Raw genomic sequence first — 113,096 nt, 5'->3', positions numbered from 1 at the left:
GTGCGGTTCCCCTGTCGCTGGGTCCGAATCTTGGCCGCCGCCCGGGGCCGGGGCAAGCGACCACGTCCCGAATCGAAGTTTCAGCGGGGAAAAAGCCTGTTCATAAATTATGAGGACACAAGGTGACGTTGATTGTCACTTATTACAAATGCAGCTCAAAAGTGTGATGTGAATCTCGTTCAGCTTTGTCAAATCTGTCGCTCTTAACATCGATTTCACGCCATGGCGGTGGTTCTGCGACGGTTGGCACACTTTCTGCTTTTACCCATCTCAACCCGGCATTTCCGCCGGAACCATCGAAGCGCGGAACGCGCCACCGGAGAAATTCGAATGAACCTGTTCAAGTCGTCGCTGCTCGCTGTTGCCCTGCTCGCTACTGCCCCGATGGCGATGGCCGCCGGCACCCACTCCGCCACGATGAACGTCACCCTGACGCTCGACAACAGCTGCACCGTCGCCACCACTGCGCTGAATTTCAACACGCAGACCACTCTTGCCACGGCCATCGACGCCGCCACCACGCTGACCGTCACCTGCGTCTCGACCGGTCCGTACACGGTCGCGATCAGTGCCGGCGGCGGCTCGGGTGCCACCTTCGCCAGCCGCAAGATGACTGGTCCGTCCACGGCGACCATCAACTACTCGCTGTACTCCGACGCAGCCCGCACCACCGCCAACGTCATCGGCGACGGCACCACCGGCAACGTCACCTTGGCCGGCAGCGCAGCGGGTCCCACCACCTTCAACGTCTACGGCCGCGTGTTCGGCTCGCAGAACCCGAAGCCGGCTGGCGTCTATAACGACACCGTCACTGCGACCGTCTCGTTCTGATGAACCTGCGCCTTCCACTTGCGGCGTTCGTGGCCCTCGCCCTGATGGGCGGGGTCGCGCATGCCCGCGGCCAATTGCAGGCCCGACAGACCAGTGTCGACATGCCGCCCGGTGTTCGCGGTGGCCGGTTGGTTCTGGGTAACGGCGGCGACAGCCCGGTGGCGGCGCAGATCCGCATCTACGCGTGGACGCAGGACGGTGACCAGGATGTCCTGGTGCCCAGCAATGATCTGACCGTCAGCCCGCCGGTGGTGGAAATCGCCGGTGGCGCCGACCAGCTGATCCGTCTTGTCCGCAACTCGGAAGCAGCGCCCCGGCAGGAATTGGCCTACCGGGTCGTCGTCGACGAGTTGCCCGGAGACCCCGCCGCCTCTACCCAGAGCGCGGTGAATGTCCGGATGCGTTTCCTGATTCCTGTTTTCGTCCGCGTTGCCGATCCGGCGCCGGTCGCGCTCAAGTGCAGTCTCGAAGCCACAGTGCTGGCGTGCTCCAACTCTGGCGGCGTCGCTGCCCAGTTGGGCGCAAGCCGCCTGCTGTCGGCCGACGGACGTAGCCTGGAACTGACGCCTGGCCTGTTGGGCTATGTACTGGCGGGCAGTTCCCGGCGCTTCACGCTTGAAACCGAGCAGCTCGGATCCGCGCAAGGATGGAAGACGCTCGAGGTCCGGCTGAACGGTCAGCCGGCAAGCATTGAACTGTCGTCCGGGCGTTAAAAACCATCGCCTCGCGCAAGCGCTGGCGATTGCACTGCTTGCGATCTGCGCACCGTCCACCTGGGCGGCGGCGGGATTGCCGGCGGGCTTGGATGAAGAAGCTCCGACAACAGCGGCGCAGCGCACGTTGATTGCAGCGCCGCAGGCACTCTTTCTCGACATCGTCATGGACGGCCAGATCATCCGGCCACTGGTGCGATTCGAAATGTTCGAAGGTCGCCTGTCTGTCGATCCGGCCGATCTCGATGCGATCGGACTGGTCATGCCGGACAACGTGACGGCAGACCCGAATGGCCGGGTTGCGCTCGATGCCATCGCGGGCCTCAGCGTCCTTTACGACGCCTCGATGCAGCAGGTCACGCTGATGCCGGTCGCGAGCATGCGCCGCGCCAATCGTTTGGGCTACGACGCGCCGGCTCCGATTTCTGTCAATCGCGACCAGGGCCTGGTGCTGGACTGGGACGCGTACGGCCGTCACTCCGACGACAGCGACACCGCTTCGCTCGGCACCGGCGTGCGCTGGTTTGGCCGGTTCGGCAGCCTGCAGAGCTATGGCGTCACCCGCAGTGGTGACCAGGATGATGGTTACCTGCGCCTGGACACGCGCTGGACAATCTCGGATCCGCAGCAGATGACGACCTGGACGGTCGGCGACCTGATTTCCGGTGGCCTGGCCTGGAGCCGCCCCGTGCGCATCGGCGGCCTGCAGTGGCGTCGCAACTTCAGTGTCCGTCCCGACCTGATCATCTATCCGCTGCCGGAGTTCAGCGCGAGCGCAGCCGTGCCGTCGGCGGTGGACCTTTACGTCAACAACGTTCGCCAGTACAGCGGCCAGGTTGATCCGGGTCCCTTCGTGCTGAGCGATTTCCCGCGTCTGGCCGGTGCCGGACAGGCAGTGGTCGTGGTGACCGACGCGCTCGGGCGCACCACCCAGACCAGCGTCCCGTTGTATGTCGACTACCAGCGCCTGGCCCGCGGCCTGAGCGACTTCTCGCTCGAGGCAGGCCTGCTGCGCCGAAACTACAGCCTCGAATCTGACGACTACGGACAGCACCCGGTTGCCAGCGCAAGCGTGCGTCACGGCATCACCAACAACTTCACTGGCGAGTTCCACGCTGAGTACGGCGAGCGTTTAAGCCTGGGTGGCCTCGGCTTTGCGTGGTCGCCGCTGGGTCGATTTGGCGTGTTCACCGGCAACTACGCGCACAGTTCCAACTGGCACAGCGGCCACCAGTACGGTGGCGGCTACCAGTGGTTCGGCCAGCGGGTCGGTTTCGACGTCTACAGCCAGCGTGCAAGCGAAGATTACCGGGACATCGGCTCGCTGGAAGAGGGCGGATTGCCGCTGCTGCGCCAGGACCGTGCATCGGCGTGGCTGTCGATCCCGCGCGGCTCGATCTCGCTGTCGTGGATCCGTTACCAGGATCACGACAACCCGATCAGCCGGACCAAGGGAATAGGTTTCAACCAGAGTTACCGAAGCTTCGCTTGGACGCTCAGCGCTTTCGAAGATGATCGATCGGGGCATGGCGTCTCGCTGTCGCTCAACGTCCCGCTGGGTCGCGACATCGACGCCTCGCTGTCGGTCGACCGGCAGAACGGCAACACCGACTTCGCGGCGGCACTGCGGCGTCCGCTGCCTTATGGCGGCGGCCTGGGTTGGGAAGTGCAGGCGCGCGACGGCGGCGATGGCGTACTCGGCGCCGGCTGGCGTGGTCGCGCCGGCGACGTCTGGGGCGGGGTGGACAGTTTCAATGGACAGCAAAGTGTCTACGGCCAGGGCAATGGCAGCGTGGTGTTGATGGGTGGTCAGTTGTTCACAAGCCGCGCCGTCACCGACTCGTTTGCGGTCGTTTCAACCGAAGGCATCGCCGACGTGCCGATCCTTTACGAAAACCGCGTCGCCGGCCGAACCAATGCCAACGGCTTCCTGTTGCTGCCGGAACTGCGCGGCTGGCAGCGCAACCGGATCGCCATCGACCCCGACGGCCTGGCGCCCGATCTGGAAGTGCTGTCGGTGGAGCGACTGGTGACGCCGCCTGATCGCAGTGGCGTGCGCGTACCGTTCCCGATCCGACAGGTGCATAGCGCCAACCTCGAGCTGCTCGATCGCGAGGGCAAGCAGGTCGAAGCTGGCACGCGGGTAATGCGCCAGGATGGAAGCCCGGCCATCGTCGGCTTCGACGGGACGCTCTGGCTCGATCGATACACTCCCGGCGAAAGCCTCATCTGGACCCGCGCGGGCGTGAACTGTTCCGCGGTTGCACCGGAGCTGCCCGCCGGTTCGGCACGGGGCACACTGACGGTGAAATGCCGCAGCGAGGACACACCATGATGCGTCGCTACCCCATTGCGTTGGCCCTGCTCGGCTTGCTGGCATCGTTGCTGATGCCGGGCACGGCTTCCGCGGCGATCACCTGCCGCATCGACAATGCCACCGATTTGAACTTCGGCACGCTGACGCTGCCGGTGGGGGCGACGACGTCCACCACCACGGTCAATGCCAGCTGTCAGGGAAGCGCCAACGGTGACGTCGGCGACACGGTGCTGGTGTGCGCCGGAACCAATAACGGCGGCACGCCGCGTTCGATGACGCGTACGGGGCCGGCGGGGTCGTTCTATTACGACATCTATACCGACGGAACGTATTCCCAGCCTGCCAACTACACCTATAACGCCCAGACCACGATCACGATCACTTCGCGAAACACGTGGATCAGCAGACCGATCACCTTGTACGGACGCGTATCGACGGTGCAGCCCACGGCGCCGGCGCCGATACCCGGCACGTACACCGAAGCGATCAGCGCCGTATGGGGCTATTCGACGGACAACAATGCCAATTGCGCGAGCAATGTCGCTCCGGCGTCACCGAACTACACCTTCACCTCGCGCGTCACCCTCCAGGGCAGCTGCCTGATCTCTGCCCAGAACATGGCGTTCGGCAGCTATACCTCGCTGGCGGCGGCGCGCGATGCGCAGGCCAACCTGACGGTCACCTGCACCAATGGCACGGCGTACACGGTCAAGCTCGACGGCGGACGCTCGGGCAATGTTGCTGGCAGGCGCATGTACCTCAACGGCGTCGTCGGACCCACGTTCATCAACTACAACCTCTACACCTCTGCCGCCCGGACCACTGTCTGGGGAACCTCGACCGGGTCCACCGTCATCGGCACCGGCACCGGCGCCGGCCAGGGCACCGCGCAGACTCTGACGGTCTATGGGCGGGTGCCGATCACGCCGACCTTCACCGCCGGCAATTACAGCGACGTGGTCACCGCGACCGTCGAGTTCTAAAGCGCCCTTCGCGCCGATCCGCGGCCCCAAAAAGAAAAAGGAGGCCGTGGGCCTCCTTCAAATCCGGCTCTCACCGGATGGACGTCGAGTTGTGGCATGGCTCCGGCTCGCGCCGGATGGAGGGCAGACTAACCGCCCTCCCGAGTTAAAGCAACACCTGAAGAATCACGTCGTAACCTATTGATTTTACGTGACGCTTCGGTGCTCCACCGCGCCAGCCATCGGCCTGTCGGCCTTACGGCGCCACGTCCAGCGCGGCCCGTTTGGCCTCGCGGCGCGCCTGCTCCGGCTGCGACCAGTCGTTGTTGAACGTCGCCGGCTCCCACGAACCGTAGGTCGGGTTGGGCAGCATCCACCAGCGTTCGCCGAACCAGTCGCCGTATTCGTCGAGCAGCTGGTCGCGACCTTCGCGGGTGTTGGCGACGACCTGGACGAAATCGCCCAGCTGGTCGCCGAACTGCATCAGCACGCGGTACTGCTGGCCGGCCAGCTGGCGGCGGCAGTTCTTCTCGCTGCCGTTCTGTTCGCAGCCGTCGACGACGGTGCCCAGGCCGAGGAACACGCTGTCGTCCTTCACCGGCATGCCGACCGCCTTGAGGTTGGCGATGGTCGCGTCCTTCAGATGCACGGCGCGGTTGGACAGGTACAGGATGGTCACGCCCTTGGCCGCGGCGGCCTTGGCGAACTCGACCACGCCCGGCACGGGCTTGGCCTTCTTTTCGGCCACCCAGGCATCCCACGTGACTTCGTCGTAGGCCTTGCCGTCGCGCACCAGGCGCGCCTGGTACGGCGAGTTGTCGAGCACGGTTTCGTCGACGTCCATGATGACGGCCGGCTTCAGGCCGGTGGCGGCGTTGCCGCGCTCGCCGGGCACCAGCGCGTCCCAGTTCTTTTCGGCCAGGGCCACGGCGAGCTTGTCGGCCGCGGCGCGATAGACGGTGGTGGTGGCCGCCTGGTACTCGGCCGAGGTCTGCACCCACAGCACGGCGTTGAGGTTGTCGTTGGCGCCGTTGGCGGCCGGCTTGGCAGCTGCTGCAGCGTTGGCCGGCGTCGCGGCGCCTTCCCCGGTCGTGGTCTCGGGCGCCGGTGCGCGCTGGCAGGCCGCCAATGCGAGCGCGCAGGCGAGGGCGGACAGGGCGAGGGTGCTCTTGTGCATTGCAATGGCTGGCAGCGGGGTCGGGCGGCGAGTGTAGCCGAGCCCGGCGCCGCTTCCATGACGGCAGGCCGTCAGGGCGTGGCGATCTGCAGCGAGACCCGCTTGCGGCCGTCGGCGACCCACTGCTGCCCGACTTCGCGGAAGCCGAAGCCGGCATGGAAGCGACGCGATGCCTCGTTCGGCGGCTGTGTGTAGAACTCGCACGTCACCGCGTCGACCCCGCTGCTGCGGGCGACGTCGAACAGGTCGCGATAGAGCCTGCCGCCCAGGCCGCGACCCTGGTGCGATTCGGCGACCACGACGCGATCGATATACAGAAAACGTGGATAGCGCCCGGCGAACCAGACGTAGTTGGGGCTGTCGTACTGCGCGCCCTCGCGGAAGGCGAGCAGGAACGCGACCACCCGATCGCCCTCGCACAGCACGCGGTGATAGGCCGACTGCGCATCGAGCTCGACCAGGCGCGCTGCATCCAGCGGGCTGAGCATCTCTTCGGAGGCGAGGTTCAACGCCAGGATCGCGGGATGGTCGCCGGCGTTGGCCGGGCGCAGGACGAGGTCCATCAGTCGTTGCCGCCGCCGTCGCTGCTGCAATCGCCGCCGGAGTCCGAATCCGTGTCGGAGTCGCACGAGTCATCGCGCGCCTCCGGACTGCAGCTGTTATCGGAGACCGCATAGGGCTGGTAACCCGGATCCCAGCCGCCGTCGTTACTGACCCAGGATCTGCGCCTGGGTGCGCGCCACAGCCACACCAGCAGCAGCACGACAACGACGACTATCACGAGTGTCGACAGCATGGGTGTCCCCGATCCATGACCCGGCCCGAACTCCGGGCCCCGATGGCGCAGATGCTACGCGCGGTCAGGGCGCTTCGTACAACTCGATCGGCAGCTCGTCCGGATCGGCGAAAAAGGTGAAGCGTCGGCCGGTGTACTCGTCGATGCGGATCGGCTCCACCGCTATCCCCTGCGCCTGCAGTTCGTCGGCCGCGGCGGCGACATCGGCCACCTCGAAGGCGAGGTGGCGCAAGCCGCGTGCCTCCGGGTACGACGGCCGCGGCGGCGGCGAAGGAAAGGAGAACAGTTCCAGCTGCCCGCCATCGGGAAGCGCCAGGTCGAGCTTCCACGAATCGCGCGCCTGCCGATGCACTTCCGCCAGCACGCGCAGGCCGAGCACCTGCGTGTAGAAGTGCTTCGAGCGTGCGTAGTCGCCGCAGATGATGGCGACGTGGTGGATCCGTTGCAGTTGCATCCGTCGCCCCTGTGCTACTGCTCCAGCAGCGCCTTGATCGCGGCGAAGCCGGCCACGGCGCGTTCCTGCTTGCGCGCGGCATCGGCCACCGGGTCGGCGCCGTCGCGCTGGATCTCGGCGGCCGGCAGTTCCTCGAAGAAGCGGCTCGGCTGCAGGCGGATCTTGTCGCCCCAGCGCTGTGTCTCGCGCGAGTGCGACAGCCACAGCTGTTCCTTGGCGCGGGTGATGCCGACGTAGAGCAGGCGCCGCTCTTCTTCGAGGCTGCCTTCTTCCAGCGCCATCTCGTGCGGCAACGTGCCGTCTTCCATGCCGACGATGAAGACGTAGCGGAACTCCAGGCCCTTGGCGCCGTGCAGCGACATCAATCGCACCTGGTTGCCGGCATCGCCCTTGTCGGCGTGTGACAGCAGCGCAAGCTGCGCGGCCAGTTCGCCGGGACCGGAATTCTTGCCGCCGTCGAACCAGTCGGCCAGTTCTTCCAGGTTCTCCTTGCGGCGCTGGAAGGTGGCCTCGTCCTTGCACTGCGCGCGGATTGAGGCGAGCAGGCCGCTCTTCTCGGCCAGCACGCGCACCAGCTCCGACGGCGGGATCTTGAACGCCTCGCCACGCAGGTGGCGGATGATGTTGACGAAGCCATCGAGTGCATTGCCGGCACGCGGCGCCAGTTGCTTGAGCATGCCGATCTGTTCGGCCGCGCGCGACATCGGCATGCCGGCGTGCTGCGCCATCTCGGCCAGCTTGGACAGCGTGGTCGCGCCGACTTCGCGCTTGGGGGATTGCACTGCGCGCAGGAACGCCGCGTCGTCGTCGGGATTGGCGATCAGGCGCAACCACGACAGCGCGTCCTTCACTTCTCCGCGCTCGAGGAACGCGGTTCCGCCCGACAGATGGTATGGCACGCGCAACAACTGCAGCGCCTTCTCCAGCGCGCGGCTCTGGTGGTTGCCGCGGAACAGGATGCAGAAGTCGCTCCACGGCGCCTGCTTGGCGGCAGCCAGGAAATGGATCTCGGCGGCGACCTTCTCGGCTTCGTGCGCGTTGTCGCGGCACTCCCACACGCGGATGCGCTCGCCGTCGGCCTGGTCGCTCCACAGCGTCTTGGGGTGCTCGTGCGGGTTGTGCGCGATCAACGTGTTGGCCGTGCGCAGCACGCGATTGGAGCAGCGATAGTTCTGCTCCAGCTTGATGATCTCCAGCGCCGGGTAGTCCTTGCCCAGGTTGAGCAGGTTGTCCGGGTTGGCGCCGCGCCAGGCGTAGATCGACTGGTCGTCGTCGCCCACGCAGGTGAACAGGCCCTTGTCGCCGGCCAGTGCCTTGAGCAGGCGGTACTGGGCGTCGTTGGTGTCCTGGCACTCGTCGACGAGCAGGTAGCCGATGCGCTCGCGCCACGCCAGGCGCACGTCCTCGTCGGCTTCCAGGATCTGCACCGGCAAACGGATCAGGTCGTCGAAGTCGACCGCGTTGAACGTCGACAGCCGCGCCTGGTAACGCTGGTACAGCAGCGCCGCTTCCATCTCGCGCGGGCTCTGCGATGCAGCCAATGCCTCCTCGGGCGAGAGGCCGGCGTTCTTCGCGCGCGAAATGAGGTTGCGCGCGTTGTCGATGACGTCGTTCTTGCTGCCCGGTGGCAGCAGGTCCTTGATCTGCGCGGCGCTGTCGTCGCTGTCGAACACCGAGAAACCGCGGCGCAGGCCGACCTTGGCATGGTCGATCTGCAGGAAACGCAGTCCCAGTGCATGGAACGTGCACACGGTCAGCCCTTCAGCGGCATCGCCCTCGATGCGCTTGGCGACGCGCTCCTTCATTTCCTTCGCCGACTTGTTGGTGAAGGTGATCGCGGCGATGCGCTTGGCCGGCATCCGCCCGGAGGCGATCAGGTGCGCGATCTTCTCGACGATGACGCGGGTCTTGCCGCTGCCTGCGCCGGCGAGCACGAGCAAGGGGCCGTCGGTGTGCAGGACGGCGGCGCGTTGAGGGGGATTCAGACCGTGCATCGGAGGCTGTTCGCTGCCGCGGTTGCGGCGGAGTATTGTGCCGTAAACACTCCCCGGAACAGGCGGCTTGTGCCGTCATTGCGCGTATTTCGTCATCCCGGGGCGCAGGCGGCGCGCGGCGATACGATTCAGGTGCCGCCCGGACGGCCAATCACGGCCACCGGCGGCCGATGCGGCAACGGCCGCACCCCGCACTCCGCATATGGAGGACTCGCCATGGCAACCTTTTCCACTCGCAGCAAGGCCTGGTGGACAGGCGCGGTGCTGTCGGTGCTGGTCATCCCGGCCTTCGCCGATGAACCGCTCCAGCTGGTCACCGCCACGTACATGCAGGTCGATGCCCAGCTCAAGGCCGCGCAGGGCCATCCCAACGAAACCTGGCGCCTGAACGGATTGAAATCGTACCTGTCGGGCCATTACGACGAGGCCGTCGAGCGTTTCGAGAACGCCGCGTCGTACGCCGACAAGTATTCGCAGCACTACCTCAGCCTGATGTACTGGTACGGGCAGGGCGTGCCGGCCGATCCGGTCAAGGCGTACATCTGGAGCGACCTGGCCGCCGAACGCGGCGTCAAGCGGCTGCTGGTGATCCGCGAGAAGATGTGGGCCGGGCTGACGCCTGAACAGCAGCGCCAGGTGGAGCAGCAGGGGCCCGATTACTACGCCCGGTACGGCGACGAGGTCGCCCGTCCGCGCGCGGACGTCGAGATCCGCCGTTTCACCAGCGATATGACCGGCAGTCGCCTGGGCTACCGCAACCACACGATCGACATCATCCAGGGTGGCCCGGTCAACGGCTCCTTCGGCAATGCCACGCCCGGCATGCTGACGGCCTGGATGCAGGCGGTGGGCGGCACCAACGGCGAGCAGTACTATGCCAAGGACCGCACCGCGACCGCCTCGTACTGGCAGGCACAGGATGCCGAACTGGGCGGCGCGTCCAGCGTGGATGTCGGCCCGATGGCGCCGGCACGCGAGAAGTCCAGGCACTGAGGCCCAAGGAGGGCGCATGGATTGGCTGCTGGCGATGATGCTCGGCCCGGCTCTGGCGGCAAGCCCGCCAGGGCCCGACGCGGACGGCAGCAAGGCCGTCGTGGCCCAGACCGACACGATGACCGCGCGCGAGTACGACGAGCGCACGCGATTTTCGAAGACGCACCCCAACGAGCTGTGGCGCCTGTACGGCAGCGACGCCGCCGCGCGCGGCGATTGGGCTGCCGCCATGAAGCACTTCCGCACGGCTGCGCGCTACGGCGACAAGTACTCGCAGCACCGCATCAGCCTGATGTACTGGCACGGTGTTGGCGTCGAGCGCGATCCCGCCCTGGCATACGCCTGGGCCGACCTCGCCGCCGAGCGCATGTACCCGAGCTTCGTGGTCCTGCGCGAGAAGATGTGGGAGCAGCTGGACCAGCCCACGCGCGACCGCGCGCTGCGCGAGGGCAACGGGCTCTATGACGAGTACGGCGACGATGTCGCCAAGCCTCGGCTCGTGCGCGCCATGGCCCAGGGCAAGCGCCAGGTCACCGGCAGCCACCTGGGCTATGTCGGCAACCTGGAAGTGTCCGCTCCGCGCGGCACCGGCGACGGGATGTCCCTCGGCCCGGACTCCATCGACCTGACGCCGATGTACGCCAAGTGGCGCTGGGACGCCCATCAGTACTGGGCCGTGGAAGATGCGATCTGGTCGCATGGCAGCGTCGAGGTCGGCCCGGTCAGCAACGGCAAGTGACATTGCGCCCGGCGCAATCCGCCCACGCCAGCGCGCAAAACCCCTAAGGTAATGGCCAGCTCGCCGGCGACCGCCACCACGGTCGCCCGCGATGCCCGCTTTCAACTTCAGGGGGTTACACATGCGCCTGGGCCTGGCGGCCAACCGCCTGCACCATCTCAGCGAAGACGCGGCGTTGTTCCGCTGGCTGCGCGCCTGCGAGGCCGGCATCCGCGAACTGCAGATCAGCCTGCACGTGGTCGGGCGAACCTACGACGCCATCGCCGCCGCCGGCATGCTGACCGGCTACCCGGGCCTGCGCCGCTATCCGTACGGCCGCGAGGGCGGCTTGATGAAGCTGGTCGCGGAGGTCGTCGGCGTCGACCATGACGAACGCACGCTCGATGGCGCGATCTACCTGATCGACCCGGTCGATCCGTCCTCGGTGTTCCCGGAGGCGGCGGCACTCAAGCGCCAGTGCGTCATCCACGGCAAGCCGTTCATCACCACGGTGGCCTCGGCCCGCGATTGGGTCGAATTGGAGCGGATACGGGCGGGCCTGCTGCCGGACCCGTCCGCCGATCGCCTGCACGATTTCGAGGGGCAGACGATGGCGCTGATCGCCCACGATGCGATGAAGCCGCAGATGCTGGCCTTCGCCGCCGAGCATTTCGACCTGCTGTCGCGCTTCGCCCGCCGCGTCGCCACCGGCACCACCGGCCAGCGCCTGAACGAGCTGGCCTGGAGCCGTGGCTGGCCCCAAGGCCGTTCGTGGGTGCATCGCTACCAGAGCGGTCCGATGGGCGGCGACGCCCAGATCGCCGACCTGGTGCTGGAACGTCGCTGCCAGCGCGCGATCTTCTTCGAGGATCCGCACGTGGCCCGCCAGCACGAGGCCGACATCCAGCTGCTCGAACGCGCGGTGACCACCGTGACCGACGATGCCGTGTGCATCACCGCCCCGGCCGTGGCGCAGCGCTGGGCGAGTGCGGCGGCGGAGCGCGCCAGGCGCCGCTAGCCCTTTAAACTGCACGCATGGCCAAGCTCTATTTCTATTATTCGGCGATGAACGCCGGCAAGACCACGACGCTGCTGCAGTCGGCGCACAACTACCGCGAGCGCGGCATGCGCGTGGCGATCCTGACCCCGCGCCTGGACGATCGCGCCGGCAGCGGCACGGTGGCATCGCGCATCGGCCTGCGCGCCGACGGCATCGCCTTCGAGCGAAATGACGACCTGGAAGCCATCGTCCGTTCCGACATCCTGGCCCACGGCCCGCTGCATTGCTTGCTGGTGGACGAATCGCAGTTCCTGACCCGCTCGCAGGTCTGGCAGCTGAGCGAAGTGGTCGATGCCTTGCGCATTCCGGTGCTCTGCTACGGCCTGCGCACCGACTTCCGCGGCGAGCTGTTCGAAGGCAGCCAGTACCTGCTGGCCTGGGCCGACGAGCTCACCGAGATCAAGACCATCTGCCACAGCGGCAAGAAGGCGACGATGGTGGTGCGCGTGGACGCGCAGGGCCGTGCGGTGCACGAGGGACCGCAGGTGGAGATCGGCGGCAACGACCGCTACATCTCGGTGTCGCGCGCGGAGTACAAGAAGATCATGCGCGGCGAGGGGACGATCGAGCCGGCGCAGCAATCGCTGCAGCTGGGTTAACCGCAGCCGCGGACGATGGCGCCGACCTCGCGCGGGATCGCGCCGCCGTCGGGTTGCGCCGTCTTCAACTGCTCTTGCAGCGTGTCCAGTCGCGCCAGCGCCGGCTCGCGGTCCGGCCCGTGGCAGCGCAACTGCGCGGCGTAAGCCTGCGCGCGCCACGCGGTACGGCGCAGGTCGAGGTCGTTGTGCGGCATGCCCGCCAGCGCGTCCAGTCGCAGCAGCGCGCTGTCGTCGCCTTCCAGTGCCTGTTGCCGCGCCAGGGCCAGTTCGGCCTCGCGCGTGTGCGGATGGGTGGCGCCGTAGCCGCTGCGCGTCAGCGTGACCGCCTGTGCGAGGTGGGCCATGCCCTGTTCGCGCTGGCCCAGTGCCAGTTCGACCTGGCCCAGCAGGCGCTCGGTGTCGCCGAGCAGCGGATGGCGCGGGCCGAGCTGCGCCAGGCGCAGCTCGCGCGCCTCCTGGATCGGCTTCAGCGCCGTGCGGTCGCGGCCCATCGCATGCAGCACGCGGGCCTGGTCGTACAGCGCATCGGCGAGGTGGGCGTTGTCCTTCTGCCTGCGCGCGATCGCCACCGCGCGCTGCAATGCCGTCAGCGCGGTGGCGGTTTCGCCGCGTTCCCAGGCCACCTGTCCCAGGCGCCGTTGCAGGCCGCCCAGTTCGATCATGCCGCGCCGGGCCTCGGCCGGATCCGACGTTTCCGGCGCCAGTCGCCGTTGCAGCGCGGCGATCGCCGCGCGCAGTTCGGTCTCGGCCTGGCGATAGTGGCCCTGGTCGATGTGCAGCATCGCCATCTGCCGGCGCAGCGACAGCGTCACCGGATGCTGTGCGCCGTAGACCTCCAGCGCGATCGCGAACGCTTCGCTGGCCTCGCGTTCGGCGGCGTCGGTCTGGCCCAGCCCTTGTCGCAGTGATGCCACGCGGCTGCCGATCTCGGACAGCAGTGCATGCCGCTCGCCGACCTTCTGTCGCAACTGCGTGCGTGCCTTGTTGTAACCGTCCAGTGCGGCGCCGGTCTGGCCAGCATCGGCCTGCAGGTTGGCCAGGTCGATCAGGTTCTCGACGGTGCCGACTTCGTCGCGGTCGTCGCGACGCAACGCCAGCGATCGTTCGAACAGGATGCGTGCGCCCTGCAGTTCGCCGTTGTCGCGTCGGCAACGTCCGAACTGCGAATAGTATTCGCTGATCTGCGGCGGCAATTGCGCCTGCTCGCGGCGGGCCATCGTGATCGCGGGCATCATCAGGTCGATGCACTGCCGCGGCTCGCCCAGCAGCCGCAACGCCTGTCCGCGCTGGGTGATGGATTCGATCTGCAGGCTGACGGGGATGTCATCGGTGCTGGCCAGCACGCTGGCCTGGCGGTTCAGCAGCGCCAGCGCCTCGCGGTAATCGCCCAGGCCCATGCGCAGGCGCGCGATCACGCCGAGCAGTTCGGCACGCGCGCGCGGTTGTCGCGCCAGCTCGCGATTGCCGCGCGCCAGCGAGCCGTCGAGCAGGCCGCGCAGGTCCAGCGCCTGGCCTTCCGGCGTGCCGCGCGCGGTTTCGAACACGCCGACCATGAAGTCCTGCATCGCCTGGGCGCGGCCGGCTTCGGCCACCGCCTGCCGGCCCTGCCAGGCGACGATGGCCAGCGCCGCGCTGAGCACGATCGCGATCAATCCGCCGGTGGCGAGCGACCAGCGGTGGCGCCGCAGGTATTTGCCGAACCGGTATCCGACGCTCTGGGGCCGCGCCTGCACCGGGCGACCGGCCTCGTAGCGGGTCAGGTCGAGCGCCAATGCCTCCACCGACGGATAGCGCTGTTCCGGACGCTTGGACAGCGTCTTCAGCACGATGTTGTCGAGGTCGCCGGAGAGCATGCGCGCCTGGCGACGCAAACCGTGCACGTCGGCGCCGCTGTCCTCGCTCCGGTGCAGCAGCGTTTGCGAGGGGCGCTGCGGATCGGCGGCGAGGATCGCCTCTTCCCACTCGGCGTCGGTCTGCCGCTTGAGGCGGTAGGGCTTGGTGTCGGTGAGCAGTTCAAACAACACCACGCCCAGCGCGTACACGTCGGTCATCGTCGTGACCGGCTCGCCACGCACCTGTTCCGGCGCGGCGTAGTGCAGGGTGAAGGCGCGCATGCCGGTGCGCGTCTGTTCGATCATCGGCGCATCGGAATCGAGCAGCTTGGCGATGCCGAAATCGAGCAGGCGAACGTCGCCGCTCGGCGTGACCAGGATGTTGGACGGCTTGAGGTCGCGGTGGACGATCAGGTTGGCATGGGCGTGGCTGACCGCATCGCAGATCTGGTGGAACATCCGCAGCCGCTGCTCGATCGGCAACTGGTGGTTGCGGCAGTAGTCGGTGATCGGTTCGCCTTCGACGAACTCCAGCGCCAGGTAGGGCAGGCCGTCGCTGGTGATGCCGGCATCGAGCAGGCGGGCGATGTGCGGATGCGCCAGGCGCGCCAGGATCTGCCGCTCGCGCGAGAAGCGCACGCGCAGGTTGCTGTCGGCCAGGCCCGGGCGCAGCAGCTTGAGCGCGACGCGGCGCTGGTAGAGGCCGTCGGCGCGCGCGGCCAGCCACACCTGGCCCATGCCGCCTTCGCCGAGCAGCCGCTCCAGCTTGTACGGACCGACCTCGCCGCCGGCGCGCAGGCCGGCGAGCGGGGCGATCAGCGGTTCGGAGAGGAAATCCTCGTGGTGCTCGTCGAGGGTGATCAGCGTCTGCAGTTCGTCTGCCAGCGCCGGGTCTTCCTCGCGCAGGCGTTGCAGGCGCTGTTCGCGCGCCTGGTCATCCAGCTCGAACAGCGCGTCGAGCAGCGGTGAGATCCGTTGCCAGCGCTCGGTGTCCACGGGGCTGCCCTTGGGCGGGCCTCAGGAGTCTTTCAGCGATGCCAGCAGGAACAGCCGCGCCTTCTGCCAGTCGCGGCGGATGCTGCGCTCGGAACGCTCCAGCAGTGCGGCGATCTCCAGTTCCGACAGGCCGGCGAAGTAGCGCAGTTCCACCACCTGGGCCAGGCGCGGATCGACCGCGGCCAGCTTGGTCAGCGCGGTGTCCAGGCCGAGGGTGTCCTCGTCCAGGCGCAGGCCGCCTTCGACATCGTCGGGTAGTTCGGTGACGCGGTGTAGGTCGCCGCCGCGCTTCTGCGCCAGGCGCTGGCGGGCGTAATCGACCACCACCGAACGCATGGCCGAAGCGGCATAGGCGAAGAAATGCGCGCGATCGTCGAACTGCGCTTCGCGCCGCCCGATCAGCTTCAGATAAGCCTCGTGCACGAGCGCGGTGGCGTCGAGCGTCTGCCCATGCTGGCCGGCGAGCTGGCGCCGCGCCATCGTGTGCAGTTCCTGGTAGAGGGTGGCCAGGACGCGATCCAACGCGCCACGGTCGCCTTCACGTGCAGCATCCAGCAGCAAAGTGATATCGGCAGTTTCGGCCATAGGGAGCCCCCTCCGCAGTGGTCCGGACTATAACGCGTTTCACTGTTTTGGCCTGTGCAGGAAGGCCTTCACACCCAGTCGTCATCCCCGCGAAGGCGGGGATCCATGGATGTCCGCCCGTCGTTTACCTCTGGCAAGTTCCGCACCACACCGTCGCGCGCTGGCCGATTGCCGCCTGTTTCAGCGGTCGTCCGCAACGCGGGCAGGGCTCGCCGCCGCGGCCGTAGGCCGACAGTTCCTGCTCGAAATACCCCGGTGCACCGTCGGGACTGATGAAGTCGCGCAGGGTCGTGCCGCCCCGGTCGATCGCATGGCCGAGGATGCGGCGGATCTGCGCGGCCAGTTGCTGGTAGCGCTCACGCGAGACCTTGCCGGCCGCCCGCAGCGGCGACACGCCGGCGGCGAACAGGGCCTCGGCGACATAGATGTTGCCGACGCCGACCACCACCTTCTGGTCCATCAGGAAGGTCTTCACCGGTGCGCTGCGGCCACGGCTGAGGGCGAACAGGTAGTCGCCGTCGAAGGCGTCCGACAGCGGCTCCGGTCCGAGGTCGGCCAGAAGTTCGTGGGTTTCGCCCGGGCCCTGCCAGAGCAGGCTGCCGAAGCGGCGCGGATCGTTGAAGCGCAGCACCTGGCCCGAATCCAGGGCCAGGTCGACGTGGTCGTGGGCGCGCACCGGGGTGTCGGCCGGCAGCACCCGCAGGCTGCCGGACATGCCCAGGTGCAGCAGCGCGCTGCCGGCGGCGGTGTCGAGCAGCAGGTACTTGGCGCGGCGGCGGACCTGGTCGATGCGCTGGCCCGGCAGGACCTGGCGGATCTCGTCCGGGATCGGCCAGCGCAGGTCGGGCCGGCGCAGGGTGGCGGTGACCACACGGCGGCCTTCGACGTGCGGTGCGAGGCCGCGACGGGTGGTTTCTACTTCGGGCAACTCGGGCATGGGGCCAGCGTACTATCCGGACATCCGATGGGTGGGGTCCCGGCACCCATTGGTCAAGACCGCGAGGGTCAAGGTTGCCATGGGCACCAGCGCCGATCCACCGAGCATCGCCGTCGACCCCAAGGTCGTCGTCGCTGCCGTGTTGCCGATGCCCTCGCCCGGGCCGGCCCTGCGCGATTACGCGCTGTCAGAACTGGACGCCGCCATGGAGGCGCTGGCCCAGCCCGGCGACGACATCCACGAAGGCATCCACCGTGCCCGCAAGGGCCTGCGCCGCGTGCGCGCGACCCTGGCGCTGGGCGACGGCATCCTCGGCCCGGGCGTCGCCTTGCTCGACCGCGAGATCAAGCACCTCAACACCGGCTTGTCCGCACTGCGCGACGCGCATGCGCTGGTGGAAACGCTGGAGCGGATGCACAAGCGCGCGCGCAAGGGCGACACGCGGCAGCTGTTCGACCTGGCGCGCGCCGAGGCCATCGCCGCGCGCGTGGCCACCGCCGAAGTGGAGCTGTCGATGGACCCGGCGCTGTGCCAGCGCCGTGGATTGATCGAGGTGCTGATGGCCGCCGTGCCCGCGCTGGACTGGAAGCGCCTGACGCCGTCGGCGGCGCGCATGGCCTTGGCCGACAGCGACGACCGCAGCCAGAAGGCACGCGACACGGCCCTGCAGAAAGGACGGGACAGCGACTGGCACCGCTGGCGCCGCCGCGCCCGCCGTGCCTCGCAGCAACGCCGCGCGCTGGAAGCGGTGGGCGTGAGCGTGCCGGCGAGCGAGCCGGAGGTCTTCGACAAACGAACCACCGAGCGGCTCGGCGAAGCGCAGGACCTGAGCCTGCTGCTGGATCATTGCGGCAAGGGATCCCCGTTCAGCAAAGAACGCCGCCGCGCCCTCCGTGCTTACGCCGAACCGGCGCTGGTGCGGTTGCGCAAGCGCATATCGACCGTCCGTCGTTGACGGCAAATGCCGGTCTTGCGCACGGATGTGAACGACCCCATCACATCTTCGGCCCATACCGGCGCGCAGGGTGGGCCGCAGCTGGCATCATCCACGAAGGACTGAGCCTCGATTGCCGGTCTGCCTGTGCGTTTGCGGAGTTACTTCAATGTTCGTTTCATCCCTGCTCGATTTCCTTGCCGGCGGCATCCTCCAGGCCACTTGGGTCGAGTTGCTCGTCTACCTCCTGGTCGTCACCCAGCTGACGATCTTCTCGGTCACGCTCTACCTGCACCGCTCGATGGCGCATCGCTCCGTCGACTTCCATCCGGTGCTGGCGCACTTCTTCCGCTTCTGGACGTGGCTGACCACCTCGATGATCACGCGCGAGTGGGCGGCGATACATCGCAAGCACCACGCCAAGTGCGAGACCGAGGAAGACCCGCACAGCCCGCAGTTCAAGGGCATCGACACGGTGATGTGGCGCGGCGTCGAGCTGTACCGCGATGCGCGCGCGCAGCGCGACGACATCGAGAAGTACGGCAAGGGCTGCCCGGACGACTGGATCGAACGCAACCTCTATACCCGCCACGCGACGATGGGGCCGGTGCTGATGCTCTTCATCAGCTTCGCCCTGTTCGGTTTCGCCGGCGTGGCGGTGTGGGCGATCCAGATGCTGTGGATCCCGTTCTGGGCTGCGGGTGTCGTCAACGGCCTCGGCCACTGGTGGGGCTACCGCAACTTCGAGACCACCGACACCGCGACCAACCTCACCCCGTGGGGCTTCTGGATCGGCGGCGAAGAACTGCACAACAACCACCATGCCTTCCCGAGCTCGGCCAAGTTCGCACTGCGCAAGTTCGAGTTCGACATCGGCTGGAGCGCGATCAAGCTGCTGGAAACGTTCGGCCTGGCCAAGGTCCTGCGCGTCGCACCGACCCTGGACGTGCGCCCGAACATCGCCATGCCCGACGGCGAGACGCTGAAGGCACTGCTGGCGATCCGCTTCCAGGCGATGACCGACTACTACCGCAACGTCACCCTGCCGGCGCTGCGCGAAGCCAAGTTCAAGCTGCCGCGCAGCCTGCGCCAGGGCCTCGCCGACGACGGCCGCTGGCTCGACGACGACAAGCGCGCCCGCTTGCAGGCGTGGCTGGCCGAGCGTCCGAGCATGGCCACGCTGGCCGAGTACCGCCAGCGGCTGGCGCAGGTGCTCGACGAGCGTTCGCACGATGCCCAGGCCACGCTGGCCAAGCTGCAGGCGTGGTGCGCCGAGGCCGAGGCCAGTGGCAACCAGGCCCTGCAGGCATTCTCCGCGCGGTTGAAGGGCTACGCCCTCGCACCGGCACACGCCTGAGCACCTCGCGCGTGATGCCGCCGGTGTTGCGCAACAAAACGCCCGCGCCGGAAGGTGCGGGCGTTTCGTTTGCGCTGCTGCTGGCACTCGTCCTCGCGCCTGCCGTTGCATCGGCCCAGGTGCAGGCCAGTGGCGACTACCTGTCGCGCATGGACAGCGACGGCGACGGCCGCATCGCCCTGCCCGAATTCCAGGACTGGATGAGCTACGCCTTCAAGCGCATGGATGCCGACGGCGACGGCGTGCTGGTCGCGACAGAGCTCCCCGGCGGACGCGGCAAGCCGGTCAGCCTGGCCGAACACCTGCAGACGCTGGCCACCACCTTCGGCCGCCAGGACCGCAACCACGACGGCTACCTGGACGCCCGCGAACTGGCGTCGCCGCCGCAGTAACCCACACACCCGTTCGTCCTGAGCGTAGCGCCGCAGGCGCGAAGTCGAAGGATCAAGCGCCGGCGCGCGCTGCGGGCAGTCCTTCGACTTCGCTGCGCTACGCTTCCTTCGACTCCGCGCCTGCGGCGCTACGCTCAGGACGAACGGTGTCCGAAGCGGCGAAGCGTGCCTCCGCCGCGCCGAGCCGTTGCCAGTCCCCCGCCCGCGCAGGCGTAGCATCTGGGTCCTGTACCGCCAGACCCGCCGTGCCCATGGCCATCGCTGCATCGCACCCGCTCGACCTGCCGCGCCAGCACCTGTTCTGGCTGCTTCACCTCGCCGGCTGGGCCGCGTATTTCTCGTTGGGATACCTCTCGGCCATCGCCCACGACAAGCCGTCGGGCTACTGGATCGTGCCGTTGACCGCCGCTGGCACCGGCGCGGTGGCCACCCTCGGCCTGCGTTACCTGCTGCGTGCGTGCTGGGGCCTGCCGCCGCGACGACTGCTGCTGGTGATGGTGGTGCCCATCCTTGCCAGCTCGGCGGTGATGGACCTGACCACGCGCACGGTGCTGGTCGAATTCTGCGACACCTGCACGCCGGCCAACCGCGCCGCCTACATCGCCTATGCACTGAGCTACATCTACGTCGTGCTGGCCTGGGTCGGCCTGTACCTGGGCATCAAGTACTACGGGCAACTGCAGGACGAAACCCGGCGCGCGCTGGCGGCCCGCACCATGGCCCACCAGGCGCAGCTGAAGATGCTGCGCTACCAGCTCAACCCGCACTTCCTGTTCAACACGCTCAACGCGATCTCCACGCTGATCCTCGACCGCGACAACGCTACCGCCAATCGCATGGTGCAGGGCCTGTCGGCGTTCCTGCGGCACTCGCTCGACAACGACCCGATGCAGCGGGTGACGCTGCGCCAGGAACTCGACGCGCTGACGCTGTACCTGGACATCGAGAAGATCCGCTTCGCCGAGCGCCTGCGCATCGAGACCGACATCGACGAGGACTGCTGGCGCGCGCTGCTGCCGAGCCTGCTGTTGCAGCCGCTGGTGGAGAACGCCATCAAGTACGCGGTGGCCAAGCAGATCGCCGGCGGCATGCTGCGTATCGAGGCCCGGCGCGAAGGTGCGCAACTGGTCCTGTGCGTGATCGATGATGGCCCCGGGTGTGCCAGCCTGGAAGGCGGGCAGTTGCCGCCCGGCAAGGGCGTCGGCCTGCGCAACACGCGCGAGCGACTGAGCGTGCTCTACGGCGAAGCCAGCGGTTTCTCCGTGCGCAATCGCGAGCGCGGCATCGAAGTCACGCTGCGCCTGCCGTTCGAAACCTCCCAGACGATCGGCGAGTAAGGAGCATGGGCATGGACCGGGCAAGGAGCGAACGCGGTCACCACGGCAACGGCACCCATCAACCCGCCGAAGCGGCGACCAAGCTGCGCGCGATAGTCGTGGACGACGAACCGCTGGCGCGACGCGGGCTGGAGATCCGCCTTGCCGAGCACGCCGACGTCGAGCTCGTCGGCCAGTACGGCGACGGCGCCGCCGCGATCGAAGGCCTGCGCGAGCACCGCCCGGACCTGATGTTCCTCGACGTGCAGATGCCGGGCATGGACGGATTCGAGACCCTGCGCAGCATCCCCGCCGTCGAGATGCCGCTGGTGGTGTTCGTCACTGCGTACGACCATTACGCGATTCGTGCATTCGAGGCCTCGGCAACCGACTATCTGCTCAAGCCGGTCGACGACGCGCGCCTGCACCAGGCGTTGGCGAAGGTGAGGCAGGCGCACGCGCAACGCGAAGCCAGCGGCCACTGCGCGCACCTGCTGGGCCTGCTCAGCGAGCTCAGCGGCCACCCGATGCTGGATCTGGACGAAGCGCTCAAGCCCGACGCGCTCGAGCAGCTTCGGCGCGAAGAAAAGCTCGCCGTGCGCGACGGCGGGCGCACGGTCCGCGTCGACCTCAACAGCATCCGCTGGATCGATGCCGCCGGCGACTACATGTGCATCCACACCGACAGCGAAACGCTGGTGCTGCGCGCGACCATGCGCGACCTCGAGAAGCAGCTGGACCCGCAGCGATTCCCGCGCATCCACCGGTCCACCATCGTGAATGCGCGGCGCGTGGTCGAGATGCGCCCGCACACCAACGGCGAAGGCTACCTGCGCCTGGACTGCGGACAGGAGCTGAAGCTGTCGCGCAGCCATCGCGACAAGCTCGACCTGCTGCTGTAGCCGCTGATCCGCGGCCGAAAACGCGCCCGCGGCAAGAAGCGGGCCAGATTTGCCGCGCCTGTACCGCCAAAACGCTTCAGCGCGCCCGAACCACCATTCAACGCAAAGTCCGCAACCGCGTGACTTACGGGCCATCTGCGCGGTAAGCGCCGCGGCGCATCGTGCGCACCGCACTCCCCCGCGGACACGCCGATGAAGATCACCGACGCCTCGCTACGAAATCCCGCCGCGGTCGCGGTGATCGTGGCCATGGTCTGCGCATTCGGGCTGATGAGCCTGTTCAAGCTGCCGCTGCAGCTGTTCCCCGACATCGAGCGCCCGCAGATGTCGGTGCAGACCAGCTGGCGCGCGGCCTCGCCGCAGGAGATGGAATCGGAGATCGTCGAGCCGATCGAGGCGGTCATGCAGGGCCTGCCCGGGCTGGAAGAGATCGAGTCCAACGTCAACGCCGGCAACAGCTTCATCAACCTGACCTTCGCCGTCGGCGCCGACATGGACGCGATGCTGGTGGAGGTGCTGTCGCGGATGAACCGCCTGCAGCCGCTGCCGCGCGACGCCACGCCGCCGGTGGTGCAGAGCGGCGCAGACAACGCCAACAATTCGCTCACCTATTTCTTCGTGCAGAAGCTGCCGGACACGCCCGGCGACATCCTCGACTTCCGACAGATGATCGAGGACCGCATCGTGCCGAAGCTGTCGGCGGTCGAAGGCGTGGCCGGCGTGGAGATCAACGGCGGTGCGCCGGAAGAACTCACCATCAGCCTGAACCTGGAACGCGCCGCGGCGATGGGCATCCAGATTCCGGAGGTGGCCGCCGTCGCCGCGCGCGCCACCGACGTGTCCGGTGGCGTGGTCGAAGCCGGCCGGCGCGAGTACGTGCTGCGCTTCGCCGGCCGTTACTCGCCCGAAGCGATGGGCAACCTGATCCTGGCCTGGCGCGATGGCCGCCCGGTGCGCCTGGCCGATGTCGCCAAGGTCGAGGTCAAGCGGCCCGAGCAGCGCTTCTTCGCCTACCAGAACGGCAACCCCGCGATCGGCCTGCGCATCATCCGCGAGACCGGCGCGAACGTGCTGGACACGCTCGATGAAGTGAAGCGCGTCGTGGCCGAGGTACGCGAGAAGGACCTGCGTCCGCTCGGCCTCGATATCGCCCAGAGCTTCGATGCATCGGTGTTCATCAACCGCGCGATCAGCCTGCTCTCGGGCAGCCTGTTCGCCGGCGTGCTGCTGGCGGTGGGCTGCCTGTGGTGGTTCCTGCGCGACGTCCGCGCCACCGCGCTGATCGCCTGCGCGATCCCCATCTCGCTGCTCGCCACCTTCATCGTCCTGCAGCTGACCGGTCGCAGCCTCAACGTGATCTCGCTGGCGGGGCTGGCGTTTGCGGTCGGCATGGTGATGGACGCGGCGGTGGTCGTCGCCGAGAACATCGTGCGCCTGCGCGAAGAAGGCATGCCCGGGCGCCAGGCCGCGCTCGAAGGCACGCGCCAGGTCGCGGTCGCTCTCGTGGCCTCCACGATCACGACCGTCGCGGTGTTCGTGCCGGTGATCTTCATGGAAGACGTCGAAGGCCAGCTGTTCGCCGACCTTGCCCTGACCATCGCGATCGCGGTCGGCATCTCGCTGGTCGTCGCCGTCACCGTGCTGCCGGCCGCCGCGGGCAGCTGGCTGCGCGAACGCAAGGATGCGCGCGAGCAGCACCGTGCGTGGTCGCGCGTAAGCGACTGGGCGATGCGCGTGACCGCCGGCCGCCAGCGCCAGTGGGCGTGGGTCGCTGGCCTGGTGCTCGCACCCGCGCTGCTGGCGGCGGTGCTGATGCCGAAGATCGACTACCTGCCGCCGGTCAAGCGCGCCGCCGTCGACGCCATCTTCAACTTCCCGCCGGGCATGGGGCCCGAACGCGTCGACCGCGAGATCGCGCCGACCGTGCTCGAACGCATGCGCCCGTACATGGAAGGCAAGAAGGCGCCCCAGCTGAGCAACTGGTACCTGCTGCTGTGGCCCGGTGGCGGCACCATCGGCGCGCGCGTGGTCGATCCCGACAACATCGGCGAGCTCGAGCGCATCGTCCGCGACGAAGTCGTGGTCGGCTTCCCCGATACCCGCGCGTTCGCCAGCGAAGGCGAACTGTTCGGCAGCTTCGGCGGCTCGGCGCGGGCGATCGCCATCCACCTGCAGCATTCCGACGGCGACGCACTTGCGCGCGCGGCGGAAAGTGGCCGCAAGCTGTTGTCCGAGCGCTTCCCCGGCGCCAACGTGCAGGCCTGGCCCAGCGCCGATGCCGGTGCGCCGGAGCTGCGCATCAATCCCGACGATCGTCGCCTGGCCGAGGTCGGCTGGCGTCGCCCCGAACTGGGCACGGTCGTGCGCACGCTCGGCGATGGCCAATGGCTCGGCGAACACTTCGATGGCGACCGTCGCCTGGCGATCATCCTGCGCACCGACCGCGACAGCAGCATCGCGCGCCTGGGTGCCGCACCGCTGGCGACGCCGCAGGGCGGGGTGCTCAGCCTCGGTGAACTGGCACAGGTCGACACCGTGCTCGCCCCCAACCAGCTTCGTCGCATCGACCGACGTCGCACCGTCACGCTCACGGTCGACCCGCCGGCGACCATGTCGCTGGAGGAAGCGCTCGACATCGTCGATGCCGACGTCGTCCCCGCGCTGCGCAAGGCGTTGCCCTCCGACGCCGAGATCCGCGTCTCCGGCAGCGCGGACCGCCTCGGCGAAGTCGTGCGCAGCATGGGCATCAACTTCGCGATGGCGCTCGTCGTGCTGTTCATGCTGATGGCGGCGATGTTCCGCTCCCTGCGCGACAGCGCCTTCGTCATGGCGACCTTGCCGATGGCGGTGCTCGGCGGCGTGCTCGGCCTGCGCGTGCTCGACCTGGTGGCGGGGCAGACGCTCGACCTGCTGTCGATGATCGGCTTCATCATGCTGCTGGGCATGGTGATCAACAACGCCATCCTGCTGGTCGCGCAGACGCGCGATGCGCAGGCCGCCGGTGCAACGCTCGACGCAGCGCTGCACATGGCACTCGACCAGCGCCTGCGGCCGATCCTGATCGGCGCGCTCACCGGCGTGCTCGGCGCGCTGCCGATGGCGATCAACCCCGGCCCCGGTGCGGTGATCTACCGCGGCCTGGCGGCGGTGTCGGTCGGCGGCGTGGCATTGAGCCTGGTCTTCCTGGTGGTGCTGATTCCCGCGCTGCTGCGTCTGGCCGATTCGCGTCGCAAGACCGTCGCGGCTGTCGAACAGATCGACGTCGCTCCGCTTCCGCAAACCTCCCCCTGAACGTCACTCCTCCGCCGGAGATCGTCATGCGCACCCTGCACAAAACCCTGATTGCCGCGGCGCTGGCTGCGGTGCTGACCGTTCCGCTCATCGACTTGGATGCCGGCGCCAGCGCACCTCCCCCCGAGGCGCCGCCCGCGATCGTCAGCGTGGCCGCCGCGGTCAGTACCGAGCTGGCGCCGCGGCACTGGGCCCCGGGCAGCGTGATCAGCCGCCAGGACGCGCACGTGGCCAGCGAACAGGACGGCCGCGTGATCCAGGTGGCCGAGGTCGGGCAGAACGTGCGCGCCGGCGAACCCATCGCCGTGCTCGACGACACCGCGTTGCGGTTGAGCGAACGCCAGGTCCAGGCCGACCTGTCCCGCATCCAGGCGCAGCTCGACATGGCCACGCGCCAGGAGCACCGCTACGCACTGCTGGCGCAGCAGCAGAACATCGCCCGCGCCCAGTACGAGCAGCTGCAGGCGGACCGCGACATGCTGGTGCAGGAGCGCGCCCGCGCCCAGGCCCTGCTGGAGCAGACGCGCCACCAGCGCACGCAGATGCTGGTGCGCGCCCCGTTCGACGGCGTCGTCGCCGAACGCGAAGTCGAGCTTGGCGAGTTCGTGAACACCGGCGACGCGGTGGCGCGCGTGGTCGACACCGCCGAGCAGGAAGTCCGCGTGCGTGCCCCCGTCGATCTGGCCCGCCACCTCGCCGTCGGCACGCCGGTGCAGGTGCGCGTCGGAGACAGCGAACGCGGGCATCCGGTGAGCGCGCTGGTTCCGGTCGGGGACGAAGCCTCGCGTCAACTCGAACTGCGCATCAAGATGGATGCGAGCGAGTTTCCGGTCGGCACCGCGGTGGAAGTGGGCATGCCGAGCGCGGCCAGGCGTGCGGTGGTGGCGGTCCCGCGCGATGCGGTGATCCTTCGCCGCGAAGGCGACTTCGTCCTGCGCGTCGGCGGCGACAACAAGGCCGAACGCTTGCCGGTGAAGACCGGCACCGAAGTCGGCGACCTCGTCGAAGTCAGCGGCAACGTAAAGGCCGGCGACCGCCTGATCGTGCGGGGCGGCGAACGCGTCGAACCCGGCCAGTCGGTGACCATCCAGGACCTGTCGCGGGCGGTATCGCTACGCTGAAACCGTAGCCCGGGTAAGCGAAGCGCACCCGGGGTCCGATGCGCATGAACCCCGGGTGCGCTTCGCTTACCCGGGCTACATGAACGGGGTTGTGGGTGTGGACGCACTCTCGCGCGGCGCTGTCAACGGGTTACGCGCCAGCGCCCGCATTGCGACAATCGACGTCTCCCCGGTATTCCGGGATTTCACGATTGGATGCAATGCAGGACCACAAGCAAGTCGCCAGCAAGATCGCCCGCCTGATCGCCGAGGAAATCGGCGCCCAGACGCAACAGGCCCAGTCCGCCATCGCCCTGCTCGACGAAGGCGCGACCGTGCCGTTCATCGCGCGCTACCGCAAGGAAGTCACCGGCGGGCTCGACGACACCCAGCTGCGCAACCTTGAGACGCGTCTTACCTACCTGCGCGAGCTCGAAGACCGCCGTGCCGCCGTGCTGGCGAGCATCGAGGAGCAGGGCAAGCTGAGCGACGAGCTGCGCGGCGAGATCGAGGCAGCCGACAGCAAGTCGCGCCTGGAAGACCTCTACCTGCCGTACAAGCCCAAGCGTCGCACCAAGGCGCAGATCGCGCGCGAAGCCGGCCTGGAGCCGCTCGCCGACGGTTTGCTGGCCGATCCGACCCAGGTGCCGGAAGAATTCGCCGCCGGTTTCGTCGATGCCGAGAAGGGCGTGGCTGACGTCAAGGCCGCGCTCGATGGCGCCCGCGCGATCCTGATGGAGCGCTGGGGCGAAGACGCGGCACTGGTCGGCGAACTGCGCGGCTGGCTGCACGAAGTGGGCGTGATCCGCGCCAGGGTCGCCGAAGGCAAGGAACTGGCCGGCGAGAAGTTCCGCGACTACTTCGACCATGCCGAATCGCTGGCGAAAATTCCCTCGCACCGTCTGCTCGCGCTGTTCCGCGGCCGTCGCGAAGAGTTCCTGTTCCTCGACCTCGACCCGGGCACCGATGCCGCGGCCGGCCACCTGCAGGCCGAAGGCCGAGTGGCCGTGCACGCCGGCATCAAGGCGCAGGGCCGCCCAGCCGACAAGTGGCTGCTCGATTGCTGCCGCCTCACCTGGAAGGCCAAGCTGCACCTGCACCTGCTGCTCGACCTGTTCGCGCAGGCGCGCGAGAAGGCCGAAGCCGAGGCGATCGACGTGTTCGGCGACAACCTCAAGGACCTGATGCTGGCCGCACCGGCCGGTGCCAAGGCCGTGCTCGGCCTCGATCCGGGCCTGCGCACCGGCGTGAAGGTTGCGGTGGTCGACCGCACCGGCAAGTTCGTCGACCACGCGACGATCTACCCGCACGAACCCAAGCGCCAGTGGGACCAGTCGCTGGCGCTGCTGCGCCAGCTGTGCATCAAGCACCAGGTCGAACTGATCGCGATCGGCAACGGCACCGCGTCGCGCGAGACCGACAAGCTCGCAGGCGACCTGATCAAGCTCGCGCCGACGCTGTCGATGCAGAAGATCGTGGTCAGCGAAGCCGGCGCTTCGGTGTATTCGGCGTCCGAGTTCGCGGCAAAGGAGTTCCCCAACCTCGACGTGTCGATCCGTGGCGCGGTGTCGATTGCGCGACGCCTGCAGGATCCGCTGGCCGAGCTGGTCAAGATCGAGCCCAAGGCGATCGGCGTGGGGCAGTACCAGCACGACGTCGACCAGTTCCGCCTGGCGCGCACGCTCGATGCGCGCGTGGAGGACTGCGTGAACGCCGTCGGTGTCGACGTCAACACCGCCTCGGCCGCGTTGCTGACGCGCGTGTCCGGCCTGTCGTCGACGGTGGCCGAGAACATCGTCGTCTACCGCGACAGCAACGGCGCCTTCAAGAGCCGCAAGGAGCTGCTGAAGGTGCCGCGCCTGGGCGACAAGACGTTCGAACAGTGCGCCGGCTTCCTGCGCATCAGCGACGGCGACCAGCCGCTGGATGCATCGTCGGTGCACCCGGAGGCCTATCCGGTGGTCGAGCGCATCCTCAAGCAGTGCGGTCGTGAAGTGAAGCAGTTGATCGGCGATGCCTCGCTGCTGCGCGGCCTCAAGGCCGAGCAGTTCACCGACGAACGCTTCGGCGTGCCGACCGTGCGCGACATCCTCAAGGAACTCGAGAAGCCGGGCCGCGACCCGCGCCCCGAGTTCAAGGCCGCGCGCTTCGCCGACGGCGTGGAGGACATCAAGGACCTGCGCGAAGGCATGATCCTGGAAGGCGTGGTCAGCAACGTGGCCGCGTTCGGCGCGTTCGTCGACATCGGCGTGCACCAGGATGGTTTGATCCACATCTCGGCGCTGTCGGACAAGTACGTCAAGGATCCGCGCGAAGTGGTGAAGGCCGGCGACATCGTCAAGGTCAAGGTGCTGGAGGTCGATGTCGCCCGCAAGCGCATCGCGTTGACGCGTCGCCTGGACGACAGCGCCCCGGCGCCGCGCGGCCCGCGCGAGGATCGCGATGCGCGGCCGAACCAGAACCGTGGCGGCGGCCGTGATGGCGGACGTGGTGCGCCCATGCCGAAGCAGGCGCCCGCACCGGCGAACAACGCATTGGCGGCGGCGTTCGCCCGCGCCAAGAAGAGCTAAAGACCGTCATTCCCGCGAAGGCGGGAACCCAGCGTCGTTGCCCTACACCCCGTCATTCCCGCGAAGGCGGGAATCCAAGGACGTAGGTCTTTCGGCGCTGACGCAGTCAGAAGCAAGATGGATCCCGGCGTTCGCCGGGATGACGGTGACAGACCTGATGCGCTGCGGGCCTGGATCCCGGCGTTCGCCGGGATGACGGGCCAAAAACAACAACGCCGGCCCAGGGCCGGCGTTGTCGTTACTGCACCTGCATCCTTACTGCGTGATATCCACGTCCTTCGTCTCGCGCAGGAACAGCGAGCCGATCACGAACGTCATCAGCGCGATCACGATCGGATACCACAGGCCGTAGTACATGTTGCCCGTCGCCGCGACCAGGGCGAATGCGATCGTCGGCAGGAAGCCGCCGAACCAGCCATTGCCGATGTGGTACGGCAGCGACATCGAGGTGTAACGGATGCGCGTCGGGAACAGCTCGACCAGCCATGCCGCGATCGGGCCGTAGACCATCGTCACGTAGATCACCAGGATGGTCAGCACCACCAGCACCATCGGCTTGTTGATGCGCGCGTCGTCCGCCTTCTCCGGGTAGTTGCCGGCCTTCAACGCCGCCTTCAGCTCACCGGTGAACGCATCGCCCTTGGCCTTGCCGTCTTCCTTGCTCAGGCCAGCGCCCTCATAACCGGGCACTTCCACCGAACCAACGGTGACCTTGGCCACCGTACCCGGCGGGGCTGCCTCGATCGTGTACGGCACGCCCGCCTTGGCCAGGGCCGCGGTGGCGATGTCGCACGAGTTGGAGAACACCTTCTTGCCGACCGGGTCGAACTGGAACGAACAGGTGTTCGGATCGGCATGGACCACGGCCGGCGCATTGGTGCTGGCTTCGGCGATGGCCGGGTTGGCGTAGTGCGTGAGTGCCTTGAACAGCGGGAAGTAGGTCAGCGCGGCGATCAGGCAGCCGGCCATGATGATCTTCTTGCGGCCGATCTTGTCCGACAGCCAGCCGAAGAAGACGAAGAACGGCGTGCCGATGGCCAGCGCCGCAGCGATCAGCAGCCACGTGGTGGTGGCGTCGACCTTCAGCGACTGTGTCAGGAAGTACATCGCGTAGAACTGGCCGGCGTACCACACCACGGCCTGGCCGGCGGTGCCGCCGAGCAGGGCCAGCAGCACGATCTTGCCGTTCTTGGTGAAGAAGCTCTCGGTGATCGGCGCCTTGGAGGTCTTGCCCTCGGCCTTCATCTGCTGGAACAGCGGCGACTCGTTGAGCTGCATGCGGATCCACACCGACACGCCGAGCAGGATGATCGACAGCAGGAACGGAATGCGCCAGCCCCATGCCTCGAACGCCTCGGTGCCCAGGTACGTGCGAACGCCCAGGATCACCAGCAGCGACAGGAACAGGCCGATGGTGGCCGTGGTCTGGATGAAGCTGGTGTACAGGCCGCGCTTGCCGTGCGGGGCGTGTTCGGCGACGTAAGTAGCCGCGCCGCCGTACTCGCCGCCCAGCGCCAGGCCCTGCAGCAACCGCAGCAGGATCAGGATGGCTGGTGCAGCGAAACCGATGCTGGCGTAGTTGGGCAGGATGCCGACCAGGAACGTCGACAGGCCCATGATCACGATGGTGACCAGGAACGTGTACTTGCGGCCGATCATGTCGCCGATGCGGCCGAAGAAGATCGCGCCGAACGGTCGCACGGCGAAGCCGGCGGCGAAGGCGAGCAGGGCGAAGATGAAGGCGCTCGTTTCATTGAGGCCCGAGAAGAACTGCTTGGCGATGATCGCCGCGAGCGAACCGTACAGGTAGAAGTCGTACCACTCGAACACGGTGCCGAGGCTGGAGGCGAAGATGACCTTCTTGTGCCCCTGTGTCAGCGCGGCAGGTTTGCCGGAATTTGCGGTGATGGTGGACATGTTCTCGTGGCCCCTTAGAAGTTGTACTTCACGTGCGTCTGCAGGCGATTGAGGTCGCCGCGGTCGCCGTTCTCGAGTTCACGCTGGCCCCAGATCAGCTCGGCACCGAGGTCGAGCTTGGGCAGCGGCGTGTAGATCACGTTGACGTGGCCGGACTGCGCCGCCTTGGTGATCAGCAGGCCGGTGAGCGCGGTGTCCTGGTCGTAGTCGGCGCGCGAGTAGAAGATGTTCGTGCGCAGCTTCGGACTGAACACATGGCGCCAGCCGACGAAGCCGGCAATCATGTCGATGTTGTCCAGGTTGCCGGTGGAATCGAGCACGGCGTCGTTGTTGAGCGCCAGGCCGAGGTAGCGGCTGATGCCGCTGCCGCCGGTGACCATGTAGCGGATGTCGTCGTTCTTGCCCAGGTTGAACTTGCCCGAGACGCTGAGGCCGTAGCCCATCTCGTCCGAGTCCTGGTTGGCCGGTCCGTTCTGGTAGGCCAGCTGGCGTACCAGCGCGGCAACGCCGAAGTGGCCCCAGTCACCCTTGAAGGTGTAGCGGCCGGTGAAGTCCGGCATCTCACCGTCGTCACCCTGCACCTGCGCCATGTTGCCGTTGAACGGCGTGTACACCGTCTCCGGGTTTTCCATCGAGAACGACCACGGGCCGTTGGTGTAGCGCAGCTGGGCCTGGCGGACGAACACCGTGCCCTCGGTCGGTCCGAGGAAGTCGACGGTGTCGGGCAGGGCGGCGGTGTCCTGGAAGTTGGTCCAGGTCTGGCCGGCGAGCCAGTTGTTCCACTGCACGTACGCCTGGCGCAAGGTCAGTGCATACGTGTTCGTGGCGATCTCGTTGCCGGTGAACGCGGTGCTGCCGCCACCGAACAGATCGAACTCCAGGTAGGCCTTGAGCTTGTCGCCGCTGTCCAGGTCGGTATCGGCACCGAACCAGAAGCGCGAGAAGTTGGCACCCATGTCGGTGTCGGCGCCGCCTTCCTTCGTATTGCCGCCACCCACCGGGATGCTCTTGGGCACGTAGAACAGGCGGCCGACGGTGCCGTCGGGGATGTCGCCGTCGTTGGTCTTGGTCAGCGAGGCATCGAGCTTGATGAAGCCGCCATACGTGAAGCGCGTGCCCGGGTTGGCCGTGGCCATGATCGGTGCGGTCTGGATGGTCGCCTTGGCCGGCGCGGCAGGCGTTCCGGCGGCTGCACCGGCGGTCACGGCGGCAGCGGGGGCTGCAGCTGTCGCAGGCGCGGCCGCCTGGGCGGTCTTCACCTCGCTGATCTGGCTTTGCTGTTGCTGCTGCTGCGAGACCAGCTGCTTGACCATGGCTTCGAGCTGGGCGACGCGCGCTTCCAGTTCCTTTTCCTTCGCGGTTTGCGCGAATGCCATCCCCGGCAACGCCAGCGCGACCAGCAGGGCGGCGGCGAGCGGGCGGCGACGCACGGTCGCGGCCGTTCTCGTCGGCGACGCAATGATTGCGGACATGATTCCCTCCCACGGAATGCCGCACCCAATGCGCGGCTGCGGCCAGCCTGCTGGCGCATCGCGCTGCACAACCATTCCCCATTGGTCGTAGGAGAGGCTCCAAAACCGGCTGTTTACGACTATCGTCTACACCCGCTGGGATGAGGCTTTAACAGTGAATGCGGCACACTGGACCGTCCCACGCCAGACACCCCGACAGAACCTTGTCCCGGAGCACGCCATGAACCACCCCGTCGTCCACCCTGTCGATCCCGGATTCGCCGCCAAATCGCGGGTCACGCGCGAGGCGTACGAGCGCATGTACGCCGAATCGGTCAGCCAGCCGGATGCGTTCTGGGGCAAGGTCGCGCAGCGCCTGGACTGGTTCAGGGCACCGACGAAGATCAAGGACGTCAGCTACCAGCTCGACGATTTCCACATCCGCTGGTACGAGGACGGCGAACTCAACGCCAGCGTCAACTGCCTCGACCGCCACCTGGCGCAGCGCGGCGACAAGACCGCGCTGATCTTCGAGCACGACGACCCGTCACAGCCGGCCGAGCACATCACCTACCGTGACCTGCACGCGCGCGTGTGCAAGCTCGCCAACGCGCTGCGTTCGCTCGGCGTGCGCAAGGGCGACCGCATCACCATCTACCTGCCGATGATCCCGGAAGCGATCGTCTCGATGCTGGCCTGCGCGCGCGTCGGAGCGATCCACTCGGTGGTGTTCGGCGGCTTCGCCCCGAACTCCATCGCCGACCGCGTCGCCGACTGCACCAGCAAGCTCATCATCACCGCCGACGAAGGCCTGCGTGGCGGCAAGAAAGTGCCGCTGAAGGCCAACGTCGATGCGGCGCTGAAGATGCCCGGCACCAATACCGTGGAGACCGTGCTCGTGGTGCGCCACACCGGTTCGGCGGTGGACATGCAGATGCCGCGCGACCGCTGGTACGACGCCGTCGTCGAAGGCCAGTCGGAGGAGTGCGCGCCCGAGCGCATGAACGCCGAGGATCCGCTCTTCATCCTCTACACCTCCGGTTCGACCGGCAAGCCCAAGGGCGTGCTGCACACCACCGCCGGCTACCTGGTCTACGCCAGCTACACCCACGAGATGGTGTTCGACCTTCGCGACGACGACATCTACTGGTGCACCGCCGACGTCGGCTGGGTCACCGGCCACAGCTACATCGTCTACGGACCGCTGGCGAACGGCTCCACTGCGGTGGTGTTCGAGGGCGTGCCGAACTACCCGAACGTCTCCCGCTTCTGGGAAGTCATCGACAAGCACAAGGTCACCATCTTCTACACCGCCCCGACCGCGATCCGCGCGCTGATGCGCGACGGCGACGAGCCGGTGAAGAAGACCTCGCGCGCCTCGCTGCGCCTGCTCGGTACCGTCGGCGAGCCGATCAACCCGGAAGCCTGGCGCTGGTACTACGAGGTGGTCGGCGACTCGCGCTGCCCCATCGTCGACACCTGGTGGCAGACCGAGACGGGCGGCATCCTGATCACCCCGCTGGCCGGTGCGATCGACCTCAAGCCGGGTTCGGCCACCAAGCCGTTCTTCGGCGTGCAGCCGGCGCTGGTGGATGCCAACGGCAAGCTGCTCGAAGGCGAGGCCGAGGGCAACCTGGTCCTGCTCGATTCCTGGCCGGGCCAGATGCGCACCGTCTACGGCGACCACCCGCGTTTCATCGACACCTACTTCCGCACCTACCCGGGCATGTACTTCACCGGCGACGGCTGCCGTCGCGACGCCGATGGCTATTACTGGATCACCGGTCGCGTCGACGACGTGATCAACGTCAGTGGCCATCGCATCGGCACGGCGGAGGTCGAGAGCGCGCTGGTCTCGCACCCGAAGGTGGCCGAAGCGGCGGTGGTCGGCTTCCCGCACGACATCAAGGGCCAGGGCATCTACGCCTACGTCACCCTGATCGCCGGCGAGGCGCCGTCCGAAGCGCTGCACAAGGAACTCATCGCGCACGTGCGCAAGGAGATCGGGCCGATCGCCACGCCCGACCACCTGCAATGGGCGCCGGGCCTGCCGAAGACGCGCTCGGGCAAGATCATGCGCCGCATCCTGCGCAAGATCGCCGAAAATGCTCCTGACCAGCTCGGCGACACCAGCACGCTGGCCGACCCGAGCGTCGTCGAAAGCCTGGTCAACGAACGCCGCGTGCCCTGAAGCGGACGCATGACCACCCTGCTGATCGCCGACGATCACCCGCTGTTCCGCGAGGCGCTGCGCGGTGCGGTCGCGCGCGTGCTGCCCGAGGCGCAGCTGCGCGAGGCCGACAGCGTCGATGCGCTTTACACGCTGGTCGAGGCCGAGCCCGACGCCGACCTGTTGCTGCTCGACCTGAACATGCCCGGCGCGCAGGGCTTCAGCGCGCTGGTGCACCTGCGCGCGCTGCATCCGCAGCTGCCGATCGTCGTCGTCTCGGCGCGCGAGGAGCCGACGGTGATGCGCCGCGCGCTGGACCATGGCGCGGTCGGTTTCATTCCCAAGTCCGCCGACGCGGCCACGCTCGGCGAGGCCATCACGCGCGTGCTCGACGGCGACCGCTGGGCACCGGCGGCAGCGCTGTCCGCGCCGGCCGCACACGCCGACGAGCACGATGCCGCGCAGCGCCTGCGCGACCTCACGCCGCAGCAGTTCCGCGTGTTGCAGATGCTCGGCGCGGGCCTGCTCAACAAGCAGATCGGCTATGAGCTGGGAGTTTCGGAGGCAACGGTAAAAGCGCACGTCACCGCGATCCTGCGCAAGCTCGGCGCCAGCAACCGCACCCAGGCCGTCCTGATCGCCGGCCGCCTCGCCCTCGACCCCAGCGCGATAGTCCCGCCGCCGGAAGAGGCCGAGTAACCGCCCGGCCCCGTGGGTGTACTCTCCGCCCATGAGCCTCCGCCGCCCCCATCCGGCACTGCGACCGTACGTCGAAGCGGTCTGGGCGAGCGCTGCATCCGCGCAGCCAATCGCGCCGCGCGAGCACGTGCTGCCCTGCAACGGCATGCACCTGGCAATCCGCCTCGATGCACCGCTGCATCTGTACCGCGACCCCGGCGACTGGCGTGGTGAGACGGTATCGAACGCAGTGGTCGCCGGCGCCCGTGCTGGCTTCTACATCAAGGACACCACGCAGCCCTCGCGCTCGGTCGGCGTGATCCTGCGGCCAGGTGCCACGCAGGCCCTGTTCGGCTGCGACGCCGACGAACTGTCCGCCACCCACACGCCACTCGACGCACTATGGGGTACCGCCGCCGGAAGGCTGCATGACGCGCTGCTTGAATGCGACGACGAGTCGCACCAGCTCGAACTCATGCAAAGCGCGCTGTTCGCACGCCTTCGCCCGGCGCGGGCGATGCACCCCGCGATCGCGCAGACGATGCAGGGCCTCGGGCTCGGTGTACCCGTTGCGTCGCTGGCGCAGGCCAGTGGCATGAGCCATCGCCATCTGCTCGCACGTTTCCGTGCAACGACCGGTCTTTCGCCAAAGGCCTATGCACGCGTGCTGCGCTTCCGCCACGCACTCAAGCTGCTCGCGCGCGGCCAGGCGCTGGCCGACATCGCCATCGACGCCGGCTACAGCGACCAGGCGCACTTCAACCGCGAGTTCCGCGAACTCTCCGGCATGACGCCACGGACCTACCGTCGCTCGCAGGTGCGCGGCGAGGCCCACGTTGCCATGGTCAATTTCCTTCAAGACGCCGGTGCCGCGCAGGCCTAAGGTCCACGCACACCCACTGCCGCGAGGCCGCCATGTCCACCCGCGAACTGTTCGCCTACCTGTGTGTCCGTGACGCGCAGTCGGCCATCGACTTCTACCGCGCCGTCTTCGGCGCCAGCGAAACCCTGCGCCTGGTCGATGCCGGCGGCCGCATCGGCCATGCCGAGGTATCGATCGCCGGCACGACGCTGATGTTGTGCGAGGAGTATCCGGAGTACGGCATCCTCGCCCCGGACCCGTCGGCCTCCAGCAGCGTCACCCTGCACGTGCATGTCGACAACGCCGATGACGTGATCGCGCAGGCGGTAGCGGCCGGGGCGACACTGGTGATGCCCGCCCGCGACCAGTTCTACGGCGAACGCTCCGGCGTGGTCCGCGATCCCTTCGGCCATCGCTGGAACATCGGCCACAGCATCGAGGACGTCACGCCGCAGGAAATGCAGCGCCGCTTCATCGCGCTGACAGAGACTGCGGGCCCATGCGACTGAGGGGTCTGCACGCAGCCTCGACAGTACTGAACGACAACCGCGGCGCCGGGGCCGTTATCACTCCGGCACCACGAGCGCCGGCGTAGTGCTTGCAACTGGTCCAGTGCACCGGAGGTTGCATGCTATTGTCATTGCGTAGCGCCATCTGCCTTGGCCTGGTAGCCACGCTGTCGGCGTGCGCCGGCCAGGCGTCGCTGTCCGCGGGCGAGGACACCGGGCCCGACCCGGTGATCGCCAAGCCGGCGCCGTCCGCAATCCCGACCGTCAACATCGCACCGGCCGAAGGCTGGCCGGCCAACACCACGCCAACCGCCGCGAATGGCCTTTCGGTCACCGCATTCGCCAGCGGCCTCGATCACCCGCGCTGGCTGTATGTGCTGCCCAATGGCGACGTGCTGGTCGCGGAATCCAACGCGCCGCCGGGCCGGTCCGGCATTGGTGGCATCAAGGGCAAGGTGATGGGCGCGGTGAAGAAGCGCGCCGGTGGCGCGGTGCCCAGCCCGAACCGCATCACCCTGCTGCGCGACAGCGATGGCGACGGCGTCGCCGAAACCCGCAGCGTCTTCGCCAGCGACCTCAGCTCGCCGTTCGGCATGGCCCTGGTCGGCGACACGCTCTATATCGCCAACACCGACTCGCTGGTGCGCGCGCATTACGTTGCCGGCGAGACCGGCCTGGCGGCAACGCCGGAAAAGGTCGCCGACCTTCCCGGCAAGGCTGCCGACAAGTTCAACCACCACTGGACCAAGAGCCTGCTGCCAACAAGTGACGGCAGCCGCTTCTACATCGGCGTCGGATCCAACAGCAACATCGCCGAGAACGGCATGGAGGTCGAGGCCAATCGCGCCTCGGTGCTCGAGCTCGACGCGGCCAGCGGCAACCAGCGCGTATACGCCAGTGGCCTGCGCAACCCGGTGGGCCTGGCGTGGGAGCCGCGCAGCGGAAAGCTGTGGGCCGTCGTCAACGAACGCGATGAGCTGGGCAACGACCTGGTGCCCGATTACCTGACGCGCGTCGACAGCGGTGCGTTCTATGGCTGGCCGTACAGCTACTACGGCCAGCACGTCGATACCCGGGTGGAGCCGCAGCGTCCCGACCTCGTCGCCCGCGCGCGCCGACCCGATTACGCCCTGGGCTCGCACGTCGCCCCGCTGGGCCTGGCCTTCGCGAGCAACGACGCGCTGGGTAGCGATTTCGCGCAGGGTGCGTTCATCGGCCTGCACGGTTCGTGGAACCGCAAGCCGCTCAATGGCTACAAGGTGGTGTTCGTGCCGTTCCGCGATGGCATGCCCAGCGGTCCGATTCGCGACGTACTCGGTGGCTTCCTCGACGACGACGGCAATGCCCGTGGCCGCCCGGTCGGTGTGGCGACGGATCGCAGTGGCGCATTGCTGGTGGCCGACGACGTCGGCAACGTCGTCTGGCGCGTCATCCGGGCATCGCCCAGGTAGCCCTCACACCTGCACGACCTGCCGCTGCGCCGCGAGGAATGCGCGCAGCGAGGCAGGTTTGATGGGTTTGGTCAGCACGCGGCAACCGCGCTCGCGTGCTGCCAGCTTGAGGGCGTCGCTACCGTCGCCGGTCAGCAATGCCGCCGGCAGCTCGCGACCGCACTGCACGCGCAGTTCCTCGATCACGCCCAGGCCGTCGAGGCGGTCGTGCAGGTGGTAGTCGACCAGTGCCACGTCCGGGCACTCGCCCAGCAATGCGAGTGCCTCGTCGGCGGTGGCCGCGGTCAGCGTGGTCACGCCCCAGCGCTGCAGCAGGCTGCGCATGCCATCGAGGATCTCGCGGTCGTTGTCCACGCACAGCACGCGCAGGCCGGCGAGCGAGTCGCCGCCCACCATCAGGTGCGGCTCCGGCAACGGCGCGGCGTACATCGCGCGTCCGAACGGCACGGTGATCGAGAACACGCTGCCCACGCCGATCCGCGAGCGTACGCGCAGCGGATGCTCCAGGGTGCGTGCGATGCGCTGGCAGATCGACAGGCCCAGGCCGAGGCCGCGCTCGCCGCCACTGCCGGTGTGGTCGAAGCGGCGGAACTCGTCGAAGATCTGCGACAGGTGGTGTTCGGAGATGCCTGGACCGGTGTCCCATACCTGCAACTCGACCGCGCCGTCGCGCACGCGCGCGGCAATCAGCACGCCGCCCTCGCGGGTGTAGCGGAGCGCGTTGGCGAGGAAATTCTGCAGTGCACGGCGCAGCAGGCGACGGTCGCTGCGCACCGGCCGTGGCCGGTCCGGCGCACGCACGCGCAACTGCAGGCCACGCCCGGAAGCGACCGGCGCGTACTGCGCCACCAGTTCCCGCAGCAGTTCATTCACGTCGAAGTCGACGATCTCGATGCGCAGTGCGCCGGCATCCAGGCGCGAAATGTCCAGCAGGCCGTCGAGCAGGTCCTCGGCGGCGCGCAGCGAGGCGTCGACACGTTCGGCCAGGCGTGCCTGTTCGACCGCATCGGGTGTCTCGCGCAGCGCGCTGGCGAACAGGCGCGCCGCATTGAGCGGCTGCAGCACGTCGTGGCTGATCGCCGCGAGGAAGCGCGTCTTCGACTGCTGTGCCGATTCGGCCTCGCGCGTGCGCAACTCGACACGCTGCTCCAGCGTTTCATTGACCTCGCGCAGGCCCTGCTCGGCGCGCTTGTAGTCGGTGACGTCGCTGTAGGTGGTGACGTAGCCGCCGGGCAGCGGCCGTCCGCGCATCTCGATGACCTGGCCGTTGGCGCGCACGCGTTCGAACACGTGCGGCGCGCCCGCGCGCAGGTGCGCGAGCCTGCGTTGCACCTGCGCATCGGTCGGCCCGGCCCCCATCTCGCCGCGCTCGGCGTTCCAGCGGATCAGGTCGCTGACGGGCCGGCCGACGTAGAGCATGCCGTCGGGGTACTCGAACAGTTCCTGGTAGCGGCGGTTCCAGGCCACCAGGCGCATCTCGGCATCGACCACGCTGACGCCCTGGCTGATGTTCTCCAGCGTCGTCGAGAGGATCTGGCGGTTGAAGCGCAGCTCCTGGTTGGCTTCGTCCAGCAGCGCGACCACTTCGCCCAGCTCCATGCCCGAGCCGCGCAGCGCGGTGGTCAATGTCAGGCGTGCCGAAGCGGCACCGATCGCCGATGCCAGCAGGCGCTCGGTGAACTGCGCCAGAGCGCGATCGGCCGGCTGCTCGGGTTGCCACGGCCGGCCCTGCTGCTGTGCGTATTCCTCGAACGCGCGGCGGGCATGGCGTTCACCGACGATGCGCTCGGCCAGCGCCAGCAGCTCACTGCCGCGCACGCTGCCGGCCCAGCCGCCCGGACCGAGCGCCGGGCGCTGCACGTACGGATCGAGATACGGCGACGCCAGCAACTGTTCCTGCAGGCGCGGGCGCTGCCGCACCGACACGAACAGGAACACACCGACGTTGAACAGCAGCGACCAGAACGTGCCGTGCGTCAGCGGGTCCCAGCCGTGCAGGCCGAACAGCTGTTCCGGCTGCAGCCAGTCGACGCCGAGCGGGCCGTGATCGAGCCAGCCCGCGCCGAACCAGCCGCCACGCGCCAGCGCCGGCAGCAGCAACGTGTACAGCCACAGTACCGTGCCAGCGAACAGGCCGGCGAACGCACCGGAACGGCTGGCGCCGCGCCAGTACAGGCCGCCGATCAGCGCCGGCGCGAACTGCGCGACCGCGGCGAAGGCGAGCAGGCCGTGCTGGGCCAGGGTGTCTTCGGCAGCACGTCCGTAGTAGGCCGAACCGCGGTGGTAGGCGTACGCCATCATCGCCAGCCCGAGGATGGTGATGCGGCGCACCCACAACACCTGGCGGTCGATGCCCTGTCCTTCGTGCAGCGCGCCGCTGCGCAACAGCAGCGGCATGATCAGGTCGTTGCTGACCATCGTCGCCAGGGCGACGCTGGCAACGATGACCATGCCGGTGGCTGCCGAGAAGCCGCCGATGTAGACGATCAGCGCCAGTGATTCCTGCTTCAGTGCCAGCGGCAGCGCCAGCACGTACGTGTCCGGCGATGCACCGGTGCCGGCGAGCAGGGCCTGGCCGGTGAGCGTGATCGGCACCACCAGCAGCGAGATCAGCACCAGGTAGCCACCGAACATCCAGCGCGCCGAGCGCAGGTCGGACGGGTCCTGGCACTCGACCACGGCGACATGGAACTGGCGCGGCAGGCAGACGATCGCGGCGAAGGCGAGCAGGGTCTGCGCGACGAAGCCGGCCGGCACGCCGGGCGCGGTCACGATGCTCGCGGCCTGAACCATGCGTTCGGGCAGGGAACCGATGCCGGGCAGGTGGAACAGCGCGAACAGGCCGATCGCGAGGAAGGCCAGCAACTTCACCAGCGATTCCAGCGCCACCGCCAGCACCATGCCGCGATGGTGCTCGGTCGCATCGATCTGGCGCGTGCCGAACAGGATCGCGAACACCGCCAGCAGCAGCGCGACATAGAACGCCGGATCGTGCAGCAGCCCGGCGTCGCTGGGCACGTTGGCCAGCACTTCCACGCTCATCGCCACCGCCTTGAACTGCAGGGCGACGTAGGGCACGGCGGCGGTCAGCGCCACCGCCGCCACCAGCGCCGCCAGGCCGGGCGCGCGGCCGTAGCGCGACGACAGGAAGTCGGCGATCGAGACGATGCGGTTCTGGCCCGAGATCAGCACCAGCCGTTCGAGGATGCGCCAGCCGAAGGCCAGCATCAGCAACGGCCCCAGGTAGATCGGCAGGAAGCCCAGCCCGGTGCGCGCGGCCGTGCCGACCGCGCCATAGAACGTCCACGACGAGCAGTACACCGCCAGCGCCAGCGAATACACCGCCGGTTGCAGCCAGCGCGCCCTGGGCGCCAGCTCACGCTGATCGCCGTAGTAGGCGACCACGAACAGCACGCCGACGTAGCCCGCCGACACCAGCAACAGAATCCAGCCTGGGATCACCGGTATGCGCCCTTTGCAGCCATGGCCGCAGTGTAGACCCGCGCCGGCGCGGCGGCTCTACGACCAAAGCGGGGCGGGCTGCGTGGAGGGTCCTAGATCAGCGAATCGGCCAGCCGGGCGATGCCCTCCACGCTGCGGCGCCAGGCCGGACGGGCCCGCCAGCCGTCCAGCGACAGGATATCGGCATCGGCCAGGTAGTCCGCCTCGATCCCGCGCAGCCGCTCGACCACGGCGCGGTCGTAGCACAGCAAACCGACCTCGGCGTTGAGCGCGAAGGAGCGGATGTCGAGGTTGATCGAGCCGATCAGGGCGATGTCGTCGTCCACGCTCAGGTGCTTGGCGTGGAGGAAGTGCGGACGGTACAGCGCGATGCGCACGCCGGCTTCCAGCAGTTCCTCGTAGTAGGACCGCTGCGCCCAGCGCGTGAGGTTCTGGTTGTTGCTCTGCGACAGCACCAGCTGCACTTCCACGCCCGACAGCGCGGCCAGGTGCAGTGCGCCGAGGGTGACGTCGTCGGGGACGAAGTAAGGCGTGGTCAGCACCACCCGCCGGCGTGCGTGCTGGATCAGCGCGACCACGACATTGCGCGCGTTCTGGAAGGGGTAGGCCGGCCCGCCCGGCAGCAGTTGCGCCGGCGCCGCGCCGGTGCCGGCGTAGTCGCCGTCGGCCTGCAGGCGCTCGCCCGTTTCGATCAGCCAGTCGCTGGCGAACAGCCCCGCCATCTGCCGCACCGCCGGCCCCTGCACGCGCGCGACCAGCTCGCGATTCGGGCGATCGGGCACGAACTCCGGCGCCGCCAGGTTCTGCGAACCGACGTAACCGACGCGGCGGTCGATCACCGCGATCTTGCGGTGGTTGCGCAGGTCCATGCGCGACAGGCTGCGCCAGGCCAGGCCGCCGGCGAGCATCGCGTGGACCTCGATGCCGCACTCGCGCAGCGTCCGCGCGAATGCACGCAACGCCGGCTTGGCGCCGACCGCGTCGAGCAACATCCGGCAACGAACGCCACGCGCGGCCGCACGCTGCAACGCGTCGACGACCGCGGTGCCGACGCGATCGTCGAACATCAGGTAGTACAGCAGGTGCACTTCCTCGCGCGCGCCGTCGATGTCGGCCAGCAGTGAAGCCAGCGACTGCTCGTAATCGTCGAGCAGCTCGATGCCATTGCCGCGCGTGGGCATGAAGTCGCCCAGGCGCTCGGCCAGGCGCGGAATGTCGGCGCTGGCTTCGCCTTCGCCCGCCGTCGGCAGCCAGCGCCAATGACGCAGGCCATCCTGGCGTTCGCGAATCACACGTGATGCCAGCGCCTGACGCTCGCGCCGTTGCTTCGCCAGCCAGGGATGACCGAGCACCAGGTACAGCGGCAGCCCCAACAGCGGCACGAAGCCGACCAGCAGCAACCAGCTGCGCGCGGCGGCCGGCGGGCTGCGCACCGGAATCCACGCCAGCGCGGCCAGGCGGATCAGCCAGTCCAGGAAGAACAGCCAGTAACCGGCGTGCAGGTCGAAGGGCATGGCGGCATTGGACCATGGCGGCGTGATGACGGCATGGACCGGATCGCACGGCGGCCATGAGGTGTGACGACACGGGTGTCACAGGGCAACGCCCGAGGTCATTTTGAGAAGGTTCTTATGTACTCATCAGCCACGCCAAGTGAGCCTGAACGCCCTCACACGTAAGTCAGATCCTATGGAACGAGCAAAGTGGGCGGATCGCGGTCAACAGCTGCGCGTTGGTCCGGCCGAAAACCAGTGGGCGAGGTGCGTCGGTGCATCGCGCCTGGGAAGCGTCGAGTTGACCAGCCAGGACCTGTCGATCTGGGTGCAGATGCGTGCCGGCTCCTGGGTGGAAGCCAAGGAAGGCCGGTTCTACCTGCGCACTGGCGACTGGATCGCGTTCGCCAAGGATTCGATGCCGCAGATCCAGCCCGACCACGACGGCATCTGCATCGGCCTCACCATCACCGAGGACGCGCTGCGGGCGATGGCTCGCTTCTCCGATTTCGGCCTCTATGTCGGGCGGGGACGCCTCAAGCCGGGCCAGGCCAGGGCGGTGTCGCGCATGTGGTACCGGGCCTCGCGCACCATGGAGCAGGACGGCCGCAGCGGTCGCATCCAGGCGCCACTGCGCTCGATGCTGCTGTTCCTGGAGGAGATGCAGGCCGAGTACGGGGCCCGGCTGGGCCTGTGCCCCGGGGCGTCGCTCGGACGCAAGCGCCAGGTGTTCGAGCGGATGCAACGTGCCAGCCTGTACCTGGAAGGGCATTGCCATCGCATCGTCCGCATCAGCGAACTGGCCGAGCGCACGCGATTCTCCACCTGGTACTTCTCCAAGCTGTTCCACAAGCTCTATGGCGAAAGCCCGCTGGCGGCATCGGCGCGTATGCGGCTGGACCACGCCGCCAGCCTGCTCGCCTCGACGCTGATGACCATCGGCGAAGTCGGTGCCGCCAGCGGCTTCGACAACAGCTGCAGTTTCGCCCGCAGCTTCCGCGCACGCTTCGGCATGACCGCATCGGAGTACCGGGCGGCGCGCCGCGATGCCGACCTCGTCCTGCAAAGGCGACGAGTTGCGCACGCAAAAGAAATCAACGCCGGTAGCGAAGCTGTCAGATTCGCGCGGGAAAACGTGATCAAGAACTCCGGAATAAGGTTGGTGGGCGCTTAACGCGCCCATAACAATATTCGGAGATTCACTACATGGAACACCGCAACCTGCGCACCGCGGTGCGCGTCGGCATGCTGCCGGCAGGCATCGCGATCGCACTGGCGCCGGCAATGGCCGGCGCACAGGAATCAACTGACACGGGCGCCACGACACTCGACCGCATCGAAGTCACCGGCTCGCGCATCAAGCGCGCCGACATCGAGACCTCGCAACCGATCTTCTCGCTGAGCCGGGAGGACATCAGTGCACAGGGGCTGACGTCGATTGGTGATGTGATCCAGCGAATCAGCGCTGGCGGCTCGACTCTGAACTCCAGCTACAACAACGGCGGCAATGGCGAGACTCGCGTAAGCCTGCGCAATCTCGGTTCCAACCGAACCCTGGTGCTGGTCAACGGAAAGCGCTGGGTCGGCGGCACCGGCCTGGGCGGCGCGGTGGACCTCAACTCCATCCCGACCGCGGCAGTGGAGCGGATCGAAGTCCTCAAGGACGGCGCCTCGACGATCTACGGTTCCGACGCCATTGCGGGCGTCGTCAACGTGATCCTGCGTCAGAACTTCGACGGCGCGGAAGCAAACGCCTACCTCGGCCAGTACGACAAGGGCGACGGCGAGCGCCAGGCCTACGACTTCACCCTCGGATCCTCGGGTGATCGATGGCATGCGCTGCTGGGCGTCGGGTACGTCCAGGAAGACCCCGTCTTCGCCGGGGACCGCGAGATCTCCGCGGTGCCGTTCTTCGGTGCTACCCCGGGCACGGGAAACAGTTCGACGTCGCCCGCCGGCCGCTTCGGCATCCTCGGGACCAACAACGGAAACGCGGCGCCGGTGCGTCCCGACGGTACGCCGGGCTTCCTCGTCGCGACGGGAACCGGGGCAGCGGACTGGCGCCCCTTCGGGACGTCCGACTCCTACAACTTCGCTCCGGAGAATTACCTGCGCACTCCGCAGGAGCGCACGTCGCTGTTCGCCAGCGGCTCGCTGGATATCACCGATAGCGTCCGCTTCAAGGTGGCGACCACCTACAACGAGCGCGAATCCAGCCAGCTCCTGGCTGCCGGGCCGCTCGTATTGGGACGCAGCAACCCGGGTTCGCTGTCTGAGAACATCGTCATCAGTCGCAACAATGTCTACAACCCGTACGGGAGCGACCTGAGCTACATCCAGCGGCGCGCGACCGAGACCAACGGACGTCTCTTCCGCCAAGACGTGGACACGTTCGCTTTCAATGGCAACCTGGAAGGTGAGTTCGAGGCAGGCAAGAACTTGTTCTCCTGGGAGGCCGGCTACCTCTACGGCGAGAACAACCAGAAGGACACCGAGACCGGCCTGTTCGATGTGCGCGCGCTGCGAAATGGCCTGGGCCCTTCGTTCCGGGACGGCAACGGCGTCGCACGCTGCGGTACGCCAGGCGCAGAGATCGCCGGCTGCGTTCCCCTGAACTTCCTTGGCGCGAATACGCTCACCAAGGAGATGCTGGAGTACGCGAGCTTCACCGGCATCAACAGTTCCGGTTACGAGCTGAAGAACTATTACGCCAACATTGGCGGTGAGCTGTTCCCGCTGCAGGGCGGAAAGGCTGCGTTCTCCTTCGGCGCCGAGCACCGCAGCGAGTCCGGCTTCGACCAACCCGATCCGATCACCGCATCAAGCAACAGCACGGGTAACAACCGGACCGCCACCTCAGGCGGCTACAGCGTGGACGAAGCCTATCTGGAACTGAGTCTGCCTTTGCTGGCAGACCTTCCTGGCGCCAAGTTGCTGGAACTCAGCGCAGCAACGCGCTATTCCGACTACAGCACCTTCGGTAACACGCTCAACAGCAAGTTTGGCTTCAAGTGGAAGCCCATCGATGACCTGCTGGTTCGCGGCAACTACAGCGAGGGTTTCCGTGCGCCGTCCATCGGAGAGCTGTTCTCCGGCGTCAGCGATACCTTCGAACAAGTTGCCGACCCTTGTGCAGGCGTCGTCGGTGGAACTGCTCAGCGCCCCCCGGCATCCTGCGCGGGTGTCCCGGCCTACGATCAGGCCAACAGCCAGATTCGAACGACAGTAGGCGGAAATACCGACCTGGGGCCGGAAACGTCGACCAGCAAGACGCTTGGTTTCGTTTACAGCCCGAGCTTCGTCGAAGGTCTCGGCTTGGCCCTGGACTGGTGGAATGTTGAAATCGACGACGCGATCTTCTCGCAGACTGCGCAGGAAGTGCTTGACCGTTGCTACCGCGCCAACGACGCATCCGCGTGTGCGCTGCAGACTCGTGCAAGCGACGGCCAGATCTCCAACCTGCTCGTAACGTCGTTGAACGTTGGCACGTACGAAGTCGAAGGTTTCGACTTCAATGTTGCCTACCAGCTGCCAACGACGAAGTTCGGAAAGTTCGGTATCGACTGGGATAGCACCTACCTGACCAAGTACTACGTCGACGTCAACGGCGACGGCGAGGTGACGGACGATCCGGTATCGGGAGAGGGCGGAAATCGTGTTGGCGAGTACAGGAATCGTGACAACCAGTGGCGCATCCGCTCCAACCTCGCCACCAACTGGTCGTACGGCGATTACGGCCTGACCGCAAACCTGCGCTACTACTCGAGCCAGACAGAGAGTTGCGCATCTTTGCCGGTTTCGTCAACGCAGATTCCGCTGCTCTGCTCGGATCCTGGACGAATCACCGCTGCCGGTTCGCGCCCGGAGAACAAGATTCCGAGCGTGACCTACACCGACGTCAGTGGCTATGTGAACGTTCCGTGGAACGCTCGCATCACCTTGGGCATCAACAACATCTTCGATCGCGATCCGCCGCGCTCGGCGAGCACGTCGGCCAACAGTTACGACCCGCAGTACGAAGTCCCCGGTCAGTTCGTGTACATGCGCTACTCGCAGAAGTTCTGAGGCGCGAGCGCCAAGCTCTCGGGCCAGCTAGGACGATTCGTTCAATCCACGCAAAAGGAGTTGCAAGATGAGAGATCGTGTTGGGAGATTGACCTGCGCTTTGGTTCTGGCGTTCGCGGGGAGTTGCCTGCTTAGTCCTGTGCACGCCCAGAATCGGAGCCTGTCAATTCGTTGCGAGCAAGGTCACTTCAACTCATGGAAGCTTTGTGAGGCGACCGAGGGATACAGCAGATACGTCTGGTCCGTGTCAGGTGGCGGAATCTACGATCCATATGTTTGCACTGAAGACGGAAATACCTGCACCGCTTGGTGCAAACATGGACGGTGGGCTGCCATAAACGTGGCTGCATACAACTCGGCGAACCAGCTGGTTGCGACTGCTAGCAGCGGTCTCGGCTGTGGCAGTAGATAAGCTCCAACCTTCCGGCTGTCTCTTCCGAATGCGCTACTCGCAGAAGTTCTGATCTCCTCGGTGTGAGATGCACCACTACGGCCCCGCGAGGGGCCGTTTTTTTGAGGCAGGCGGAGTTCCGGACGCACAAAAAGAAAAACCCGCCTTTCGGCGGGTTCTCTTTGGAGTTTGAAGGCGCTGGATCCCCGCCTTCGCGGGGATGACCTTCTGACAAAGCCACGCGCGTTGCGCGTGGGTCAGAAGGTCACTTGATCTTGCCTTCCTTGTAGTTCACGTGCTTCCGAACGACGGGGTCGTACTTCTTGACCTCCATCTTGTTCGGGGTGTTCTTCTTGTTCTTGTCGGTCGTATAGAAATGACCGGTGCCGGCAGAAGAGATCAGGCGGATCTTGTCGCGCTTGGAAGCCATGGTTCGATCCTCCTCAGATCTTTTCGCCGCGGGCGCGCAGGTCGGCGAGAATGGCGTCGATGCCATTCTTGTCGATGGTGCGCAGGGCGGCACTGGAAACACGCAGCTTCACCCAACGGTTCTCGGAAGCGACCCAGAAGCGGCGCTCGTGGAGGTTGGGGAGAAAGCGGCGGCGGGTCTTGTTCATGGCATGCGAGACGTTGTTGCCAGTCGTCGTTCGCTTACCGGTTACTTGGCATACACGGGCCATACGCACCTCGAAAGGTAATGGTGCTTCCCTTGGCCAGGGAGGCGGCGGCCCCTCCGCTGTCACACCGGGGTGTGGGCGGTGCGCGATACGGGTAGGAAATTCTCGCGGCACGAGGCGGGCCGGAATCGCGCTTCCGGGGTCCGCCCGGTCATGCCCCTAAAGGCAAGCCGGACGCAGCGAGCCGCGCATTATGCACGTGAACGACAGGCCGGGCAAGTAGTTATCCACAGGGAAACTGCTCCTCCCACTGCTTGCAGGGGGAGGCTGGGAGGGGGTTGAGGCGCGCAGCGCCGGGGCTTGCCCGCTGCGCGGGCTTTACCCCTCCCCAACCCTCCCCTGCTCGCAGGGGAGGGAGTTACAAATCAGCCCGCTTTTGCCGTCTTCGCCGCCGATTTGGCGATGAACGCGCGGACCTGCTCCTCCAGCACCGGCAGCGGCACCGAGCCCTGGCTGAGCAGGGCGTCGTGGAAGGCCTTGATGTCGAAGCGGTTGCCCAGCGCCTTCTCGGCCTCGGCGCGCAGGCGGACGATGGTGATCTCGCCCAGCTTGTAGCTCAGCGCCTGGCCCGGCCAGGAGATGTAACGGTCGACCTCGGTGGTGACCTCGTGCTCGCTCAGGGCGGTGCGGTCGCGCAGGTAGGCCAGGGCCTGGTCGCGGGTCCAGCCCTTGGCGTGGATGCCGGTGTCGATGACCAGGCGGCAGGCGCGCCACATCTCGTAGGTCAGGCGGCCGAAATCCTCATACGGCGTTTCGTAGATCCCCATTTCCTTGCCCAGCTTCTCGCTGTACAGGCCCCAGCCCTCGCCGTAGGCGGAGATATAGGTCTCGCGGCGGAACGCCGGCAGGTCGCCCTGTTCCTTGGCCAGCGAGCCCTGCAGGGCATGGCCCGGGGACGATTCGTGCAGGGTCAGCGCCGGCAGGTTGTAGAGCGGGCGCGAGGGCAGGTCGTAGGTGTTGAGCCAGTAGGTACCGGCGCCACCGCGGCCGCTGGTCCAGAACGGGGCGATGTCGGCCGGCACCGGCACGATGGTGAAGCGGCCGCGCGGCAGGGTGCCGATGAACTTGCCGACCTCGCCGTCGACCCGCTTGGAGATCCACGCCGCGCGATCGAGCAGCGCCTGCGGGGTGGTCGCGTAGAACTGCTTGTCGGTACGCAGGAACCGCAGGAAGGCCGGGAAGTCTCCCTTGAAGCCGACCTGCTTGATGATCGTCTCCATGTCCGCCTGGATGCGCGCGACTTCCTCCAGGCCAATCTGGTGGATCTGGTCGGGATCGAGGTCGAGCGTCGTGTACTCGCGGATCTGCTGGCGGTAGTAGGCCTCGCCGTCGGGCATCTGCGAGGCGCCCAGCGTGGTGCGCGCCTGCGGTACGTACTCCTGGCGGAAGAAAGTCAGCAGCCTGGCGTAGGCCGGGACCATGCGATCGCGGATCGCCGCCGCGCCGGCAGCACGCAGGCGTGCCTGCTCATCGGCCGGGATCGACGCCGGCATGCGCTTGAACGGCTCGTAGAAGTTCGACTGTTGCGGATCCTTGACCTCGGCCAACGCCGCGATCGAAACATCGCGGCCGTCGAGCACCGCACGCGGCACGCTGAAGCCGCGCGCCAGGCCGGCACGCATGTTCGCGGTCTGCTCGTCGAAGTAGCGGGGCACGTCGGCCAGGCGGTCGATGTAGGCACGGTAATCCTCGGCCGTGCGCATCGGGCGCCGCGTCATGAAGCCCAGGTTCGACCAGAACGAAGAGTCGGAGTTGAACGGCATCTCGTAGCCGTGCAGGCGAACGTCGGCGGCGAGGTTCTCGACCTGTGCCTTGTAGACGGCGAAGTTGATGCGGTTCTGCGGGCTCAGCTTGGCCGTGTCGATGCCGTCCAGGCGCTTGAGCACGTCCTCCCAGACCTTCAGGCGGGCGGCCTGGCTGGCGGCGTCGACCGAAGGCAGCTTGTGCTGGTCGGACGAGCCGTCGTTGTCTTCATCGGCGGCGCCGGTCTGTTCCTGGCGCCACTTCCATTCCTGGTTGTAGATGGCTTCGAACCGGGTATCGGCCGCGCCGGCATGCGAGGCGAAGGACGCGAGGGCGAGGTGGCCGCAGAGCAGGGCCGCAAGCAGTGGTTTCACGGGAAGGACCGGAGTGATGGCACGAAGCGCCGATCTTCGCATGCGCGCCCCGGGTCGGGATCAGTGACTCGCCCGGTCCCGGTGCCAGCCGCGGTGCTTGATGTCCAGGTACAGGCTGTAGGCGGCGGTGAAGGCCGGGAACAGGTTCTGGATCACGCCGACCGAGTCCTGCTTCTGCGAGAACACGAAATAGCTCAGCGTCATCACGCTGCCGACCAGGCTCATGTACCAGAACAGCCGCGGGATCACCGGCTTGCCGTGCTTGCGCGAGGCGATGAACTGCACCAGCCAGCGGCCGCCGAACATCAGCGCGCCGGTCAGGCCGATGATCTTCCACGGCGACATGTGCAAACCGGTCCATTCCAGCCAGGAAATGGATTGGTTCATGAAGTCGATTGCCATCGTTCCGGCCTCAGCTCAGCTCGCGAACCGCGGTGACCTTGCCACGCTTGATCAGCCACGCCACGCCGCGCAGGTCGCTGATGCCGACCAGGGCGCGGTTGAGGTTGTTGTACTTGGACACGCCGGCCGAACGCGGGCGGTGGTTCACCGGCACGCTCACCGTCTTCCAGCCCGCGCGCTGCATCAGCGCCGGCAGGTAGCGGTGCATGTGGTCGAAGTAGGGCAGCTCGAGGAACGCGGCGCGCTCGAACAGCTTGATGCCGCAGCCGGTATCGGGGGTGTCGTCGCGCAGCATCCGCGAGCGGATCGCGTTGGCCCAGCGCGAGGCCCAGCGCTTGCTGCCGCTGTCCTGGCGGTTGACGCGCCAGCCGGCGAACAGCTTGATGCCTTCGCCGGCGGCAGTGGCGTCACGCTTCTCGAGCAGCTTGGGGATGTCGGCCGGGTCGTTCTGGCCGTCGCCGTCGAGCGTGGCGATCCATTCGCCGCGCGCGGCCTTGACGCCATTGCGCACCGCGGTGCTCTGGCCGCTCTGCTTGACGTGCGAGATCACGCGCAGCTCCGGCACCTCGGCCTTGAGCGCCTGCAGCACCTGCAGCGTGTCGTCGCGCGACTGGTCGTCGATGTAGACGATCTCGAAATCGGTCCGGCCGCGCAGCGCGGCGGTGATCTCGTGCACCAGCGGGGCGACGTTGTCGCGCTCGTTGAAGACCGGCACGACGACCGAGAGTTGCGGGGTGTTGTTCATGGGGCGTCAGGCCTTGTCGCCGAAGTAGGTGCGGCACCAGTCGACGACCCGCGGCAGCCCGGTCTCGATCGGCGTGGCCGGCTCGAAACCAAAGGCCGCGTGCGCGCGTGCGGTGTCGGCCATGGTCTCGACCATGTCGCCGGGCTGCATCGGCTTGTAGACCTTGGTGGCCTGCTTGCCGGCCGTGGACTCGATGACCTGGATGAAACGCTCCAGTTCCACCGGCGTGTGGTTGCCCAGGTTGAAGACGCGGTGCGGCGCCGCAGGCGGTGCCACGTCGGTGGGCGGCGGATTGTCCAGTGCGCCGAGCACGCCGTTGACGATGTCGTCGACGTAGGTGAAGTCGCGGCGCATCTTGCCGTGGTTGAACACGTCGATCGGGCGGCCGGCCAGCACCGCGCGCGAGAACAGCAGCGGCGCCATGTCCGGACGGCCCCAGGGGCCGTACACGGTGAAGAAGCGCAGGCCGGTCGAGCGCAGGTCGTACAGGTGCGCGTAGGTGTGTGCCATCAGCTCGTTGGCGGCCTTGGTCGCCGCATACAGCGAGCGCGGCTGGTCGATGCGCTGGTCCTCGGAAAACGGAGGGGTCGCCGAGTCGCCGTACACCGACGAGGAGCTGGCATAGACCAGGTGCTGCACGCCGCGATGGCGGCACAGCTCGAGCAGGTTGACGAAGCCGGCCAGGTTGCTGTCGACGTAGGCGTGCGGGTGCGTCAGCGAGTAACGCACGCCGGCCTGCGCGGCCAGGTGGATCACCTGGGTGGGCTGGACTTCGTCGAACAGCGCCGCCAGGCCGTCGCGGTCGCCCAGGTCGAGCGTGCGGATGTCGACCTCAGGGCACAGCGCGGCGACGCGATCACGCTTGATCTGCGGATCGTAGTAGTCGTTGTAGTTGTCCAGGCCGACGACATCCGCGCCGCGCGCGCGCAGGGCGCGGCAGGTGTACGCGCCGATGAAGCCGGCAGCGCCGGTAACGAGGATGGTCATGGGTGGGGTCCGGGGGTGACGTCGTCCAAGCGGCCTGTCCGACCGGCGCCAATGATGCCCGATCCGGGCAATAACCGGCGGTGAATTTGCCTCGGGCCAGGTCGGAAAGCGGTCGGAACGCCGATCAGTCGTCGTTGCCGGGATGGAAGTCGAAGCTCAACGTCAGCTTCAGTTCCGCCAGGCCGGCGCTGAGTTCGGGCTGCAGTTCAAAGCCGAAGGCCTGCTCGCCGAACAGCCCCACGAACAGCCCGCAGCGGCCGCCCTGGGCAGCAAACGCGTGCAGGCAATCGCGGTGGATCGACAGGCGCTGGTGCACGGCGCCGAGGAAATCCTCGATCTGCTCGCGGCTCCATTCGCGCGGCTGGCCATCGGGCGTCAGTTCGGCATAGCCGTAGCTGTCGCGATACACGCCCTGGCCGCCCTCGAGCGGCTTGGCCTGACCGGCACGCCAGCTGCGCCGGGGCGTCAGCCCCAGTTGTTCGAACAGCGGCGCCAGGTCGGCGCTGGGATGGGTGGCACGCAGCGAAACGCGGTAACTGTAGGGGTTCATCCAGCCATCCTGGCTTTGTACGGTGACGGCCTGGCGGCGTTGTTACTCGGCCGTGCTTCCGCGCAGCTTTTCCAGCACGCCATCGAGCGAATCGAGGTCGTTGTAGTGGATCACCAGGCGGCCCTTGCCAGCGCGGCCATGCATCACGTTGACCTTGGTGTTGAGCGATTCCGACAGTTCGCGCTCGAGCGCGGCGATGTCGGCCTGCGGCTTGGCCTTGGCGGCCTTGGGCTTGGAACCCGACGTGGGGATCACGCCCGCCGACAGCTGCTGCACGCGGTGCTCGACCTCGCGCACCGACCAGCCGTGCTCGGCGGCCTGGCGGGCCAGCGCGATGGCGGCCTGCGGGTTCAGCGCCAGCAGGGCGCGGGCGTGGCCCATTTCCAGCGCATGGGTTTCCAGCAGTACGCGGATCTCGTTGGGCAGCTCGAGCAGGCGCAGCATGTTCGACACCGACGCACGCGAACGGCCGACCGCTTCGGCGGCCTGGGCGTGGGTCAGGTCGAATTCGTCGATCAGCCGCTGCAGCGCGGTGGCTTCCTCGAGCGGATTGAGGTCTTCGCGCTGGATGTTCTCGATCAGCGCCATCGCGACCACGGTGCGGTCGTCGACTTCGCGGATCACCACCGGGATTTCGTTGAGCCCGGCCAGCTGCGAGGCGCGCCAGCGGCGTTCGCCGGCGATGATCTCGTAGCGCTTGCCGCCGATGTCGCGCACGACGATCGGCTGGATCACGCCTTGCGCCTTGATCGACTCGGCCAGCTCGGACAGCTTGTCCTGGTCCCAGTGCTTGCGCGGCTGGTACTTGCCCGGCGTCAGCGAATCGACCGGCAGGCTGCGCAGCACATCGCCCTCGATGGCCTCCAGCACCGGCGCTTCGGCCGCTGCCTTGGGTCCCAGAAGGGCTTCGAGGCCGCGGCCGAGACCGCGCTTCTTGGCTACGCTCATGCCGTGGTCTCCTTCGCTTCAGGCGGACGTGCTGCTGCCTTGGCGGCCTGGTCGCGCTCGCGCTGGCGGCGCAGCACTTCGCCGGCCAGGCCCATGTAGGCGATGCCGCCGCGGCTGGCGCGGTCGTAACCGACGATGCTCTGGCCGTGGCTGGGCGCCTCGGCCAGGCGCACGTTGCGCGGCACGATGGTGCGGAACACGCGGTCGCCGAAATGGTTGGTCAGCTCGGCCGAGACGGCGTTGGCGAGGTTGTTGCGCACGTCGAACATGGTGCGCAGCACGCCCTCGATCTCGAGCTTGGGATTGAGGTTGGCCTTGAGCGCTTCGATGGTGTCGACTAGCGCGCTCAGGCCTTCCAGTGCGTAGTACTCGCACTGCATCGGGACGATGATCGAATCGGCGGCGGTCAGCGCATTGAGCGTGAGCAGCGACAGCGCCGGCGGGCAGTCGATCAGGATGAAGTCGTAGTCCGGGCGCAGCTCCTGCAGCGCCAGGCGAAGGCGCTGCTCGCGGCCGGGTTCGGCCATCAGCTGCACTTCGACCGCGGTGAGGTCGATGTTGCCCGGCAGCAGGTCGAATTCCTCGGCGGTGCGCACGATCGCGCTGCGCACTTCGGTCTCGCCCAGCAGCACTTCGCAGATCGAGTTCTCGAGTTCGCGCTTGTTGACGCCGCTGCCCATCGTCGCGTTGCCCTGCGGATCGAGGTCCACCAGCAGCACGCGCTTGGGCGTGCGCGCGAGCGCAGCGGCCAGGTTGACGGCAGTGGTGGTCTTGCCGACCCCGCCTTTCTGGTTGGCGACGGCGATGATGCGGGCCATGCGGCTCGTCCTGGGCTGTGTGCGGAAGTGGACCGGCGTGGGGCCGGACCGTGGATTATGCCCGGATGGGGACCCTTGCGCGTCCCCGCCTTGCTGTCTGGGCAGTACGCTGGGCAATAACGACGGGCGTGGCGACGAGTGGCGACGCCGGATCAAGCACTTGCGCCGGCCGGACGCCGGCGATGGGCTAGCCCGTGCGTCCCACCACGACCAGATGCCGCTCGGCATCCAGCCCCGGAACCGTGAGCGGCTGCACATCCCGCACCGCCCATCCCGCCGGCAGCGCCGCGATCTCGTCGTGCGGGTAGACGCCCTTCATCGCCAGCAGGCAGCCGTCGGGTTTGAGCAGGTGCCCGCCCAGTTCGATGATCAGCGGCAACGTGGCCAGGGCGCGCGCGGTTATCGCGTCGTACGCGCCCGGCTCTGCCACCGCCTCGATGCGCGATTCGGCCACGCGTGCATCGCGCAGGCCGAGCTGGCGGATCGCCTCGCGCATGAAGCGCGCCTTCTTGCCGGCACTCTCGACCAGGGTGACGTGCAGGCCCGGCTTGACGATCGACAGCGGAATGCCGGGCAGGCCGGCACCGGTGCCCAGGTCGGCGAGGCGCCCGCCGCGTGCGGCGATGTCGTCGACGAAGGGGTGCATCGCCAGCGAATCGAGCAGGTGCTTGCTCACCATCTCCTGCGGATCGCGCACCGCGGTGAGGTTATAGGTCTTGTTCCAGCGCAGCAGCAGCGCCAGGTAGTCGAGCAGCGGCGCCGACAGGGCCGGGTCGAGGGCGAGGGCGCGCAGGCCATCGTCGAGCGATTTGCGCAGCGACGGATCGAAGGGAGCGGGGGTATTCATCCGGCGCGCAGTATCGCCGATGCCACCCGGTTGTTGGAGCGGGCGCTACTGGCCCGGACGCCAGGCCAGTGCGCCGAGGTAGTCCTGGGCCGGCTGCAGTTCGTGCAGTTGCCACTGCTCTGGTGTCCCCAGGGCCGGATCGCAGGCCACCAGGCGCAGGCCAGCGTCCCCGTCCTCGAAGCGCAGGCGGTCCAGGCCGAACGAAATGCCGTGGCCGTGCGCCTTCAGCACCGCCTCCTTGGCACACCACAGCCGCAGGAAGGCGTGGTCGCGCACCGCCGCCGAGGGCGCGGCATGCAGCCAATCGACTTCAGTAGGCGTGAAAAAGCGCTGGGCCAGTTCGAGGGCTCGGGCGCGCGGCCGCAGCCGTTCGAGGTCGATGCCGACCTGCACGCCCTGGCCCAGCGCGATCAGTAGGCCGTCGCCGCTGTGGCTCCAGTTGCAGTCCCAGCCGGCCAGATCCCCGCCCAGGCGCGGTCGCCCGCGCGGGTCGCGGGCCAGCGGCAGGGTCGCGGCGGTGACGCCGAGCTCGGCGGCCAGCCAGTCCCGCGCCAGCGGTTCGGCCGGCTGCCGCGGCAGGTGCGGACGCCAGGCCCAGCGCACGGCGCCGGAGGGCAGCCTGACGTCAGAAGGCGTTTCGGGGGCGGACAGGGTCATGAACTTGCGTTTGGGTTCGCAGGCGGCCTCCAGCGTAAGCTAATGCGGGGAAAGTCGGCGCCAGCCGCAGGAATCACGTCAATGTCCGCCGTCGTCGACGCCAGCATCGCCAAACGCTTGCCCGTGCCGCTCACGCACGGCGACGGCGCGCGTGCGATCGCCTTCGACGCCGTCGGCCACATCGAGCTGGACACCTTCACCCAACAGGTGCGGGCGGTGGCGGCGATGCTTCCGGCCGGTCGCCATGCGATCAACCTGTGCGAACACCGATACCACTTCATCGTCGCGTTCTGCGCGGCCGCCGCGCGTGGGCAGACCACGCTGCTGCCGCCTTCGCGCGCACCGGCGGTGATCGACCAGGTGCGCCAGCAGTACCCGGACAGCTACTGCCTCGGTGACGATGCGCTGGCGGTCGCGCCGCCCGATTGCGTGCACCTGCCACGGCCATTGCCGCGACTCGACGGCGCGCCGTTGCTGCTCGACCCCGAAGCGGTGGTCGCGATCGGATTCACTTCCGGCAGCACCGGCCAGCCCCGTCCCTACGCCAAGACCTGGGCCAGCTTCCGCGCCAGCACCGCGCAGAACCTCGCGGCGCTGGCCGGCCTGATCGACGAGGCCGGCATCACCCACGCCATCGCCACGGTGCCGCCGCAGCACATGTACGGCATGGAGATGTCGGTGCTGCTGCCGCTGCTGGGGCCCATCGCGGTGCACTCGTCGCGGCCGCTGTTCCCGGCCGATGTCGCGCGCGCACTGCATGACGCGCCGACACCGCCGCTGCTGGTGACCACGCCGGTGCACCTGCGCGCGCTCGTCGCCGACGCCGTCGACCTGCCTCCGCTCGCGGGGATTGTGTCGGCGACCGCGCCATTGCCGGTCGAACTGGCACGGGCGGCGGAAGAGCGCTTCGGCTGCGAAGTGCGCGAAGTCTTCGGCTCCACCGAAACCTGCGTGATCGCGCGCCGTCGCACCGCGCGCGAAACAGCGTGGACGCCGCTGCCGGGCGTGCGCCTGGCGCCGCAGCCCGACGGCACCGCCGTGCATGCGCCGCACCTGCCCGAACCGGTGGTGCTGGCCGACCTGGTCGAAGTCGATCCGCGCGATGGCAGTTTCGAACTGCGCGGCCGCAACGCCGACATGCTCGAGATCGCCGGCAAGCGTGCCTCGCTCGGCGACCTCACCCGCAAGCTGCTGGCCGTGCCCGGTGTCGAAGACGGCATCGTCTTCCAGCTCGAAGAGGCCGATGCGATGGGCGTGCGCCGCATCGCCGCGCTCGCGGTCGCACCGGGGCTCGACGAAGCGACGATCCTGTCGGCACTGCGCCAGCAGATCGATCCGGTGTTCCTGCCGCGGCCGTTGCGTCGCGTTGCCGCGTTGCCTCGCAACGAGACCGGCAAGCTGCCACGCGGCGCACTGGCTGCATTGCTGCACGGCTGAGAGCGGCGGTTTAACAGGCCAGATCGGCGATCAACGGGGCAGATCGACCCTGTTTCACCCACATTTTCTGACGTCGCCATCACGTCGTCCCATACAGACTCGCCTCGCCCCAACCCCTGGGGCGCATGGCCGCTGATGTATGCGGGTCAAGGAGACACGAGCATGATGGGTATCCTCGTCTGGCTGATCGTCGGCGGCATCATCGGCTGGGTTGCCAGCCTGATCATGAAGACCGACGCGCAACAGGGCCTGTTCCTCAACATCATCGTCGGCATCATCGGCGCCTTCATCGGTGGATGGCTGGGCGGCCTGGTCGGGCTGGGCGGCGATATCAACAGCGGCAACTTCAGCATGAGCGGATTGCTGATGTCGCTGGTGGGCGCGATTGTCCTGCTGGCGATCGTCAATCTGTTCCGGCGCGGCCGCGTGCGCTGACCGCTGCGTCGCGACGACAAACAAAAGCAAAAGGCCCGGCATTGCCGGGCCTTTTGCGTTGAACGCGGGGCGCGCGGGAGTCAGCCGCCCAGCTGCACCCAGGCCGGTGCGTGGTCGCTCGGCCGGTCCCAGGTGCGCGTCTCGCGGTCGATGCCCGCGGCGGCGCAATGCGGACGCAGCGCCTCCGAGACCAGGGTCATGTCGATGCGCAGGCCGAGGTTGCGACGGAAGCCGCCCTGGCGGTAATCCCACCAGCTGAACTGGCGCTCCTCCGGATTGAGCGCACGCCAGGCGTCATGCAGGCCCAGCGCGTTGATCTTCAGCAGCGCATCGCGTTCGGCACGCGAGGTGAGGATGTGGCTGTCGTTCCAGACCGTGGCGTCGTGGACGTCGCGGTCGTCGGGGGCGATGTTGAAATCGCCCAGGACAATCATGCGCGGGTGCGTCACCAGCTCCGTCGCCAGCCAGTCGTGCACGGCCTCGAGCCAGCGCAGCTTGTAGGCGTACTTGTCGGTGCCGACGTCCTGGCCGTTGACCACGTACAGGTTGACGATGCGCAGGTCGCCGACGGTCGCCGCCAGCACGCGCTTCTGTTCGTCCTCGAAACCGGGGATGCCGATCTGCACGTCCTTCGCCGACTCGCGCGAGAGCACGGCGACGCCGTTGTAGGTCTTCTGCCCGGCAAAGACGCTGCGGTAGCCAGCGGCGAGCAGGTCATCGTCGGGGAAGCGCTCGTCCTCGAGCTTGGTTTCCTGCAGCGCGACGATGTCCGGGTTGGCGGTGCCAAGCCACTGTTGCAGGTGGGGCAGGCGGACGTTGAGGGAGTTGACGTTCCAGCTGGCGATCTTCATGGCGGGAAGTTTAGCCGCATACTCGGCGCCACGACCTCCACCGCCCCCAGCCGCACGTGCCATGAACTGGATCGACCTCCGCAGCGACACCGTCACCGAACCCACCGACGCCATGCGCGAGGCGATGATGCGCGCCCCGGTCGGGGACGACGTCTACGGCGAGGATCCGACGGTCAATGCGCTGCAGCAGCGGCTGGCCGACGAGCTGGGCTTCGCGGCGGGGCTGTTCGTGCCCAGCGGCACGCAGTCGAACCTGATCGGGTTGATGGCGCACTGCCAGCGCGGCGACGAGTACATCGTCGGCATGGATGCGCATACCTACAAATACGAAGGCGGCGGTGCCGCCGTGCTGGGATCCATCCAGCCGCAGCCGGTCGTGCAGGCCGACGATGGCAGCCTGCCGCTGGACGTGGTCGAGCGGGTGATCAAGCCGATCGACCCGCACTTCGCGCGCACGCGGTTGCTGTGCCTGGAAAACACGTGGCACGGGCGGCCGTTGCCGATGGCATACCTTGAGCAGGCGCGCGCGCTGTGCGATCGGCGTGGCTTGGCGCTGCACCTGGACGGGGCGCGCATGTTCAATGCGGCGGTAGCGCTGGGCGTGCCGCCGGGCGAGATCACCAGGCACTTCGACAGCGTGTCGGTGTGTTTGTCGAAGGGCCTGGGTGCGCCGGTCGGCTCGGTGCTGTTGGGCACGCAGGAACTGATCAACACCGCCAAGCGCTGGCGCAAGGTCGTGGGCGGTGGCATGCGGCAGGCAGGCATCCTGGCAGCGGCCGGGTCGTATGCGCTGGACAACAACGTCGCGCGACTGGCGGACGACCATGCGCGCGCGAAGCGGCTGGGCGATGGGTTGGCCGGGTTGCCGGGGCTGCACGTCGTCGCCCAGCACACGAACATGGTGTTCATCGATGTGCCGGTGGAGCGGCACGATGCGCTGCGTGGCGTGCTGCAGGAGGCGCGCATCCGGGTGTCGATCGGCTACACGCCGGCGATACGTCTGGTAACGCACCTGGGTGTGGATGATGCGGGGGTGGAGCGGGTGGTCGCGGTGCTGCGGGGGTTTGCGGCGAACTGATTGCTGGTCCTTCGACTTCGGCGCTTCGCGCCTACGCTCAGGACGAACGGTTGTATTCCATCACCGTTCGTCCTGAGCGTAGCGCAGCGAAGTCGAAGGAAGCAGCGCCCGCGGGTTACTTCGCCAGCCAGCGCACCATCTTGTCGATCGCGCCGCTGTACGGTGGCTTGAGCAGGTCGCTTGCGGCCATGCGGCGCTGGCGGAACACCGGCAGCAGCTTGCTGAACGTATCGAAGCCGGTGCGGCCGTGGATCGCGCCGATGCCGCTGGGGCCGATGCCGCCGAAGGGCAGGTCGTGCGCGCCGAAGTGCAGCAGCGTGTCGTTGACGGTGACGCCGCCGGACAGCGTGTTGGCGAGGATCTTCTCGATGTTGGCGTTGTCGCCGCTGAACGGATACAGCGCCAGCGGGCGTTCCAGCGACTGCACCTGCGCAATCGCTTCGTCGAGCGTGCGGTAGCTCACGATCGGCAGGATCGGGCCGAAGATCTCGTGGCGCATCACTTCCGCATCGCGCGGCGGATCCAGCACCAGGGTCGGCGGGAACAGGCGGTCCTGCGCGTTGCGCTGGCGCGCTGCGGCGTCGAGGTCCGGCGTCACCGGTTCGATCACGGTCAGGCCGCGCGTGCGCGCGTCGTCGACATAGCCACGCAGTCGCGCGAACTGGCCGTCGTTGATGATGCGGGTGTAGTCCCGTGGTGCGTTAAAGTCGCCATAGCGCGAACGCAGCTCGGCTTTCATCGCCTCGACGAAGGCGTCACGGCGCGCCGCATCGATCAGCACATAGTCCACGCCGATGCAGGTCTGCCCGGCGTTGAACCACTTGCCGGTGGCGATGCGCGCGGCGGCGCGGTCGAGCGGGTAGTCGGGGCAGACGATCGCCGGTGCCTTGCCGCCCAGCTCCAGCGTGACTGGCGTGAGGTTGGGCGCGGCGGCGGCCATCACCTTGCGGCCGACCGCGGTCGAGCCGGTGAACAGCAGGTGGTCGAACGGCAAACCGGCGAAGGCGGATCCGACTTCGGGCCCGCCGAGGGCGACCGCGACGCGGTCGGCCGGGAACACATCGGCCAGCAGCTGGCGCATCCACACGCTGGTGTGCGGGGCATGCTCGGACGGCTTGAGGTAGACGTGGTTGCCAGCGGCAATGGCCGACACCAGCGGCACCAGGGCCAGGTTCACCGGGTAGTTCCAGGGCGACAGGATGCCGACCACGCCCACCGGTTCCGGACGGATCTGCGCGCTGGCCGGCCAGAAACGCCAGCCCACCGCCGCGCGGCGCGGACGCATCCAGCGACGCAGGTGGCCCAGCGCGTGGTCGATCTCGGCCAGCACGATCATCGCTTCCGACAGCAGGTTCTCGTGCTGGCTGCGATGGCCGAAGTCGGCGCGGACGGCCGCGTCCATGCCCGTGATGCGGGCGCGGAACGCGTCGCGCAGGCGAACCAGGTCGGCGCGGCGCTGGTGGTAGTCCGGCTTGTTCTTCTGCCAGGCCTGGCTGAGGCGCTCGCGGGTAGCGGCCAGTTCGTTGAGGGGCGTGTCGGCGGTGATGTCCATACGGGTGAGTGTAGACCTCGCCGGGGTGGGCCGAGCAGGGCATTGGCGGACATCGACACCGCCCTCTAAACCCCCCTCCGGATAGAATCCGGGCATGACCATGCGCCCCTACCTCGACACCTTCCCGACGCACGGCGAGCGGGTCTACATCGATCCGACCGCCGTCGTCATCGGCGACGTCACCATGGGCGACGACGTTTCCATCTGGCCGATGTGCGTGATCCGCGGCGACGTCAACCGCATCCACATCGGCGCCCGCACCAACATCCAGGACGGCACCATCGTCCATGTCACCCACGAGGGGCCGTTCACCCAGCCCGGTGGCGTGCCGACGGTGATCGGCAATGACGTCACCGTCGGCCATGGCGCCATCCTGCACGCCTGCACCCTCGACGACTTCTGCCTGATCGGCATGGGCGCGCGGGTGCTCGACGGCGCGCGCGTGCACCGTTATGGTTTCGTTGGCGCCGGTGCGGTGATCGCCCCGGGCAAGCAGGTCGGCGAGGGCGAGTTGTGGCTGGGTAACCCGGCCCGGCTGGTGCGCCGGCTGAGCGAGCGCGAGATCGAACAGCTGCACTACAGCGCCCAGCACTATGTACGATTGAAGGACCGCTACCTTGGCATGAACGGTTAGCGGAGCGGCAGCTCGCGGCAGGGGGTCGCGGGCACCGTACACGCAAGGAAATTCCCGCAAGGGAATGGGGGATACATGGAAAGTTTCGAGTACCGCAATCCGTATGCGGCGCCGACCGCGCAGGTCCAGCCGACGCCGGAAGAGCGCTTCGACGACGAACTCACCACGGCCGGACGGCTGCCGCGCCTGATGGCGGCACTGGTCGATGGCGGCATTTCGCTGGTCGTCGCCATTCCCGCCGTCATCGCTGCGATGCGCTACACCCCGCAGCGCGGAATCGGTGAGCTGGGTGGCTCGCTGGTGCTGCTGACCATGGTCGGCTACCTCGCGTTGCTGATCTACACGCTGATCCTGCTCAGCCGCGAGGGCCAGACCATCGGCAAGCGCGTGATCGGCATTCGCATCGTCCGCACCGACGGCGAGCGCGCCGGCCTGGGTCGCCTGTTCTGGCTGCGCTACTGCGTGCCGTCACTGATTGGTGCGATTCCCTACATCGGCTGGATCTTCAGCATCGCCAACATCCTGTGGATCTTCGGCGAGCAGCGTCGCTGCCTGCATGACCACATTGCCGACACGATGGTGGTCAACGTCTGACTGTCGACGTGGTCCTCGACACCTACCGGGAAGTGGTGACGCCAGAAGGCGTCGCCCTGCACCTGCCCGCGGCCGGACCGGTGCCGCGGGCGTTGGCCTGGATGCTGGACCTGGCGATCCGGCTGGGCATCGTATTCGTCTCGGCGATGGTGCTGGGGTTGCTGGGGCGCAGCGGCGCGGGCTTCAACGCGGTCGTATTGTTCCTGGTGTACTGGTTTTACCCGGTGCTGTTCGAAGCGATGTGGGAGGGGCGCACGCCCGGCAAGCGCGCCCTCGGGTTGCGCGTGGTCGCCGGCAACGGCGCGCCGGTGGGCTGGCTGGCCGCATTCACGCGCAACCTGTTGCGCGTGGTCGACATGCTGCCGTTTGGCTATGCCGCCGGCCTGGTCAGCAGCCTGTTCGATCCCTGGGGCCGGCGCGTCGGCGACATGGTCGCCGGCACGCTGGTCGTGCATGACGTCCGCGCCCAGGCGCCGACGGTGGCGCCGGTCGACCACGTGATGGCGCCGCCGGTGGTGCTGCACCCTTACGAACAGGCCGCGCTGGTGTCGTTCGCCGAGCGCGGGCCGCGGCTGACCCAGGCCCGCCAGGAAGAGCTGGCCGAGTTCGCCACGCCGCTCACCGGCGCGCGCGGCACGCTCGCGGTGACGCGCCTGTACGGCATCGCCAACTGGCTGGTGGGGCGGCGCTGAGATGCGGCAGGAACACTTCATCAAGCGCCACCAGACCGAGTGGAATGCGTTCGAGCAATGGCTCGATGCGCGTGGCCAGCAGGTAAAGAAAGCGCGCATGTCGCGTCGCCAGTGGCACGGCCTGGCCGACCATGAAATGCCGGCGCGCTACCGCCGCCTGTGCCAGCAGCTGGCGCTGGCGCGCCGTCGCGGCTACAGCCCGCTGGTCACCGACCGCCTGCAGCAACTGATGCAACGCGGCCACGGCCTGCTCTACCGCACGCCGCCGCCGCGCTGGCGCCGGGCGGTGGAATTCCTGATGGCCGGCTTCCCGCGCCTGGTGCGCGCCGAGCGCGGCTGCATGGCGGCCTCGGCGCTGCTGTTCTGGCTGCCGCTGGTGGTGGTGTTCGTCGCCATCCAGCTGACGCCGGAGTTGTCGGCATCGTTGTTCGACCCGGCCCAGTTGATGCAGTTCGAGGCGATGTACGACCCGGACGATCCGTTGCGCAAGCTCGGGCGCGACAACGGCACCGACGTGGCGATGTTCGGCTTCTACGTGTGGAACAACGTCAGCATCGGCTTCCGCACGTTCGCCAGTGGCCTGCTCGCCGGTATCGGCGCGGTGGTGGTGCTGATCGTCAACGGCATCATGGCCGGTGGCGTCGCCGGCCACTTGCAGGCGGTGGGGCACGGCGATCCGTTCTGGCGTTTCGTTGCCGCCCACTCCGCGCCCGAGCTCACCGCGATTGTCATCGCCGGCGGCGCGGGATTGCGCCTGGGCCTGAACCTGGTCGCGCCCGGGCAGCGCCGCCGCATCGACGCCCTCGTCGACGGCGGACGGCGCGGTGCGCTGCTGTGCCTGGGCGTGCTGGCGATGCTGGTGTTTGCGGCGTTCGTCGAAGCGTTCTGGTCGTCGATCGCTTGGATGCCGGCATGGATCAAGTACAGCGTCGGCGCCGCGCTGTGGACGCTGACGCTGCTGTGGTTGTGGCGCGGTGGACGCAACCACGCTTCCATCGACGATGACCCCGCCGGGTTCGGCGGAGCGCCATGAAGATCGAATCGCTGACAGTGGCCTTGCGGCCGCGCACCGCGTGGGAAGCGGTCGAGCTCGGCACCGCGCTCACCCGCCGCCACGCCGCGGCGATCTGGAAGCCCTGGCTGGCGCTGACCGTCCCCGTGCTGCTGTTGGTCAATGCCCTGGCATGGGCAACGGACACCTTGTGGCTGGCCGGCGTGGTGATGTGGTGGCTCAAGCCTGTGTTCGACCGCATTCCGCTGTACGTGCTCTCGCGAGCGGTGTTCGGCGACGTGCCCACTCCGCGCCAGACGCTGCAGGCGCAGCGTACGTGGGGGCTGCGCTGGGCATTGCCGTACCTGACCTGGCGCCGGCTGGGACCGGTGCGTTCGTTGTACCTGCCGGTCGACCTGCTGGAAGGTGGCCGCGGCCGCGAGGCGGCGGAGCGCCGGAAAACGCTGGGCGCACCCGCATACGGTGTCGGCTCCGCGCTGACGATTGTCTGCGTCCACTTCGAGATTGCCCTGCTGCTGGGCTTCTTTGCCGCGACGATGCTGTTCGTGCCCAGCGAGTACCTGTCGCAGTTCGGCAGCTCGGTGTGGAAGGTGCTGCAGAACTCGCCTGCCTGGCTGGGGCTGACCAACAACCTGCTCGCCTGGGCCGCGACGACGCTCATCGAACCGTTCTTCATCGGCGGTGGCCTGGGCCTGTACCTCAACCGCCGCACCGAGATCGAGGCCTGGGATATCGAGCTGGCGCTGCGACGGCTGGGCGCGCGCCTGGCCACGGCCGGTGCGCCGTTGCTGTTGCTGCTGGCGTTCGCGTTCGCGGCGATGCCCGCGGTGTCGCATGCGCAGGACGGCGAATCGCAGGCGCAGGCGCAGACCGATGGCGAGTACGTCGTCCCGGGCACTCCGGTCGGCAATCGCAAGATCACGCGCGTCACGCCAAAGCAGATCTTTGGCCGCTCACTGGTCGACGACGCCAGCCTGCGCAAGGCCGTCGCCAAGGCATACGCAGATCCGACGGTGAGCCCCAAACGCACCGTGGCCACCTGGAAGCCGCGCGATTCCAAAAAGCCGGAGGTCAAGAAGCGCGACAACCTGCAATGGCCCTGGCTCGGTTCAATCGTGGCGTTGATCAGCGAGTTCGGGCTGTGGGTCGTCGTGGGTGTGCTGGTGATCGTCCTGCTGGTGACCGCGCCGCGCTGGCTGGTCTGGTTCCGCGATGGCGTCGCGCGCGAAGAGCGCGAGGCCGGTGGCGTGCGCCTGTCCGACTTGGCCGAGCCCGAGCAGCCGCTGCCCGACGACGTGCCCTCGGCCGTGCGCCGGCTCTGGCGCGAAGGCCGTGAACGCGAAGCATTGGCGCTGCTCTACCGCGCCAGCGTCGAAGCGATGGTGGCGCGCACCGACGCCGTGCTGGTGCCGGGCGCGACCGAGGCCGAATGCCTCCGCGCTTCGCGCAAGCTCGCATACGCCGAGGATCGCGATGCATTCGCCCGTGCCGTGCGCACCTGGCAGTTCGCCGCGTATGCGCAGCGCATGCCCACCGTCGCTGACCTGGACACGCTGATCGACGAACTGTCGCGGCGCTTCGCCTGGGCACCGGTCGCCACGCCGGCGGGGGTGGTGGCATGAACATCGGCATCAGCAGGGACAACCTGCAGGCCGTGATCATCACCACGGTGCTGCTGGCACTCGCCGGCCTCGGCGTGGCGTGGTGGTTGCACAATTACGAGCGCGTCGAGGAGTCAGTCGACATGCCGCGCACGGGCGAGGCGCGCAGCAATCCGCTCTACGTGCTGAAACTGGCGTTGCGCGCCGACGGAGTGAAGGCCGAAGCGCGCCCCAACCTGCAGCGCGAGCGCCATCGCCTCGGCGAGCGCGACACCGTCCTGCTCTACAGCGACCCGCGCACGCTCAGCCGCGAAGACGGCCGCGCGCTGCTGGAGTGGGTGGCGAAGGGCGGCCACCTGCTGGTGCGCACGCCGCCGCCCGGACCCTTCGCCCCCGGAACCACCGTGCCGGTGCTGTCGCAGCTGGACGTCGTCCCCGCACGCACGCCGCTGCAGTGCGCCGGCTGGGACGTGCCCGGACAGGACAAGCATGTGGAGTTCTGCAAGGGCCGCCGCGCCGAACTGCTCGGCACCGCTGGCGAACTGGTACTGGGCTGGGCGGACAGCGGCGGCAACGTCTACATGCGCATCGCCCATGGCCGCGGCTACGTCGACGTCCTGTCCGACTTCGATTTCCTCGACAACGACTCGCTCAAGGACGCACCGCACATCGTCCTCACCCGCCAGCTGCTCGCGCCGAACTACAAGGCCGGCACGGTGCACCTGATCTACGACGCCGACATGCCGTCGTTCTGGTGGACGCTGGTGCGCTACAGCTGGATGGCCTGGCTGCCGCTGCTGCTGGCCCTCCTGGCCTGGTTGTGGCTGCGGGCGCAGCGCTTCGGACCGCTGCAGCCGGCGCCGGCCAGCGAGCGCCGCTCGCTGCTCGAGCATGTCGTCGCCAGCGGCGAGCATGTCTACCGATATGGCTACGCCCACCTGCTGCACGAGGCCGTGCGCAATGCCTTCCTCGCGCGCCTGCGTCGTCGCGATCCGCAAGCAGCCGCGCTCGGCGGCGAAGCGCAGGTGCTGATGCTGTCCGAACGCTTCAACGTGCCCGCGGCCGAGATCCGCGACGCCCTGTCCACGCCGATCGCACGCGACCACGCCGCGTTCCGCAGCCGCATCGCCACCCTGGTGCGCCTGAGGAACCAGCTGTGACCGTCCAGCCCGCCCGGTTCGTAAACGAGTCAACACACGAGTCCACGCCATGAACGCCGACACCAACCAACCCCTGGTCCCGATCACCGGCGCCGAGCTGGCCGAACGCGCCGCTGCCGTTCGCGAGCAGGTCGGCAAGGCCTTCATCGGCCAGGCCGACGTGCTCGACCAGATCCTGATCGCGCTGCTCGCCGGCGGCCATGTGCTGATCGAAGGCGTGCCCGGCCTGGGCAAGACGCTGCTGGTGCGGGCGCTGTCGCGCGCGCTGGACTGCACCTATGCACGCGTGCAGTTCACCCCCGACCTGATGCCCAGCGACATCAGCGGCCACGCGGTGTGGAACCCGAAGACCGAGACGTTCAACATCCGTCGCGGCCCGGTGTTCACCAACCTGCTGCTCGCCGACGAAATCAACCGCGCGCCGGCCAAGACCCAGTCGGCGTTGCTGGAAGCGATGGCCGAACTGCAGGTCACCATCGAAGGCCACAGCTTCCAGCTGTCGGCGCCCTTCCTGACCCTGGCCACGCAGAACCCGGTGGAGCAGGAAGGCACGTATCCGCTGCCGGAAGCGCAGCTCGACCGTTTCCTGCTGAAGATCCTGATTGGCTACCCCTCGCGCAACGACGAGAAGCGCATGGTGGCCGCGGTCAGCCAGGGCCGCAGCGCTTCCGATTTCGACCTGTCGCAGGTGCAGCGCGTGCTCGGCCCGCAGGAGATCGCGGCGATGCAGGCCGGCACCGCACTCACGACCGTGGACGATGCGGTGATCGACTACGCGGTGCGGATTGTCGCCGCCACCCGTGACTGGGCCGGCATCGCGATGGGCGCCGGTCCGCGCGGCAGCCTCGCCCTGGTGCGCGCCGCGCGTGCACAGGCCGTGCTGGCCGGTCGCGATTTCGTCACGCCCGACGACATTCGCGAGATCGCCAAGCCGGCACTGCGCCATCGCATCGCGCTGGCACCGGAGCTGCAGATCGAAGGGCAGTCGCCCGACGACGTGCTGCACGCGCTGCTGTCGAAGGTGGAGGCGCCGCGCAAGTGAGCGGACCGCGAAGCCCCCGCACCTTCCTCCCTCTCCCGCTTGCGGGAGAGGGTCGGGGTGAGGGCATGCAGGATGAGGGCATGCGATGACCGACGCCGTCGCCGTCCGTCGCTCGCTGCCGCGCCCGGCCCCGGCCATGCTGTGGCTGCTGGTGTTGTGGTCCGCGCTCGGCGTCGCGGTGGCGTTCGAGCGCGCGCCGCTGCAGGCATGGTCTATCGCCGGCCTTGGCTTGCTGGTGCTGGTCCTGTTCGATGCCGCGCAGGTGTTGCGGCGCCCGACGCCGCGCGTGGCGCGCCGGCTCGCCGACACCTGGCCGATCGGCATCGAGCGCCCGGTCACGCTGAACCTGGAAAGCGACGAGCACGCCCAGCGGCTAGATGTATTCGACCTGCACCCCGGCGGCTGGCGCATGCACGGCCTGCCACGACGCCTGCAGCTGCAGGCCGGCGAAGCGGCGTCGTTCGAGTACCACCTGTGCGCCCACGCCCGTGGCGACTTCCGTTTCGACGGCGTGCAGCTGCGCCTGCACTCGCCGCTGCGCCTGTGGTGGCACTCGCGCGTCGCGGCGGTGGAACAGTCGGTGCGGGTCTTTCCGAACTTCGCGCCGCTCGCGCGCTTTGCCATGTTCAGTGCCGAGCAGGCCTCGCGCCTGGTCGGCGCGCACCTGCGCCGACGTCGCGGTGAAGGCACCGACTTCCACCAGATGCGCGAGTATCGCATCGGCGACAGCATGCGCCAGATCGACTGGAAGGCCACCGCGCGTGCGCGGCGCCTGATCTCGCGCGAGTACCAGGACGAAAAGAACCAGCAGCTGGTGCTGCTGCTCGACACCGGCCGCCGCCTGCTGGCGCGCGACGGCGAAATGGCGCACTTCGACCACGTGCTCGACGCCTCGCTGGTCGTGGCCTATCTGGCGTTGCGGCAGGGCGATGCGGTCGGCCTGCTCGCCAGTGGCGGCGACAGCGCATGGGTACCGCCACGGCGTGGCGTCGGCGCGATCGACGAGTTGCTGCGCGCCAGCTACGCACTGCAGCCGCAGCCGGTGGCCACCGACTTCCTCGCCGCCGCGACCGAACTGTCACTGCGCCAGCGCCGGCGTTCGCTGGTGATGATGGTGACCAACCTGCGCGACGAGGACATGGACGACGTGCTCGCCGCCGTGCAGATGCTGCGCAAGCGCCATCTGGTTTGCGTGGCGAGCCTGCGCGAAGGTTCGCTCGACAGTGCCCTGGGCGAGACGGTGCAGGACCTGTCGCAGGCGATTCGCGCCGGCGCCACCGCGCAGTACCTCGAGCAGCGCAACGCAGCGCACGAGGCGCTGCGCAATCACGGCGTGATGGTGCTCGACGTGGCCTGCGACAAGCTCGCCGCGTCGCTGGTGGAGAAGTACCTGTCGGTCAAGCGCGACGGCTTGCTGTAGCGCCGCCGCGCAAGACCTGCACGCCGATCGTCAGGCCGCTTCCTGCGGCCAGCCATCGGCCAGCGATTCGGACAGGCGCTTTTCCGGCACCCACTCGCCGAGCGAGTACTTGACGATGTAGATGCCCATGACGGTGCCGATCGGAACGACCAGCATCGTGACCGCACCCAGCACCAGCGAAGCGGTGCGTCCGCTGCATCGGTCCGCGCTGTTTCCGACGACGAAGTGTGCGGCCGCAAGAATGGCCAGCGGCGCCGCGATCGATGCCGCCACCATGGCCGGATTGTTGCCAACCGCTGCGAAGACGAAGATCGCCGCAAGCACCATGACGACGCAGTAGATGCCCGCGACCATCCGATGAGCGTGTGCTGCCCTTACGTGGTTTGCCATGCCTTCCCCCTGAGATAGTCCCCACTACCCGAAGCCCGGCTGGTCCGTGCGTGCCCCAGCCGGTCCCTGTTTGCAGACTATGGCAGTTCGGGCGGGTCGGCAAACGCGTGCCGGCAGGGGATCGCACCGGGTTTTCCGGGGCCCCTGTTCAGTGTCGACGCTGGTCGAACAGCCACTGGCGCCACCAGTCGCCGGGGTAACTGTCGGCCGGCATGCGGTGCTCGAGCCCGTCGTATTCGCGCAGGCGGACCTTGCTGCCGCCGAGGGCGCGGATCGCGGCGACCAGGCGGCGGTCGGCGTCGATCGGGTTCTCGCGGTCGGCGTTTCCGTGGATCACCCAGGCCGGCATGCCGAGCAGCGACCGGGCCGCGTCATCGGCCGGCGCGATGCCCGACACCGGCACGATCGCGGCGAACAGGTCCGGGCGCGCGGCCGCCACAAGCCAGGTGGCCGAGCCGCCCATCGAGAACCCGGCGGCGTAGATCCGCTGGCGATCGACCGGGCGTTGCGAGGCCACGTGTTCGACCAGCTCGATGGCCGCCGCCAGCGCCGGCGATGCGACCGCCGATTGCGGATGCTCCGGCGAGTCGTAGTTGGCGCTGCGCTGTTCGAATTGCGGCACCAGCACGTAGGCCGGGTAGCGACGACGTACGTCGGGCATCGCCCAGCTCAGCGGCATGCGTTCGATCTGTGCCTCGTTGTCGCTGCCGATGCCACCGGAGGAATGCAGCTGCAGCACCAGCGGATAACGCTTGCCGCGCCTGGCATCCTGCGGCACCAGCAAGCGGTAGCGGATGCGCGTGCCGTCACTGGCGACAAATTCGCCACGCTCGAATGTATCGGCGCTGGCCGCGGCGAGCGTATCGCGCATCAGCGGAGCGGCATCGTGGATGACCTCGTCGCCAGCGCCGGCCAGCGAGGTGAACGACGCGAGCAACATCAACAACGCGGCAAGCAGCTTCATGCGATCCACAAGATGACGGGGCGCCATAGCGTAGCCCGGCACGCGCACACGCAGGGACGTGACTTCCAGCCTCAGGGCCGGGTCAGTCGTTCCAGTTCGGCAAGCCCGGCTATCGCTTCGTCGCGATTGGCTCCGCACATGTCAGCCGTCGGGCGAAGCGACGCGCAGAACGCCGGACGCTCGGGCCGGCCGAACAGCCGGCAACGCAACTCGTCGTCCAGTTGCACGCACGGCATTCCCGCCGGCTTGCCATGCGGCATGCCGGGAATGGGCGAGGTGATGGACGGCGCGATGCAGCACGCGCCGCAGTGCGTGCGGCATTCCACTTCGTTGGACCGGGTAGTTCAGTCGGCGGTGACCAGCACCGCGCGGTGCTCGCGCAGGAACTCGAAGCACGGGTCGGTATCCGGCCGCACGCCGTGCCAGCGCTGGAAGCTTTCGGCGGCCTGTTCGACCAGCATGCCCAGGCCGTCGATGCGGTCGTGTGCACCGGCCGCATGCGCCCAGGCCAGGAACGGAATGGCGACTTCGCCGTAGCTCAGGTCCACCGCCGCCGTGCGCGGGCCGGCCAGTGCAACGGGCAGCGTCGGCAGGGCCGCATCGCGCGCGGCCGAGGTGGCGTTGATGATCAGGTCGAACATGCCCAGCGAATTGACGTCGCTGAAGTAACGCGGGTGGACGCGGCCGGGCTGGGCCAGCGCGTCGGCCAGCGCGTCGGCGCGTTCGGGCGTGCGGTTGATGATGAAGAGGTCGCCGATGCCGGCGTCGAGCAGGGCCGGCGCCACGCCACGCGCGGCGCCACCGGCGCCAAGCAACAGGGTGCGGCGCGAGCGCAGGTCCAGGCCGTGGCGCTCGGTGAGGTCGCGGACCAGGCCGACGCCGTCGGTGTTGTCGCCTTCCCAGCCGGTGGACGAGCGGATCAGCGTGTTGACCGCGCCGGCGCGGCGCGCGCGCTCGGTCAGCGTGCTGCAGCTCGCCGCGGCGCGGGTCTTGTGCGGCAAGGTGACGTTGGCGCCGAGGCCGCCCTCGGCCGCGAATTCCGCCAGCAACGCGTCGAAGTGCTCCGGCGCGGCGTCGAGCGCGATGTATTCCAGCGCGATGCCGGTCTGCTTGCCGAACGCCGCATGGATCTTCGGCGACAGCGAATGCGCCACCGGATGGCCGATGACCGCGAAGCGCTTGACGATGGCGGGATTTGCGACGGAGGCGAAATTGGACACGGGGACCCTCGCTTAGACTTGAGGCCACAGACACGGGAGAACGTTCCATGCGACGTGCAGCGGCCTTGCAGGGTTTCAGTCTACTCCCCGCCTTGGTGCTGGGCGCCTGGTGCATTTCCGGTCCGGCGGCAGCCTTCCTGTCTGAATTCGGCATCGAAGGCATGGGCGTGGTGTCGACCAAGGCCAGCGAAGTCCGTGCAAGCGTCAGCCCGGACGGCAAGCGTATCGTCTGGGGCAGCACGGACCGTGAAGGCGGCCCCGGCGGCCGCGACCTGTGGCAGGCGACGCTGAAGGACGGCCGCTGGCAGGACGCGACGCCGCTACCGATCAATTCAAAGTCGAAGGACTACGACCCGCTGTTCAGCGCCGACGGCCGCTGGCTGTACTTCTTCTCGGACCGTCCCGGCGGCGTCGGCGCGGACGACCTGTACCGTGCGGCGGTGCTGGACGGCGGTGGCTTCGGCAAGCCGGAGAATCTCGGCCCGGGCGTCAACACGCGTGGCAACGAGTGGGCGCCGACGCCCAGCCGCGATGGTCGCCACCTGCTGTTCGCCAGCGACGGGCGCGGCGGTGCCGGTCGCCAGGACCTGTTCGTCGCGACTTGGGACGGCAAGACGTTCAGCGATGCGAAGCCGTTGCCGGGCGTGAATACTTCCGGCGACGAACTCGACCCGGCCTGGCTCGGCGACGGCGAGGCGATCGTCTTCACCCGCTCGAAGAACGTGAACGACCAGCCGGTGCGCCTGCTCGTTGCCCAGTGCGATGGCAAGCGTTACGGCGACGCGGAGCCGCTCAAGCTCTCGTTCAACACCGAAGACGGCATCACCTTCGGCCCGGCGCTGGACTGGAACAAGCCGGGCGAGCTGCTGGTGACCGGCACGGCGAAGTCGCCGAAGGCGGGCAAGTACGACATCTACCGGATGAAGGCACCGGCAGTTAGCGGGAAAACCGGCTGCTTCTGAACGTGATGGACCCGGGTGCGGCCTGCGGCCTTACCCGGGCGACCAACCACGCAACCCTCCCGCCCGTAGCCCGGGTAAGCGAAGCGCACCCGGGGACCCGATCACGCCATCTCGCGCAACCACCGCGCCGCATCCAGTGCGAAATACGTCAGCACCCCATCGGCCCCCGCACGCTTGAACGCAAGCAACGCTTCCAGCGCCGTCGCACGCTCATCGAGCCAGCCGTTCTGCGCAGCCGCCTTCAACATCGCGTACTCGCCACTCACCTGGTACACGTAGGTCGGCACGCGGAACTCGTCCTTCACCCGCCGCACGATGTCCAGGTACGGCATGCCCGGTTTCACCATGACCATGTCGGCGCCTTCGGCCAGGTCGAGCGCGACTTCCTGCAGCGCTTCGTCGGCGTTGGCCGGGTCCATCTGGTAGGTGTACTTGTTGCCCTTGCCCAGCGCCGCGGCCGAGCCGACCGCGCTGCGGAACGGGCCGTAGAACGCGCTCGCGTACTTCGCGCTGTAGGCGAGGATGCGCGTGTTGACCAGGCCGGCTTCTTCCAGCGCACCGCGCACCGCACCGATGCGGCCATCCATCATGTCGCTCGGCGCGACCACGTCGGCACCGGCCTGCGCGTGCGACAGCGCCTGCTTCACCAGGGCATCGACGGTCTGGTCGTTGAGGATGTAGCCGCTGTCGTCGATGAGGCCGTCCTGGCCGTGGGTGGTGTAGGGGTCGAGGGCGACGTCGGTGATCACGCCCAGTTCCGGGAAGCGCTGCTTGAGCGCGCGCACCGCACGCTGGACGACACCGTCCTCGCTCCAGGCGATCGCACCGTCGGCGGTCTTGCCGTCGGACGGCACGCCGAACAGCGTGATCGCGGGGATGCGCAGTTCGACGGCGACTTCGGCTTCGCGCAGCAGTTCGTCGATCGACAGGCGCGATACGCCGGGCATCGAGGCGACCGGCTCGCGGCCGTCGCGTTCGTGCACGAACACCGGGTAGATCAGGTCGTTGGTCGTCAGGACCGACTCGCGCATCAGGCGGCGCGAGAACTCATCGCGGCGCATCCGCCGCGGGCGTACGTAGGGGTAGCTGCTCATGGCGCGGCATTGTACGCCCCGCTGCGCGGCCCGACCCCCTCCCAGCCTCCCCCTGCGCGCAGGGGGAGGAGCTCACGCCGCAAACACCCGATAGCGCAATGGTTCCAGCCCGATCGTGCTGCCAGGCGCCGGCGTGGTCACGCCCGGCGAGGCGACGAAGTCCAGTTCCAGCGGCCGCGATTGCCCCTCTACCGCCAGCTCCAGGGTGATGCGGTCGGCCAGGCGGTGGGCGGCGATGACGAGCGCGGCGATGCCGGATTCGGGCGTGGCCGGGGCGATGTCGTGCGGCCGCGCATACAGCCGCGCCGGGCCGTCGGCCACGTCGGGCGCCGCCAACGCGATGGCATGGCCGGCGATGCGGAACTGGCCGTGTTCGACGCGTCCTTCCAGCACGTTGGCCCGGCCGATGAAATCGAACACATAGTCCGAGGCCGGGGAAGAGTAGATCTCGTCGGGCGTGCCGACCTGCTCGATGCGGCCATCGCGAAGCACCACGATCCGGTCGGCCAGTTCCAGCGCCTCTTCCTGGTCGTGGGTGACGAACAGCGTGGTCTGGCCGGTGCGTTCGTGCAGCTGCCGCAGCCAGCGCCGCAGTTCGACACGAACCTTGGCATCGAGTGCGCCGAATGGCTCGTCGAGCAGCAGCACGGTCGGGTCGATCGCCAACGCACGCGCCAATGCGACGCGCTGCTTCTGGCCACCGGACAACTGCTCCGGATAGCGTCCACCGAAATCCGGCAGCTGGATCAGGCCCAGCAGTTCCTCGACGCGGCGCGCGATGGTGGCTTTGTCCGGGCGGCGCTTGCGCGGACGGCTGCGCAGGCCGAAGGCGATGTTCTCGGCCACCGTCATGTGCTTGAACAGTGCGTAGTGCTGGAACACGAAGCCGACATTGCGCTCACGCAGGCTCAGGCGCGTGGCATCGTCCTGGCCGAACAGCACGCGGCCTTCATCGGGATGCAGCAGGCCGGCGATCACGCGCAGCAGCGTGGTCTTGCCCGAGCCCGACGGGCCCAGCAGCGCGACGAGCTCGCCGGCGGCCACGTCGAGGTCGACGCGGTCGAGCGCGGCCACGCCGCTATAGCGCTTGCCGAGCTGGCGGATGTGCAGGTCCATGCCGCTCCGTGCCGGGTGGGGCCGGCGGTTGAAGGGGGCGGACACGAGCGTGGCAGAGTCCGCGGCCGCGGTCACCTCCGGCCCCTGCGCGGGGCCGCGCCGCCAGCCGGTACCCGGCGCGCCGATGTCAGTGGTGTCGGTCATGCGGGCCCGCTCAATGTCGACGATGGGATTTCGCAAGGGCGTCGCCATGGCGTGCCTCCAGCCAGAACTTCAGGACAAGGGTGATCAGGGCGAGTCCGGCCAGCAGCGACGCGGCAGCGAACGCCGCGGCGCTGTCGAACTCGTTGTAGAGGATCTCGATGTGCAGCGGCAGCGTGTTGGTCAGCCCGCGGATGTGGCCCGACACCACCGACACCGCGCCGAACTCGCCCATCGCCCGCGCCGCGCACAGCAGCACGCCGTACAGCAGGCCCCACTTGATGTTGGGCAGGGTGACGCGACGGAACATCGTCCAGCTGCCGGCGCCGAGCGAGCGTGCGGCCAGTTCCTCGTCCGCGCCCTGCTGCTGCATCAGCGGAATCAGCTCGCGTACGACGAACGGGAAGGTGATGAACAACGTCGCCAGGACAATGCCGGGCCGCGCGAACAGGATCTTGATGTCGTGCTCCCGCAGCAGTTCGGCAAACCAGCCCTGCGAACCGAACAGCAGCACCAGGCACAGGCCGGCCACCACCGGCGACACCGCGAACGGCAGGTCGATCAGCGACAGCAGCAGCTGCTTGCCGCGGAACTCGAAGCGCGTGACCGCCCAGGCGGTGAGCATGCCGAACACGGCGTTGACCGGGACGACAATTGCAACGGTGAACAGCGTCAGCTTCAGCGCCGACAGCGCATCGGGCTCGGTCAACGACGCGAACCACACACCAATGCCCTTGGCGAACGCGGCGCCGAGCACCATCAGCAGCGGCATGACGACGAGGGCGGCCATCACCAGCACCGCCAGCACGATCAGCGTCCAGCGCAGCCATGCCGGCTCCTGCAGGTCGTTGCGCGGGCGGTTACTCACGACGGCGGCTCCGCTTCTCGTGCGCGAACAACGACGGGATCGCGTTGATCGCCAGCAGGCACACGAACGACGCCGCCAGCAGCAGCGCCGCGATGGCGACAGCGCCCGGATAGTCGTACTCCTCCAGGCGGATGGTGATCAGCAGCGGCGCGATCTCGGTCTTGTAGGGCAGGTTGCCGGCGATGAAGATCACCGAGCCGTACTCGCCCAGTGCGCGCGCGAATGCCAGCGAGAAGCCGGTCAGCAGTGCCGGCAGCAGTTCCGGCAATACGACGCGGCGAAGTGTGGTCACGCGCGAGGCGCCCAGCGACGCGGCTGCCTCTTCCTGCTCGTTCCCAAGCGCTTCCAGCACCGGCTGCACCGTGCGCACCGCAAACGGCAGGCCAATGAACACCAGCGCGATCACGATGCCGATCGGGGTATAGGCGATCTTGAAGCCGAGCGGCTCAAGCCAGCGACCGACCCAGCCGTTGGCCGAATAGATCGCCGTCAGCGCGATGCCGGCAACGGCGGTCGGCAATGCAAACGGCAGGTCGACCAGCGCATCGAGCAGGCGCCGGCCCGGGAAGCGGTAGCGCACGATCACCCACGCCACCAGCGCGCCCGCCAACGATGCCGCGACCGCGGCGACCAGCGACGCGCCGAAGCTCAGCTTCAGCGACGCCTGCACGCGCGGGTCGTGGATGGCGCGCAGCCAACCGTCCACGCCCAGGCCGGCGGCGCGGATCGCCAGCGCCGCCAGCGGCAGCAGCACCACCACGCTCAACCACGCCAGCCCGAGGCCCAGGCTCAGGCCAAAGCCGGGCAACGGCTGGCGAAAGCGCGGGATCTTCAGGCGTGGCAGGGAGAGGGCGTGGCTAGACATTCCAGCGCCCCGGTCCTTCACCCATCCGCATCAACCCGTCATCCCGGCGAAAGCCGGGATCCATGTTGCTCCTGCACTTGCCGGCAAGAGCAACGTCAACGTCAAACTGGGTCCCGGCTTTCGCCGGGACGACGGGGAGAGTGGCGTCAAGGCTGTAATGCTGTGCCACGTCGCATCACTTCGGCTGATAGATCTTGTCGAAGAAGCCGCCGTCGGCGAAATGCTCCGCCTGCGCCTTCTTCCAGCCGCCGAACGCACCGTCGATCGTCACCTGCTTCACCTGCGGGAAACGCGCCAGCTCCGCTGCCGGCACCTTGTCCGGTTCGGCAGGACGGTAGCCGTGCTTGGCCGCCAGGCGCTGGCCTTCCGGCGTGTACAGATAGCGCAGGTACGCTTCGGCCTGCTTGCGCGTGCCATGGCGGTCGATGTTCTTGTCGACCCATGCCACCGGCGGTTCGGCCTTGATGCTCAGGCTCGGGATGACGACTTCGAACTTGTCGCGGGTGTCGGCGTCCGACAGCGTCAGCAGCGCCTCGTTCTCCCACGCCAGCAGCACGTCGCCGATGCCGCGCTCGACGAAGGTGGTGGTCGCGCCACGCGCACCGGTATCAAGCACCGGCACGTTCTTGAACAAACGCGTGAGGAAATCGACCACCTTGCCGCCGTCGCGGTACTCCTGCGATGCCCACGCCCACGCGGCCAGGTAGTTCCAGCGCGCACCGCCGGAGGTCTTCGGGTTGGGCGTGATCACGCCAACGCCCGGCTTGACCAGGTCGGCCCAATCGCGGATCTGCTTGGGATTGCCCTTGCGCACCAGGAACACGATGGTCGAGGTGTATGGCGCGCTGTTGTGCGGCAGGCGCGTCTGCCAGTTGGCCGGCAGCAGCTTGCCGTTGGTGGCGATGGCGTCGATGTCGGCGGCCAGCGCCAGCGTCACGACGTCCGCTTCCAGACCGTCGATCACCGAGCGCGCCTGCTTGCCGGAGCCGCCATGCGAGGCGCGGATCTTCAGCGTCTCGCCGGTCTGCTGCTTCCATTGCGCGGCGAAGTTCTGGTTGACGTCGGCGTAGAACTCGCGGGTGGGATCGTAGGAGACGTTGAGCAGTTCCACGTCCTTCGCCGCGGCGGTTCCGCCTGCCAGTGCGAGAGCGAAACCGAGGGCGATGGAGCGGAGGTGTGAGGTGCGTGAAGTACGGGTCATGGCACGTTCCTGGGGGAGGGTCAGAACGAGAACTGCGCGCGGGTGAAGAAGGCTTTTTCGTCTTCGCGGTCGGCACCGGCAGGCGCACCACCGTCGAAGTCGGTCTGCGTGTAGTTGGCTACCAGCTTGAAGTTGTTGTTCAGATACCAGTTGACGCCCACGCCCCACGCCTTGGCGTTGCGTGCGGACACGGCGGGATCGGCGAACAGCGGGAACGCATCGTCATCGATGTCCAGTTCGCCGTAACGCGCCACCAGCTCCCACGCACCCCAGCCTGCACTGCCGACCGTAAAAGGATGGTTAGGCCGTGTTACGCCCTTGTAGCCGGCGTCTTCACCGGTGAGGACATAGCCGGCGCTGAGTTGCCAGGCGGTGTTCTCGATCGATTCGCGCGCGCCGGTGGCCGGCAGTCGCACGTCCTGGCTGGAGTTGATGTATTCGCCGAGCAGCCCGAACGCATTGCGGTAGTAATAGGCCTGCGGCGACCAGCGGGTGTTTTCGCCATCGGCGGCGACCGCGCTGCGGTAGTTGAAGAACTGCACCTGTCCGGAAGAGCGGTAACGCGGCAGGAAGTTGTTGCCGACGCCTTCCTTGTCGCCGCTGCTGCCGGCGATGCCGAAGCCCAGGCCCGACAGCGCATTGCCATCGTTCTTCCACGGTTCGACGAACACGCGCGCAGCAACTTCGAAGTCGTTGTCCGGGTTGGTGGTGGAGCCGTCGCGGCCGTCGACCGCGCCGTTGTAGACGCCCAGCGCGTAGCTGACCGTGGAGCTGGCGAACTCGCCCTGCAGTTGCACGCCGATATCGCGGCCGGGCGCCAGCTCGCCGGGCAGGCCAAGCTCGACCTGCGCGGTGGAACCACTCGACTGCAAGCGCTCCAGCCCGACCGGCACCTTGGTCTTGCCGATGCGCACCGTCGCGCGCGGATCGAACTTGAGGTCGAGGTAGACATCGCTGGTTGTCGCGCTGTCGCCGGCCAGCTGGGCGGTGACGCGGTAGCCGATCAGCGAGCCCCACGTGCCTTCGATGGTCGGTTCGATCCGGCGCATCAGGAAGGTGTCGTTCTGCGGGTACTGGTCGTCGTCGATGTAGAAGCGGCCGTCGCCCTGCACCAGGGCCTTGAACTTCACCTCGATGTCGCCCGGCGGCGGCGACTTCACCGACAGGCCCTTGCTGGCGCTGAGGCTGACGGTCGGGGTGCTGGCGGCGCGGGTGGCGGCTTCTTCCGACTGCAGCTCAAGCTTGCGTTCGATCACGCGCAGGCGCTGGTCGAGGTCGCTGAGCCCGGCCTCGTTGGCTGCGGTGGCCGTGGCAGCCGGGGCGGTGCCCAGGCGCTGCTCGATGGCCTGCAGGCGACGGGCGAGTTCTTCGACGGTCGGCGGTGCGGTCTGCGCCTGGGCGCCAGGCGCTACCAGCGCGCAGGCCAGCGCGCCGCTCAGCCAGGCCACGGGGGACGACGTTCGGTACGGGGTCGGCATTGCCGGCTCCTGTTCAGGAATGGGGAAGGGGCAGCAGGAGGCCGCGTCCAGTCGGCATCCATGGCGCGACTCTGGCCGTGCCGCCGCCGCGGGGGAAAAGGTTTTGCGTCACCTGCTCATGCCGAAGTGGCATATGGGCGGATGTCCGGTCGGAAGGCGGGGGCGCCTGTGGCAAAAGCAGACCGGCGCAGGTGCGGGCCGGTCTTCAGGTTGGCCCCGTGCGCCAGCGGATCAGATGATCCCGCCGCCCATGCCCAGGCGGACGATGCCGACAATGATCACGATGCCGTTGAGCACCAGGCCGGTCTTGGCACGGCCGCGGTTGCCCGGGCTGGTGAACAGGATGCCGATCGCGGCAATGATCGCGCCGACCGCGGCGAAGGGAATCGAGAACCAGTTGCCCCAACCCAGAAGCGGGATGAGCGCGATCACCATCCAGATCATGGCGACGATGCCCCAGATCACGCTGATCAAACCCATTGCGGTGTCTCCCCAGTCAGGTAGTGACTGTTTCGCTCGCACCATAGCGGCGCCGGGGCGCAGCGCAAGTGATGGACGGCCTCAGGCGTGGACGCCGTCGATCTCCACCCGCAACTCGCGGCGGCACACGGCGGCATGCAGCAGGATGCGCGGCACGTCCGGGCCCAGCCGCGCGTCGAGCTCGGCCGCCACCGCGTCCATCTCGTCGAGCTGGCGGACGTAGACCTTCAGGCGCGAGTGCGCGCCGAACTGCGCCGGCAGTGCCGGCCGCTGCGCGCGGGCGGCGGTGAGCAGGCTGTCGAAGTTGGCCAGGGTTTCGTCGAGCTGGGTCACGACCGAATCGATGTGGCGCGACTCGTGGCCGACGATGGCGGCGGTGCCCGACAGCAGCAACGGCATCGCGCCGTCGGCGGGCGGCAGCATTGCGCGGGCGAAGCTCGGCGGTTGCGGGCCGTACTGGCGCGGGTAGCGGTACGCGCTGATCTGGCGCGGATTCTCCAGCGGCGTGCCCGGCATGCGCGCGGCCAGCCAGTACACCTGCAGGCGGCGCTCGCTGTCGACACGGCCGATGGCCGTCGCCGCCGGCAGCGTGGCCGGGTCCACCGTGCCCAGGCCACGCGCACGGCCGACGCAGAACTGCCGGTAGCGCTCTTCGTCGCCTTCGCCGCTGGTGATGCCGTCGAGGTAGTTCCACACGCGCAGCAGGTTGGGGTAACCGCGCTCCTGCAGGAATGCCGACAGCCGTGCGTACAGGCGCTCGGACGTGGCCTCGATGTCGCTCATGCCATCGGGACCGGGCGCTTCGTCGAGTTCGATCACGCCGAACTGCAGCGTGCCGTCCTCGGCCCAGGCGACGTCGCCGTCGCGGCCGCGCAGGACCGGACCGCTGCCGCGCCAGACTTCGAACGGCGCCGCACCGTGCGGCTGCAGCGCCACGCGCAGGTAGCGCGGGTCATCGTGGTGCGGGGCAGCGCTGCCGAAGCCGATCACCGCCAGCGTATCGTTGCCGTCCAGCAACGGCTGCGGATCGGCGCCATCGACGTAGTCCACCGACAGGTGCGGCGGTTGCAGCATGGGGCGTACCGCGCTCACGACCGTGCTTCCCCGTTGCCGGGCTGCAGGGTGTCGCGCCCACCGCCGAGGCCGACATCGACGCCGACCTGGCGGCGCCGCCGCAGCCAGCCGCGCAGCGCCTCGGGCGCCATGCTCAGCGCCGTCATCGCATAGATGAAGCGGAACAGGCGCAACCTGCGCAGCACCTCAGGATTGTCGAACACGTCGCCGGCCAGCATCGAGATCACCGCCTGCTCGACCTGCCAGTAGTTGCGCGGATGGTTGAACAGGTGGCGCATCACCGGCGTGGTGAAGCGGTAGATGAACCACTGGAAATGCTTGAGGCCGCGCTTGAGGCGTTTGCTCATCGCGCGCTGCAGCGCCGCCTCGCTCGACGGCTCGCGCAGCGCGCCATCGACGACCTGCGCGGCCTGCTCGGCGCTGTTCATGCCCAGGTACACGCCGGAGGAGAACACCGGATCGACGAAGGCGTAGGCATCGCCGACCATCACCCAGCCCGGGCCGTGCATCTGCGTGCAGGTGTAGGAGTAGTTGCCGGTGACGTGCACCGGGGCGATGCGCTTGGCATTGCGCATGCGCTTCCACACCGACGGCTCGGACTCCAGCGCCTTCATCAGGAACGCCTCGGTCTCGCCGCGGCGCTGCTTGAGGAACTCAGGGAAGCACACCGCGCCGACGCTCATCACGCCGTCGCGCAGCGGGATCAGCCACATCCAGCCATGCGCGAACCGCTGCACGGTGATGTTGCCGGCATCGTCGCCGGGGCGACGCTCGACATCGCTGAAATGGCTGAAGATCGCCGCCGACTGGTGCAGCGGGTTCTTCTTCTTGAGCTTGAGCTGGCTGCCGAAGAACGCATCGCGGCCGCTGCCGTCGACGATGTAGCGCGGCCGGATGGTGAATGCATTGCCATCGGCATCGCGCGCGTGCACCAGTTGCGGCCGGCCGTCGGCGGCGAACTCGACGCGCTCGACGCGGTGGTTCTCGCGCGCATCCACGCCGTTGGCCTGCGAGTGGCGGAACAGCACCTCGTCGAACTCTTCGCGCTTGACCTGGTAGGCGTAGCCGAACTGCGGGTTCAGCGCGCGCTCGAAGCGGAAGGTGTTGTAGTTGTCGGCGTCGATCGGGAACTCGGCGCCCGGCTTGAAGGTGCCGATCGCCTTGACCTGGTCGAGCACGCCCAGGCGCTCGAGGATCGGCAGGTTCATCGGCAGCAGCGACTCGCCGATGTGGAACCGCGGGTGGCGGTCCTTCTCCAGCAGCAGCACGCGCCAGCCGCGACGGGCCAGCAGGGTGGCGGCGGTGGTGCCGGCCGGGCCGCCGCCGATCACCAGTACGTCGGTGTCGATCGGATCCGGATGGGGGCGCTGCGCATTCAGGTCCGCGGCCGCGGTGGCGTCGGCCGGTGCGGGGGCAGGTGCGGTTTCGGTCATGTGCGAATGATACGGGAAGGCCGCCCGGCGGCCATGCAGCGGTGACGGTTGCGTACAGCGCCCTGATGCCGGATCGTTGCGCCCCTTGATCGTCCTGTCAGGACTGTCGCCCTTTGGAACCGTGGATCGCCCGATGTCTGAACAAAGCCCCGCCGAACGCGAACTGGCGCAGCTGCTGGTCGAAAGCCTGAACCTCGAGGACGTGGCGCCGGAGCAGATCGAGCCGGAAGCGGCCCTGTTCGGCGAAGGCCTGGGCCTGGATTCGATCGACGCACTGGAACTGGCGCTGGCGATCTCCAAGCGCTACGGCTTCCAGCTGCGCTCGGACAACGACGAGAACCGTCGCATCTTCGCTTCGCTGCGCGCGCTGGCCGCGCATATCGAGCAGCACAAGACCGCCTGAGCACCACTACTCCAGGCGCCGCCCCGTGAACCCCGCCGCACTGCTGCCGCTGATCCTCGCGGTCGCCTATCCGTTGCTCGCGCACTGGGCCAGCGAGGACGGCGGCGGGATCTCTGCGGCCATCGCGCTGGCCGACCTGGTGGTGCTGGTGCTGGCCGTGCCGATGCTCGAACGCCGCGGCTGGGCATGGGCGCTGGCGCTGCTGCTGGGCGCCGGCCTGGTCTGGCTGGCGGGCACGCCCTTCGCGCAATTGCTGCTGCTGGCACCGCCGATGCTGTTCGTCGGACTGGTCGCATGGCTGTTCGGTCGCAGCCTGATCGCCCCACGCGAGGCGCTGATCACGCAGATAGTCGCAGCGATGGAACGGACCGTGCCGGCCTCGCTCCCGCCCGAGTTGTATCGCTACTCGCGCCGGCTCACCGCCGCCTGGGCGGCCGTGCTGGCGATGCTCGCGCTGGCCAATGGCGTGCTGGCGACCATCGCCGTGCCGGGTGGCGTGCTGGCGCGGCTGGGCCATGTCCCGGCGGTGTCGATCACCCAATCGCAGTGGTCGCTGTTCGCCAACCTGGCCAACTACGGCATCGTCGGCGGCTTCTTCCTCGGCGAGTACGCACTGCGGCGGCGTCTGTTCCCGCACCGGCCGTACCGCAACCTGTTCGACTTCCTGCGCCAGATGGCCGCGCTGGGGCCGAAGTTCTGGCGCGACCTGTTCGCATGAGCGAAGCCTTATCCTGTGCGTCTTCGCACAGGTAGCCGCCGCCACTCCATGCGTTTCTCCATCCCCGCCGACCACCCCAGCCTGCCCGGGCACTTCCCCGGTCGGCCGCTGGTGCCTGGCGTGGTATTGCTCGATCACGTCATCGCTGCGATCGAAGCCGGGCATGGTCCGCTGCCGGCGCTGGGCTTGCCGCAGGTGAAGTTCCTGCAGCCATTGCTGCCGGGCGAGGAGGCGAACATCGAGATCACGGGCGCCGCGCCGCGCTGGCGCTTCCGCGTGCTGCGCGGCGACACGCTGCTGGCCAGTGGCGATGTCGTCATTGCCGATGCTGTCGTTTCCGCAGCGGAGTCAGAGCCGGCGTGAACGCGCACTGGAAGCAGCGCCCCGAAGGCGGTAGTCGCTTCGCGATCTGGTTGATCCGCAGCATTGCCCGCTACGGTGGCCGCGGAGTCGCGCGCCTTTGCCTGTATCCGATCACTGCGTACTTCCTGCTGGTGCGAGGGCCGGAACGCCGCGCCTCGCGCGACTACCTGGCGCGCGTGCTCGGACGGTCGCCGGGGTGGCTGGACGTCGCACGCCACATCCACACCTTCGCCGCCACGATCCTCGACCGCGTGTTCCTGCTCAGCGGCCAGCTCTCGCGGTTCGATATCCGTGTCGAGGGCCTGGATGCGCTGGCGCGTCGCGTCGATCGCGGCGAAGGCGTGCTCGTGTTCGGTTCGCACCTGGGCAGCTTCGATGCATTGCGCGTGCTGGTGATGACGCGGCCCTCGCTGCGCGTGCGCATCGTCCTCGACATTTCGCACAACCCTGCATTGACGCAACTGCTCGATGCGCTCAACCCGCGCTTGGCCGCGGATGTCATCGATGCGGGTCAGGACGGCGTCGCCATCGTGCTGGCGATCCAGCGGGCGCTGGCCGACGGCGAGCTGGTGGCGCTGCTGGTCGACCGCGCAGCACCCGGCGAGGCCGTGACCCGCGTGCCGTTCCTCGGCGACGAGGCGGCCTTTCCGAACGCCCCTTGGCTGATCGCGGCGACGCTGCGGGTGCCGGTCGTGCTCGCCTTCGGCCTGTACCGGGGTGGCAACCGCTACGACCTGCGTTTCGAGGAATTCAGCGGCGGGCCGGATACGCTGATCCAGCATGTGTCCCGCCGTGACCGGCGCGACGCAGTCACGACGGTGGTCCGGCGTTACGCGGCGCAGCTGCAGGCGCAGGTGCTGGATGCTCCCTACAACTGGTTCAACTTCTACGATTTCTGGGATGGCGATGACGCGGCGGACGAAATGCGGGAACACCCTGGCCGCGTGGGCGCGGCGACTGGCACCGGTGTTGATGCTGGCGAGCATGACGCCATGCGCAGCCGCAGCTGACGGTTCCGATGCGGTTGATGCGGCGTGGATCCTGAAAGGCATCGCGCGGCCGGTGCCGGCGAGCACGCCGTTCGTGGAAGTGCGCGCGTCGAAACTGCTGAAGGCGCCGTTGCGCCTGTCGGGCCAGTACGTCCGGCCCGACGCCGACACGCTCGTGCGTGAAGTCCGCGCGCCCTATGTCGAGACCACGACGTTGCGCGCAGGCGAAGCCACCATCGCGCGCGCCGGACAGGCGCCGCGCAAGTTCGCCCTGTCGCGCGTGCCGGAGCTGGCCGGGTTCCAGGGCAATTTCGCCTCGCTGCTGGACGGCGATCGCGCGGGACTGGAGCGCCACTACACGCTGTCTGCGCAGGGATCGCGTCAGCGCTGGACGCTGACGATGGTGCCGAAGGATGCCGCGCAGGCGGCGCGACTGCAGTCGATCGCGCTGTACGGGCGCGGTTCCGAACTGCGCTGCATCGAGACGCGCACCGTCGGTAACGCGCCGCCGCAGCGCACGTTGCTGGCCGGCGCAGCGGCGGATGCGGCCGGTGTCGAGGCGGCGCCCGCGCTGGAAGCCCTGTGCCACGGCGACGCAACGCGATGAGTGCGCCCAGGCGCCTCGCCCTCGCGCTGCTGTGGCTGGTCGCGTTGCTGATCCTGGCGACGCTGGTCGCGCCGCGCCTGCAGCTCAGCGGCGACCTGCGCAAGTTCATGCCGGCGCCGCAGACCGCGGCGCAGAAGCTGCTGATCGATGAACTCGGCGAGGGCCCGGGCTCGCGCCTGCTGCTGGTCGGGCTGGCCGGGTCCGATGCGGAAACACTGGCCGCGCAGTCGCAATCCTTGCGCGAGCGCCTGTCGACGCTGCCCTCGTTCAAGCTGGTCGCCAATGGCGCGGCGCTGGGGCCGGAGGCGATCCCGCCGAACCTTCGCCCTTACCGCTACCTGCTGTCGTCGCGACTGGACACGCAGGCGCTGGACGCGAACTACCTGCGCGCCGAACTGGATGCGCGCGTGCAGGACCTCGGTTCTCCGGCGGCGGCGCTGATCGAGCCGCTGCTGGCAGCCGACCCGACCCTGGAAACCCTCGCGCTGGCCGAAGCCTGGCAGCCGGCGAACGCACCGCAGCGCCTGCACGGCGTCTGGTTTGACAAGGCCGGTCGTGAAGCGCTGCTCGCGATCGAGACGCATGCCGCCGGTTTCGACCCCAAGGGCCAGCAGGCCGCCGTCGATTCGATCAACGCGGCGTTCGCCGACATCAGTCGTGGCACGACCACGCGCATGTCGCTGACCGGCCCGGGTGCGTTCTCGGTGGAGATCGGCAACCGCACCGCGCGCGAAGCCAGCATGATCGGCACGCTCGACAGCCTCGTGTTCGTGCTGCTGCTGTGGGTCGCGTACCGCAGCTGGAAGGCGCCGTTGCTGGGCGGCCTGCCGCTGGCAAGCGCCGGCCTGGTGGGGCTGGGCGCAGTGGCGCTGGCGTTCGATGGCGTGCACGGCATCACGGTCGCATTCGGATTCACGCTGATCGGCGTGGTCCAGGACTATCCGATCCACCTTTTCAGCCACCAGCGCGCCGGCGTGTCGCCATGGGCGAGTGCGCGCGCGCTGTGGCCGACGCTGGCCACGGGCGTGGCATCGACCTGCATCGCCTACCTGACCTTCCTCGTGTCCGGTGTCGATGGCCTGCAGCAGCTGGCGGTGTTCACCGTCGTCGGCCTGGCGACGGCGGCACTGGCGACCCGGTTCCTGCTGCCGGCGCTGATCGATCCGGCACCGCGCGATGCCGCCGATTCGGTCTGGCTGGGGCGCTGCTGGGAGCGCCTGGCGCGCTGGCCGCGCCTGCGCGGTGGCGCGGTGCTGGCGATCGCGCTGCTGACCGCGGCGGTGGCCGCGCTCGCACCCGGCTCGTTCTGGCAGAACGACCTCGGTCGACTGACGCCGGTGCCCCCGGCCGCACTGGCGCGCGACGCACAGCTGCGCACCGAACTGGGCGCGCCCGATGTGCGCTACGTGCTGGTGGTGCAGCAGCCGGATGTCGAATCCGCGTTGCGCGCCTCGGAACGGTTGTTGCCGGCATTGCAGCGACTGCGAGCCGACGGCGCCATCGCCGGCTACGACCTCGCCGCGCGTTACCTGCCCAGCGCAGCGACCCAGCAGGCGCGACAGGCGCGATTGCCCGATCGCCCGGCCTTGCGCGCGGCACTCGACGCAGCGATGGCCGACGGCCCGTTCCAGTCGGATGCGTTCGACGAATTCGTCGCCGATGTCGAGCGCGCGAAGAACGCACCGGCATTGCTACCCCGCGACCTTGCCGGCGCCCCGTTGTCGGCCAGCGTCGACGGAATGCTGCTGCAACGCGGTGGCCACGTCACCGCGCTGGTGGCACTGAGCGGACTGCAGGACCCGGCTGCGGTCGCGCAGGTGGCAAGCGGCCACGGCGCGCGGCTGCTCGACCTCAAGCAGGCATCGGAATCGCTGGTCGCCCAGTATCGCCAGCGCGTGCTGTGGGCGCTGGCGCTGGCGTCGGTGCTGCTGACCGCGGCGGTGTGGTTCGCCTTGCGCTCGCCGCGGCGCGTGCTGCGCGTGCTGGCGCCGATGGCGCTGAGCACGCTGCTGATCCTGGCGCTGCTGCGCGCGGTCGGCGTCGAGTTGAACCTGTTCCACCTGGTGTCGTTGATCCTCGCCGCCGGCCTGGGCCTGGATTACGCGCTGTTCTTCGATCACGCCGGCGACGACCGCGCCGAGCAATTGCGCACCCTGCACGCGGTGATCGTCTGCAGCCTGACGACTTTGCTGGTGTTCGCGCTGCTGGCGGCGTCGAGCATCCCGGTGCTGCGTGCGATCGGCTCCACGGTCGCGCTCGGCGTGGTCTGCAACTTCGTGCTGGCGCTGTTGATCGTGCGCGCGCCGGTGGGCGGAACGTCTGATGGCGCGTGAGGACATCGCACGGCTGATTCCCCACCAGGGCGCGATGTGCCTGTGGGAAGAGGTCATCGAATGGGACGGCGAGCATGTCCGCCTGCATTCGCACGGCCACCGCGACCCGGCGCATCCGCTGCGCCACGGCGGAAGGCTTCACGCCGTGCACCTGTGCGAGTACGGCGCCCAAGCGATGGCCGTGCACGGCGGTTTGCTCGCGCAGGCGGCCGGCGAACCGGTGCGGCCTGGGATGCTGGTGTCGCTTCGCGGGGTCGAACTGATGATCGACCGCATCGACCAACTGGCGGGCGCGCTCGAGGTCGAAGCGCGATGCCTGATCGCCGACGCCACGGGCAGCCAGTACCAGTTCGCGATCCAGCACCGCGGCGTGGAAATCGCCCGCGGCCGCGCCGCCGTCCTCTACCGGTAGCCCGGGTAAGCGAAGCGCACCCGGGGTTCAGGCGGCACGAGACCCCGGGTGCGCTTCGCTTACCCGGGCTACGCGGCGCACAATTGCGCCATGAATCCGTCCAGCTCACATCCCCGTCGCGCCCTCGTCACCGGGGGCAGCGGCGATATCGGCAGTGCGATCTGCCGGCGCCTGGCCGCCGATGGCTGCGAGGTGATCGTCCACGCCAACCGCAACCTCGAGCGCGCGCAGGAGATAGCCGCTGCGATCGAGGGCGCCGGCGGGCGTGCCGTGGCGGTGTCGTTCGATGTCGCCGACGGCGAGGCCACCGGCGCGGCGATGGCAGGCCTGCTCGAACACGGCCCGATCCAGATCGTCGTCAACAACGCCGGCATCCACGACGACGCACCGCTGGCCGGCATGAGCGAGCGGCAGTGGAAGCAGGTCATCGACGTCTCCCTGCACGGCTTCTTCCACGTCACCCAGCCGCTGCTGCTGCCGATGGCGCGCACGCGCTGGGGGCGGGTGGTCAGCGTGTCGTCCGTGGCGGCGGTGCTGGGCAACCGCGGCCAGACCAACTACGCCGCGGCCAAGGCGGCGCTGCACGGCGCGACCAAATCGCTGGCGCGCGAGATGGGCAGCCGTGGCATCACCTGCAACGTGGTCGCCCCGGGCCTGATCGAGGGGCGCCTGGCGGATGCGGCGTTCCCGGCGGAGGCGGTCAAGCAGCTGGTGCCGGCGGCCCGCGCCGGTCGGCCCGACGAAGTCGCCTCGCTGGTGGGCTTCCTGTGCTCGGACGCGGCCGGATACGTCAATGGCCAGGTGATCGGCATTGACGGTGGGATGACCTGACTGAACGCAAGGAATCGCCCAATGGCCGGCCCGCACGGCCTGGCGTAGGATCGGCCCATCATCACAGGCCCGGAGATCGCCATGCGTCGCGTCCTCCTTACTCTCGTTCCGCTCCTGCTGGCGCTTGCCGGCTGCTCGTCCACGTCGCAGCTGGTCACCGGCACGCCGCGCCCGCCGATCGATCCGGCGCAGGTACGTGTCTATTTCACGCCGCCACCGGGCGGCTATGAAGAGATCGCGCGCCTGGAGACCGCCAGCGGCGGTTTCACCTACGGCGAGCAGAACAAGTTGAACGACGTCATGAACAACCTGCGCGCCGAGGCGGCCAAGCTCGGCGCCAACGGCGTGCTGTTCGTCGGCAGCGAGAACAGCTACGGCGGCAGCAGTATTGGTGTCGGCGCCGGCGGTGGCAGCTACGGTGGCTACCACGGTGGCAACTTCAGCTCGGGCGGCATCGGCGTGAGCATTTCGCCGACCAAGAAGTACGCGCACGGCGTGGCGATCTACGTCGCCAACCCGCCGCCGCCGGAACAGATGCCGGCCATGCCGCAACCGCAGGGCATGCCGCCCCAGAGCATGCCGCCACAGGCGACGCCGCCGCAGACCACACCGCCGCAGGGCACCCCGCCGAAGGGCAAGTAACGCCTAGCGCCCTGCTTCGTCGAACGCGGAGATCGCGTCCCGCCCTGGCTCCATCACGGCGGGACGCGCGTCGTCGTCCACCAGCGCCGGATTGGCGCGGATGCTGCGGAACATCGCCGGGATCCCGCCGCGACGGAACACGCCGGCGACGATGTGCGAGGTGATGCGGCTGAAGTCGCGCAGCGGCTTGAAGTGGCTGGCGCGGAACTGCTCGTCGCCGTGCACGCTCTGGTAGCGCGATTCGATCGGCACCGACACGCAGCGCGTGCCCAGCTGCTGCGCGGCCGAGATCAGGATCTGCGCCTCGAACACAAAATCCTCGCCCGGCACGTCGGTCAGCGCCGCCACGGCAGCCGGGTACAGCCGCTGGCCGCTCTGGCTGTCGGCGATGCCATAGCCGGTGCCCCAGGCGATGCCCCAGTCGGCGAATTCGTTGGCCAGGCGCCGGTGCAGCGGCTGCTGCGAACGCCGCTGCAGGCGCGCGCCGATGACGACGTGATCGGGATGGCGGTTGGCGCTGGCGAGCAGGCGCGGAATGTCGCGCGCCAGATGCTGGCCGTCGCCGTCCATCGTCACGATGGCGCGGGCGCCCATTGCCAATGCCGCGGCGAAACCGTGGCGCAGGCTGGCGCCCTTGCCCCGGCGTTCGGCGTGGCGAAGCACCGTCACCGGCAGGTCGGCGATGCATTCGCCGGTGCCATCGTCGGAACCGTCGTCGATGACGATCACGCGCGGGCATTCGGCGAGCGCGCCGCTGACGACTTCGCGGATGCGCAGCGCCTCGTTGAGCGCGGGGATGACCACGACGAGGTCGTCGCGGGTCAGGCGGGCAGGGCGCGTGGGGATGTGCAGGTCGTCAGCCATGGGCGAACTCCGGCACGTGGTCCGCCACGGATGCGGTTTCCTGCAGCGCCGCCTCTGCGAATGCGACTTCGACCAGCAGGTCGTGGTCCGGGCCGGCGACTAGTCGCGCTTGGCCATGGCCGCGCGCGAGCACGTCGAAGAACGGCAGCATCGGTGCCATGGCATTGGCCGCTGCCAGCGTAGACAACGGGCCATCGCTGTCGCGATCACTATTGCGGGCCACCAGCTGCACGCTCAATCGTGCGCGACCCGGCGCTGCCGATTGCGACAGCACCAGCGCACCGCCGAGCAGGCCTTCGCTCGGCGCCATTCGCGCCAGCGGGCCGGCGGCCTGGCCGTCGTAGGCGACCAGCAGCACCGCCTCGTCACCGCAGGCCAGTTGCGCCAGCGCATCGAGCAGGCCCTGGGCGAAGCTCGCCTCGCGCGCGCTGATGGCGCTGGCCGGCGCCATCGCGCCGGCGCCGATGGTCCAGTAGCCGGCGGCGGCGTTGTGCACCGAGTTGTGGAAGCGCGTCGGCGACAGCGATTGCGGATCGCTGGCGAGCGTCGCGCACATGTAATCGGTGATGCCGAGGTCGCCGTGGGTCGAGGCGAACACCGACGGCAACGTGGCCGGATCTCGGCCGGCGTCGTGGCAGGCGGCCAGTGCGACTTCCAGCGCCACCGCCACCGTATCCGGCGCGCGCCGCCGTTCGTTGGCGGGCAACAGTTGCGGCGATGGACGTGCCGGCGCGTCGGCGACGATCGTGCCGCCGTGGGCGTAAGCGGTCGCGGCGGCCCAGGAGGGCAGCCCGCGCGTCCAGAACCCGATGCCTTCGATGCTGGCCGACAGGGGCTTCATGCGCGACCGAACACCAGCGAGCAGTTGTTGCCGCCGAAGCCGAAGGAGTTGTTCATGGCGTAGGCGATGTCGGCGCGCTGCGCCTGGAAACGGATCTGCGGGCCGCAGGCGGGATCGGGTTCGGCGCTGTTGAGCGTGCCGGGCAGTTCGCCGTGTTCCAGCGCGATCAATGCAATCACCGATTCGACGATGCCGGCCGCACCGAGCGTGTGCCCGGTCCAGCCCTTGGTCGAACTGGCATGCAGGCTGTCCGGGAACATCCCCGCGACCGCGGCCGCTTCGATCGAATCGTTGGCGGGCGTGGCGGTGCCATGCAGGTTGAGATAGCCGACATCGGCGGCGCCGATGCCCGCGCGCGCGAGCGCATCGCGCATCGCCAGCTGCGCGCCGAGGCCATCCGGGTGCGGCGAGGACATGTGGTGGGCGTCGCTGGACTCGCCATAACCGCGCAGCTGCAGGCCGGTGTCGCCGGGCTGCGCGCGCTCGAGCACGGCGAATCCGCCGGCTTCGCCGAGCGACAGGCCCGTGCGGCCGGCGTCGAACGGCTGGCATGGTTCGCTGGCGACCAGTTGCAGCGAGTTGAAACCGAACAGCACGCTGCCGCACAGCGTGTCGACGCCACCGACGAGTGCCGCATCGGCGAGGCCGGCGGCAATCAGGCGCGCGGCCTGTGCGAACACCTTCGCACTCGACGAGCAGGCAGTGGCCACGGTGATCGCTGGTCCGCGCAGGCCGGTGGCGTGCTGGACGAACTCGCCGAGCGAGTGCGGCGTGTGCACATCGGCGCGCGCGAGGTCGGCGGGGAACTCGCCGTCGTCGAGGTGGGCGTACGCATCCTCGGTCGCACCGATGCTGGACGTGGACGTGCCCACCACCACCGCGATGCGGTCGGCGCCATGGCGCGCTACCAGCGCGGCAATCGCTTCGGGGATGCCGTCCTGGTTCAGTGCCAGCCAGGCAAGCCGGTTGTTGCGCGACTCCCAGCGGCTGAACTGCGCTGGCAGCGGCATGTCCTCGAGTCCATCGACGCGCCCGATCCAGCAGTCCAGGGGCGCCGGCCCGAAGTCGTTGCGGCGCAGTCCTCCGCGCGATTCGCGCAGTGCGCCGGCCAGGGCATCGCGACCGCGGCCCACGGCGCTGGTCGCGGTGTAGGCGCGGATCGCCAGGGGCGGCATCGGCACCACAGCGGGACTGGCAGGGCTTGGAACTGACGGCACGCGGGACTCTCTTTCCAACAGTGCGCAGTATAGCCAGCGCCCCCGCGGCCGATCCTCCGCGTAAACTGAACAACCCTTGTTTCCCGTCCGTTCACGCGCCCGTTCCCAGTGACCAGCCGCAGCGCCCACCGACTGGCCCTTTTTGCTGACCAGGACGTCCTCCACGCCATGGCCGTGGCCGGCGCCGCCTGCGTTTTCAGCGCCGGGCTGGTCTATCTCGGCTACCTGGTCCATGTCCTGCGCGTGGCACGGCGGGCGCCCTGCCGCCCGCAGCATGGGCAGTGCGTGCTGCTTTTCGGCAAGCATTCGCCGCAAGGGCGCATCGACCGCGACTTCGAAGCGCGCCTGGACCGGGCCGTCTCGCTGTGGAAAAGCAGCCCGCCGGCGAGCCTGGTGCTGCTCGGCGGTGGCGAGCCGGGCGAGGCCACCGAGGCCGACATTGCCCGCGCGGGACTGCTGGCGCGCGGCATGGCCATGGATGCGCCGATGCTGCTGGAGTCGGATTCGCGCGACACCCTGCAGAACCTGCGCAACGCCAGGTCGCTGCTGGGCGAGCGGATGCGCTCGCGGGTCACCCTGCTGAGCAGCCGTTACCACCTGGCCCGTTGCGCGCTGTTCGCCCGCCAGCTCGGTTTCGACGTGGAGTTGTGTGCGGCCGAATCGCACCTGCGCCTGGACCGGCGCACCTGGCTGCGCCTGGTCGGCGAAGCCGGCTATGTCTGCATGACCGACGTTGGTGCGCGCTGGGCGCGCCTGATCGGGCACCAGCGAATGCTGGCGCGGGTCACCTAGGAGCTGCCCTCATCCGCCCTTCGGGCACCTTCTCCCGCGAGCGGGAGAAGGGATCAAAGCCCCTCTCCCGCTTGCGGGAGAGGGGTTGGGGTGAGGGCGCCTTACTTCTTCGCCTTCTGCGCCGGCACGAACACCTCGCGCACCGCCTTCGCCAGCAGGTCCGGCGGCAACAGCCCCTGGTCGAGCAGGAAGTTGTTGAACGCCAGTCGGTCGAACTTGTCGCCCAGCGCCACCTCGGTCTCCATGCGCAGCTCGAGGATGCGCGTGTAGCCGTAGAAGTAGCTGCCGGCCTGGCCCGGGGCGTTGAAGGTGTAGCGGTCCAGCTCCTGCTTGGTCATCGCTTCCGACAGGCCGACCTTCTCGCGCAGGATCTTGCCCGCGGCCTCGCGGTCGATCAGGCCCAGGTTGAGCATCGGGTCGAGCATCGCGCGTGCGGCGCGCATCAGGCGGAACTGCAGCGCGATCAGCTGGCCGTCGAGCGGCTCGTACGGAACCATTTCGGCTTCGGCATACAGCGCCCAGCCTTCGACGTTGACCGAGTTGAAGGCGAACATCGTGCGCGCCAGCGAGATGCCGCGCTCGACCATCGCGGTGAACTGCAGCTCATGGCCCGGACGGCCTTCGTGCGCCGACAGCGTCCAGCGCACTGCATCGAAGTTGAAGTCGTCGTACGACAGCGCCTTGCCGTCCGGCGTCGGCACCGACACCGGCAGCACGAACTGGCCCTGCTGGCCGGTGTTGCCGATCAGCGGTGCCGGCAGGAAGTGCGGCGCCGGCTGTGCGGCCGATTCGGCCTCGCTGCCCAGGCGCATCACCATCGGCCGCTGCGGCACGTCGACGATGCCTTCCTTGCGGATGATCGGGTCGATCGCGTCGATGACGGTGCGGTAGCGCGCCTCGAGCTGGTCGTTGGGCATGTTCTGCTGCTTGAGCGCGTTGATCACGCCGACGTAGTCGTGCGCGTCGTTGACCTTCAGGCCCTTGTCCTTGGCCACCAGCGGGGCGATCTGCGCCATCGCCGCGCGGGTTTCCATGAACTCGACCTGGGCGCGGCGGATCAGCAGCTGCGGGTCGATGTCGATGCCGTACTGCTTGAGCTGGTTGGCGTACAGCTCGGCCGGCAGGCGGGTGTCGGTGCGCGCTTCCGGCAGCACGGTGGTGCGCGCCCACTGGCCGTAGGCCTTGAGCTGGGTGTCCATCGCGGCGAGCGCTTCGTCGGCGCCGGCGACCTTGTACTTGGCGAACAGGTCCTTGATGCCGGCGACGTAGGTGTCGACGTTGCCCAGTGCCTGTTCGACTTCGAGTTTGGTCGGGCGCAGCAGTGCCTTGTCGCCGGTGCGCTCTTCGTAGCGGGCGCGTGCGAGTTCGGTGATCGGGGTGGTGCCCGGTGCCTGGCCGACGTAGGCCTTGAGGCGGTCGAGGGCGCGGGCGCGGCGCTCGGGCGGGGTCTGGTCGGAGAGCAGGCCCTGGATGCCGCTGAAGACGGTCTGCGGTGCATCGGTCCACGGCAGGGTCAGGCGTTCGTTGAGGGCGCTGGTTTCGATGTTCTCGTCGGCGGCCTTGATCATGATCGCCAGGTCCTGGCGGACGTTCGGGTCGCGCTCGGTGGCAAGCTTGGCCTGCAGTTCGGCCTTGGCCTTGGCGGTGGCGTCGCGGAAGCGCTTGGCGTTGTCGGGCTTGAGGTCAACGACGCGGTCGTCGTAGCCGGGCACGCCGAAGAACGACATCTGTTCGGGTGCGAATTCGGCCTGGGCCTTCAGCAGGATCTGGGCGTATTCGTTGCTCTTGGTCACCCAGGCCGGTGAGGGCTTGGTGGCGGCCGTCGCGCTCTTGGCGGCGGGGGTGGCGGCCTGGAGCAGGGCGGGGGTGCCTGCGGCGAGGGTCAGGGCGATGGCTAGGGTCAGCGGCTTGATCATGGGTTCGCGGGTCCGGGGACAGTGCGGCGAGCATGGGGGCTGCGGGGGCTGGAGGCTATACCCCGAAGGTCACGGGGCGGGCGTGCTGGTCTTTGGGGTGAGCCTTCCGAATGGCGTCGTCCGCCGGGCCGGGGATTGCTCCGCCCCTTAGTCGGACATCCTGTCCGATGCGGGGCGCGGGACATCCATGTCCCGCTGCGGATCAATCCCCGACCCGTCGGCCAACGCTCCAGCATTTCATTGCCCGGTCTTCGATGACGCCCATCAACCCGTCATTCCCGCGAAGGCGGGAATCCAAGGACGTTGCTCCTCACTGACAAACCGCGCAAAAGAAAACGGGCCGCATCGCGGCCCGTTCGCTTCACCCGACTGCGTCGAGTTACTTCAGGCAGCGCCCGAAGAACTCCTCGGTCAAACGCAGGCGGTGCAGGTTGTCCGCACCCTTGAGGCCGTGCTTCGCACCCGGGTAGGTCATCAGCTCGAACGGCTGGCCACGCTTCTGCAGCGCGCTCATCAGCGCGGTGGAGTTGGTGAACAGCACGTTGTCGTCGGCCATGCCGTGGATCAGCAGCAGCTTCGACTTGAGGCCGTCGATGTGCTGCAGCACGCGCGCTTCCTGGTAGCCGTCGACGTTGCCGGCCGGCAGGCCCATGTAGCGCTCGGTGTAGTGCGTGTCGTACAGGCCCCAGTCGGTGACCGGTGCGCCGGCGACGCCGCAGGTGTACTGGTCGGAGGCCTTGGCCAGCAGCATCAGCGTCATGTAGCCGCCGTTGGACCAGCCGTACACCCCGATGCGCTTGCCATCGACCCACGGCTGCTGCTTCAGCCATTCCACGCCCTTGAGCTGGTCGGCCACTTCCACCGTGCCCTGCTTGCCGTACAGCGCGCCACCGAAGGCGGCTCCGCGACGCGGCGTGCCGCGGTTGTCGACCGAGAACACCACGTAGCCGTGCTGCGCCAGGTACTGGTTGAAGTCCGGTGCCCAGGTGCGCTTGACCGTCTGCGAGGCCGGGCCGCCGTAGACCATCACCACCACCGGGTACTGCTTGCCGGCCTGGAAGCCGGCCGGCTTCATCACGCTGTAGTGCAGCGGCGTGCTGCCGTCGGCGGCGGTCAGCGTGCCGAACTCGATCGGCTGCTGGGCGGCGGCGAACTTCGCATACGGATGCTGCGGGTCGCTGAGCTTGTTCTCGATCAGCGCGGCGATGCGCGTGCCGTCGTTGCGGTACAGCTCCAGCTGCGGCGGCGTGGTCGGGTTGGACCAGTTGTCGACGAACACGCTGGCGTTGGCCGCGAAGCTGGCGGCGTGCTGGCCGTCGGCCTTCGACAGGCGCGCGATCGCGCCGCCGGCGAGCGGCACGCGGTAGACCTGTGCGTCGAGCGGCGAATCCTTGCCGGCGGCGAAGTACACCTGGCCGGCGGCTTCGTCGACCGCGAGCACGCCATCGACCGGCCAGTCACCGCTGGTCAGCGCGCGGGCGTTGCCGCCGTCGGCGTCGAGCACGTACAGGTGTTCGAAACCGCTGCGCTCGCTGTTCCACAGGATGCGACCGTCCTTGAGGAAGCGAAGGTCGTTGTGCAGCGGCACCCAGGTCTTGCTGGTCTCGGTGACCAGCACGCGCTGCTTGCCCGTCGCCAGCTCGCTCTCGATCAGCTCCAGCGTGTGCTGGTCGCGCGACTGGCGCTGGAAGGTCAGGTGCTTCGGGTCGCGCCAATCGACGCGGGCCAGGTAGATGTCCTGTTCCTTGCCCAGATCGACCCACTTCGGCGCGGCGCCGGCCTTCGGCGCGACCACGCCGAGCTTGATCAGCACGTTGTGGTCGCCGGCGGCCGGGTAGCGCTGCTCGACCACTTCGGTGCGATCGGGGTAAACCTCGTAGCGCTTCTGCACCGGCACCGGCGTTTCGTCGATGCGGGCGAAGGCGATCGCCGAGTCGTCCGGCGCCCACCAGTAACCGGTGTGCCGGTCCATTTCCTCGTCGGCGACGAATTCGGCGACGCCGTTGCCGATCGTTTCGCTGCCGTCGCGGGTCAGCTGCACCTGCTTGCCGCTGGCCAGGTCGATCACCCAAAGGTTGCGGTCGCGAACGAAGCTGACGAAGCCGCCCTTGGGCGAGAGCTTCGGATCGGTGGCGAACCCTTCGCCGCTGGTGAGCTTGCGCACCGCGGCCTTGCCCGACTTGCTGAGGTCATACACGTACAGTTCGCCGCCGAGCGGGAACAACAGTGCCTTGCTGTCCGGCGCCCACTGGTAATCGACGATGCCGCTCAGCGCGGCGATGCGCTGGCGTTCGCGGCGCGCCTTCTCGGCATCGCTGAGCACTTCGTCGCCGGGCAGGATGTCGTCGGCATCGACCAGCTTGACGGTCTGCCCGCTGGCGATGTCGTAGGCCCACAGGTCGAGGCGGTTCTTGTTGGTTTCCTTGCCGCGCAGGAAGGTCACGCGGCTGCCGTCCGGCGCGATCTTCGCCTTCATCAGGCTCGGACCCGACAGCGGCGCATCACCGGCCAGCGCTTCGAGCGTCAGCTTCTGCGGCGCGGCGGTGGGAGTGGATTTCTGTGCGAGGGCGGGGACGCTGGCGATCGACATGGCAAGCAGGCAGGCGGCGGCGCCGCGGGCTGTGAAGTTCTTCATTTAGTCTCAGGAGTTCCGAAGAGAATCTTGTGCATTTCCGGGGTCATTTCGCGCTTGGTGTAGCGGTCGGCGATCGCATACGCGCGCTGCACCGCCGGACGCGCGCCCACTGCCGCATGCCAGCGGCGCAGGTTCGCGAACGGTTCCAGGTCGAGCGGCGCCTTGGTGTAGGGGTTGATCCACGGGTGCGCGGCCATGTCGGCGATGCTGAAGTGGCCGGCGATGAACTCGCGGTCGGCCAGGCGCTTGTCGAGCACGCCGAGCAGGCGCAGCACTTCGCGCTTGTAGCGGTCCTTGGCGTACGGGATGTCTTCGGGCGCATAGACGTGGAAGTGGCCGTACTGGCCGGTCATCGGCCCCAGCCCGCCCATCTACCAGTGCAGCCACTGGTTGACCTCGACGCGGCCGCGCAGGTCGTCGGCGAAGAACTTGCCGGTCTTGTTGGCCAGGTACAGCAGGATCGCGCCGGACTCGAACACGCTGATCGGCTCACCGCCGTCGGCAGGCGCGCGGTCGACGATCGCCGGCATCTTGTTGTTCGGCGAGATCTTCAGGTACTCGGGCTTGAACTGGTCGCCGGCACCGATGTCGACCGGGTGGATCGTGTACTCCAGCCCTGCTTCTTCGAGGAACAGGGTGATCTTGTGGCCGTTGGGGGTCGGCCAATAATGCAGGTCGATCATCGCTTTACGCCGGACGATGGGAGGTCGGAGTGTAAAGCGGCCGGGGCGGTCCGGGAGCGTGCCGAACGGCCAAGAGAGGCAAGGTTGCGCAGGGTAGGCGATAGCGGTGCCAGCAGGCGGCCGTTACCCTAGCCGGCCCCAACAGCAACGGCCCCGCCGCATGACGCAGACGTCCGAACGCGCCCTCAACCCCCTTCCGGCCCTGATCTTCAGCTCGCGATGGATGCAGCTGCCGCTTTACCTGGGCCTGATCGTCGCCCAAGGCGTCTACGTCGTGCTGTTCATCAAGGAGCTGTGGCACCTGATGTCGCACGCGACCACGTTCAGCGAGCAGCTGATCATGCTCGCGGTACTGGGCCTGATCGACGTGGTGATGATTTCCAACCTGCTGGTGATGGTGATCGTCGGCGGTTATGAAACCTTCGTGTCGCGCCTGCGGCTGGAAGGGCACCCGGACCAGCCGGAGTGGCTGAGCCACGTCAACGCCAGCGTGCTCAAGGTCAAGCTAGCGATGGCGATCATCGGCATCTCCTCGATCCACCTGCTCAAGACCTTCATCGCCATCGGTTCGCTGGGTGTCGATCCGGCGGTCCAAGCCGCGGCCACCACCGCGGCGACCGATGTCGTGGCGAAGGGGGCGGTCTACACCGAAGCCGGCGTGATGTGGCAGACCATCATCCACTGCGTGTTCATCCTGTCGGCGATCGGCATTGCCTACACCGACAAGCTGATGGCGCAGGCCACCGCCAAGCCGCACAAGGCGGCGCACTGACCCGGCTTACGGTTTCGCGCGCGGCTGCATGATCGCCGCGCGCAGTTTCCGCGCATCGGCGCGGTCGGCGTACACCAGTCCGTCCGCGCCGCGTTCGATGCCCAGCGCCGCATAAGCCGCATCCAGCGACGGAAATTCGCGCGACTGCGCGTAACGCCGGTACGCCGGCAGGAAGACGTCCGCACCGGCAAGCTCGTCGAGCTTGGCCATGAACGCCTCCGGCGCGACCTCGCCGGTGCCGCGCAGGCAGCAGCTCGAATACTTCGACAGCACCTGGTCCAGGCTGCCGTGGTGCTCGCGCCGCAGTGCCAGGTCCGCCTCCAGCCAGAACGCCGCGCCGGCCCAGTACACCCGCATCGTGCCGCGGCGGCCGAGTCCGTCGAGCGGCATGCCGCTGTGCTCGCGCTGGCCGCGGGCGAACCCCGCGTCGAGCTCCCGCCACGCCGCCTCGGGCGTCAGCAGTCCGGCGCGGGCGCGCAGGACGTTCTGGTAGTAGCTGGCCAGGCCCTCCGCCAGCCAGCGACCCTCGCGGCCCAGGTACGGATGGAACAGGTGCGAGAGCTCGTGCACCGCGGTCCAGTCCTCGCGCAGCTCGGCCAGCTTGGCGTCGCGGCGGACGAACAGCAGCACCGACACGTCGTCGCCGCGCTGGGTCTGGCCCCACGGCACCGGACTGTCGTCGTCGCTGTCGATCTGGGTGATGCGCACCGTCGCGTCGGCCAGCGGGTAACGGCCGAACGCGGTCAGCGTCGCCCCGGCGGCTTCGGCCAGCCAGCGCTGCAGCTCGTCGATCCGGGCCGGGTCGGTGGTTTCGACCAGCTCGACGTGCAGGGTGTTGCCGCCGGCGGTGAGGACGCGTTCGTTGGTCACCGTCGTGCCGTCGTCGGCCAGGGCCGGGGCCGAGGCGAGCAATGCCAGCATCAGCAGGGACCTCGAGCTGCGTGGGCGCATGACGCGTCGCTTCCTTCAGGGGCAGGGGTGACGGCCCCGGTACAATACCCGGATGGATGTCTCCCACCTGCTCGACGCGCTGAATCCAGCGCAGCGCGAGGCCGTCAGCGCCCCGCCCGGTCACTATCTCGTTCTCGCCGGCGCTGGCTCCGGCAAGACCCGCGTGCTCACCCACCGCATCGCCTGGCTCAATGAAGTCCATGGCGTGCCCACCCACGGCATCCTGGCGGTGACCTTCACCAACAAGGCCGCCGGCGAGATGCGCGCGCGCGTCGACGGGCAGCTGCGCAACGGCGCCCGCGGCATGTGGATCGGCACCTTCCACGGCCTGGCCCACCGCCTGCTGCGCCTGCACTGGCAGGAGGCCAAGCTGCCGGAAGGCTTCCAGGTGCTCGACTCGGACGACCAGCTGCGCCTGGTCAAGCGCGTCGTGCAGGGCCTGGAGATCGACGAGGCGCGCTTCCCGCCGCGCCAGATCGCCTGGTGGATCAACGCGCAGAAGGACGAGGGCAAGCGCCCGCAGAACATCCAGCCGGCCGGCAACGACCCGTGGGCCGACGTGATGCTCAAGTCCTACGAGGCGTACCAGGAGCGCTGCGAACGCGCCGGCCTGGTCGACTTCGCCGAGCTGCTGCTGCGCGCACACGAACTGCTGCGCGACAACCCGGCGCTGCTCGCGCACTACCGCCACCGTTTCCGCGAGATCCTGGTCGACGAATTCCAGGACACCAACGCGATCCAGTACGCGTTCGTGCGCGTGCTTGCCGGTGACAGCGGCCACGTGTTCGTGGTCGGCGACGACGACCAGTCGATCTACGGCTGGCGCGGCGCCAAGGTCGAGAACATGCAGCGGTTCCTGAAAGACTTTCCGGGAACCCAGACCATCCGCCTGGAGCAGAACTACCGCTCCAGCGCCAACATCCTCGAAGCGGCCAACGCCGTCATCGCCCACAACCCCGACCGCCTCGGCAAGAACCTGTGGACCGACAGCGGCACCGGCGAGCCGATCGATCTGTACGCCGCGTACAACGAGATGGACGAGGCGCGCTTCGCCGTCGATCGCCTGCGCCAGTGGGTGCGCGACGGTGGCAGCTTCGGCGAAGTCGCGGTGCTCTATCGCAGCAACGCGCAGTCGCGCGCCTTCGAAGAAGCGTTGCTGTCGGAGCAGGTGCCGTACCGCGTCTATGGCGGCCAGCGCTTCTTCGAGCGCGCCGAAATCAAGGACACCCTGGCCTACCTGCGCCTGATCGCCTCGCGCCTGGACGACGCCGCGTTCGAACGCGCGGTCAACACGCCCACGCGCGGCATCGGCGAGCGCACGCTCGATGAGGTGCGTCGTCGCGCCCGCGCCGACGGCGTCGCCCTGTGGGAAGCGGCACGGCGCACGGTCGGCGAGAACGGCCTGGCCGCGCGTGCGCGCAATGCCATCGCCGGCTTCCTCGCCCTGATCGACGATCTCGACAACGAACTGCAGGCGATGACCCTGCCGGAAAAGATCGATCACGTGTTGATCCGCTCGGGCCTGCGCGACCACTACTTCAACGAATCGCGCGGCCAGCTCGACTCGCGCGTCGACAACCTCGACGAACTGGTGTCGGTGGCCTCGCGCTTCACCCGCACCGACGAGGAAGACGCCTCGGCGATGCCGGAACTGGTCGCCTTCCTCAGCTATGCCGCGCTCGAGGCCGGCGAAGGCCAGGCCCAGGCCGGTGAGGAAGGCGTGCAGCTGATGACGCTGCACAGCGCCAAGGGCCTGGAGTTCCCGCTGGTGTTCCTGGCGGGCATGGAAGAGGGCGTGTTCCCGAGTGGCCGCTCGACCGAGGAATCCGGGCGGCTCGAGGAAGAACGCCGCCTGGCCTACGTCGGCATCACCCGTGCGCGCCAGAAGCTGGTGCTGAGCTACGCCGAAACCCGCCGCATCCACGGCGCCGACATGTACGGCGTGCCGTCGCGGTTCCTGCGCGAGATTCCGCCGGCATTGCTGCACGAAGTGCGGCCGAAGGTGCAGGTGTCGCGGCCGATGTACAACGCGCAGCCGCGCCGCGACATGGGCCATGCCGCGATCGAGGCACCGCCGATCAAGCTCGGCGCGATGGTGCGCCATCCGAGTTTCGGCACCGGCATGGTGACCGACTACGAAGGTGCCGGCGCGCATGCACGCGTGCAGGTCAACTTCGACGACGCCGGCAGCAAGTGGCTGGTGCTGGCGTACGCGAACCTGCAGCCGGCGTGAGCCAGCCGCCGGCCTGGTGCCGGCGGCTCAATGTCGATTGGGCCCGTCGATGCGCTTGCCCCAGTCTTCCACTTCGCTGCGCAGCAGGCGCGTCTCGATGAGCTTCCGCCACGAGGGAACCAGTGGCAGTTCGAGGGCGGCGCGCAACTCGTCGGCGTCCAGGCTCCGCTCGAAGATCAGTGCACACAGGCGCCGCAGGTTCCACTGCGGAAACGGACGCGCATCCAGTTCCACCAGGTCGCCCAGGCGCACGTCGCCGGGCTGCAGCACGCGGTAGTACCAGCCGGTGCGGCCGCTGGCCTGCACCCGCCGCGCCATGTCGGCGACGCCGATCCGGTCGCTGAGCTTCCAGCACGGCTGCCTGCCCTGGCTGACCTCCACCACGGCGCCGCCGATGCGGAAACGGTCGCCGAGGCAGACATCGTCTTCGGTCAGGCCAGTGCTGCTCAGGTTCTCGCCGAACGCACCCGGCGCATCCAGCCGCTCCGGCGCGACAAGGCCGCCGAGTTCCTCGCGCCAGGCGGCGTAGTGATCGAACGGATAGTGGTGGACCGCCTTGTCGGGGCCACCGTGCACGCGCGGGTCGGCCTGCTCGTCGCCGACCAGGCCCAGGGTTTCGATGCGCACGCGATCGCCGGCCGGTCGCTTGTCGATTGCGCTGGTGCTGTCCGGGCGCGTGTAAGGGCGGACCTTGCCGGTCAGCAGGGCATCGATCCGTGGCGGTGGCGACGGGTCATGCATGGGCATGTGCATCGTCCGGTCGTGGGCTGGCCGGAACCGGGCAGGTTCCGTCGCTGCACGATACCGCTTCTGTCGCGCCGGTATCGCGCGTGGCGGTTGCGCCCGGCTCGAGCATCAGCGCGGCAATTTCCGCGCCAAGTCGCAGCGGATCGAACTCGCCGAAATGCTGCTGGCGCATACGACCTTCGCGGTCGATCAGCGTCCAGGTCGGCGTGCCGCGCATGCCGTAGACCTCCATCGTCAGCGGCAGCGGCTGCGAGCCCTCGTGGCGGTCGATGCCGATCGGGAACTGAAGCCGGTACTCGTGTGCGAATGCACGCAGCGCCACCGGCGTCATCGCCTCGTGGTGTTCGAACACCGTGTGCAGGCCAATCATCGCGACCTGATCGTGCGGAAACGTCGCGTGCACGCGCGAGGCCAGTGGTAGGGCCTGGGCGACGCAGCCCGGGCAAAGCATCTGGAACGACAGCATCACGATCACACGGCCGCGAAGCGACTGCAGCGATAGCGGTTGTGTCGTGTTGAGCCAGGAATCGACGCGCCATTCCGGCGCGAAGTTGGAATTGGCAAGCATGGCAATGGTCCTTGGGGGCGCGTTCCGCGCCAAGACGGTTGTTGCCGGCGCCATGTGCGGCACCGGCAACAGCCGCGTTCGTCAGCGCAGGTCGTCGAGTGCGGCGCCGAAGTTGACGTGCATCGGTGCACCGCCAATCACCAGAGCGGGCACGGACTTGACGCCGGCTTGTCCGGCTTCGTCGACGCGCTCCGGCGACTCGCCAAGGTGCACGATCTCGACTTCATAGCGTTGCGGATCGAGCGCGTGGGCGAGCTGCTGCTCGGCATCGACGCAGACCGGGCAACCGGCGTGATAGAAAACGGCCTTCTGCTTCATACTTGTGTTCCTTCTTTCGCTGTGACGCGGGGGGAGGGGGTTGCTGCTTGTGACCCGGACGGCGCCCGATTGCAGTCGGGTGCCGTCCTTCTTTCACCGGCCTACGAAGGCACGGCATCCCGGAAACGCTGCACGGCGAGCGCCAGCGCCTCCTCGGATTGGGGTTGCTGCTCGGCGCAGTCCACGCGCAATTGCGCGTCGCCGAACGGTGCGCCGAGATAGGCGCACAAATGCGGTTGCTTCGGATCGGACGAAGCGTAGGGACGGAAGAACGCGCAGCCCAGGCAGGTACGCAGGCCACTGGCCAGGCCGCGCTGTTGCGCCTCGCGCATCATCAGCTGGATCACCCGCAGGAACTGGCCAAGCTCGCGCTCCGGCAATGCCTGCAGCAGTGGCCCGAGGCCGGCGGCGGGATCCTGCAGGCGCCTGGCCAGCTTCTGGCCGGACGCGGTCAGCGACATGCGCCACGCACGGCCATCGTCCGGATCGGGTTTGCGCTGGACCCAGCCTTTCGCCTCCAGCGTGCGCAGCGAGTCGCTCACACTCGGCGCCGAAACGCCCAGTCGCGTGGCCAGTTCGCCGCTGCGCAGGCCCTTGCCGTGTCCGGACAGGGCGAGCACCAGCGAGCGCTGGGCCGGGTGCAGGGGCGGAGTGCCGTCTTCGCCCCAGGATTGCGCGCGCAGCAACGCGTTCAGGCGCTCGAGGCCAATGAGGGCTTGGTCGATCTGGTTACCGGGGCCATCCATGGCAATAACTTAGGAGTCCTAAGTTATAAATTCAAGACCGTTCGTCGGGCGAAGTGATGCCGCCCCGGGCTACTTCAGCGCGATCCCGAAATGGAAGGCCTCGATGCGCAGCCCTTCGCGCAGGTAGAAGGCGTGCGCATGCTGGCGGTGCGTGCCCGAATCGAGCTGCAGGCGCGCGCAACCCAGCCGTTTGGCCTCGGCCTTGAGCCAGTCGAGCATGGCCTTGCCGTGGCCGCGGCTGCGCACCGTGGTGTCCACGACCAGGTCGTCGACGTAGACATGCTTGCCGACCGCCAGCATCTCCATGACCCGCCAGCACGCGAACGCGCGCGGCGCGCCGCCGTCATCGAACAGCACCGTTGCCCGGCAGCCCTCGCCGATCTGGCGCTGCATCTGGGTGGCGAAGCGGTCCTCGTCGAACTCGGGGCGAAGCTGCTGGACCAGCGGCCAGATCGCGCGCAGGTCGGTGTCGGAAGTGAGCGTGCGGATGTCGTGTCCGCGGTCTTGCTGCATCGTCATCGTGCGCGGCTTACCAGCTGAAGAGTTTGTACTGCACCGGCGAGATCGGGCCCTCGCCCTTGCTGCTGTCGAGGATGCCGTCGCCGTTGCTGTCGGTCAGGTAATAGACCGGGCCGCGGGCCGGGGTGATCTTGACCACGCGCAGCTGGCCGGCAATGCGGTACTCCTCGATGAGGTCGCCGCCTTCGATCGTGCGCGAACGCACTTCGGCGCCCTGCAGGCCGGCGGTCGGGTCGTCGCCTGCGCCCATGGTCGCGCAGGCCGTCAGGGTGAGCGGCAGCAGCATGAGGGCGAGCAGGTGGTTGCGCATGGCGGTCTCCAGTCCGGTTGGGGGTCGCAGGGCACAGGATACGCGCTGGCGCTGAAGCGGCGGTGATGGCCACCCCGTAGAATCGGCCGAATGAACCAGCCCGCCCCCCGTCTCGTCCTGATCGATGGCTCCAGCTATCTGTACCGCGCCTTCCATGCGCTGCCGCCGCTGACCAACGACGCCGGTGAACCGACCGGCGCACTGTTCGGCGTGGTCAACATGCTGCGCGCGACGCTGAAGGAACAGCCGACCTATGTCGCCTTCGTCGTCGACGCGCCCGGCCCGACCTTCCGCGACGATCTCTACCCGCAGTACAAGGCCAACCGCCCGCCGATGCCCGACGACCTGCGCGCGCAGGTGCAGCCGATGTGCGACATCGTCGAGGCGCTCGGCATCACCATCCTGCGCATCCCCGGGGTCGAAGCCGACGACGTGATCGGCACGCTGGCGCTGCGCGCGGCCGAGCAGGGCATCGACGTCACCATCTCCACCGGCGACAAGGACTTCGCCCAGCTGGTGCGCCCGGGCATCGCCCTGGTCAACACCATGAGCGGCAGCCGCCTGGATTCGGAGGCGACCGTCATCGACAAGTTCGGCGTGCGCCCGGACCAGATCGTCGACCTGCTGGCGCTGATGGGCGACACCGTCGACAACATCCCCGGCGTCGACAAATGCGGCCCGAAGACGGCGGCCAAGTGGCTCGGCGAGTACGGCACGCTCGATGCGGTGATCGCAAACGCCGAGCAGATCAAGGGCAAGATCGGCGAGAACCTGCGCGCAGCCCTGCCGCGGCTGCCGCTGAACCGCACGCTGACCACGATCCGAACCGACCTGGAGCTCGAGCGCGCGCCGACCGAGTTGTCGCTGCGCGCGCCCCATGCCGACGACCTGCGCGTGATGTATGCGCGCTACGGCTTCAAGCAGGCGCTCAAGGAACTCGAAGGTGCCAGTGGCACCAGTGATGACGGCGACACCCGCGGCGCCGGCGTGCGCAACACCGCTGCCGGCTACGCGCGCTCGGCGACAGCGGCAGAAGCGCCGCATCCCGAACTGGGCGTGCCGGGCGAGTACGAAACGATCCTGACCAGCGACCAGCTCGACGCCTGGCTCACGCGACTGCGCGAGGCCGACGAGTTCGCCTTCGACACCGAGACCGACTCGCTCGACCCGATGCAGGCGCGCCTGATCGGCCTGAGCTTCGCCGTGGAGCCGGGCCGCGCCGCCTACCTGCCGCTGGGCCACGACTACCCGGGCGCGCCGGCGCAACTCGAGCGCACCGCGACGCTGGCCGCACTGGCGCCGCTGTTCGCCGATGCGGGCAAGAAGAAACTCGGCCAGCACGGCAAGTACGACCTGCACGTCCTGCGCCGCAACGGCATCGAGGTCGCCGGCTATGCCGACGACACCATGCTCGAAAGTTTCGTCTACAACGCCACGGCCACGCGCCACGACATGGATTCGCTGGCCAAGCGCTACCTGGGCTACGACACCATCAAGTACGAGCAGGTCGCGGGCAAGGGTGCGAAGGCGATTTCGTTCTCGCAGGTCGCGCTCGACGACGCCACGCGCTACGCCGCCGAGGATGCCGACGTGACGCTGCGCCTGCATCGCGCGCTGGCGCCGAAGCTGGTCGCCGAGCCGGGCCTGGAACGCGTCTATCGCGACATCGAAATGCCGCTGGTGCCGGTGCTGGCGCGGATCGAAGCCAATGGCGTCATGATCGACGGCGATGAACTGCGCCGGCAGTCGGCCGATCTCGGCCGGCGCATGCTGGCCGCGCAGCAGAAAGCCACCGAAATGGCCGGCCGCAGCTTCAACCTCGATTCGCCCAAGCAACTGGGCCAGCTGCTGTTCGACGAACTCAAGCTGCCGGCGCTGGTGAAGACGCCGTCGGGCGCGCCGTCGACGAATGAAGAAGCGCTGGAAGCGATCGCCGAGCAGCACGAACTGCCGCGCGTGATCCTCGAGTACCGCGGCCTGGCCAAGCTGCGCAGCACCTACACCGACAAGCTGCCGGAGATGGTCAACCGCGACACCGGTCGCGTGCATACCAGCTATCACCAGGCCGGCGCCGCGACCGGGCGACTCGCATCGAGCGACCCGAACCTGCAGAACATCCCGATCCGCACCGAAGACGGTCGGCGCATCCGCCAGGCCTTCGTCGCGCCGCCGGGTCGCCGCATCGTCGCCTGCGACTACTCGCAGATCGAACTGCGGATCATGGCGCACCTGTCGGAAGACGCCGGCCTGCTGCGCGCGTTCGAATCCGGCGCCGACATCCACCGCGCCACCGCCGCCGAAGTGTTCGGCAAGGCGATGGACGAGGTCAGCGGCAACGAACGCCGCGCCGCCAAGGCGATCAACTTCGGCCTGATGTACGGCATGGGCGCGTTTGGCCTGGCGCGCCAGTTGAGCATCGCTCGCGGCGAGGCGCAGGACTACATCGCGCTGTACTTCAGCCGCTACCCCGGCGTGCGCGACTTCATGGAGCGCACGCGCCAGCAGGCGCGCGAGCAGGGCTATGTCGAAACCGTGTTCGGCCGCCGCCTCTACCTGGAGAACATCCAGGCACGGAACCAGGGCCTGCGCGCCGGCGCCGAACGCGCCGCCATCAACGCGCCAATGCAGGGCACCGCCGCCGACATCATCAAGCGGGCGATGATCACCATCGATTCGTGGCTGGCCGGGCAGGGCGAGCGCGCACTGATGGTCCTGCAGGTCCACGACGAACTGGTGTTCGAGGTCGAAGAGGGTTTTGTCGACACGCTGCTGGCCGAGGTCGGTTCGCGGATGTCCGGCGCGGCCCAGCTGCGGGTGCCGCTGGTGGTCGACAGCGGCATCGGGGCCAACTGGGACGAGGCACACTAGGGCCGTCCGGGGCGCTACCTCCCGACGAACGGGGCGTCCGCGACCCCGTCCAGGACGGATCGGGGCTGCGGAGAGTTTCATGCCAGCCCATTCAGTGTTTTGCTGAACGGGAAAACCGCTGGGGTAACCGTTTTCCCAGAATGAATCCGTCCTGAATCCAACGGATTGTTAACCCCAATCTTCACGAACCATCCATGTACGGAATGGTCATATAGGTCGCGACAGGTGCAACGCCTGTCGTAGATCTCTCCCTCCCCTGGAGTGATCCCCCGGAGCGAAGACCCCTCCCCAGGTCCCGCTCCACCAGCCCCGCCGGCCCCCCCTGCCTGCGGGGCTTTTTATTGTCTACGACAATAAAAACCCAAAGTTTGCGGAGCAAACTTCGGGCCCCGCTATGTGCACCCGATCCCCAGCGGCTGCCGCCGCGCGCCCTTACCAAGGGCGCTGGTGCCTCCGGTTGGGTTGGCCGTCATCCCTCTCCTCACCGTCATCCCACTCCTCACCGTCATCCCGGCGAACGCCGGGACCCATCTTGATCTGCGTTGCTGCACAATCGCCGCGACCCTCGCCTGGAGCACTACATGTTCGAGATGTCGATGCCGTGGTGGGAGTTCGTCTTCCGCGCGGTCGTGGTCTATGTGGTGCTGCTGACGATGATCCGCATGTCGGGCAAGCGCACGATGGGGCAGTTCACCGCGTTCGACATGCTGTTGATCGTGCTGCTCGGCAACGCGGTGCAGAACGCGCTGCTCGGCAAGGACACGTCGATGACCGGCGGATTGCTGCTCGCCGCAACGCTGATCATCCTCAACTGGCTGGTCGGCTTCGTCACGTCGCGCAGCAAGACCGCCGAACGCATCCTCGAAGGGGCGCCGGTCGTGCTGGCGCGCAACGGCCACGTCTACCGCGACGTGCTCAAGCGCGAACTCGTCAGCCGCGACGATCTCGCCAAGGCCATGCGCGAAGCCGGATGCAGCGACATCGAGCGGGTGAAGCTGGCGCTGCTGGAAACCGACGGCCACATCACCATCATGACCAGCAACTCCGACAGCAACGCCTGACGTAGCCCGGGTAAGCGAAGCGCACCCGGGACCCATAAGCCCACCTACCGCACCAGCTCCTTCAACCAGTCCCGCGGCCGCAGGTAATCCGCCAGACGGGCCTCGGCACTGCCGTCCTCCGGCGAGAACCCGTACTCCCACCGCACCAGCGGCGGCAGGCTCATCAGGATCGACTCGGTGCGGCCACCGGACTGCAGGCCGAACAGCGTGCCGCGGTCGAACACCAGGTTGAACTCGACGTAGCGCCCGCGCCGGTAAAGCTGGAACTGGCGCTCGCGATCGCCATAGGGCGTGTGCTGGCGCCGTTCGATGATCGGCAGGTAAGCATCGAGGAAGCCATCCCCGACGGCGCGCATGTAGGCGAAGTCGTTGTCCGCATCTTCGTGCAGGTCGTCGAAGAACAATCCGCCGACACCGCGCGTCTCGTTGCGGTGCTTGAGGAAGAAGTACTCGTCGCACCACTGCTTGTGCTTGTCGTAGCGCGGCTGTCCGCCGAAGGGCTCGCACAGCTCACGCGCGGTGCGGTGCCAGTGCAGCACGTCGGCGTCGAACGGATAGAACGGGGTCAGGTCGAAACCGCCACCGAACCACCACGCCACGGTCTCGCCGTCGCGGATCGCGCGGAAGTGGCGGACGTTGGCGTGCGTGGTCGGCAGGTACGGATTGCGCGGGTGGAACACCAGTGACACGCCGACCGCGCGCCACGACGCGCCGGCCAGTTCCGGCCGCGCGGCGGTGGCCGACGGCGGCAGCTTCGTTCCCGACACGTCGGAGAAGCCGATGCCGGCCTGCTCGAACACGCCGCCGTCGCGAAGGATGCGGGTGCGGCCGCCGCCACCTTCGGCGCGCTGCCACAGGTCCTCGCTGAAGCGCGCGCTGCCGTCCACTGCTTCGATGGACGCGCAGATGCGGTCCTGCAGGCCGGTGAGGTAATCGCGGACGTCGTCGAAGCCGGGGGCGGGCTCAGTCATGTTCACAAGAAACTTGCAGGGGTGGTGCGCATGATAGCCGCCGCCTGAACCAGGGACCGGCCGGGATGGTCGCTGGTCGGCAAGCGCCACCCGCCGGCAGCGGGTTTCAAACGCCACAGCGTTGGGAGTCGTCCGTGCGCAACCATCGTCGAATTGGCCTTCTCATGGTCCTGTTGTCGGTAGCTGCATGTTCCGGCGACAAGACTCCCGCGCCCGCGGCCACCGCGCCGGCGCCCACGCCGGCCGCTCCGGCTGCCGCGCCGGCAACACCTGCCGCGACGCCGGCGAACGCGCCGGCCTCGACATCGTTCAGCAAGGAAGAGCTGGACCAGATGGTGGCGCCGATCGCGTTGTACCCGGATCCGTTGCTGGCGCAGGTGCTGATGGCTGCGACCTACCCGGGCAATGTCGCCGATGCCGCGGCCTGGTCGAAAGCGCACCCGAATGCCAAGGGCGACGACGCGGTCAAGCAGGTGGCCTCGCAACCGTGGGACCCGAGCGTGCAGGCGCTGGTGGCGTTCCCGCAGGCGCTCGACACCCTCGGCCAGGACCCGGCCTGGGTGCAGCGCCTGGGTGATGCGTTCCTCGCCCAGCCCAACGAAGTGATGGATGCCGTGCAGCGGTTGCGCCGCCAGGCCCAGGCCGCGGGCAACCTCTCGTCCAACCAGTACCAGAACGTCACCGTGCAGGCTGCGCCGACCGGTCCCGCGCCTGCAGCGGCGGCGCCGTCGGACGGTGGCGGCGGCGGTGGCACCACGGTCATCCAGGAACCACAGCCGCAACAGACCATCATCATCGAGCCCAGCAATCCGGAGGTCGTCTACGTCCCGTCGTACAACCCGACCACGGTCTACGGCAGCTGGGCGTACCCGTCGTATCCGCCGGCGTACTACCCGCCGTCGCCGGGCTACTACGCCGGCAGCGCGCTGATGGCAGGCCTGGCCTTCGGCACCGGCATCGCCGTCACCAACGCCTTGTGGGGCGACTGCGACTGGGGCGGCGGCTGGGGCGGTGGTGACGTCGACATCGACGTCAACCGCTACAACAACATCAACACCAACCGCCAGATCAACAACAGCAACTGGCAGCACAACTCGCTCAACCGCGATGGCGTGCCGTACCGCGACAGCGCCAACCGCGAGCGCTACGGCCGCCAGCTCGATGGCGCGCAGAACCGCAACCAGTTCCGCGGTGACGACCCGGGCCGCGCCGATGCGCGCAACCGCGCGCGCAGCCAGATGGAGAATCGTGGCATCGGTTCACCGGCCAGCAGCAACCGCGAGGCGCGTGATCGCGCACAGGCGGCGAATCGCGACCTGCGCAACAATCCGCAGGCGCGTGAACGCCTCGAAGGCGGAGGGGCACGTGACCGCGCGGGCGGTGCCCAGACGCGCGATGCGCAGCGCCAGCGTTCGCAGGCCGCCGCGCAGGACCTTGGCTCGCGCAACCGTTCCAAGCCGACCGACCTGGGTGGCAATCGCCCCAACGCGGCGCAGGATCTTGCATCGCGCGACCGTTCGCACAACGCCGATCGCGAGCGCGCCCGCCAGGCCGCCGGCGGTGGTGCCGGCAACCGCAGCCAGGCCGATCGCCAGCGTGCGCAGCAGACCGCGCAGAACCGCCAGGCCCAGAACCGTCAGCGTCCGCAGCAGAGCAACAACCAGGCCCGGCAGCAGGCGCGCTCGCAGCAGGCGTCACGGCAGGCGCCGCGCAACAACGCGATGTCCGGCGCGCGCAATCCGCAGCAGTCGCGCCAGCAGGCCAATCGCGGCCACTCCAGCCAGGCCTCGGCGCGGCAGTCACGCGGTGGCGGCGGTGGTGGTGGCCACCAGGTGCAACGTCAATCCCGTCCGCCGCAGCGCCAGGGTGGCGGCGGCCATCGTCGTTGAGAGGGAGACATCCATGAAATGCATCGTGCGCATGCTTCCCGTCGCAATGATGGCGATGCTGGCCTTGCCGGCATCGGCGC

Annotated in this window: 102 protein-coding genes and 1 pseudogene (1 of these 103 cut by a window edge); 51 read left to right on the top strand and 52 right to left on the bottom strand. The window is 68.2% G+C overall.

Features of this window, described 5'->3' with window-relative positions:
* Positions 1-330 precede the first annotated feature (330 nt).
* The 4 genes from ACFOPO_RS10545 to ACFOPO_RS10530 all read left to right on the top strand — a co-directional run bounded on the left by ACFOPO_RS10545 (position 331) and on the right by ACFOPO_RS10530 (position 4,844).
* Positions 331-831 (top strand): spore coat U domain-containing protein, encoded by a 501-nt coding sequence (locus ACFOPO_RS10545; protein WP_386703152.1) that lies wholly within the window; start codon positions 331-333, stop codon positions 829-831.
* Positions 831-1,544, top strand: coding sequence for a molecular chaperone (locus ACFOPO_RS10540; protein ID WP_386703151.1), 714 nt, complete (start codon positions 831-833; stop codon positions 1,542-1,544). The genes ACFOPO_RS10545 and ACFOPO_RS10540 overlap by 1 nt, the downstream gene beginning before the upstream one ends.
* Before the next feature lie 88 nt (positions 1,545-1,632).
* Complete coding sequence (locus ACFOPO_RS10535; RefSeq protein WP_386703150.1) at positions 1,633-3,879, top strand: fimbria/pilus outer membrane usher protein; 2,247 nt, start codon at positions 1,633-1,635, stop codon at positions 3,877-3,879.
* Positions 3,876-4,844, top strand: a complete 969-nt coding sequence (locus ACFOPO_RS10530; RefSeq protein ID WP_386703149.1) for a spore coat protein U domain-containing protein — start codon at positions 3,876-3,878, stop codon at positions 4,842-4,844. Before ACFOPO_RS10535 ends, ACFOPO_RS10530 begins: the two co-directional genes overlap by 4 nt.
* 235 nt (positions 4,845-5,079) lie before the next feature.
* Here ACFOPO_RS10530 and ACFOPO_RS10525 read toward each other — a convergent pair whose 3' ends face one another.
* The 5 genes from ACFOPO_RS10525 to ACFOPO_RS10505 form a co-directional block, all read right to left on the bottom strand.
* Positions 5,080-6,000, bottom strand: a complete 921-nt coding sequence (locus ACFOPO_RS10525) for a 5'-nucleotidase, lipoprotein e(P4) family (RefSeq protein WP_386703148.1) — start codon at positions 5,998-6,000, stop codon at positions 5,080-5,082.
* Positions 6,001-6,071: 71 nt separating this feature from the next.
* Positions 6,072-6,563, bottom strand: a complete 492-nt coding sequence (locus ACFOPO_RS10520; RefSeq protein ID WP_386703147.1) for a GNAT family N-acetyltransferase — start codon at positions 6,561-6,563, stop codon at positions 6,072-6,074.
* Positions 6,563-6,796 (bottom strand): hypothetical protein, encoded by a 234-nt coding sequence (locus ACFOPO_RS10515; protein ID WP_386703146.1) that lies wholly within the window; start codon positions 6,794-6,796, stop codon positions 6,563-6,565. The genes ACFOPO_RS10520 and ACFOPO_RS10515 overlap by 1 nt, the downstream gene beginning before the upstream one ends.
* A 64-nt stretch (positions 6,797-6,860) precedes the next feature.
* Positions 6,861-7,250: a VOC family protein gene (locus ACFOPO_RS10510; protein WP_386703145.1), complete on the bottom strand. Its 390-nt coding sequence runs from the start codon at positions 7,248-7,250 to the stop codon at positions 6,861-6,863.
* 14 nt (positions 7,251-7,264) lie between these two features.
* Positions 7,265-9,244 carry a UvrD-helicase domain-containing protein gene (locus tag ACFOPO_RS10505; protein ID WP_386703144.1) on the bottom strand — a complete coding sequence of 660 codons (1,980 nt, stop codon included), beginning with the start codon at positions 9,242-9,244 and terminating at the stop codon, positions 7,265-7,267.
* Between the two features lie 216 nt (positions 9,245-9,460).
* On the opposite strand from ACFOPO_RS10505, the gene ACFOPO_RS10500 reads away from it, so the two are divergent.
* The 4 genes from ACFOPO_RS10500 (at position 9,461) to ACFOPO_RS10485 (ending at position 12,614) form a co-directional block, all read left to right on the top strand.
* Positions 9,461-10,237, top strand: a complete 777-nt coding sequence (locus tag ACFOPO_RS10500; RefSeq protein ID WP_386703143.1) for a hypothetical protein — start codon at positions 9,461-9,463, stop codon at positions 10,235-10,237.
* 16 nt (positions 10,238-10,253) lie between these two features.
* The gene (locus tag ACFOPO_RS10495; RefSeq protein WP_386703142.1) at positions 10,254-10,976 is read left to right on the top strand and encodes a sel1 repeat family protein; all 723 of its coding nucleotides are present in this window, start codon (positions 10,254-10,256) and stop codon (positions 10,974-10,976) included.
* Positions 10,977-11,097: 121 nt separating this feature from the next.
* On the top strand, positions 11,098-11,973 hold the full coding sequence (locus ACFOPO_RS10490; protein WP_386703141.1) for a methylglyoxal synthase: 876 nt from the start codon (positions 11,098-11,100) through the stop codon (positions 11,971-11,973).
* Positions 11,974-11,990: 17 nt separating this feature from the next.
* A complete protein-coding gene (locus ACFOPO_RS10485; RefSeq protein ID WP_386703140.1) occupies positions 11,991-12,614 on the top strand; it encodes a thymidine kinase in 624 nt (207 codons plus the stop codon).
* Here ACFOPO_RS10485 and ACFOPO_RS10480 read toward each other — a convergent pair.
* The 3 genes from ACFOPO_RS10480 to mutM all read right to left on the bottom strand — a co-directional run bounded on the left by ACFOPO_RS10480 (position 12,611) and on the right by mutM (position 16,964).
* Positions 12,611-15,442, bottom strand: a complete 2,832-nt coding sequence (locus tag ACFOPO_RS10480) for a protein kinase (protein ID WP_386703139.1) — start codon at positions 15,440-15,442, stop codon at positions 12,611-12,613. The genes ACFOPO_RS10485 and ACFOPO_RS10480 overlap by 4 nt on opposite strands.
* A gap of 21 nt (positions 15,443-15,463) precedes the next feature.
* Complete coding sequence (locus ACFOPO_RS10475; protein WP_158731879.1) at positions 15,464-16,027, bottom strand: ECF-type sigma factor; 564 nt, start codon at positions 16,025-16,027, stop codon at positions 15,464-15,466.
* A 124-nt stretch (positions 16,028-16,151) separates the two neighbouring features.
* Positions 16,152-16,964 carry a bifunctional DNA-formamidopyrimidine glycosylase/DNA-(apurinic or apyrimidinic site) lyase gene (mutM, locus tag ACFOPO_RS10470; RefSeq protein ID WP_386703138.1) on the bottom strand — a complete coding sequence of 271 codons (813 nt, stop codon included), beginning with the start codon at positions 16,962-16,964 and terminating at the stop codon, positions 16,152-16,154.
* Positions 16,965-17,043: 79 nt separating this feature from the next.
* Between mutM and ACFOPO_RS10465 the strand changes: the two genes are divergently transcribed.
* From ACFOPO_RS10465 to ACFOPO_RS10430, 8 genes are all read left to right on the top strand, one after another.
* Positions 17,044-17,919 carry a CHAD domain-containing protein gene (locus tag ACFOPO_RS10465; protein WP_386703137.1) on the top strand — a complete coding sequence of 292 codons (876 nt, stop codon included), beginning with the start codon at positions 17,044-17,046 and terminating at the stop codon, positions 17,917-17,919.
* Positions 17,920-18,067: 148 nt separating this feature from the next.
* The gene (locus tag ACFOPO_RS10460) at positions 18,068-19,255 is read left to right on the top strand and encodes an acyl-CoA desaturase (protein ID WP_386703136.1); all 1,188 of its coding nucleotides are present in this window, start codon (positions 18,068-18,070) and stop codon (positions 19,253-19,255) included.
* 14 nt (positions 19,256-19,269) lie between these two features.
* The gene (locus ACFOPO_RS10455; protein WP_386703305.1) at positions 19,270-19,647 is read left to right on the top strand and encodes a hypothetical protein; all 378 of its coding nucleotides are present in this window, start codon (positions 19,270-19,272) and stop codon (positions 19,645-19,647) included.
* Positions 19,648-19,898: 251 nt separating this feature from the next.
* Positions 19,899-20,984: a sensor histidine kinase gene (locus ACFOPO_RS10450; protein WP_386703135.1), complete on the top strand. Its 1,086-nt coding sequence runs from the start codon at positions 19,899-19,901 to the stop codon at positions 20,982-20,984.
* 11 nt (positions 20,985-20,995) lie between these two features.
* Entirely contained in the window at positions 20,996-21,865 is an 870-nt protein-coding gene (locus ACFOPO_RS10445) for a LytR/AlgR family response regulator transcription factor (protein WP_386703134.1), read from the top strand.
* Positions 21,866-22,057: 192 nt separating this feature from the next.
* A complete protein-coding gene (locus ACFOPO_RS10440) occupies positions 22,058-25,156 on the top strand; it encodes an efflux RND transporter permease subunit (protein ID WP_386703133.1) in 3,099 nt (1,032 codons plus the stop codon).
* A 26-nt stretch (positions 25,157-25,182) separates the two neighbouring features.
* Entirely contained in the window at positions 25,183-26,277 is a 1,095-nt protein-coding gene (locus ACFOPO_RS10435; RefSeq protein ID WP_386703132.1) for an efflux RND transporter periplasmic adaptor subunit, read from the top strand.
* A gap of 200 nt (positions 26,278-26,477) precedes the next feature.
* Positions 26,478-28,826, top strand: coding sequence for a Tex family protein (locus tag ACFOPO_RS10430; protein WP_386703131.1), 2,349 nt, complete (start codon positions 26,478-26,480; stop codon positions 28,824-28,826).
* 255 nt (positions 28,827-29,081) lie between these two features.
* On the opposite strand, the gene ACFOPO_RS10425 is transcribed toward ACFOPO_RS10430, so the two are convergent.
* Both ACFOPO_RS10425 and ACFOPO_RS10420 read right to left on the bottom strand, forming a co-directional pair.
* A complete protein-coding gene (locus tag ACFOPO_RS10425) occupies positions 29,082-30,743 on the bottom strand; it encodes an MFS transporter (protein ID WP_386703130.1) in 1,662 nt (553 codons plus the stop codon).
* A gap of 14 nt (positions 30,744-30,757) precedes the next feature.
* Positions 30,758-32,215, bottom strand: a complete 1,458-nt coding sequence (locus ACFOPO_RS10420; protein WP_386703129.1) for a DcaP family trimeric outer membrane transporter — start codon at positions 32,213-32,215, stop codon at positions 30,758-30,760.
* Between the two features lie 220 nt (positions 32,216-32,435).
* Here ACFOPO_RS10420 and acs point away from each other — a divergent pair, with 220 nt between their 5' ends.
* The 5 genes from acs to ACFOPO_RS10395 all read left to right on the top strand — a co-directional run bounded on the left by acs (position 32,436) and on the right by ACFOPO_RS10395 (position 37,864).
* On the top strand, positions 32,436-34,385 hold the full coding sequence (acs, locus tag ACFOPO_RS10415; protein ID WP_386703128.1) for an acetate--CoA ligase: 1,950 nt from the start codon (positions 32,436-32,438) through the stop codon (positions 34,383-34,385).
* 9 nt (positions 34,386-34,394) lie between these two features.
* On the top strand, positions 34,395-35,063 hold the full coding sequence (locus ACFOPO_RS10410) for a response regulator (protein ID WP_386703127.1): 669 nt from the start codon (positions 34,395-34,397) through the stop codon (positions 35,061-35,063).
* Positions 35,064-35,094: 31 nt separating this feature from the next.
* Positions 35,095-35,925, top strand: a complete 831-nt coding sequence (locus tag ACFOPO_RS10405) for a helix-turn-helix domain-containing protein (protein ID WP_386703126.1) — start codon at positions 35,095-35,097, stop codon at positions 35,923-35,925.
* A gap of 32 nt (positions 35,926-35,957) precedes the next feature.
* Positions 35,958-36,413: a VOC family protein gene (locus ACFOPO_RS10400; RefSeq protein ID WP_386703125.1), complete on the top strand. Its 456-nt coding sequence runs from the start codon at positions 35,958-35,960 to the stop codon at positions 36,411-36,413.
* Positions 36,414-36,532: 119 nt separating this feature from the next.
* Entirely contained in the window at positions 36,533-37,864 is a 1,332-nt protein-coding gene (locus tag ACFOPO_RS10395; RefSeq protein WP_386703124.1) for a PQQ-dependent sugar dehydrogenase, read from the top strand.
* Positions 37,865-37,867: 3 nt separating this feature from the next.
* On the opposite strand, the gene ACFOPO_RS10390 is transcribed toward ACFOPO_RS10395, so the two are convergent.
* Entirely contained in the window at positions 37,868-41,326 is a 3,459-nt protein-coding gene (locus tag ACFOPO_RS10390; protein WP_386703123.1) for a NahK/ErcS family hybrid sensor histidine kinase/response regulator, read from the bottom strand.
* Between the two features lie 92 nt (positions 41,327-41,418).
* The gene (gene cls / locus ACFOPO_RS10385; RefSeq protein ID WP_386703122.1) at positions 41,419-42,840 is read right to left on the bottom strand and encodes a cardiolipin synthase; all 1,422 of its coding nucleotides are present in this window, start codon (positions 42,838-42,840) and stop codon (positions 41,419-41,421) included.
* Between the two features lie 280 nt (positions 42,841-43,120).
* Here cls and ACFOPO_RS10380 point away from each other — a divergent pair, with 280 nt between their 5' ends.
* Positions 43,121-43,993, top strand: coding sequence for a helix-turn-helix transcriptional regulator (locus ACFOPO_RS10380; RefSeq protein WP_386703121.1), 873 nt, complete (start codon positions 43,121-43,123; stop codon positions 43,991-43,993).
* Between the two features lie 32 nt (positions 43,994-44,025).
* Entirely contained in the window at positions 44,026-46,884 is a 2,859-nt protein-coding gene (locus ACFOPO_RS10375; RefSeq protein WP_386703120.1) for a TonB-dependent receptor plug domain-containing protein, read from the top strand.
* Between the two features lie 656 nt (positions 46,885-47,540).
* On the opposite strand, the gene rpmG is transcribed toward ACFOPO_RS10375, so the two are convergent.
* The 11 genes from rpmG to ACFOPO_RS10320 form a co-directional block, all read right to left on the bottom strand.
* The gene (gene rpmG / locus ACFOPO_RS10370; RefSeq protein ID WP_200607758.1) at positions 47,541-47,705 is read right to left on the bottom strand and encodes a 50S ribosomal protein L33; all 165 of its coding nucleotides are present in this window, start codon (positions 47,703-47,705) and stop codon (positions 47,541-47,543) included.
* Between the two features lie 13 nt (positions 47,706-47,718).
* Positions 47,719-47,955 (bottom strand): 50S ribosomal protein L28, encoded by a 237-nt coding sequence (rpmB, locus tag ACFOPO_RS10365; RefSeq protein ID WP_158731856.1) that lies wholly within the window; start codon positions 47,953-47,955, stop codon positions 47,719-47,721.
* 362 nt (positions 47,956-48,317) lie between these two features.
* Entirely contained in the window at positions 48,318-50,111 is a 1,794-nt protein-coding gene (locus ACFOPO_RS10360; protein ID WP_386703119.1) for a DUF885 domain-containing protein, read from the bottom strand.
* Positions 50,112-50,129: 18 nt separating this feature from the next.
* The gene (locus tag ACFOPO_RS10355) at positions 50,130-50,456 is read right to left on the bottom strand and encodes a lipid-A-disaccharide synthase N-terminal domain-containing protein (RefSeq protein WP_386703118.1); all 327 of its coding nucleotides are present in this window, start codon (positions 50,454-50,456) and stop codon (positions 50,130-50,132) included.
* A gap of 25 nt (positions 50,457-50,481) precedes the next feature.
* Positions 50,482-51,216, bottom strand: coding sequence for a glycosyltransferase family 2 protein (locus tag ACFOPO_RS10350; RefSeq protein WP_386703117.1), 735 nt, complete (start codon positions 51,214-51,216; stop codon positions 50,482-50,484).
* A gap of 6 nt (positions 51,217-51,222) precedes the next feature.
* Positions 51,223-52,203: an NAD-dependent epimerase/dehydratase family protein gene (locus ACFOPO_RS10345; RefSeq protein ID WP_386703116.1), complete on the bottom strand. Its 981-nt coding sequence runs from the start codon at positions 52,201-52,203 to the stop codon at positions 51,223-51,225.
* Positions 52,204-52,327: 124 nt separating this feature from the next.
* Complete coding sequence (locus ACFOPO_RS10340) at positions 52,328-52,753, bottom strand: hypothetical protein (RefSeq protein WP_386703115.1); 426 nt, start codon at positions 52,751-52,753, stop codon at positions 52,328-52,330.
* A 42-nt stretch (positions 52,754-52,795) separates the two neighbouring features.
* The gene (locus tag ACFOPO_RS10335) at positions 52,796-53,701 is read right to left on the bottom strand and encodes a ParB/RepB/Spo0J family partition protein (protein ID WP_386703114.1); all 906 of its coding nucleotides are present in this window, start codon (positions 53,699-53,701) and stop codon (positions 52,796-52,798) included.
* Positions 53,698-54,519, bottom strand: a complete 822-nt coding sequence (locus tag ACFOPO_RS10330; RefSeq protein ID WP_386703113.1) for a ParA family protein — start codon at positions 54,517-54,519, stop codon at positions 53,698-53,700. Before ACFOPO_RS10330 ends, ACFOPO_RS10335 begins: the two co-directional genes overlap by 4 nt.
* Positions 54,520-54,706: 187 nt before the next feature.
* Positions 54,707-55,366 carry a 16S rRNA (guanine(527)-N(7))-methyltransferase RsmG gene (rsmG, locus tag ACFOPO_RS10325; RefSeq protein WP_386703112.1) on the bottom strand — a complete coding sequence of 220 codons (660 nt, stop codon included), beginning with the start codon at positions 55,364-55,366 and terminating at the stop codon, positions 54,707-54,709.
* A gap of 45 nt (positions 55,367-55,411) precedes the next feature.
* Positions 55,412-56,023, bottom strand: coding sequence for a 4'-phosphopantetheinyl transferase family protein (locus tag ACFOPO_RS10320; RefSeq protein WP_386703111.1), 612 nt, complete (start codon positions 56,021-56,023; stop codon positions 55,412-55,414).
* Positions 56,024-56,104: 81 nt separating this feature from the next.
* Between ACFOPO_RS10320 and ACFOPO_RS10315 the strand changes: the two genes are divergently transcribed.
* On the top strand, positions 56,105-57,460 hold the full coding sequence (locus ACFOPO_RS10315; protein ID WP_386703110.1) for an AMP-binding protein: 1,356 nt from the start codon (positions 56,105-56,107) through the stop codon (positions 57,458-57,460).
* A 165-nt stretch (positions 57,461-57,625) separates the two neighbouring features.
* Positions 57,626-57,895, top strand: a complete 270-nt coding sequence (locus ACFOPO_RS10310) for a GlsB/YeaQ/YmgE family stress response membrane protein (RefSeq protein ID WP_386703304.1) — start codon at positions 57,626-57,628, stop codon at positions 57,893-57,895.
* Positions 57,896-57,975: 80 nt separating this feature from the next.
* Here ACFOPO_RS10310 and xth read toward each other — a convergent pair whose 3' ends face one another.
* Positions 57,976-58,746, bottom strand: coding sequence for an exodeoxyribonuclease III (gene xth, locus ACFOPO_RS10305; protein ID WP_386703109.1), 771 nt, complete (start codon positions 58,744-58,746; stop codon positions 57,976-57,978).
* Between the two features lie 61 nt (positions 58,747-58,807).
* Between xth and ltaE the strand changes: the two genes are divergently transcribed.
* On the top strand, positions 58,808-59,824 hold the full coding sequence (gene ltaE / locus ACFOPO_RS10300) for a low-specificity L-threonine aldolase (protein WP_386703108.1): 1,017 nt from the start codon (positions 58,808-58,810) through the stop codon (positions 59,822-59,824).
* Positions 59,825-59,939: 115 nt separating this feature from the next.
* Here ltaE and ACFOPO_RS10295 read toward each other — a convergent pair whose 3' ends face one another.
* Positions 59,940-61,376, bottom strand: coding sequence for a coniferyl aldehyde dehydrogenase (locus ACFOPO_RS10295; protein WP_386703107.1), 1,437 nt, complete (start codon positions 61,374-61,376; stop codon positions 59,940-59,942).
* A gap of 94 nt (positions 61,377-61,470) precedes the next feature.
* Between ACFOPO_RS10295 and ACFOPO_RS10290 the strand changes: the two genes are divergently transcribed.
* From ACFOPO_RS10290 to ACFOPO_RS10255, 8 genes are all read left to right on the top strand, one after another.
* Positions 61,471-62,010 (top strand): gamma carbonic anhydrase family protein, encoded by a 540-nt coding sequence (locus ACFOPO_RS10290; RefSeq protein ID WP_386703106.1) that lies wholly within the window; start codon positions 61,471-61,473, stop codon positions 62,008-62,010.
* Between the two features lie 75 nt (positions 62,011-62,085).
* Positions 62,086-62,604 carry an RDD family protein gene (locus tag ACFOPO_RS10285; protein WP_386703105.1) on the top strand — a complete coding sequence of 173 codons (519 nt, stop codon included), beginning with the start codon at positions 62,086-62,088 and terminating at the stop codon, positions 62,602-62,604.
* Between the two features lie 8 nt (positions 62,605-62,612).
* Positions 62,613-63,296, top strand: coding sequence for an RDD family protein (locus tag ACFOPO_RS10280; protein ID WP_386703104.1), 684 nt, complete (start codon positions 62,613-62,615; stop codon positions 63,294-63,296).
* A gap of 1 nt (position 63,297) precedes the next feature.
* Entirely contained in the window at positions 63,298-64,329 is a 1,032-nt protein-coding gene (locus ACFOPO_RS10275) for a stage II sporulation protein M (RefSeq protein ID WP_386703103.1), read from the top strand.
* The gene (locus tag ACFOPO_RS10270; RefSeq protein ID WP_386703102.1) at positions 64,326-65,930 is read left to right on the top strand and encodes a DUF4129 domain-containing protein; all 1,605 of its coding nucleotides are present in this window, start codon (positions 64,326-64,328) and stop codon (positions 65,928-65,930) included. The genes ACFOPO_RS10275 and ACFOPO_RS10270 overlap by 4 nt, the downstream gene beginning before the upstream one ends.
* A complete protein-coding gene (locus ACFOPO_RS10265; RefSeq protein ID WP_386703101.1) occupies positions 65,927-67,069 on the top strand; it encodes a DUF4350 domain-containing protein in 1,143 nt (380 codons plus the stop codon). The genes ACFOPO_RS10270 and ACFOPO_RS10265 overlap by 4 nt, the downstream gene beginning before the upstream one ends.
* Positions 67,070-67,118: 49 nt before the next feature.
* Positions 67,119-68,111 (top strand): AAA family ATPase, encoded by a 993-nt coding sequence (locus tag ACFOPO_RS10260; protein WP_386703100.1) that lies wholly within the window; start codon positions 67,119-67,121, stop codon positions 68,109-68,111.
* Between the two features lie 85 nt (positions 68,112-68,196).
* Complete coding sequence (locus ACFOPO_RS10255) at positions 68,197-69,531, top strand: DUF58 domain-containing protein (protein ID WP_386703099.1); 1,335 nt, start codon at positions 68,197-68,199, stop codon at positions 69,529-69,531.
* Positions 69,532-69,561: 30 nt separating this feature from the next.
* On the opposite strand, the gene ACFOPO_RS10250 is transcribed toward ACFOPO_RS10255, so the two are convergent.
* The 4 genes from ACFOPO_RS10250 to aroE all read right to left on the bottom strand — a co-directional run bounded on the left by ACFOPO_RS10250 (position 69,562) and on the right by aroE (position 72,072).
* Positions 69,562-69,921 carry a hypothetical protein gene (locus ACFOPO_RS10250; protein WP_386703098.1) on the bottom strand — a complete coding sequence of 120 codons (360 nt, stop codon included), beginning with the start codon at positions 69,919-69,921 and terminating at the stop codon, positions 69,562-69,564.
* 148 nt (positions 69,922-70,069) lie between these two features.
* On the bottom strand, positions 70,070-70,885 hold the full coding sequence (locus tag ACFOPO_RS10245) for a prolyl oligopeptidase family serine peptidase (protein WP_386703097.1): 816 nt from the start codon (positions 70,883-70,885) through the stop codon (positions 70,070-70,072).
* Between the two features lie 71 nt (positions 70,886-70,956).
* Complete coding sequence (locus ACFOPO_RS10240; protein WP_386703096.1) at positions 70,957-71,211, bottom strand: YkgJ family cysteine cluster protein; 255 nt, start codon at positions 71,209-71,211, stop codon at positions 70,957-70,959.
* Between the two features lie 18 nt (positions 71,212-71,229).
* Complete coding sequence (aroE, locus tag ACFOPO_RS10235; protein WP_386703303.1) at positions 71,230-72,072, bottom strand: shikimate dehydrogenase; 843 nt, start codon at positions 72,070-72,072, stop codon at positions 71,230-71,232.
* 80 nt (positions 72,073-72,152) lie between these two features.
* Here aroE and ACFOPO_RS10230 point away from each other — a divergent pair, with 80 nt between their 5' ends.
* Positions 72,153-73,067 (top strand): TolB family protein, encoded by a 915-nt coding sequence (locus ACFOPO_RS10230; protein WP_386703095.1) that lies wholly within the window; start codon positions 72,153-72,155, stop codon positions 73,065-73,067.
* A gap of 101 nt (positions 73,068-73,168) precedes the next feature.
* Here the strand turns inward: ACFOPO_RS10230 and hemB are convergent, their stop codons facing one another.
* From hemB to ACFOPO_RS10185, 9 genes are all read right to left on the bottom strand, one after another.
* The gene (gene hemB / locus ACFOPO_RS10225) at positions 73,169-74,161 is read right to left on the bottom strand and encodes a porphobilinogen synthase (RefSeq protein ID WP_386703094.1); all 993 of its coding nucleotides are present in this window, start codon (positions 74,159-74,161) and stop codon (positions 73,169-73,171) included.
* Between the two features lie 72 nt (positions 74,162-74,233).
* The gene (locus tag ACFOPO_RS10220) at positions 74,234-75,277 is read right to left on the bottom strand and encodes a sulfate/molybdate ABC transporter ATP-binding protein (protein WP_386703302.1); all 1,044 of its coding nucleotides are present in this window, start codon (positions 75,275-75,277) and stop codon (positions 74,234-74,236) included.
* A gap of 154 nt (positions 75,278-75,431) precedes the next feature.
* The gene (gene cysW / locus ACFOPO_RS10215; protein WP_386703093.1) at positions 75,432-76,286 is read right to left on the bottom strand and encodes a sulfate ABC transporter permease subunit CysW; all 855 of its coding nucleotides are present in this window, start codon (positions 76,284-76,286) and stop codon (positions 75,432-75,434) included.
* Positions 76,279-77,151, bottom strand: coding sequence for a sulfate ABC transporter permease subunit CysT (gene cysT, locus ACFOPO_RS10210; protein WP_386703092.1), 873 nt, complete (start codon positions 77,149-77,151; stop codon positions 76,279-76,281). The genes cysW and cysT overlap by 8 nt, the downstream gene beginning before the upstream one ends.
* 175 nt (positions 77,152-77,326) lie before the next feature.
* The gene (locus ACFOPO_RS10205) at positions 77,327-78,352 is read right to left on the bottom strand and encodes a sulfate ABC transporter substrate-binding protein (RefSeq protein WP_386703091.1); all 1,026 of its coding nucleotides are present in this window, start codon (positions 78,350-78,352) and stop codon (positions 77,327-77,329) included.
* Positions 78,353-78,372: 20 nt separating this feature from the next.
* A complete protein-coding gene (locus tag ACFOPO_RS10200; protein ID WP_386703089.1) occupies positions 78,373-79,830 on the bottom strand; it encodes an OprO/OprP family phosphate-selective porin in 1,458 nt (485 codons plus the stop codon).
* Positions 79,831-80,061: 231 nt separating this feature from the next.
* Positions 80,062-80,310 carry a hypothetical protein gene (locus ACFOPO_RS10195; RefSeq protein WP_386703088.1) on the bottom strand — a complete coding sequence of 83 codons (249 nt, stop codon included), beginning with the start codon at positions 80,308-80,310 and terminating at the stop codon, positions 80,062-80,064.
* A gap of 81 nt (positions 80,311-80,391) precedes the next feature.
* Positions 80,392-81,384, bottom strand: a complete 993-nt coding sequence (locus tag ACFOPO_RS10190) for a pteridine-dependent deoxygenase (protein ID WP_386703301.1) — start codon at positions 81,382-81,384, stop codon at positions 80,392-80,394.
* A 14-nt stretch (positions 81,385-81,398) separates the two neighbouring features.
* Entirely contained in the window at positions 81,399-82,763 is a 1,365-nt protein-coding gene (locus ACFOPO_RS10185; protein WP_386703300.1) for an NAD(P)/FAD-dependent oxidoreductase, read from the bottom strand.
* A gap of 187 nt (positions 82,764-82,950) precedes the next feature.
* Between ACFOPO_RS10185 and ACFOPO_RS10180 the strand changes: the two genes are divergently transcribed.
* The 9 genes from ACFOPO_RS10180 to ACFOPO_RS10140 all read left to right on the top strand — a co-directional run bounded on the left by ACFOPO_RS10180 (position 82,951) and on the right by ACFOPO_RS10140 (position 90,115).
* Positions 82,951-83,220, top strand: a complete 270-nt coding sequence (locus ACFOPO_RS10180; protein WP_386703087.1) for a phosphopantetheine-binding protein — start codon at positions 82,951-82,953, stop codon at positions 83,218-83,220.
* A gap of 25 nt (positions 83,221-83,245) precedes the next feature.
* On the top strand, positions 83,246-83,938 hold the full coding sequence (locus ACFOPO_RS10175; protein ID WP_386703086.1) for a ketosynthase: 693 nt from the start codon (positions 83,246-83,248) through the stop codon (positions 83,936-83,938).
* A 48-nt stretch (positions 83,939-83,986) separates the two neighbouring features.
* Positions 83,987-84,301, top strand: coding sequence for a hypothetical protein (locus ACFOPO_RS10170; RefSeq protein ID WP_386703085.1), 315 nt, complete (start codon positions 83,987-83,989; stop codon positions 84,299-84,301).
* On the top strand, positions 84,298-85,311 hold the full coding sequence (locus ACFOPO_RS10165) for an acyltransferase (protein ID WP_386703084.1): 1,014 nt from the start codon (positions 84,298-84,300) through the stop codon (positions 85,309-85,311). Before ACFOPO_RS10170 ends, ACFOPO_RS10165 begins: the two co-directional genes overlap by 4 nt.
* Entirely contained in the window at positions 85,286-85,897 is a 612-nt protein-coding gene (locus tag ACFOPO_RS10160) for a LolA-related protein (RefSeq protein WP_386703083.1), read from the top strand. Before ACFOPO_RS10165 ends, ACFOPO_RS10160 begins: the two co-directional genes overlap by 26 nt.
* Positions 85,894-88,230, top strand: a complete 2,337-nt coding sequence (locus ACFOPO_RS10155; RefSeq protein WP_386703082.1) for an MMPL family transporter — start codon at positions 85,894-85,896, stop codon at positions 88,228-88,230. The genes ACFOPO_RS10160 and ACFOPO_RS10155 overlap by 4 nt, the downstream gene beginning before the upstream one ends.
* Positions 88,217-88,642, top strand: a complete 426-nt coding sequence (locus tag ACFOPO_RS10150) for a phosphotransferase (RefSeq protein WP_386703299.1) — start codon at positions 88,217-88,219, stop codon at positions 88,640-88,642. The genes ACFOPO_RS10155 and ACFOPO_RS10150 overlap by 14 nt, the downstream gene beginning before the upstream one ends.
* Positions 88,643-88,732: 90 nt before the next feature.
* A complete protein-coding gene (gene fabG / locus ACFOPO_RS10145; RefSeq protein WP_386703081.1) occupies positions 88,733-89,473 on the top strand; it encodes a 3-oxoacyl-ACP reductase FabG in 741 nt (246 codons plus the stop codon).
* A gap of 81 nt (positions 89,474-89,554) precedes the next feature.
* Complete coding sequence (locus tag ACFOPO_RS10140; RefSeq protein WP_386703080.1) at positions 89,555-90,115, top strand: hypothetical protein; 561 nt, start codon at positions 89,555-89,557, stop codon at positions 90,113-90,115.
* A gap of 3 nt (positions 90,116-90,118) precedes the next feature.
* Here the strand turns inward: ACFOPO_RS10140 and ACFOPO_RS10135 are convergent, their stop codons facing one another.
* The 3 genes from ACFOPO_RS10135 to ACFOPO_RS10125 are packed head-to-tail and all read right to left on the bottom strand — an operon-like array spanning position 90,119 to position 92,995.
* Positions 90,119-90,979 carry a glycosyltransferase family 2 protein gene (locus tag ACFOPO_RS10135; RefSeq protein ID WP_386703079.1) on the bottom strand — a complete coding sequence of 287 codons (861 nt, stop codon included), beginning with the start codon at positions 90,977-90,979 and terminating at the stop codon, positions 90,119-90,121.
* Complete coding sequence (locus tag ACFOPO_RS10130) at positions 90,972-91,820, bottom strand: beta-ketoacyl synthase chain length factor (RefSeq protein WP_386703078.1); 849 nt, start codon at positions 91,818-91,820, stop codon at positions 90,972-90,974. The genes ACFOPO_RS10135 and ACFOPO_RS10130 overlap by 8 nt, the downstream gene beginning before the upstream one ends.
* On the bottom strand, positions 91,817-92,995 hold the full coding sequence (locus tag ACFOPO_RS10125; protein ID WP_386703298.1) for a beta-ketoacyl-[acyl-carrier-protein] synthase family protein: 1,179 nt from the start codon (positions 92,993-92,995) through the stop codon (positions 91,817-91,819). Before ACFOPO_RS10125 ends, ACFOPO_RS10130 begins: the two co-directional genes overlap by 4 nt.
* A 210-nt stretch (positions 92,996-93,205) precedes the next feature.
* Here ACFOPO_RS10125 and ACFOPO_RS10120 point away from each other — a divergent pair, with 210 nt between their 5' ends.
* The gene (locus ACFOPO_RS10120) at positions 93,206-93,829 is read left to right on the top strand and encodes a YdcF family protein (RefSeq protein WP_386703077.1); all 624 of its coding nucleotides are present in this window, start codon (positions 93,206-93,208) and stop codon (positions 93,827-93,829) included.
* 101 nt (positions 93,830-93,930) lie between these two features.
* On the opposite strand, the gene ACFOPO_RS10115 is transcribed toward ACFOPO_RS10120, so the two are convergent.
* The 3 genes and pseudogenes from ACFOPO_RS10115 to ACFOPO_RS10105 form a co-directional block, all read right to left on the bottom strand.
* On the bottom strand, positions 93,931-95,742 hold the full coding sequence (locus tag ACFOPO_RS10115) for a DUF885 domain-containing protein (protein ID WP_386703297.1): 1,812 nt from the start codon (positions 95,740-95,742) through the stop codon (positions 93,931-93,933).
* A 382-nt stretch (positions 95,743-96,124) separates the two neighbouring features.
* Positions 96,125-98,335: a DPP IV N-terminal domain-containing protein gene (locus ACFOPO_RS10110; RefSeq protein WP_386703296.1), complete on the bottom strand. Its 2,211-nt coding sequence runs from the start codon at positions 98,333-98,335 to the stop codon at positions 96,125-96,127.
* 41 nt (positions 98,336-98,376) lie between these two features.
* Positions 98,377-99,063: pseudogene (locus tag ACFOPO_RS10105) on the bottom strand (glutathione S-transferase N-terminal domain-containing protein).
* A 160-nt stretch (positions 99,064-99,223) separates the two neighbouring features.
* Between ACFOPO_RS10105 and ACFOPO_RS10100 the strand changes: the two are divergent.
* A complete protein-coding gene (locus tag ACFOPO_RS10100; RefSeq protein WP_386703076.1) occupies positions 99,224-99,835 on the top strand; it encodes a TIGR00645 family protein in 612 nt (203 codons plus the stop codon).
* Positions 99,836-99,841: 6 nt separating this feature from the next.
* Here the strand turns inward: ACFOPO_RS10100 and ACFOPO_RS10095 are convergent, their stop codons facing one another.
* The gene (locus ACFOPO_RS10095) at positions 99,842-100,786 is read right to left on the bottom strand and encodes a hypothetical protein (RefSeq protein ID WP_386703075.1); all 945 of its coding nucleotides are present in this window, start codon (positions 100,784-100,786) and stop codon (positions 99,842-99,844) included.
* 52 nt (positions 100,787-100,838) lie between these two features.
* On the opposite strand from ACFOPO_RS10095, the gene uvrD reads away from it, so the two are divergent.
* Complete coding sequence (gene uvrD / locus ACFOPO_RS10090; protein WP_386703074.1) at positions 100,839-103,019, top strand: DNA helicase II; 2,181 nt, start codon at positions 100,839-100,841, stop codon at positions 103,017-103,019.
* Between the two features lie 27 nt (positions 103,020-103,046).
* On the opposite strand, the gene ACFOPO_RS10085 is transcribed toward uvrD, so the two are convergent.
* From ACFOPO_RS10085 to ACFOPO_RS10060, 6 genes are all read right to left on the bottom strand, one after another.
* On the bottom strand, positions 103,047-103,772 hold the full coding sequence (locus tag ACFOPO_RS10085) for an MOSC domain-containing protein (RefSeq protein ID WP_386703073.1): 726 nt from the start codon (positions 103,770-103,772) through the stop codon (positions 103,047-103,049).
* On the bottom strand, positions 103,753-104,334 hold the full coding sequence (locus ACFOPO_RS10080; protein ID WP_386703072.1) for a redoxin domain-containing protein: 582 nt from the start codon (positions 104,332-104,334) through the stop codon (positions 103,753-103,755). The genes ACFOPO_RS10085 and ACFOPO_RS10080 overlap by 20 nt, the downstream gene beginning before the upstream one ends.
* Positions 104,335-104,415: 81 nt before the next feature.
* On the bottom strand, positions 104,416-104,652 hold the full coding sequence (locus ACFOPO_RS10075; protein WP_386703071.1) for a hypothetical protein: 237 nt from the start codon (positions 104,650-104,652) through the stop codon (positions 104,416-104,418).
* A gap of 101 nt (positions 104,653-104,753) precedes the next feature.
* Positions 104,754-105,398 (bottom strand): MarR family winged helix-turn-helix transcriptional regulator, encoded by a 645-nt coding sequence (locus ACFOPO_RS10070; RefSeq protein ID WP_386703070.1) that lies wholly within the window; start codon positions 105,396-105,398, stop codon positions 104,754-104,756.
* Positions 105,399-105,467: 69 nt separating this feature from the next.
* Positions 105,468-105,917, bottom strand: a complete 450-nt coding sequence (locus tag ACFOPO_RS10065; protein ID WP_386703069.1) for a GNAT family N-acetyltransferase — start codon at positions 105,915-105,917, stop codon at positions 105,468-105,470.
* A 10-nt stretch (positions 105,918-105,927) separates the two neighbouring features.
* Entirely contained in the window at positions 105,928-106,227 is a 300-nt protein-coding gene (locus tag ACFOPO_RS10060; RefSeq protein ID WP_386703068.1) for a DUF2782 domain-containing protein, read from the bottom strand.
* A gap of 90 nt (positions 106,228-106,317) precedes the next feature.
* Between ACFOPO_RS10060 and polA the strand changes: the two genes are divergently transcribed.
* Both polA and ACFOPO_RS10050 read left to right on the top strand, forming a co-directional pair.
* On the top strand, positions 106,318-109,095 hold the full coding sequence (gene polA, locus ACFOPO_RS10055; RefSeq protein WP_386703067.1) for a DNA polymerase I: 2,778 nt from the start codon (positions 106,318-106,320) through the stop codon (positions 109,093-109,095).
* 581 nt (positions 109,096-109,676) lie between these two features.
* A complete protein-coding gene (locus tag ACFOPO_RS10050) occupies positions 109,677-110,156 on the top strand; it encodes a DUF421 domain-containing protein (RefSeq protein WP_386703066.1) in 480 nt (159 codons plus the stop codon).
* 44 nt (positions 110,157-110,200) lie between these two features.
* Here ACFOPO_RS10050 and hemF read toward each other — a convergent pair whose 3' ends face one another.
* Positions 110,201-111,127, bottom strand: coding sequence for an oxygen-dependent coproporphyrinogen oxidase (gene hemF, locus ACFOPO_RS10045; protein WP_386703065.1), 927 nt, complete (start codon positions 111,125-111,127; stop codon positions 110,201-110,203).
* 164 nt (positions 111,128-111,291) lie between these two features.
* Here hemF and ACFOPO_RS10040 point away from each other — a divergent pair, with 164 nt between their 5' ends.
* On the top strand, positions 111,292-113,016 hold the full coding sequence (locus ACFOPO_RS10040; protein WP_386703064.1) for a DUF3300 domain-containing protein: 1,725 nt from the start codon (positions 111,292-111,294) through the stop codon (positions 113,014-113,016).
* A 31-nt stretch (positions 113,017-113,047) separates the two neighbouring features.
* A protein-coding gene (locus tag ACFOPO_RS10035) for a DUF2950 domain-containing protein (RefSeq protein ID WP_386703063.1) crosses the window boundary here: on the top strand, positions 113,048-113,096 show its 5' portion. 836 nt of this gene lie beyond the right edge of the window; only the first 49 of its 885 coding nucleotides appear in the window; the start codon lies at positions 113,048-113,050; its stop codon lies beyond the right edge, outside the window.

The organism is Lysobacter sp. GCM10012299, from assembly GCF_042649405.1.
GTDB lineage: Bacteria > Pseudomonadota > Gammaproteobacteria > Xanthomonadales > Xanthomonadaceae > Lysobacter_J.
The sequence above is the reverse complement of the archived record's forward strand: the minus strand, read 5'-3'. Positions and strand labels throughout refer to the sequence as shown.

Coding starts and splice junctions, on each gene's coding strand:
- ACFOPO_RS10495 (WP_386703142.1), top strand. CDS start 10,254: ATGGATTGGCTGCTGGCGATGATGCTCGGCCCGGCTCTGGCGGCAAGC.
- ACFOPO_RS10520 (WP_386703147.1), bottom strand. CDS start 6,563: ATGGACCTCGTCCTGCGCCCGGCCAACGCCGGCGACCATCCCGCGATC.
- ACFOPO_RS10490 (WP_386703141.1), top strand. CDS start 11,098: ATGCGCCTGGGCCTGGCGGCCAACCGCCTGCACCATCTCAGCGAAGAC.
- ACFOPO_RS10275 (WP_386703103.1), top strand. CDS start 63,298: ATGCGGCAGGAACACTTCATCAAGCGCCACCAGACCGAGTGGAATGCG.
- ACFOPO_RS10170 (WP_386703085.1), top strand. CDS start 83,987: ATGCGTTTCTCCATCCCCGCCGACCACCCCAGCCTGCCCGGGCACTTC.
- ACFOPO_RS10065 (WP_386703069.1), bottom strand. CDS start 105,917: ATGACGATGCAGCAAGACCGCGGACACGACATCCGCACGCTCACTTCC.
- ACFOPO_RS10475 (WP_158731879.1), bottom strand. CDS start 16,027: ATGGCCGAAACTGCCGATATCACTTTGCTGCTGGATGCTGCACGTGAA.
- ACFOPO_RS10070 (WP_386703070.1), bottom strand. CDS start 105,398: ATGGATGGCCCCGGTAACCAGATCGACCAAGCCCTCATTGGCCTCGAG.
- cysT (WP_386703092.1), bottom strand. CDS start 77,151: ATGTCTAGCCACGCCCTCTCCCTGCCACGCCTGAAGATCCCGCGCTTT.
- ACFOPO_RS10320 (WP_386703111.1), bottom strand. CDS start 56,023: ATGACCCTGTCCGCCCCCGAAACGCCTTCTGACGTCAGGCTGCCCTCC.
- ACFOPO_RS10500 (WP_386703143.1), top strand. CDS start 9,461: ATGGCAACCTTTTCCACTCGCAGCAAGGCCTGGTGGACAGGCGCGGTG.
- ACFOPO_RS10095 (WP_386703075.1), bottom strand. CDS start 100,786: ATGCGCCCACGCAGCTCGAGGTCCCTGCTGATGCTGGCATTGCTCGCC.
- polA (WP_386703067.1), top strand. CDS start 106,318: ATGAACCAGCCCGCCCCCCGTCTCGTCCTGATCGATGGCTCCAGCTAT.
- ACFOPO_RS10110 (WP_386703296.1), bottom strand. CDS start 98,335: ATGTCGATCGCCAGCGTCCCCGCCCTCGCACAGAAATCCACTCCCACC.
- ACFOPO_RS10220 (WP_386703302.1), bottom strand. CDS start 75,277: ATGGACCTGCACATCCGCCAGCTCGGCAAGCGCTATAGCGGCGTGGCC.
- ACFOPO_RS10265 (WP_386703101.1), top strand. CDS start 65,927: ATGAACATCGGCATCAGCAGGGACAACCTGCAGGCCGTGATCATCACC.
- ACFOPO_RS10195 (WP_386703088.1), bottom strand. CDS start 80,310: ATGGGTTTGATCAGCGTGATCTGGGGCATCGTCGCCATGATCTGGATG.
- ACFOPO_RS10450 (WP_386703135.1), top strand. CDS start 19,899: ATGGCCATCGCTGCATCGCACCCGCTCGACCTGCCGCGCCAGCACCTG.
- ACFOPO_RS10270 (WP_386703102.1), top strand. CDS start 64,326: ATGAAGATCGAATCGCTGACAGTGGCCTTGCGGCCGCGCACCGCGTGG.
- ACFOPO_RS10040 (WP_386703064.1), top strand. CDS start 111,292: ATGGTCCTGTTGTCGGTAGCTGCATGTTCCGGCGACAAGACTCCCGCG.
- ACFOPO_RS10430 (WP_386703131.1), top strand. CDS start 26,478: ATGCAGGACCACAAGCAAGTCGCCAGCAAGATCGCCCGCCTGATCGCC.
- rpmB (WP_158731856.1), bottom strand. CDS start 47,955: ATGGCCCGTGTATGCCAAGTAACCGGTAAGCGAACGACGACTGGCAAC.
- rsmG (WP_386703112.1), bottom strand. CDS start 55,366: ATGAATACCCCCGCTCCCTTCGATCCGTCGCTGCGCAAATCGCTCGAC.
- ACFOPO_RS10410 (WP_386703127.1), top strand. CDS start 34,395: ATGACCACCCTGCTGATCGCCGACGATCACCCGCTGTTCCGCGAGGCG.
- cls (WP_386703122.1), bottom strand. CDS start 42,840: ATGCCCTTCGACCTGCACGCCGGTTACTGGCTGTTCTTCCTGGACTGG.
- ACFOPO_RS10085 (WP_386703073.1), bottom strand. CDS start 103,772: ATGCACATGCCCATGCATGACCCGTCGCCACCGCCACGGATCGATGCC.
- ACFOPO_RS10440 (WP_386703133.1), top strand. CDS start 22,058: ATGAAGATCACCGACGCCTCGCTACGAAATCCCGCCGCGGTCGCGGTG.
- ACFOPO_RS10445 (WP_386703134.1), top strand. CDS start 20,996: ATGGACCGGGCAAGGAGCGAACGCGGTCACCACGGCAACGGCACCCAT.
- ACFOPO_RS10315 (WP_386703110.1), top strand. CDS start 56,105: ATGTCCGCCGTCGTCGACGCCAGCATCGCCAAACGCTTGCCCGTGCCG.
- ACFOPO_RS10525 (WP_386703148.1), bottom strand. CDS start 6,000: ATGCACAAGAGCACCCTCGCCCTGTCCGCCCTCGCCTGCGCGCTCGCA.
- ACFOPO_RS10130 (WP_386703078.1), bottom strand. CDS start 91,820: ATGAAGCCCCTGTCGGCCAGCATCGAAGGCATCGGGTTCTGGACGCGC.
- xth (WP_386703109.1), bottom strand. CDS start 58,746: ATGAAGATCGCCAGCTGGAACGTCAACTCCCTCAACGTCCGCCTGCCC.
- ACFOPO_RS10160 (WP_386703083.1), top strand. CDS start 85,286: ATGACGCCATGCGCAGCCGCAGCTGACGGTTCCGATGCGGTTGATGCG.
- ACFOPO_RS10400 (WP_386703125.1), top strand. CDS start 35,958: ATGTCCACCCGCGAACTGTTCGCCTACCTGTGTGTCCGTGACGCGCAG.
- ACFOPO_RS10530 (WP_386703149.1), top strand. CDS start 3,876: ATGATGCGTCGCTACCCCATTGCGTTGGCCCTGCTCGGCTTGCTGGCA.
- acs (WP_386703128.1), top strand. CDS start 32,436: ATGAACCACCCCGTCGTCCACCCTGTCGATCCCGGATTCGCCGCCAAA.
- ACFOPO_RS10355 (WP_386703118.1), bottom strand. CDS start 50,456: ATGAACCAATCCATTTCCTGGCTGGAATGGACCGGTTTGCACATGTCG.
- uvrD (WP_386703074.1), top strand. CDS start 100,839: ATGGATGTCTCCCACCTGCTCGACGCGCTGAATCCAGCGCAGCGCGAG.
- ACFOPO_RS10485 (WP_386703140.1), top strand. CDS start 11,991: ATGGCCAAGCTCTATTTCTATTATTCGGCGATGAACGCCGGCAAGACC.
- ACFOPO_RS10335 (WP_386703114.1), bottom strand. CDS start 53,701: ATGAGCGTAGCCAAGAAGCGCGGTCTCGGCCGCGGCCTCGAAGCCCTT.
- ACFOPO_RS10255 (WP_386703099.1), top strand. CDS start 68,197: ATGACCGACGCCGTCGCCGTCCGTCGCTCGCTGCCGCGCCCGGCCCCG.
- ltaE (WP_386703108.1), top strand. CDS start 58,808: ATGAACTGGATCGACCTCCGCAGCGACACCGTCACCGAACCCACCGAC.
- ACFOPO_RS10190 (WP_386703301.1), bottom strand. CDS start 81,384: ATGCTGCAACCGCCGCACCTGTCGGTGGACTACGTCGATGGCGCCGAT.
- ACFOPO_RS10140 (WP_386703080.1), top strand. CDS start 89,555: ATGCGTCGCGTCCTCCTTACTCTCGTTCCGCTCCTGCTGGCGCTTGCC.
- ACFOPO_RS10340 (WP_386703115.1), bottom strand. CDS start 52,753: ATGAACCCCTACAGTTACCGCGTTTCGCTGCGTGCCACCCATCCCAGC.
- ACFOPO_RS10460 (WP_386703136.1), top strand. CDS start 18,068: ATGTTCGTTTCATCCCTGCTCGATTTCCTTGCCGGCGGCATCCTCCAG.
- mutM (WP_386703138.1), bottom strand. CDS start 16,964: ATGCCCGAGTTGCCCGAAGTAGAAACCACCCGTCGCGGCCTCGCACCG.
- ACFOPO_RS10205 (WP_386703091.1), bottom strand. CDS start 78,352: ATGACCCGTACTTCACGCACCTCACACCTCCGCTCCATCGCCCTCGGT.
- ACFOPO_RS10135 (WP_386703079.1), bottom strand. CDS start 90,979: ATGGCTGACGACCTGCACATCCCCACGCGCCCTGCCCGCCTGACCCGC.
- ACFOPO_RS10200 (WP_386703089.1), bottom strand. CDS start 79,830: ATGCCGACCCCGTACCGAACGTCGTCCCCCGTGGCCTGGCTGAGCGGC.
- hemB (WP_386703094.1), bottom strand. CDS start 74,161: ATGAGCAGCTACCCCTACGTACGCCCGCGGCGGATGCGCCGCGATGAG.
- ACFOPO_RS10545 (WP_386703152.1), top strand. CDS start 331: ATGAACCTGTTCAAGTCGTCGCTGCTCGCTGTTGCCCTGCTCGCTACT.
- ACFOPO_RS10510 (WP_386703145.1), bottom strand. CDS start 7,250: ATGCAACTGCAACGGATCCACCACGTCGCCATCATCTGCGGCGACTAC.
- ACFOPO_RS10080 (WP_386703072.1), bottom strand. CDS start 104,334: ATGCTTGCCAATTCCAACTTCGCGCCGGAATGGCGCGTCGATTCCTGG.
- ACFOPO_RS10125 (WP_386703298.1), bottom strand. CDS start 92,995: ATGCCGCCCCTGGCGATCCGCGCCTACACCGCGACCAGCGCCGTGGGC.
- ACFOPO_RS10290 (WP_386703106.1), top strand. CDS start 61,471: ATGACCATGCGCCCCTACCTCGACACCTTCCCGACGCACGGCGAGCGG.
- ACFOPO_RS10230 (WP_386703095.1), top strand. CDS start 72,153: ATGCGACGTGCAGCGGCCTTGCAGGGTTTCAGTCTACTCCCCGCCTTG.
- ACFOPO_RS10420 (WP_386703129.1), bottom strand. CDS start 32,215: ATGTCCGCAATCATTGCGTCGCCGACGAGAACGGCCGCGACCGTGCGT.
- ACFOPO_RS10060 (WP_386703068.1), bottom strand. CDS start 106,227: ATGCGCAACCACCTGCTCGCCCTCATGCTGCTGCCGCTCACCCTGACG.
- fabG (WP_386703081.1), top strand. CDS start 88,733: ATGAATCCGTCCAGCTCACATCCCCGTCGCGCCCTCGTCACCGGGGGC.
- ACFOPO_RS10395 (WP_386703124.1), top strand. CDS start 36,533: ATGCTATTGTCATTGCGTAGCGCCATCTGCCTTGGCCTGGTAGCCACG.
- ACFOPO_RS10455 (WP_386703305.1), top strand. CDS start 19,270: ATGCCGCCGGTGTTGCGCAACAAAACGCCCGCGCCGGAAGGTGCGGGC.
- hemF (WP_386703065.1), bottom strand. CDS start 111,127: ATGACTGAGCCCGCCCCCGGCTTCGACGACGTCCGCGATTACCTCACC.
- rpmG (WP_200607758.1), bottom strand. CDS start 47,705: ATGGCTTCCAAGCGCGACAAGATCCGCCTGATCTCTTCTGCCGGCACC.
- ACFOPO_RS10075 (WP_386703071.1), bottom strand. CDS start 104,652: ATGAAGCAGAAGGCCGTTTTCTATCACGCCGGTTGCCCGGTCTGCGTC.
- ACFOPO_RS10505 (WP_386703144.1), bottom strand. CDS start 9,244: ATGCACGGTCTGAATCCCCCTCAACGCGCCGCCGTCCTGCACACCGAC.
- ACFOPO_RS10180 (WP_386703087.1), top strand. CDS start 82,951: ATGTCTGAACAAAGCCCCGCCGAACGCGAACTGGCGCAGCTGCTGGTC.
- ACFOPO_RS10465 (WP_386703137.1), top strand. CDS start 17,044: ATGGGCACCAGCGCCGATCCACCGAGCATCGCCGTCGACCCCAAGGTC.
- ACFOPO_RS10250 (WP_386703098.1), bottom strand. CDS start 69,921: ATGGCAAACCACGTAAGGGCAGCACACGCTCATCGGATGGTCGCGGGC.
- ACFOPO_RS10425 (WP_386703130.1), bottom strand. CDS start 30,743: ATGTCCACCATCACCGCAAATTCCGGCAAACCTGCCGCGCTGACACAG.
- ACFOPO_RS10295 (WP_386703107.1), bottom strand. CDS start 61,376: ATGGACATCACCGCCGACACGCCCCTCAACGAACTGGCCGCTACCCGC.
- ACFOPO_RS10350 (WP_386703117.1), bottom strand. CDS start 51,216: ATGAACAACACCCCGCAACTCTCGGTCGTCGTGCCGGTCTTCAACGAG.
- ACFOPO_RS10100 (WP_386703076.1), top strand. CDS start 99,224: ATGACGCAGACGTCCGAACGCGCCCTCAACCCCCTTCCGGCCCTGATC.
- ACFOPO_RS10310 (WP_386703304.1), top strand. CDS start 57,626: ATGGGTATCCTCGTCTGGCTGATCGTCGGCGGCATCATCGGCTGGGTT.
- ACFOPO_RS10515 (WP_386703146.1), bottom strand. CDS start 6,796: ATGCTGTCGACACTCGTGATAGTCGTCGTTGTCGTGCTGCTGCTGGTG.
- ACFOPO_RS10360 (WP_386703119.1), bottom strand. CDS start 50,111: ATGCGAAGATCGGCGCTTCGTGCCATCACTCCGGTCCTTCCCGTGAAA.
- ACFOPO_RS10050 (WP_386703066.1), top strand. CDS start 109,677: ATGTTCGAGATGTCGATGCCGTGGTGGGAGTTCGTCTTCCGCGCGGTC.
- ACFOPO_RS10540 (WP_386703151.1), top strand. CDS start 831: ATGAACCTGCGCCTTCCACTTGCGGCGTTCGTGGCCCTCGCCCTGATG.
- ACFOPO_RS10285 (WP_386703105.1), top strand. CDS start 62,086: ATGGAAAGTTTCGAGTACCGCAATCCGTATGCGGCGCCGACCGCGCAG.
- ACFOPO_RS10405 (WP_386703126.1), top strand. CDS start 35,095: ATGAGCCTCCGCCGCCCCCATCCGGCACTGCGACCGTACGTCGAAGCG.
- ACFOPO_RS10155 (WP_386703082.1), top strand. CDS start 85,894: ATGAGTGCGCCCAGGCGCCTCGCCCTCGCGCTGCTGTGGCTGGTCGCG.
- ACFOPO_RS10330 (WP_386703113.1), bottom strand. CDS start 54,519: ATGGCCCGCATCATCGCCGTCGCCAACCAGAAAGGCGGGGTCGGCAAG.
- ACFOPO_RS10245 (WP_386703097.1), bottom strand. CDS start 70,885: ATGAAGCTGCTTGCCGCGTTGTTGATGTTGCTCGCGTCGTTCACCTCG.
- ACFOPO_RS10260 (WP_386703100.1), top strand. CDS start 67,119: ATGAACGCCGACACCAACCAACCCCTGGTCCCGATCACCGGCGCCGAG.
- ACFOPO_RS10345 (WP_386703116.1), bottom strand. CDS start 52,203: ATGACCATCCTCGTTACCGGCGCTGCCGGCTTCATCGGCGCGTACACC.
- ACFOPO_RS10375 (WP_386703120.1), top strand. CDS start 44,026: ATGGAACACCGCAACCTGCGCACCGCGGTGCGCGTCGGCATGCTGCCG.
- ACFOPO_RS10120 (WP_386703077.1), top strand. CDS start 93,206: ATGGCCGTGGCCGGCGCCGCCTGCGTTTTCAGCGCCGGGCTGGTCTAT.
- ACFOPO_RS10435 (WP_386703132.1), top strand. CDS start 25,183: ATGCGCACCCTGCACAAAACCCTGATTGCCGCGGCGCTGGCTGCGGTG.